Source organism: Streptomyces siamensis, from assembly GCF_039543605.1.
GTDB lineage: Bacteria > Actinomycetota > Actinomycetes > Streptomycetales > Streptomycetaceae > Streptomyces > Streptomyces siamensis.
The window spans coordinates 281,279-380,695 of sequence record NZ_BAABKB010000004.1; the positions used below are offsets into that span (position 1 = coordinate 281,279).

At 72.1% G+C, this 99,417-nt stretch carries 97 protein-coding genes and 1 pseudogene (1 of these 98 running past the window's edge); 44 read left to right on the top strand and 54 right to left on the bottom strand.

Annotation, left to right across the window (positions count from 1 at the left end; translation table 11 throughout):
- Positions 1 to 305, bottom strand: the 5' end (the start) of a protein-coding gene (locus ABEB03_RS11315; RefSeq protein WP_345645654.1) for a LysR family transcriptional regulator. The gene continues 625 nt to the left of window position 1, outside the view; the window shows 305 of its 930 coding nt (coding positions 1–305); the start codon lies at positions 303 to 305; its stop codon lies off the left edge, out of view.
- A 95-nt stretch (positions 306 to 400) separates the two neighbouring features.
- Here ABEB03_RS11315 and ABEB03_RS11320 point away from each other — a divergent pair, with 95 nt between their 5' ends.
- Positions 401 to 1,618 (top strand): diaminopropionate ammonia-lyase, encoded by a 1,218-nt coding sequence (locus ABEB03_RS11320; RefSeq protein ID WP_425589219.1) that lies wholly within the window; start codon positions 401 to 403, stop codon positions 1,616 to 1,618.
- 121 nt (positions 1,619 to 1,739) lie between these two features.
- Here the strand turns inward: ABEB03_RS11320 and ABEB03_RS11325 are convergent, their stop codons facing one another.
- On the bottom strand, positions 1,740 to 2,537 hold the full coding sequence (locus tag ABEB03_RS11325) for an SGNH/GDSL hydrolase family protein (RefSeq protein WP_345645657.1): 798 nt from the start codon (positions 2,535 to 2,537) through the stop codon (positions 1,740 to 1,742).
- 379 nt (positions 2,538 to 2,916) lie between these two features.
- Positions 2,917 to 3,114 (bottom strand): hypothetical protein, encoded by a 198-nt coding sequence (locus ABEB03_RS11330; RefSeq protein ID WP_345645660.1) that lies wholly within the window; start codon positions 3,112 to 3,114, stop codon positions 2,917 to 2,919.
- A 202-nt stretch (positions 3,115 to 3,316) separates the two neighbouring features.
- Between ABEB03_RS11330 and ABEB03_RS11335 the strand changes: the two genes are divergently transcribed.
- Complete coding sequence (locus tag ABEB03_RS11335; protein WP_345645663.1) at positions 3,317 to 4,033, top strand: MerR family transcriptional regulator; 717 nt, start codon at positions 3,317 to 3,319, stop codon at positions 4,031 to 4,033.
- A 100-nt stretch (positions 4,034 to 4,133) separates the two neighbouring features.
- Here ABEB03_RS11335 and ABEB03_RS11340 read toward each other — a convergent pair whose 3' ends face one another.
- From ABEB03_RS11340 to ABEB03_RS11380, 9 genes and pseudogenes are all read right to left on the bottom strand, one after another.
- Positions 4,134 to 4,694 carry a TetR/AcrR family transcriptional regulator gene (locus ABEB03_RS11340; protein WP_345645666.1) on the bottom strand — a complete coding sequence of 187 codons (561 nt, stop codon included), beginning with the start codon at positions 4,692 to 4,694 and terminating at the stop codon, positions 4,134 to 4,136.
- A gap of 3 nt (positions 4,695 to 4,697) precedes the next feature.
- The gene (locus tag ABEB03_RS11345; RefSeq protein ID WP_345645669.1) at positions 4,698 to 5,393 is read right to left on the bottom strand and encodes a type 1 glutamine amidotransferase domain-containing protein; all 696 of its coding nucleotides are present in this window, start codon (positions 5,391 to 5,393) and stop codon (positions 4,698 to 4,700) included.
- A gap of 230 nt (positions 5,394 to 5,623) precedes the next feature.
- Complete coding sequence (locus tag ABEB03_RS11350) at positions 5,624 to 6,295, bottom strand: enoyl-CoA hydratase-related protein (protein WP_345645672.1); 672 nt, start codon at positions 6,293 to 6,295, stop codon at positions 5,624 to 5,626.
- Between the two features lie 33 nt (positions 6,296 to 6,328).
- Positions 6,329 to 6,943: a TetR/AcrR family transcriptional regulator gene (locus ABEB03_RS11355; protein ID WP_345645674.1), complete on the bottom strand. Its 615-nt coding sequence runs from the start codon at positions 6,941 to 6,943 to the stop codon at positions 6,329 to 6,331.
- 224 nt (positions 6,944 to 7,167) lie between these two features.
- Positions 7,168 to 8,409 (bottom strand): MDR family MFS transporter, encoded by a 1,242-nt coding sequence (locus ABEB03_RS11360; protein WP_345645676.1) that lies wholly within the window; start codon positions 8,407 to 8,409, stop codon positions 7,168 to 7,170.
- Positions 8,406 to 9,521: a PLP-dependent cysteine synthase family protein gene (locus ABEB03_RS11365; RefSeq protein ID WP_345645678.1), complete on the bottom strand. Its 1,116-nt coding sequence runs from the start codon at positions 9,519 to 9,521 to the stop codon at positions 8,406 to 8,408. The genes ABEB03_RS11360 and ABEB03_RS11365 overlap by 4 nt, the downstream gene beginning before the upstream one ends.
- Positions 9,522 to 9,647: 126 nt before the next feature.
- Positions 9,648 to 10,064: a hypothetical protein gene (locus ABEB03_RS11370; protein ID WP_345645681.1), complete on the bottom strand. Its 417-nt coding sequence runs from the start codon at positions 10,062 to 10,064 to the stop codon at positions 9,648 to 9,650.
- Positions 10,065 to 10,256: 192 nt separating this feature from the next.
- Positions 10,257 to 10,412: pseudogene (locus tag ABEB03_RS11375) on the bottom strand (protein phosphatase); the annotation flags it as partial.
- Positions 10,413 to 10,577: 165 nt separating this feature from the next.
- A complete protein-coding gene (locus ABEB03_RS11380) occupies positions 10,578 to 11,471 on the bottom strand; it encodes a serine hydrolase (RefSeq protein ID WP_345645685.1) in 894 nt (297 codons plus the stop codon).
- 844 nt (positions 11,472 to 12,315) lie between these two features.
- Between ABEB03_RS11380 and ABEB03_RS11385 the strand changes: the two genes are divergently transcribed.
- The 4 genes from ABEB03_RS11385 to ABEB03_RS11400 all read left to right on the top strand — a co-directional run bounded on the left by ABEB03_RS11385 (position 12,316) and on the right by ABEB03_RS11400 (position 16,499).
- Positions 12,316 to 12,783: an SH3 domain-containing protein gene (locus ABEB03_RS11385; RefSeq protein WP_345645689.1), complete on the top strand. Its 468-nt coding sequence runs from the start codon at positions 12,316 to 12,318 to the stop codon at positions 12,781 to 12,783.
- Between the two features lie 199 nt (positions 12,784 to 12,982).
- Positions 12,983 to 13,894 (top strand): helix-turn-helix domain-containing protein, encoded by a 912-nt coding sequence (locus ABEB03_RS11390; RefSeq protein WP_345645693.1) that lies wholly within the window; start codon positions 12,983 to 12,985, stop codon positions 13,892 to 13,894.
- A 57-nt stretch (positions 13,895 to 13,951) separates the two neighbouring features.
- Complete coding sequence (locus ABEB03_RS11395; RefSeq protein WP_345645696.1) at positions 13,952 to 15,142, top strand: M20 family metallopeptidase; 1,191 nt, start codon at positions 13,952 to 13,954, stop codon at positions 15,140 to 15,142.
- 196 nt (positions 15,143 to 15,338) lie between these two features.
- A complete protein-coding gene (locus ABEB03_RS11400; RefSeq protein WP_345645699.1) occupies positions 15,339 to 16,499 on the top strand; it encodes a hypothetical protein in 1,161 nt (386 codons plus the stop codon).
- 54 nt (positions 16,500 to 16,553) lie between these two features.
- Here ABEB03_RS11400 and ABEB03_RS11405 read toward each other — a convergent pair whose 3' ends face one another.
- The 5 genes from ABEB03_RS11405 to ABEB03_RS11425 all read right to left on the bottom strand — a co-directional run bounded on the left by ABEB03_RS11405 (position 16,554) and on the right by ABEB03_RS11425 (position 21,186).
- The gene (locus ABEB03_RS11405) at positions 16,554 to 17,210 is read right to left on the bottom strand and encodes a maleylpyruvate isomerase N-terminal domain-containing protein (protein ID WP_345645702.1); all 657 of its coding nucleotides are present in this window, start codon (positions 17,208 to 17,210) and stop codon (positions 16,554 to 16,556) included.
- A gap of 92 nt (positions 17,211 to 17,302) precedes the next feature.
- Positions 17,303 to 17,983: a GOLPH3/VPS74 family protein gene (locus ABEB03_RS11410; RefSeq protein WP_345645705.1), complete on the bottom strand. Its 681-nt coding sequence runs from the start codon at positions 17,981 to 17,983 to the stop codon at positions 17,303 to 17,305.
- A 181-nt stretch (positions 17,984 to 18,164) separates the two neighbouring features.
- Positions 18,165 to 19,421 carry a serine hydrolase domain-containing protein gene (locus ABEB03_RS11415; RefSeq protein ID WP_345645708.1) on the bottom strand — a complete coding sequence of 419 codons (1,257 nt, stop codon included), beginning with the start codon at positions 19,419 to 19,421 and terminating at the stop codon, positions 18,165 to 18,167.
- Between the two features lie 389 nt (positions 19,422 to 19,810).
- Positions 19,811 to 20,467 carry a class F sortase gene (locus tag ABEB03_RS11420; protein WP_345645711.1) on the bottom strand — a complete coding sequence of 219 codons (657 nt, stop codon included), beginning with the start codon at positions 20,465 to 20,467 and terminating at the stop codon, positions 19,811 to 19,813.
- 116 nt (positions 20,468 to 20,583) lie between these two features.
- Positions 20,584 to 21,186, bottom strand: a complete 603-nt coding sequence (locus ABEB03_RS11425; protein WP_345645714.1) for a hypothetical protein — start codon at positions 21,184 to 21,186, stop codon at positions 20,584 to 20,586.
- 583 nt (positions 21,187 to 21,769) lie between these two features.
- Here ABEB03_RS11425 and ABEB03_RS11430 point away from each other — a divergent pair.
- Positions 21,770 to 21,994, top strand: coding sequence for a hypothetical protein (locus ABEB03_RS11430; RefSeq protein WP_345645717.1), 225 nt, complete (start codon positions 21,770 to 21,772; stop codon positions 21,992 to 21,994).
- Positions 21,995 to 22,027: 33 nt separating this feature from the next.
- Here the strand turns inward: ABEB03_RS11430 and ABEB03_RS11435 are convergent, their stop codons facing one another.
- From ABEB03_RS11435 to ABEB03_RS11445, 3 genes are all read right to left on the bottom strand, one after another.
- Positions 22,028 to 22,717, bottom strand: coding sequence for a beta-glucanase (locus ABEB03_RS11435; protein ID WP_345645721.1), 690 nt, complete (start codon positions 22,715 to 22,717; stop codon positions 22,028 to 22,030).
- 88 nt (positions 22,718 to 22,805) lie between these two features.
- Positions 22,806 to 23,420, bottom strand: a complete 615-nt coding sequence (locus ABEB03_RS11440; RefSeq protein WP_345645725.1) for a 3'-5' exonuclease — start codon at positions 23,418 to 23,420, stop codon at positions 22,806 to 22,808.
- Positions 23,421 to 23,523: 103 nt separating this feature from the next.
- Positions 23,524 to 23,979 carry a MarR family winged helix-turn-helix transcriptional regulator gene (locus ABEB03_RS11445; RefSeq protein ID WP_345645729.1) on the bottom strand — a complete coding sequence of 152 codons (456 nt, stop codon included), beginning with the start codon at positions 23,977 to 23,979 and terminating at the stop codon, positions 23,524 to 23,526.
- Between the two features lie 170 nt (positions 23,980 to 24,149).
- Between ABEB03_RS11445 and ABEB03_RS11450 the strand changes: the two genes are divergently transcribed.
- Positions 24,150 to 25,604 (top strand): MFS transporter, encoded by a 1,455-nt coding sequence (locus ABEB03_RS11450; RefSeq protein ID WP_345645732.1) that lies wholly within the window; start codon positions 24,150 to 24,152, stop codon positions 25,602 to 25,604.
- 157 nt (positions 25,605 to 25,761) lie between these two features.
- On the opposite strand, the gene ABEB03_RS11455 is transcribed toward ABEB03_RS11450, so the two are convergent.
- Positions 25,762 to 26,418, bottom strand: coding sequence for a GNAT family N-acetyltransferase (locus ABEB03_RS11455; RefSeq protein ID WP_345645735.1), 657 nt, complete (start codon positions 26,416 to 26,418; stop codon positions 25,762 to 25,764).
- Between the two features lie 284 nt (positions 26,419 to 26,702).
- Between ABEB03_RS11455 and ABEB03_RS11460 the strand changes: the two genes are divergently transcribed.
- Positions 26,703 to 28,898, top strand: a complete 2,196-nt coding sequence (locus ABEB03_RS11460) for an FUSC family protein (RefSeq protein WP_345645738.1) — start codon at positions 26,703 to 26,705, stop codon at positions 28,896 to 28,898.
- 94 nt (positions 28,899 to 28,992) lie between these two features.
- Here the strand turns inward: ABEB03_RS11460 and ABEB03_RS11465 are convergent, their stop codons facing one another.
- Both ABEB03_RS11465 and ABEB03_RS11470 read right to left on the bottom strand, forming a co-directional pair.
- Positions 28,993 to 29,433: an Lrp/AsnC family transcriptional regulator gene (locus ABEB03_RS11465; RefSeq protein WP_028801407.1), complete on the bottom strand. Its 441-nt coding sequence runs from the start codon at positions 29,431 to 29,433 to the stop codon at positions 28,993 to 28,995.
- A 44-nt stretch (positions 29,434 to 29,477) separates the two neighbouring features.
- Complete coding sequence (locus tag ABEB03_RS11470) at positions 29,478 to 30,830, bottom strand: transaminase (RefSeq protein WP_345645743.1); 1,353 nt, start codon at positions 30,828 to 30,830, stop codon at positions 29,478 to 29,480.
- 322 nt (positions 30,831 to 31,152) lie between these two features.
- Here ABEB03_RS11470 and ABEB03_RS11475 point away from each other — a divergent pair, with 322 nt between their 5' ends.
- Entirely contained in the window at positions 31,153 to 31,932 is a 780-nt protein-coding gene (locus ABEB03_RS11475) for a hypothetical protein (RefSeq protein ID WP_345645746.1), read from the top strand.
- 41 nt (positions 31,933 to 31,973) lie between these two features.
- Here ABEB03_RS11475 and ABEB03_RS11480 read toward each other — a convergent pair whose 3' ends face one another.
- Together ABEB03_RS11480 and ABEB03_RS11485 are read right to left on the bottom strand one after the other, a co-directional pair.
- Positions 31,974 to 33,053, bottom strand: a complete 1,080-nt coding sequence (locus ABEB03_RS11480) for a dipeptidase (RefSeq protein ID WP_345645749.1) — start codon at positions 33,051 to 33,053, stop codon at positions 31,974 to 31,976.
- Positions 33,050 to 34,432 carry an amidohydrolase family protein gene (locus ABEB03_RS11485; RefSeq protein ID WP_345645752.1) on the bottom strand — a complete coding sequence of 461 codons (1,383 nt, stop codon included), beginning with the start codon at positions 34,430 to 34,432 and terminating at the stop codon, positions 33,050 to 33,052. Before ABEB03_RS11485 ends, ABEB03_RS11480 begins: the two co-directional genes overlap by 4 nt.
- Before the next feature lie 108 nt (positions 34,433 to 34,540).
- Here ABEB03_RS11485 and ABEB03_RS11490 point away from each other — a divergent pair, with 108 nt between their 5' ends.
- Both ABEB03_RS11490 and ABEB03_RS11495 read left to right on the top strand, forming a co-directional pair.
- Entirely contained in the window at positions 34,541 to 35,317 is a 777-nt protein-coding gene (locus ABEB03_RS11490; RefSeq protein ID WP_345645755.1) for an IclR family transcriptional regulator, read from the top strand.
- Complete coding sequence (locus ABEB03_RS11495; protein ID WP_345645760.1) at positions 35,314 to 36,264, top strand: ornithine cyclodeaminase family protein; 951 nt, start codon at positions 35,314 to 35,316, stop codon at positions 36,262 to 36,264. Before ABEB03_RS11490 ends, ABEB03_RS11495 begins: the two co-directional genes overlap by 4 nt.
- 36 nt (positions 36,265 to 36,300) lie before the next feature.
- On the opposite strand, the gene ABEB03_RS11500 is transcribed toward ABEB03_RS11495, so the two are convergent.
- From ABEB03_RS11500 to ABEB03_RS11525, 6 genes are all read right to left on the bottom strand, one after another.
- Positions 36,301 to 36,747 (bottom strand): ATP-binding protein, encoded by a 447-nt coding sequence (locus tag ABEB03_RS11500; protein WP_345645765.1) that lies wholly within the window; start codon positions 36,745 to 36,747, stop codon positions 36,301 to 36,303.
- A complete protein-coding gene (locus ABEB03_RS11505; protein WP_345645770.1) occupies positions 36,744 to 37,115 on the bottom strand; it encodes an STAS domain-containing protein in 372 nt (123 codons plus the stop codon). The genes ABEB03_RS11500 and ABEB03_RS11505 overlap by 4 nt, the downstream gene beginning before the upstream one ends.
- A 51-nt stretch (positions 37,116 to 37,166) precedes the next feature.
- On the bottom strand, positions 37,167 to 37,532 hold the full coding sequence (locus ABEB03_RS11510; RefSeq protein ID WP_345645773.1) for a PRC-barrel domain-containing protein: 366 nt from the start codon (positions 37,530 to 37,532) through the stop codon (positions 37,167 to 37,169).
- Between the two features lie 219 nt (positions 37,533 to 37,751).
- Positions 37,752 to 38,135: an STAS domain-containing protein gene (locus tag ABEB03_RS11515; RefSeq protein WP_345645776.1), complete on the bottom strand. Its 384-nt coding sequence runs from the start codon at positions 38,133 to 38,135 to the stop codon at positions 37,752 to 37,754.
- Entirely contained in the window at positions 38,132 to 39,241 is a 1,110-nt protein-coding gene (locus tag ABEB03_RS11520; RefSeq protein WP_345645779.1) for a cobalamin B12-binding domain-containing protein, read from the bottom strand. Before ABEB03_RS11520 ends, ABEB03_RS11515 begins: the two co-directional genes overlap by 4 nt.
- A complete protein-coding gene (locus tag ABEB03_RS11525; protein WP_345645998.1) occupies positions 39,238 to 40,782 on the bottom strand; it encodes a PP2C family protein-serine/threonine phosphatase in 1,545 nt (514 codons plus the stop codon). The genes ABEB03_RS11520 and ABEB03_RS11525 overlap by 4 nt, the downstream gene beginning before the upstream one ends.
- Positions 40,783 to 41,220: 438 nt before the next feature.
- Between ABEB03_RS11525 and ABEB03_RS11530 the strand changes: the two genes are divergently transcribed.
- Positions 41,221 to 41,367 (top strand): hypothetical protein, encoded by a 147-nt coding sequence (locus ABEB03_RS11530; protein ID WP_345645782.1) that lies wholly within the window; start codon positions 41,221 to 41,223, stop codon positions 41,365 to 41,367.
- Positions 41,368 to 41,827: 460 nt separating this feature from the next.
- Entirely contained in the window at positions 41,828 to 42,238 is a 411-nt protein-coding gene (locus ABEB03_RS11535; RefSeq protein ID WP_345645785.1) for an STAS domain-containing protein, read from the top strand.
- 89 nt (positions 42,239 to 42,327) lie between these two features.
- Here ABEB03_RS11535 and ABEB03_RS45320 read toward each other — a convergent pair whose 3' ends face one another.
- Both ABEB03_RS45320 and ABEB03_RS11545 read right to left on the bottom strand, forming a co-directional pair.
- Positions 42,328 to 42,699, bottom strand: a complete 372-nt coding sequence (locus ABEB03_RS45320; protein WP_425589220.1) for a DUF5133 domain-containing protein — start codon at positions 42,697 to 42,699, stop codon at positions 42,328 to 42,330.
- A 144-nt stretch (positions 42,700 to 42,843) separates the two neighbouring features.
- The gene (locus ABEB03_RS11545; protein ID WP_345645787.1) at positions 42,844 to 43,779 is read right to left on the bottom strand and encodes an anti-sigma factor RsbA family regulatory protein; all 936 of its coding nucleotides are present in this window, start codon (positions 43,777 to 43,779) and stop codon (positions 42,844 to 42,846) included.
- 519 nt (positions 43,780 to 44,298) lie between these two features.
- On the opposite strand from ABEB03_RS11545, the gene ABEB03_RS11550 reads away from it, so the two are divergent.
- Positions 44,299 to 45,177 (top strand): RNA polymerase sigma factor SigF, encoded by an 879-nt coding sequence (locus tag ABEB03_RS11550; RefSeq protein ID WP_345645790.1) that lies wholly within the window; start codon positions 44,299 to 44,301, stop codon positions 45,175 to 45,177.
- A 124-nt stretch (positions 45,178 to 45,301) separates the two neighbouring features.
- Here the strand turns inward: ABEB03_RS11550 and ABEB03_RS11555 are convergent, their stop codons facing one another.
- The 6 genes from ABEB03_RS11555 to nhaA all read right to left on the bottom strand — a co-directional run bounded on the left by ABEB03_RS11555 (position 45,302) and on the right by nhaA (position 53,887).
- Positions 45,302 to 46,159 (bottom strand): DMT family transporter, encoded by an 858-nt coding sequence (locus ABEB03_RS11555; RefSeq protein WP_345645794.1) that lies wholly within the window; start codon positions 46,157 to 46,159, stop codon positions 45,302 to 45,304.
- An 89-nt stretch (positions 46,160 to 46,248) separates the two neighbouring features.
- Positions 46,249 to 47,448, bottom strand: coding sequence for a beta-1,3-glucanase family protein (locus ABEB03_RS11560; RefSeq protein ID WP_345645798.1), 1,200 nt, complete (start codon positions 47,446 to 47,448; stop codon positions 46,249 to 46,251).
- A 233-nt stretch (positions 47,449 to 47,681) separates the two neighbouring features.
- On the bottom strand, positions 47,682 to 49,676 hold the full coding sequence (locus ABEB03_RS11565) for a M48 family metalloprotease (RefSeq protein ID WP_345645802.1): 1,995 nt from the start codon (positions 49,674 to 49,676) through the stop codon (positions 47,682 to 47,684).
- Between the two features lie 361 nt (positions 49,677 to 50,037).
- Entirely contained in the window at positions 50,038 to 50,886 is an 849-nt protein-coding gene (locus ABEB03_RS11570; RefSeq protein WP_345645805.1) for a hypothetical protein, read from the bottom strand.
- 37 nt (positions 50,887 to 50,923) lie between these two features.
- Entirely contained in the window at positions 50,924 to 51,670 is a 747-nt protein-coding gene (locus ABEB03_RS11575; RefSeq protein WP_345645807.1) for a hypothetical protein, read from the bottom strand.
- Between the two features lie 327 nt (positions 51,671 to 51,997).
- Positions 51,998 to 53,887 carry a Na+/H+ antiporter NhaA gene (gene nhaA / locus ABEB03_RS11580; protein WP_345645809.1) on the bottom strand — a complete coding sequence of 630 codons (1,890 nt, stop codon included), beginning with the start codon at positions 53,885 to 53,887 and terminating at the stop codon, positions 51,998 to 52,000.
- 591 nt (positions 53,888 to 54,478) lie between these two features.
- Between nhaA and ABEB03_RS11585 the strand changes: the two genes are divergently transcribed.
- The 9 genes from ABEB03_RS11585 (at position 54,479) to ABEB03_RS11625 (ending at position 64,849) form a co-directional block, all read left to right on the top strand.
- Positions 54,479 to 54,751: a hypothetical protein gene (locus tag ABEB03_RS11585; RefSeq protein WP_345645812.1), complete on the top strand. Its 273-nt coding sequence runs from the start codon at positions 54,479 to 54,481 to the stop codon at positions 54,749 to 54,751.
- Positions 54,752 to 54,834: 83 nt separating this feature from the next.
- Positions 54,835 to 56,376, top strand: a complete 1,542-nt coding sequence (pelF, locus tag ABEB03_RS11590) for a GT4 family glycosyltransferase PelF (protein WP_345645815.1) — start codon at positions 54,835 to 54,837, stop codon at positions 56,374 to 56,376.
- Positions 56,373 to 57,755: a hypothetical protein gene (locus ABEB03_RS11595; RefSeq protein WP_345645818.1), complete on the top strand. Its 1,383-nt coding sequence runs from the start codon at positions 56,373 to 56,375 to the stop codon at positions 57,753 to 57,755. The genes pelF and ABEB03_RS11595 overlap by 4 nt, the downstream gene beginning before the upstream one ends.
- A gap of 166 nt (positions 57,756 to 57,921) precedes the next feature.
- Positions 57,922 to 58,923 (top strand): SDR family NAD(P)-dependent oxidoreductase, encoded by a 1,002-nt coding sequence (locus ABEB03_RS11600; RefSeq protein ID WP_345645820.1) that lies wholly within the window; start codon positions 57,922 to 57,924, stop codon positions 58,921 to 58,923.
- A gap of 31 nt (positions 58,924 to 58,954) precedes the next feature.
- A complete protein-coding gene (locus tag ABEB03_RS11605; RefSeq protein ID WP_345645823.1) occupies positions 58,955 to 59,668 on the top strand; it encodes a nucleotidyltransferase family protein in 714 nt (237 codons plus the stop codon).
- 7 nt (positions 59,669 to 59,675) lie between these two features.
- Complete coding sequence (locus ABEB03_RS11610; protein WP_345645825.1) at positions 59,676 to 60,602, top strand: NAD-dependent epimerase/dehydratase family protein; 927 nt, start codon at positions 59,676 to 59,678, stop codon at positions 60,600 to 60,602.
- Positions 60,599 to 61,261 carry a spherulation-specific family 4 protein gene (locus ABEB03_RS11615; protein WP_345645829.1) on the top strand — a complete coding sequence of 221 codons (663 nt, stop codon included), beginning with the start codon at positions 60,599 to 60,601 and terminating at the stop codon, positions 61,259 to 61,261. The genes ABEB03_RS11610 and ABEB03_RS11615 overlap by 4 nt, the downstream gene beginning before the upstream one ends.
- 395 nt (positions 61,262 to 61,656) lie before the next feature.
- Positions 61,657 to 63,516 (top strand): M1 family aminopeptidase, encoded by a 1,860-nt coding sequence (locus ABEB03_RS11620; RefSeq protein WP_345645834.1) that lies wholly within the window; start codon positions 61,657 to 61,659, stop codon positions 63,514 to 63,516.
- Positions 63,517 to 63,736: 220 nt separating this feature from the next.
- A complete protein-coding gene (locus tag ABEB03_RS11625; protein ID WP_345645838.1) occupies positions 63,737 to 64,849 on the top strand; it encodes a PP2C family protein-serine/threonine phosphatase in 1,113 nt (370 codons plus the stop codon).
- Between the two features lie 9 nt (positions 64,850 to 64,858).
- Here the strand turns inward: ABEB03_RS11625 and kstD are convergent, their stop codons facing one another.
- The gene (gene kstD, locus ABEB03_RS11630) at positions 64,859 to 66,664 is read right to left on the bottom strand and encodes a 3-oxosteroid 1-dehydrogenase (protein WP_345645840.1); all 1,806 of its coding nucleotides are present in this window, start codon (positions 66,662 to 66,664) and stop codon (positions 64,859 to 64,861) included.
- A gap of 251 nt (positions 66,665 to 66,915) precedes the next feature.
- Here kstD and ABEB03_RS11635 point away from each other — a divergent pair, with 251 nt between their 5' ends.
- A complete protein-coding gene (locus tag ABEB03_RS11635; RefSeq protein WP_345645843.1) occupies positions 66,916 to 68,559 on the top strand; it encodes a GMC oxidoreductase in 1,644 nt (547 codons plus the stop codon).
- 33 nt (positions 68,560 to 68,592) lie between these two features.
- On the opposite strand, the gene ABEB03_RS11640 is transcribed toward ABEB03_RS11635, so the two are convergent.
- Together ABEB03_RS11640 and ABEB03_RS11645 are read right to left on the bottom strand one after the other, a co-directional pair.
- Positions 68,593 to 69,072, bottom strand: a complete 480-nt coding sequence (locus ABEB03_RS11640; protein ID WP_345645846.1) for a carboxymuconolactone decarboxylase family protein — start codon at positions 69,070 to 69,072, stop codon at positions 68,593 to 68,595.
- 8 nt (positions 69,073 to 69,080) lie between these two features.
- On the bottom strand, positions 69,081 to 70,154 hold the full coding sequence (locus ABEB03_RS11645; protein WP_345645849.1) for an NAD(P)H-dependent amine dehydrogenase family protein: 1,074 nt from the start codon (positions 70,152 to 70,154) through the stop codon (positions 69,081 to 69,083).
- A 135-nt stretch (positions 70,155 to 70,289) separates the two neighbouring features.
- Between ABEB03_RS11645 and ABEB03_RS11650 the strand changes: the two genes are divergently transcribed.
- On the top strand, positions 70,290 to 70,910 hold the full coding sequence (locus ABEB03_RS11650) for an L-threonylcarbamoyladenylate synthase (protein ID WP_345645851.1): 621 nt from the start codon (positions 70,290 to 70,292) through the stop codon (positions 70,908 to 70,910).
- 143 nt (positions 70,911 to 71,053) lie between these two features.
- Here ABEB03_RS11650 and ABEB03_RS11655 read toward each other — a convergent pair whose 3' ends face one another.
- Positions 71,054 to 73,444 (bottom strand): M4 family metallopeptidase, encoded by a 2,391-nt coding sequence (locus ABEB03_RS11655; protein ID WP_345645853.1) that lies wholly within the window; start codon positions 73,442 to 73,444, stop codon positions 71,054 to 71,056.
- A 276-nt stretch (positions 73,445 to 73,720) separates the two neighbouring features.
- Here ABEB03_RS11655 and ABEB03_RS11660 point away from each other — a divergent pair, with 276 nt between their 5' ends.
- Complete coding sequence (locus ABEB03_RS11660; RefSeq protein ID WP_345645855.1) at positions 73,721 to 74,329, top strand: hypothetical protein; 609 nt, start codon at positions 73,721 to 73,723, stop codon at positions 74,327 to 74,329.
- 418 nt (positions 74,330 to 74,747) lie between these two features.
- Here the strand turns inward: ABEB03_RS11660 and ABEB03_RS11665 are convergent, their stop codons facing one another.
- Positions 74,748 to 75,596, bottom strand: a complete 849-nt coding sequence (locus ABEB03_RS11665) for an SMP-30/gluconolactonase/LRE family protein (protein WP_345645858.1) — start codon at positions 75,594 to 75,596, stop codon at positions 74,748 to 74,750.
- Positions 75,597 to 75,743: 147 nt separating this feature from the next.
- Between ABEB03_RS11665 and ABEB03_RS11670 the strand changes: the two genes are divergently transcribed.
- Positions 75,744 to 76,301: a GNAT family N-acetyltransferase gene (locus ABEB03_RS11670; RefSeq protein WP_345645863.1), complete on the top strand. Its 558-nt coding sequence runs from the start codon at positions 75,744 to 75,746 to the stop codon at positions 76,299 to 76,301.
- Here the strand turns inward: ABEB03_RS11670 and ABEB03_RS11675 are convergent.
- Positions 76,262 to 76,501: a DUF6296 family protein gene (locus tag ABEB03_RS11675; RefSeq protein ID WP_345645868.1), complete on the bottom strand. Its 240-nt coding sequence runs from the start codon at positions 76,499 to 76,501 to the stop codon at positions 76,262 to 76,264. The two genes, ABEB03_RS11670 and ABEB03_RS11675, sit on opposite strands and share 40 nt — an antisense overlap.
- Before the next feature lie 212 nt (positions 76,502 to 76,713).
- Here ABEB03_RS11675 and ABEB03_RS11680 point away from each other — a divergent pair, with 212 nt between their 5' ends.
- Entirely contained in the window at positions 76,714 to 79,443 is a 2,730-nt protein-coding gene (locus tag ABEB03_RS11680) for a SpoIIE family protein phosphatase (RefSeq protein ID WP_345645872.1), read from the top strand.
- 42 nt (positions 79,444 to 79,485) lie between these two features.
- Here ABEB03_RS11680 and ABEB03_RS11685 read toward each other — a convergent pair whose 3' ends face one another.
- Genes ABEB03_RS11685 through ABEB03_RS11695 form a run of 3 tightly spaced genes read right to left on the bottom strand, consistent with a single transcriptional unit; the run spans position 79,486 to position 81,732 of the window.
- Positions 79,486 to 80,349: an ABC transporter permease gene (locus ABEB03_RS11685; RefSeq protein ID WP_345645876.1), complete on the bottom strand. Its 864-nt coding sequence runs from the start codon at positions 80,347 to 80,349 to the stop codon at positions 79,486 to 79,488.
- Complete coding sequence (locus ABEB03_RS11690; protein WP_345645879.1) at positions 80,309 to 81,280, bottom strand: ABC transporter ATP-binding protein; 972 nt, start codon at positions 81,278 to 81,280, stop codon at positions 80,309 to 80,311. Before ABEB03_RS11690 ends, ABEB03_RS11685 begins: the two co-directional genes overlap by 41 nt.
- Positions 81,277 to 81,732, bottom strand: a complete 456-nt coding sequence (locus tag ABEB03_RS11695; protein ID WP_345645882.1) for a MarR family winged helix-turn-helix transcriptional regulator — start codon at positions 81,730 to 81,732, stop codon at positions 81,277 to 81,279. Before ABEB03_RS11695 ends, ABEB03_RS11690 begins: the two co-directional genes overlap by 4 nt.
- Positions 81,733 to 81,943: 211 nt before the next feature.
- On the opposite strand from ABEB03_RS11695, the gene ABEB03_RS11700 reads away from it, so the two are divergent.
- The gene (locus ABEB03_RS11700; RefSeq protein WP_345645885.1) at positions 81,944 to 82,300 is read left to right on the top strand and encodes an STAS domain-containing protein; all 357 of its coding nucleotides are present in this window, start codon (positions 81,944 to 81,946) and stop codon (positions 82,298 to 82,300) included.
- 212 nt (positions 82,301 to 82,512) lie between these two features.
- Here ABEB03_RS11700 and ABEB03_RS11705 read toward each other — a convergent pair whose 3' ends face one another.
- Positions 82,513 to 82,944 carry a MarR family transcriptional regulator gene (locus ABEB03_RS11705; RefSeq protein WP_345645888.1) on the bottom strand — a complete coding sequence of 144 codons (432 nt, stop codon included), beginning with the start codon at positions 82,942 to 82,944 and terminating at the stop codon, positions 82,513 to 82,515.
- 197 nt (positions 82,945 to 83,141) lie between these two features.
- On the opposite strand from ABEB03_RS11705, the gene ABEB03_RS11710 reads away from it, so the two are divergent.
- The 6 genes from ABEB03_RS11710 to ABEB03_RS11735 all read left to right on the top strand — a co-directional run bounded on the left by ABEB03_RS11710 (position 83,142) and on the right by ABEB03_RS11735 (position 89,093).
- Positions 83,142 to 84,365 carry a PP2C family protein-serine/threonine phosphatase gene (locus tag ABEB03_RS11710; RefSeq protein ID WP_345645891.1) on the top strand — a complete coding sequence of 408 codons (1,224 nt, stop codon included), beginning with the start codon at positions 83,142 to 83,144 and terminating at the stop codon, positions 84,363 to 84,365.
- Between the two features lie 133 nt (positions 84,366 to 84,498).
- Positions 84,499 to 85,398, top strand: coding sequence for an STAS domain-containing protein (locus tag ABEB03_RS11715; RefSeq protein ID WP_345645894.1), 900 nt, complete (start codon positions 84,499 to 84,501; stop codon positions 85,396 to 85,398).
- Positions 85,395 to 85,814 carry an STAS domain-containing protein gene (locus tag ABEB03_RS11720; protein WP_345645897.1) on the top strand — a complete coding sequence of 140 codons (420 nt, stop codon included), beginning with the start codon at positions 85,395 to 85,397 and terminating at the stop codon, positions 85,812 to 85,814. Before ABEB03_RS11715 ends, ABEB03_RS11720 begins: the two co-directional genes overlap by 4 nt.
- Before the next feature lie 47 nt (positions 85,815 to 85,861).
- A complete protein-coding gene (locus ABEB03_RS11725) occupies positions 85,862 to 86,257 on the top strand; it encodes an anti-sigma regulatory factor (protein ID WP_345646002.1) in 396 nt (131 codons plus the stop codon).
- On the top strand, positions 86,254 to 87,327 hold the full coding sequence (locus ABEB03_RS11730) for an ATP-binding SpoIIE family protein phosphatase (protein WP_345645901.1): 1,074 nt from the start codon (positions 86,254 to 86,256) through the stop codon (positions 87,325 to 87,327). The genes ABEB03_RS11725 and ABEB03_RS11730 overlap by 4 nt, the downstream gene beginning before the upstream one ends.
- A complete protein-coding gene (locus tag ABEB03_RS11735; protein WP_345645904.1) occupies positions 87,324 to 89,093 on the top strand; it encodes a PP2C family protein-serine/threonine phosphatase in 1,770 nt (589 codons plus the stop codon). The genes ABEB03_RS11730 and ABEB03_RS11735 overlap by 4 nt, the downstream gene beginning before the upstream one ends.
- 81 nt (positions 89,094 to 89,174) lie before the next feature.
- On the opposite strand, the gene ABEB03_RS11740 is transcribed toward ABEB03_RS11735, so the two are convergent.
- The 3 genes from ABEB03_RS11740 to ABEB03_RS11750 form a co-directional block, all read right to left on the bottom strand.
- Positions 89,175 to 89,612, bottom strand: coding sequence for a MarR family winged helix-turn-helix transcriptional regulator (locus tag ABEB03_RS11740; RefSeq protein ID WP_345645909.1), 438 nt, complete (start codon positions 89,610 to 89,612; stop codon positions 89,175 to 89,177).
- Positions 89,613 to 89,986: 374 nt separating this feature from the next.
- Positions 89,987 to 90,397, bottom strand: a complete 411-nt coding sequence (locus ABEB03_RS11745; RefSeq protein WP_345645912.1) for an ATP-binding protein — start codon at positions 90,395 to 90,397, stop codon at positions 89,987 to 89,989.
- Positions 90,398 to 90,690: 293 nt separating this feature from the next.
- Positions 90,691 to 91,395: a GAF and ANTAR domain-containing protein gene (locus ABEB03_RS11750; RefSeq protein ID WP_345645915.1), complete on the bottom strand. Its 705-nt coding sequence runs from the start codon at positions 91,393 to 91,395 to the stop codon at positions 90,691 to 90,693.
- Between the two features lie 252 nt (positions 91,396 to 91,647).
- On the opposite strand from ABEB03_RS11750, the gene ABEB03_RS11755 reads away from it, so the two are divergent.
- From ABEB03_RS11755 to ABEB03_RS11770, 4 genes are all read left to right on the top strand, one after another.
- The gene (locus ABEB03_RS11755; RefSeq protein WP_345645918.1) at positions 91,648 to 91,908 is read left to right on the top strand and encodes a WhiB family transcriptional regulator; all 261 of its coding nucleotides are present in this window, start codon (positions 91,648 to 91,650) and stop codon (positions 91,906 to 91,908) included.
- A 93-nt stretch (positions 91,909 to 92,001) separates the two neighbouring features.
- Positions 92,002 to 92,442, top strand: coding sequence for an ATP-binding protein (locus ABEB03_RS11760; protein ID WP_028801453.1), 441 nt, complete (start codon positions 92,002 to 92,004; stop codon positions 92,440 to 92,442).
- 136 nt (positions 92,443 to 92,578) lie between these two features.
- A complete protein-coding gene (locus ABEB03_RS11765) occupies positions 92,579 to 92,935 on the top strand; it encodes a hypothetical protein (RefSeq protein WP_345645923.1) in 357 nt (118 codons plus the stop codon).
- Positions 92,936 to 93,162: 227 nt separating this feature from the next.
- On the top strand, positions 93,163 to 93,507 hold the full coding sequence (locus ABEB03_RS11770; RefSeq protein WP_345645926.1) for a hypothetical protein: 345 nt from the start codon (positions 93,163 to 93,165) through the stop codon (positions 93,505 to 93,507).
- A 361-nt stretch (positions 93,508 to 93,868) separates the two neighbouring features.
- Here ABEB03_RS11770 and ABEB03_RS11775 read toward each other — a convergent pair whose 3' ends face one another.
- On the bottom strand, positions 93,869 to 94,042 hold the full coding sequence (locus ABEB03_RS11775; RefSeq protein WP_078629094.1) for a CsbD family protein: 174 nt from the start codon (positions 94,040 to 94,042) through the stop codon (positions 93,869 to 93,871).
- A 359-nt stretch (positions 94,043 to 94,401) separates the two neighbouring features.
- On the opposite strand from ABEB03_RS11775, the gene ABEB03_RS11780 reads away from it, so the two are divergent.
- The 4 genes from ABEB03_RS11780 to ABEB03_RS11795 all read left to right on the top strand — a co-directional run bounded on the left by ABEB03_RS11780 (position 94,402) and on the right by ABEB03_RS11795 (position 97,333).
- On the top strand, positions 94,402 to 94,782 hold the full coding sequence (locus tag ABEB03_RS11780; protein ID WP_095932135.1) for a DoxX family protein: 381 nt from the start codon (positions 94,402 to 94,404) through the stop codon (positions 94,780 to 94,782).
- A complete protein-coding gene (locus tag ABEB03_RS11785; RefSeq protein WP_345645942.1) occupies positions 94,779 to 95,246 on the top strand; it encodes a peroxiredoxin in 468 nt (155 codons plus the stop codon). The genes ABEB03_RS11780 and ABEB03_RS11785 overlap by 4 nt, the downstream gene beginning before the upstream one ends.
- Positions 95,247 to 95,537: 291 nt before the next feature.
- Entirely contained in the window at positions 95,538 to 96,389 is an 852-nt protein-coding gene (locus ABEB03_RS11790) for a class I SAM-dependent methyltransferase (RefSeq protein WP_345645947.1), read from the top strand.
- Positions 96,386 to 97,333 carry a TauD/TfdA dioxygenase family protein gene (locus ABEB03_RS11795; protein WP_345645951.1) on the top strand — a complete coding sequence of 316 codons (948 nt, stop codon included), beginning with the start codon at positions 96,386 to 96,388 and terminating at the stop codon, positions 97,331 to 97,333. The genes ABEB03_RS11790 and ABEB03_RS11795 overlap by 4 nt, the downstream gene beginning before the upstream one ends.
- Positions 97,334 to 97,400: 67 nt before the next feature.
- On the opposite strand, the gene ABEB03_RS11800 is transcribed toward ABEB03_RS11795, so the two are convergent.
- Complete coding sequence (locus ABEB03_RS11800) at positions 97,401 to 98,867, bottom strand: FAD-binding protein (protein WP_345645954.1); 1,467 nt, start codon at positions 98,865 to 98,867, stop codon at positions 97,401 to 97,403.
- Between the last annotated feature and the right edge of the window lie 550 nt (positions 98,868 to 99,417).

The window sequence follows — 99,417 nt, forward strand, 5'->3', positions numbered from 1 at the left end:
GCCGTCTGGAAGGTGGCGATACGCAGGGTGCCGGTCAGTTCGGTCAGCGAGGTGGCGATGTCCGCCTCCGCCTGCTCCAGCCGCCGCAGCACCGCCTCGGTGTGCTCGACGAGGATCTCGGCCTGCTCGGTGAGCCGCACCCGCCGGCCCACGGGCTCCAGCAGCGGGACGCCGACCTCCGACTCCAGCAGCGACAACTGCTGGGAGACCGTGGAAGGGCTGTACGAGAGGGCGGCGGCGACAGCGGCGAGCGTGCCCCGGTGCTTGAGCTCGCGGAGCAGACGCAACCGGTGCAGGTCGAACATCGGTACCCTCCTCGGCCATCGGTCGGCTTCCTCGACGATTATCGGTCGGAAACATTCACTGGACCAAAGGGAAGGAGAGGCGACACAGTGGCCGGGTGTCTGCGATTCCCTCCCAGAACTCCATCGGCGGCCTGCCGGAGCAGGGCCGGGCGTGGTTCTCGCGTCCGGCGGCCCGCGCCTGGACCTGCCCGCCCGCCCCGGCGGCCGTACGGGACTTCCACTCCCGCCTGCCCGGCTTCACCTCCACCCCGCTGACCGAACTTCCCGCCCTGGCCGAGGAGTTCGGGGTCGGGCGGGTGTTCGTCAAGGACGAGTCGTGCCGCCTGGGACTGCCCGCCTTCAAGGCGCTGGGCGCTTCCTGGGCGATCCACCGGGTACTGGACCGGCGCACGGACGACCACCCCGTACGGCTGGTCACCGCCACCGACGGCAATCACGGCCGCGCGGTCGCCCGCATGGCGCGTCTGCTCGGCCACCGCGCCCATGTCTTCGTGCCACAGGGCGTTCACCCGGCGGCGGAGGCCGCCATCGTCGCCGAGGGCGCGGACGTCACCCGGGTCGACGGGCCCTACGACGAGGCCGTCCGCCGTGCGTCCGAGGCCTCGGACGAGCCGTCGGCCGTGCTCGTGCAGGACACCGCCTGGTCCGGCTACGAGGAGGTCCCCGGCTGGATCGTGGAGGGGTACTCCACCCTGTTCGCCGAGATCGACGAGCAGTTGGGCGCGGCGGGCGCGGGCCCGGTGGGCCTGGTCGCCGTCCCGGCCGGCGTGGGGTCGCTCGCCCAGGCCGCCGTCACCCACTACCGCCGAGGCACGGCCGGACCTGCACCGGCCCTGTTGTCGGTGGAGCCCGACAACGCGGCGTGCGTCCTCGCGAGCCTCGTCGCGGGCGAGGCCGTCAGCGTCACGACCGGCGAGACGATCATGGCCGGCCTGAACTGCGGCACCCCCTCCAGCCTCGCCTGGCCGTGCCTGCGGGACGGTGTGGACGCCGCCGTCACGGTCACCGACGCCGAGAGCGCCGCCGCCGTCCGCGATCTCGTCGCGCTCGGCGTGCTCGCCGGGCCCTGTGGCGCGGCCTCACTCGCCGGGGTGCGCGCCGCGCTGGGCGACGACGGGCTGCCGGGTCGCCGAGCCGCCCTGGGCGTCGGCCCCGACTCGACGGTCGTTCTGTTGAGCACGGAGGGCGCCGATGCCAATCCGGCGCCGGCGGCCCGTGCACCCGTCACGTCTGCAGGGGGCGTCCCACCCGCCACACCCGTCACGTCGGACGCGTCCTTCGCGCCGGACGCGTCTTTCATGTCGGACCGCTAGGTCGCGCTGGGCGCCTGAGCCGCGCGGGACGCCTGGGTCACAGGGGACGCGCAGACAGCCTGGGGCGCATCGGACACCTGAGCCCCACGGGTCGCGTCAATGACGCACGGGTGCGCGGCGGTCAGGACAGGTCTTCGGCGGGCACGGTGACCGGCAGGAGCACCGGTCTCTTGGCCGTCCGGCCGTCGCCGGAGGACCGTCCCCGTACCCGCCGCGCGATCCACGGCCCGAGGAAGGATCCGGCCCAGCGCAACTCTGCGCGGACGGCCCGCAGTCCCGACGGGGCCGAGAGGTCGGCGGGCAGGGGCCGCGTCCAACTGTCGTCGCTGCCCGGCAGGTCCAGTGCCTGCGCGACCGCGGCGGCGATGCGTGCGTGCCCGAGCGGGGCGGCGTGCAGACGGTCCGCGCTCCACAGCCGCGGATCGGTCACGACGGGATGGTGGGAGGTCTCGGCCACCACGACGCCGTGCCGCCGGGCGGCCACGCGGATGCCGTCGTTCAGAGCGAGGACGCGGTGACCGATGGGGCGGGCCAGCGGCGTCATCCGGGCGACGTCCGGGAAGGTCAGCGTGGCGACGCGGGCTCCCTGCGCGGTGAGCGCGGCGAACATGGCGTCCAGGTGGGCGACGACCTCGTCGGCGTCGAACCGGGGACGCAGGACGTCGTTGACACCGGCCACGACCGTGACGAGGTCGGGGCGCAGCGCGAGGGCGGGTTCGAGTTGTTCGGCACGCACCTGCCCGGCCAGCCGACCCCGTACGGCGAGGTTGGCGTACACGAGGTCCGGGCTGCTGCGTGCGAGCTGCTCGGCGAGCCGGTCCGCCCATCCACGCAGCCCCCGGACGTCGTCGCCGTCCCCGAGCCCTTCCGTCTGGCTGTCGCCCAGCGCGACGTACCGCAGGTATGCGCTGTCGGGCACCTGCCGATCACCGTCCTCCGTCACCCCGATCGCGCGGGCGCGTCGTGCCGCCTCACGCAATCAACCGGTCAACAATGCACCTAGGTGCATTGTTGACCATAGCAAGCCATGAGCGATCCCCGGGTGCGGTGCGCGGCACCGCGCCGCCACCCCGTGACCGTCACCGCACGCAGCACCCGCGCCCGGCCGAACTCGGCCTCTCCGCCTCACTCGTCCCGCGTCTCCGCGGCCGGGCGTCCGGCCTGGACGCAGCACAGCCAGGGCCGCACGTCGCCACTCCCCGCACTTCGAAGCCGTCGTCCGCGACCTGGTTCGGCGAAGTCCTCGTGTCCCGGCATCGACCCCGGGCAGTACGACACCGCCGAGGAGGCGGTCGGAGTCAGGGCCCGGCAGTCGCCTCGATCCGCCAGCGGCCGACCTCTTGGTACTCCGAGTCGTACACGGCCGAGCCGTCGCCGGGCTCGAGCGCGTAGTGGTGGAGGTTGCCGCCCCAGTAGCGGAGGATGCGGCCGAGCTCGCCCGCGGGGTCCGCCGTCAGGCGCGCGTCGTCCATGGTGACTTCCAGCAGGAATTTCAAGTCGCCCACTCCTCTGACACATCCGGACAGCCCGGCTCGAACGGCCGGGCCTCGGCTTTCAATTGTTTCATTCAATTGCTTATGGGGACTTCCGGAGCAATCGGCGCTGGACATGCCCTCACGATGCCCGAAAAGTCTCAACCGGCGATGAGGGGTTAAGGTGAGCGTCTCGGTACGGGCTGCGGGGACGGCGGAGGTCGATGTGAGTCAGCGACCGCGCGCCGTCGACCTTGCGCGGACGGCCGGGATCTCGGTCCAGCAGGTCCGCAATTACGTGGAGTTGGGGGTTCTGCCGCCGACGGAGCGGACGGAGAGCGGATACCGGGTCTTCACCGCTGCCCACGCACGGGCCCTCGGTGCGGCCCGCGAGATGGCCGCGGGTCACGGGTGGCCGACGGCCCGCGTGGTCATGCGAGCCGTTCACGACGGCGACTTGGAGGCGGCGTTGGCCGCCCTCGACGCGAGTCACGCCCGACTGGACCGCGAACGAACGGAGTTGGCGGCGGTGCACGAGGCGCTGGACACCGTGCTGGCGGGCGGCACGATCACGTCGGCGTCCGCTCGGCGTCACCTGCGCATCGGTCAGGTGGCCCGCGTCGTGGGGGTCCGGCCACCGGTCCTGCGGCTCTGGGAGGAGCGCGGTCTGCTGCGGCCGGACCGGGAGCCGTCGACCCGCTACCGGGTCTACTCCCGCACGGAAGTGCACGCCGCGCAGGTCGTCTCGCTGCTCCGCCGAGGCCAATACCCCCTCGCGACGATCAAGGCGGTCCTGGACGAACTGCGGTCCACCAAGAGCCCCGACCGTGTGGTCGACGAACTGGCCGGGCGGGGCCGGGACCTGCACCGTCGCAGCCTCCACCGACTGCGCGCCTCGGCGGCCCTGCACGACTACCTGGATCACCTCGGTCACCTGGATTGAGGGGCCTTCGCACCGGCATGTCGCCGGTGCCGGCGCCCGCACCGCCTCCGCGCACCCGGTCGCCTCAAGGCCGCCCGCCGAGCCGCCGGCCGGCGGAGCGTCACCGGGACGCAGGGGTGCCGAGCAGTCCGCACAGGAGCGCGGTGGCCGCGGGCTCCAGCAGCGCGCTGCCCTCGGCCTGCGACTCCAGGCCGACGACGAGCGCGATGGCGATGTCGGCGGCCTCGGCCGGCTCGACACCGCCGACCGTGCCCGCCTCGGCGAACAGGCCGATGAGCAGGCGCCGCAGGTCGGCGGTGAAGGCGCAGCAGATCCCGCCGAACAACCGGGCCTTGGCGTCGAGGAGTTCGGCGGTGTGCGGCGACGGGCCGCTGAGTTCGAGGACGAGGTCCAGCTTGGCCACCAGGACGCCCCTGATGCGCCGGTCGTGCGGGGCGTCCCGGTCGGCGGCGGCCGCCCGGGCACGGACGAGAGCCCGGTCGTGCAGGCGGGCTGCGAGCTTGCGGAAGGCGTCGTCCTTGCTGCGGACGTACTGGTAGACCGCCGACCGGGACACGCCCATGGTGGAGGCGATGTCGTCCATCGTGGTGCGCCGTACGCCGTACCTGGTGAGGCAGTCGTACGTGGCGTCGAGGACCTCTTCGAGCCGGTCGGCGCTCATGCGTCAGCCCAGCTTCTGCAGCAGTTCCGCGGCGAGCGGCGCGGAGGACGCGGGGTTCTGGCCGGTGACGAGGTTGCGGTCGACGACCACGTTGGGCGCCCAGGGCTCGCGGGCCTGTACGTCCACACCGGCCTCGACGAGACGGGTCTCCAGGAGCCACTTCGCGCGGTCGGCGAGTCCTGCCTGGGTCTCCTCGACGTCGGTGAAGGCCGCGACCCGGTAGCCGGCGAAGGCGTTCGTGCCGTCGTCGCGGGTCGCGGCGAGCAGCGCGGCGGGCCCGTGGCAGACCACGCCGAGCGGCTTGCCCGACGCCAGGGTGTCGATGAGGAGCCGGCCGGAGGTGGCGTCGACCGCCAGGTCCTCCATGGGGCCGTGGCCTCCGGGGTAGAAGACGGCGGCGTAGTCGTCGAGGTTCACGTCCTCGAGACGGATCGGGCTGTGCAGCTCGGACATCCCGGCGAGCACGTTCGCGATCTTGTCGGCGCCCTCCGGGCCGCCGTTGACCTCCGGGGCGAGGCTTCCCTTGTCGACGGTCGGGACGACGCCGCCGGGCGTGGCGACGACGATCTCGTGACCGGCCGACGTGAGGATCTCGTACGGCGCGGCGGCTTCCTCGGCCCAGAAGCCGGTGGGGTGCTTGGTGCCGTCGGCGAGGGTCCAGTGGTCGACGCCGGTCATCACGAAAAGGATCTTGGACATGCGCTGCCTCCGAGGGATACGGGCCTGTGGGGGCCCGGGGCGATGGTGATCGCACGCTCCGGCACCCTGCGAGCGCTGACGCTTCGGGTGCAGATCGTCAGTGCGGCGATGTCCTCGAAGGTAGGCCCCTCTCCCATTCGTTTCCAATGACGATCCCCATGCCAGACATTGGAAATCCAATGCCTGGCGGGGCGCTGGTGGACTCGCCGGCGAGGTGCGTCCCGTCGGCGTCAGCCGAGGGGGTTATCCCGGTCGCGCAGGACGGTGAGGACGGGGGCGTACATGCGGGCCTTGATCGTGCCGAGGGTGTCGCCCGCCTTGGCCGTCAGCGCTGCGGCGATCTCGAGGGCGGTGGACCGGACCGCCTGCTCGTCCACGGCGCGGTCGACGATCCCGTCGGCGAGGGCGTCGTGACCGCCGTAACGGCGGGCGGTGACCATGGCCTCGTGCGCGGGTCGGGGCGCCAGCCGCGCCTGGATCAGGGCCGACATCCCCGGCGTGAAGGGGATGTTGATGTCGGCCTCGGGCAGGCACCAGAAGCCGCGGTCGCCGCGCATCACACGGAAGTCGTGGGCCAGGGAGAGCATCGCGCCCGCCGCGAACGTGTGCCCCTGGAGGGCCGCCACGGTGACGATCGGCAGGGACAGCACGCGCGCGAAGAGGTCGTGCACCGAGACGACGTACTCGTGGTACTGGTCGGCGTGGGCGAACAGCCAGTCGAGGTCGAGGCCGTTGGAGTAGAACTTCCCGGTGGCGGTGGTCACGAGGGCGCGCGGCCCCTCCGCCTTCTCCACCTCGTCCAGAGCCGCGTTCACGGAGGCGATCCAGTCGGGGTGGAAGCGGTTCTCGTCGTCTCCGAGATCGAGTACGAAGACGTTGTCCTGGCGGTCGAGCGCGGGCATGGCCACTCCTTGGGCGAATCGGGTCGGGCGGGGTCAGGTGGTCTGCGGCCGGTGGTCCGCGTCGGGCCGTGCCGGCAGGGCGAGTCGGAGCAGGTCGTGGATCTCGGCCGCGGCGGCCTCGATGGGGGCGGTGCTCCGCTCGGCGCGGCACATGATCACCGCTCCCTCGACGGCGGAGATGATGAACGCGGCCAGGCGTGTGCTGCGCTCCTGCGGCACTCCGCCGTGCAGCAGGAGGGCGGCGAGCGATTCCTGCCAGCGCGCGAAGACCGCGGCGGCGGAACGGGCGAGCTGCGGTGCGTCGTCGTTGGTCTCGACGGCCACGGCCACGATGGGGCAGCCGTTCCGGAAGTCGCTGTCGAGAAGCCTCTCCCGCCACAGAGCGAAGAAGGCGTCGACGGCCTCCAGCGGATCGCCGGCGCGCGCGGCGGCGTCGAGCAGACCGCCGATGAAGTCGCCGGCGAGGGCGACCGCCTCGTCGATCAACTGGGTCCGCCCGCCGGGAAAGTGGTGGTAGACGGAGCCGCGCGGGGCGCCGCTGTGGGAGAGCACCCGGTCGATGCTCGTGGCGCTCGCCCCGTACTCACGCAGCAGGGCCGCGGCGCTGAGGACCATCCGGTCCCGGCTGTCGCTCTTGCGCGGGCTCACACACCTCTCCCTTCGTGTCCTCGCGGGCGGGGAGCTCCCTGACCATGGCCGCCACCGTCGACACGGGTCGCCGATCCACCACCAAGCAGCTACCTGCCAGTAACTTATGGTGTACTCCATAGAACAGGCAAGGGGTGGCCGCCGCCCGCCTCCCGCACCTCGGCACCCGCACCGCAGCGCCCACACCCCCACCGCACGGCTCCCGCAGGCCGTCCGACGGTCGCTCAGCCCGGCACGGGAACCGGTCGCGCCGTGAGGTACCCGGCACTGTGCAGCCTGACGACCAGCGCGGCACACACCAGCCCCGTGCCCGCCAGCACGGCCCACGGCAGCCAGCTCACGCCCGTGTCGAACAGCGCCCCGACGCCGAGATTGCCGAGGGAGACGGCGATGCCGGAGACGGTGTTGTAGGCGCCGTAGTGCGTCGCGACCAACCGGTCGCCGCACAGACGCACGACGGTGTCCATCTCGAACGGGTAGAGGAGCGCCCCGCCCCAGGCCAGCAGTGCCGCGCACACCACCAGAGCGCACACCCCTGCCGCGGGGTCGTACGGCCGGGGCATCAGCGGCAGGAAGGCCACCCCCATCACCACCAGCCCGTACGCGATCGCCTGCGGACCGGGCAGCGTCCGCTTCGCCCAGGCCGTCAGCTTCAGCTGGCCCGACAGCGCGGCGAGCGCGGAGACGGCGAAGACCGCTCCGGTCACCAGGCCGGTCCGCTCGCCGAAGAGTTCGCGGGCACGCAGCGGCAGGGCGAGGTACACCTGGAAGGCCAGGACGTACGAGCAGCTCATCGCGGCGGCGAAGAGGAGGAAGGGGCGGTTGGCGGCGACCGTGCGCCAGTCCGCGGCGACCGACCGCCGGGCAGGCTCGGCGCCCCGGTCCGCCGCGGGACGTGCGGGCAGCGCGCGGGCCTGCACGATCGCCAGCGCACCGAAGATGACCGCGGCGACCGTGCACACCGCCGCGAAGTCCCAGGCCAGCAGGGCGAGTCCGGCGAGCGGGCCGACGAGGATGCCCGCCTGGTAGAACACGTTGAACGCGGCGAACGCCTCGACCCGTCGTGCCTCCCCCGCCTCCGCGGCCAGATAGGCGCGGACGGCCGGGTTGAACAGAGCTCCCGCCAGACCCGTCAACGCCGAGGCCGCGATCAGTGCGGGCAGTCCGTCGGCCACGGCGAGCAGCCCGAACGCGACCGTCCGCAGCGCGCACCCGGCGAGGATCGCCGGCTTGCAGCCGTAGCGGTCGGCGATCGTGCCGCCGACCAGGAACATGCCCTGCTGCGAGAGGTTGCGCACGCCGAGGACCAGACCCACGGTCCAGGCCGCGAGGCCGAGCCCGTGGGCGAGATGGTCGGCCAGGTACGGCATCAGCATGTAGAAGCCGAGGTTGATGGCGAACTGATTGACCATCAGCAGCCGTGCGGGGCGGTCGAAGGAGGCCACTTGGGCGCGCAGCCCCTTCATCGGACGCCCGCCCTCGTCGCGCCGCGGCCGAGCGGATCACGGACCCGGCTGCACCGGGTCCAGCGTGTCACGACCCGTTCGTCCTGCTCGGCGATCTCGTCGGGTTCCTGCGGCGCCGGGCGGCCGAGGAGCCGCTGCTCGTGGCACCAGGCGTCGTTGTAGACGGTCTCCAGGTAACGGTGCGGGCCGTCGGGGAAGATCGCGGCGATCCGGGTTCCGGCCGGGAACTCCCGCGCGGCCCATCCCGCGACGAGGGCGACCGCGCCGACGCTCCAGCCGCCCGAGGCGTAGTGGCGGCGGGCCAGCCGGCGGCAGGCCCACACCGCCTCGTCCGCAGCCACCCAGTGCACCTCGGCGAAGGCCTCGTAGTCGACGTTGGCGGGGTGGATGCTGGATCCCAGACCGCGCATCAGGCGCGGCGCGGCGGGCTGTCCGAAGATCGTCGAGCCGACCGCGTCCACCCCGATCAGCCTCAGCCCGGGGAACGACTCGCGCAGCCCCGCCGTGACACCGGCGGAATGACCGCCCGTACCCACCGCGGCCACCAGCACGTCGACGTGGCCGAGTTGGGCGGCGAGCTCGGCCGCCAGCGGCCGGTAGGCGGCCGCGTTGTCGGGGTTGTGGTACTGGTCCGGGCAGTACGCGTCGGGCATACGGGCCAGGAGTTCGGCGACGCGGTCGCGGCGGGCCTGCTGCCAGCCGCCCTCCCGGTGCGGGACGGGGACCTGGTCGACCCGGGCGCCGAGCGCGGTCAGCAGACGGACCACGGAGAGCTCCGCGCCGGGATCGGTGACGACGGTGACCGGGTGGCCGTACGTCAGCCCGGCCAGGGCGAGGCCCAGACCGAGGGTGCCGCTGGAGGACTCCACGATCGGGGCGCCGGGGACGAGTTCACCGCGACGGCGCGCCTCGCCGACCATGTGCAGTCCGGGGCGGTCCTTGATGCCTCCGGGGTTGGCGCCTTCCAGCTTGGCGTGGAACCCGCGGCCGGGCGGGGCGAAGGGTTCGCCGACCCACAGGACCGGGGTGTCGCCGACGAGTTGGGCGGGGCGGCGGGCGATCGCGGGAAGCGGGGTGCGATCCCCGCGGGGTTCGAGCAGGGAGAGGTGCATGGGCGTACGGCTCCTCGGCGCCCTGCCGGATTCGGCGGGGCGAGTCGTGGCGGATCACGGGCGCGCGGCGGCACGCCCCGGCGGCGCCCTCGTGCCAGGGCGCGGACGGGGAGTGCGGGCGGGCGTCTAGAGCCGCCAGACGCAGTGCAGCGCACGGATGCCACGACGGCCCGCCGCGGCGAGCGGCCCGCGCGGACCTCCACCGGAGGTGTGCGCGGCTCCGGGTGCGACGGCCGTGGACGGCGGGGTGTCCGGTCCGTCGTGGCCGGGCCCCGCGCCGGTTTCCCCGGTGCGGGGCCGGTCCGCCACATGGTCGACATGCCCGTCGGCCGTGTGGTCGTGACCGGGGGGCGGCTTGATCCCGTCAGCGATGTGCGCCTCGCCGTCCGCGCGGGAGATGACCGGGAAGGGCGTGTGGGTGCCCCCGAGAGCGGCGCCGTGCACGGCTCCCGCGAGATGGGCGACGACGATCAGGACGACCCCGAGGAGCAGCCAGAGCCGTCCGGCCCCCGGTGTCCTCGTCCTGACGCGCGACCCGATCATATGCACAGAGTATGCGCACGACCGCACCGAGTTACGTAACGACGGTCCGGCTCGCCCGTCACATGCGCACGATCACCAGGGCGGTGTCGTCGGTGGCACCACTGGCCGGAAGCAGGTCCCCGAGCAAGGCGTCGGCCAGGACCTCGGGAGCGGCTCCCCGGTGACGCGCCAGAGAGTCCGCGAGCCGCGTCAGGCCGGGTGATGGCCGACCGGCCGGGGCGCGGGCAGCATCGCGGCCTGCAGCGTCAGGGCGACCTCACGCTCCCGGGCGTGCGCCTGCCGTAGCCGTTCGTTGACCTCCTGGAGTTCGCGGGCGCGGGTGTACAGCTCCGCCTCCAGCACGGTCGATTCCCGGTTCCGTCACCCGCTCCTGCCCCGCCGTTCGCCCGCTGGGGGCTCCCACCATAGGAGCGGGCGCCCGGCAGGCCGGCGATGCCGCCGCGGCCGAGCGGGGCGTTCACACCGACGGCCCCGGGCCGGCGGATGTCCGGCCGCCGGGAGCGGTTCCGGAACTCAGGAAGCGGCGGCGCCGGACGCGTTCAGGTCGTGGTTGACCGCGCGGGCGGCGGCCTCCAGGGTGGCCACGCCTTCGTCCATCGTGCGGTTGTCCTGGGAGAGCACTGCCATCCCGTAGTCGTGGCCGCCACCGGTGAACACGCCGACGCTGTGCACCCTCCAGCCATGGGTGTCCAGCGGCAGCCAGCCGTTCTTGACGTGGACGGCCGCGTTCGCCGGCGCCCCGGCGGGCGCGCCCCAGCGCTGGTCCGCGACGACGTGGCCCATCAGCCGAAGAGCGTAGGCGCGCGCGTTCCGGCCGAGGACCGGGTTGTCGGCGGTGAGCAGCCGCAGCAGCTTGAGCTGGTCGGCGGCCGTGATCCGGGTCCGCCCCCAGTGGTTCGCCGATCCGGGCACGGTGTCCTTCATGCCGGCCTGGTCCAGGAAGTGCTGGATGCCGTCGGCGCCGATCCGGTGCCACAGGGTGTTGGTCGCGTCGTTGTCGGACTTGGTGATCATCGCGGTGGTCAGCTTCACCTCGTCGGCGGTGAGCTTGCGCTTCTCCTCCGCGGCCTGCCGCAGCAGGGCGCCGAGGACGGTGACCTTGACCACGCTCGCCGAGTCGAAGGCCGCGTCGGCGCGGTACGCGCAGGAGGTCCCCGTGGTGCGGTCGTAGACCGCGAGGGCCGAGGTGTCCTTACGGCCGCGGAGGGCCTCGGCTATGTCCCGCGCCAGCCGGTCCGCCAGCGCCGACCGCTTCGAGGAACACGTCACCTTCGCGCCGGCGACGGTCGTCGAGGCGGAGCTCGCGTGGGCGGGGGCGGCGGTCGCGAGCGCCGCCAGCGCCGTTCCCGCGGCCATGGCCGCGGCGAGTCCACGGCGCGCTCGGCGCGATGTCTGCGTTCCCGGCATGGATCGTCCGTCCTGCTGCGTGTCGGCGGGAGTGTCTGTTCGGGGCCGTGGGCGGACCCGGCCGACGGCGACGCTACAGGGCGGCATTGATCAACTGACCGGCAAATGCACCTTTATGCCCGAAATGAGAGGTAGGTGGCAATGTGACATTCGCTACGGAAACGGGCGTATCGCCATCGCGCCGACGCCGAGCGTGACGGCGGCACGCTGGGGCCTCGACGCAGTCGCCGGTGCGCCCCTCGCCGTGTTCGCCGGCGCGTCCTTCGCTACGTCCGCACGACCGCCCGGGCCCGATCCCCGTACATGCGCCGGCCCTCGGCGCGGCGCGGCACCGTCCGGCCGGCCCGGAACGCACGGCGTGCGCCGCGGCGGGCGTGGCGTGCACCTCGAGGGGCACGGCGTGCACCTCGGCGGGCACGGCATGCACCTCGGCGGGCGCGACGTGCACCTCGGCGGGCGCGACGTGCACCTCGGCGGACATACCGGCGACCGGCTGCACAGGCGCGGCGTCCGCCTCGGCGGGCGTACGGGCGACGGGCCAGGCGGGCGGTACCGGCAACCGGCTCAGCGGGCGTACCGGCGACCAGTTCGACGAACGTACGCACGTCCAGCCGGCCGGGCGCGGCGGGACGCCGTCCCCGGCCCCCGTCGGCGCCGCGCGACCGCTCGGACCTTCCAGCCGTCCCACCTGTGGTCACCCGCACCCGGCGGACCCACCCGCGTCCCCGGGGACGATCCCGCCGTCCCCCGGGACGCGGGGACGGAATCCGCCTCGGCGGCCACGGAAACGCTTGGCGACACGAGATCACACCTCGTGATCCAGAACGTCAGTCCGGAGGTTTCCATGTTGCGTCGGACCATGCAGAGCGGCCTTCTCGCCACGGTCGCGGTGTTCGCGCTGCTGCCCACCGCGGCCGTCGCCGCCGACGCGGGCACCACCGTGTCCCGCCCGGCCCACTCGGCCGCACCGCACGGCACGTACTCACTGCTGCCCGCCCTCGGCTCCAGCCTGCACACCACCACGCGTCACACGCCGATGTACCGGCACCACACCAAGCGCCACGTCACGCACCGCCGCACCCACGCGGTGGGGCGTGTCGTCACCCGGCGCGCCAGGCTGAACGTCCGGTCCGGACCCGGCACCGGATACTCCGTGGTCGGCCACCGGTCCCGGAACGGTCTCGTCCGCCTCGTCTGCCTCCGTGAGGGGTCGTCCGTGTTCGGAGCGCGCCACTGGTACCGGCTCGCACACCACAAGGGGTACGTCTCCGCCCGCTACGTGTACACCCGCGGCTTCGTCCCCTGGTGCTGAGGCGGCCTGACCTCCCCATCCCCCCTTGAACGGCGGCCTGTTCGAGCACCCCGTGCCCGGACAGGCCGTCGGCGTGCCTGCCGCACCGACTCACCCTCCTCATCCGTGCACCAGTGTGTCGCGACACCACTCCCTTGGGAACAGATATTGACAACAGGGTCTAACCACCCATAACGGACGAAAGATTGGGAGTCGTGTCATGCGACAGCCCCCAGGTGCACGGTGTACGACGGCCACGGCGCCACCGGAGCGCCAGGACGAACTGTTCGTGGCCGAGCTGCGTCTGCTGCGGTCGCGTACGGGACTGAGCCTCGCGGCGCTGGCCGCGCGCACCCCGTACAGCAAGTCCGCCTGGCACCGCTATCTCGCCGGGACGAAGGTGCCTCCCCTCTCGGCCGTGGAGGCACTGGCCAGGCTCGCCGGCGTGCAGCCGGGACACCTACGGGGTCTGCATCAGGCCGCGGTGCGCTCGGCCGCACGAACGGACGGCGCCGGGCCCGGCGGCACGAGCCGGGACAGCGGTGGACACCCGGCGGGAACGACCACCGTGCCCACGCCGTCCGCACCCACGCCGTCGCCGTCGCCGTCGCCGTCGAGAGCATCGTCGTCAGGTACGGCGGGTGCCTTCGCCCGGCGGTCGGCCCTGCCGGTCTGCGTCCTGCTCGCCATGGCCGTCGCGGCGGCCGTGACGGCTGCCGCGACCAGCGGGCACCGCGGTCCGCGGAGCGGAGGTGCCGCGTTCTCGACGCGCTGCCGCGGTGTGTCCTGCCAGGGCCAACTGCCGGAGGACTCCGCCTGCGGCCGCGACGCGCGGACCGAGAGCACCGTCACCGACGCCTCGTACGCGGTTCGTCTCCGGTACTCGCCGTCCTGCGGCACCGCCTGGTCCGAGGTGCGGGCCCGCGCCTCCGAACCCCGGGAGATCTCCGTCCGCTCGGGACAGGACGTGCTCTCCGCCGCCTATCCGGGGGACGGCCCCGAGGGTTCCACCAGCCCCATGCTGACCGTGCGCTCTCCGGAGGGTGTGGAGGCCTGCGCGGAGGTCGACGGGAAACTGGCGTGCACCGGCCTCGACGACGGCCGGGAGACCGATCCCGTCGAGCGACGGTGAGCCGGCGCCTGCCCGATCGGGGCCTGGCCGGCTGCGTCATGAGATACGAGGAGACACGTGGACGAGAACGCGGCGGCCGCCGGCAGGAAGTGCGCGTCCGTGATCGAGCTGGCCCGCCGACTGGTCCGCCTGCCCAGCAGGGGCGGCCTCGACGACTACGGTCCGGTCCTCGCCGCCGTGGAGTCGTGGCTCGCCGGACGGGCCCTCCCGCACCGGCGCCTGCACGACCCCGACGGCGCTCCCGTCGGCGTCGTGGTGGAGATTCCGGGCGCCGGGCCCGGCCGGTGGTGGACGCTCGACGCCTGCCTGGACACCGCCCCCTTCGGGGACGAGGACGCCTGGTCCTTCCCACCGACCTCGGGCGAGGTCGTCGGCCCCTGGCTGCTGGGCCGCGGGGCGGCCGACTCCAAGCTGGCGGCGGCGATGTTCTGCCACATCGCCGCCGACGTACGGGACGAGGCCGCCGACACGCACGGCGGCCTCGCCGTGCTGCTGGACGTCGACGAGCACACCGGCGCGTTCGGCGGCGCCCGCGCCTATCTCGCGGACCCCCGTGCGCCCCGTCCCGCCGGAGTCATGATCGGCTATCCGGGCCCGGACGAACTCGTCGTCGGCGGGCGGGGGCTGTGGCGTGCGCGTCTCCACGTCCACGGCACCGCCGGTCATTCCGGTTCACGCGCGACCGTGCTCGGCGCGATCTCGCGGGCGGCACGCCTCGTCGGTCTCCTCGACGGAGCCGAACTCCCTCTCCCCGGGCCGGCAAGCCCCTTTCCCCTGCCGCCGAAACTGACCGTCACCGCCGTGCACGGCGGTGACGGGTTCTCCGTGACTCCCGACCTGTGCGTGATCAATGTCGACGTGCGGCTGACGCCCGACTTCGACGCGCACGACGCGGAGGCGCTCGTACGCCGGGCGGTGGACGACCTCGACGAGGTGCTGCCCGGGCCCCGCGGCACGGACGTCGAACCGGTCGCCGCCTGGCCCCCGTTCCGGCTCCGCCCCGACGAGGAGCCGGCGGCGGCACTGCTGGCCGCCGCCCACGCGGTCGGCCTCGCGCCACGCCCGAAGACCGCCGGACCGTCGAACATCGGGAACCTGCTCGCCGGCGAGGGCATCCCCGCGACTGCAGGGTTCGGTGTGCGCCATGAGGGCCTGCACGGCACGGACGAACGCGCCGATCTCACGGACCTCCCCCTGGTCTACGCCGCCTACCACGGAGCCGTCCGCAGCTTGCTCGCCGCGCCATGACGGGATGCGGGTGCCGGCCGCGGCGCCGCCGGGGGGCCGATCGCGTGCCCTCGATCCGCACATTCACAAACAGGATGAATCGAACATAGTCACCCGTCTGGGGATGTCCGTGATCCACGGGGACCTCGCTGACTCCCACGCGACCCGCGGTGACCATACTGGGAACGCACACCGCACCCCACCAGCAAAGTGACACATGTCCAAGCCCCCTACCGCCCGTGTCGCGGCCCCGGAAACGGTCTGGCTGGCACGCGGGCGGCACACCGGACCCGACCCGCAGGAGCTGCTGCGGGAGAACCTGCGGCAGCTGAAGGCCGACGGCACGATCGACGACTTCATGGAGCCGGAGCGCTCCGCGCTCTGCGACGAGCGGGCCTTCGAGGCCCGCTGGCACGTCGACGGCACCGGAACCGTGCGTGCACGGCTCACCGTCGAACCACCGGAGCGGCCGGAGCGTTCCGACGACTGGCGATGGACGCTCGCCGCCGAGGCGGACCGCCCGTGGAACCCCGACTGGTCCTCCCCCGCGACCAGGTTCTGGCCCGACACGGACGACGCCTCGTGGGATCACGACGTCGTACCGGGCCTGCGTCTGCGGGACACCAATCCACTCCCCAGGGAGGACGCCGCCCTGCGCCGGCTGCTCAAGGACGCCGCGCGGCACAGCTGGAGCATCAACGTCGTCGTCCACGAGGCCATGACGCCCGATCCTCGTGGCCGGCTCCCGCTGACCCGTCTGCTGCCGCCGGTGCTGCGGCACCGCGTCGTGGAGCACCGCGCCGCGCCCGAGCAGTTCCAGGCCGTCAACTGGGCACTGAGCGACCTGGGTACGTCGGTGCCGCGCGGCGGTGCGGTCATCCTGCCCGGCACCCCGCTGAGGCCTGGGTACGACGACGAGGCCTTCACCGTACGCAGTGTGTTCCTCGACGGCTCGGAGCCGACGGAGCTCCTGGAGAAGATCGTGCGGTACGCGGAGCTGCCCTGGCCACTGCCGGACGGTGCGGCCGAGGCGCTCGCCGCGCTGCGCCAGGACTGGCACCTGGTGACCATCGAGGAGGAACTCGCCCATGCCCGGGCGCTGTTGGACTCCTATGCCGAGGCGCTCGACGCCATGACCAAGTCGCGTGACCTGTACCGCGAGGCCACCGAACTCGCGCACGCGGCCCTGGCCGACCTCAAGGACGCCCAGGGCGCGGCGGGCTCGACGGGCGCGGCACCGCACGATCGGGCGCCGCACCCGCTGGCGAAGACGCTCCAGCGGGTCGCGGGCAGCATGTGGTCGCGGCGCGCGACGGGCGACGCCACACCCGCGGCGGAGGCACCCGATCCGAAGACCGCCGCCCGCAGGCCCGACTAGGGCCCGTCGACCGCTGGACCCGCGCTCGACCCGGTCCGGGCGCGGGCGGGTGTGTCAGCCGAGCACGAACGGCAGTCGGGCGGCCGGCTCGCCGAGTGCGGTCCTCTCCGCGTCGGTCGGTGCCCGGCGGCCGGTGCCGACCAGGAGCGCGTCCTTGTCGCCGAACGACGCGGGGAACACGGCGCCGGCGATCTGCTCCAGCATCGCGCGGGACCGGGCCAGGCCCTCCGCCGGCGGATCCGCCGCGTCCGGGAGGTACGCGACCAGGTCGAGGTGGTGCAGCGTCCACTCCAGGACGTACGCGGTGAGATAGTCGCCCACCGTGAGTACCTCGTCGCGGGTGCTCACGAGGGCGCCGGGGTCGGCGAGTTCGGCGGCCCGGCCCGTGGCGGAGCCGACGTCGTCCAGGTGGAACTTGAGCAGACCCGGTTCCCCGTACGCGGCCGCCAGCCGGACGATCAGCGCGTCGAGCGGGTCCTCACCGGTCGGCGGTCGGTCCGCCACGTTCCAGTAGGTGACCGCGTCCACGGTCGGTTCCGTGTCGGCGGGGGTGACGAGGGTGATCAGGACGTCCTGCGCGTCGATGACCAGATGGCACGCCAGGTCCCTGACCAGCCAGCCGGCGCAGCCGGAAGGCCGGTCGAAGTCCTTGTCGGGGAGTTCGGCGACCGCCGTGCGCAAGGCCGTCCACGAGCGTGAGAAGAGATCCACCTCGGCACGGTAGTGCGGCGCCGAGGGGACCGACAAGCACATGTGGAGGGCCGGGGCGGGAACCTGCCGTACGGTCCGTGCGGGCCCACCGGTCAGGGGCCGCGCCAGACGTTCGCGAACGCGGCGTTCTCGATGGCCCGCCGCTGCCGTACGGCTTCGAGTTCCATGACGGCGTCATGGACGGCGGCCAGCACGGCCGTCTCAGGGTCGTCGCCACCGGCCGGAGTCTCCTCCCGCGCGACGTCCTCGCCCGGGGCCTCCTCAGACATTTCCTCGCCGTACCCGGCCGAGGCGTCCTCGACGAAGGCCTTCTCGCCGTGGATCCCGACGGCGGCCGCCAGGGCGTCGAGGACGGGGTCGTGCGACGTCCAGCGGTTCAGGGCGTGTTGACGCTCGGGCGAGTCGGCCGGTTCCATGCGGGCGGTGCCGAGCGACAGCCGGCCGCGCCGGTGCTCCGTGAGGAGACCTGCCTCCATGAGGGCGCTCTGGTATGCCTGGGACAGGTCACGGCCCCGGCGCCAGAGCCAGTCCTCGACACGTTCGTACGGAGCGTCCCGGTCCAGCAGGGACGCGGCCTCGCCCAACAGCGCATCGTCCGTCGCCGGCTGACCGGCGGTCGGCACGATGCGGTCTCCGTCGATGTCGACGGCCCGGCCGCCGAGGAGATCGATCAGCTCGGCTCCGGCGAGCGCCAGCGACAGGTCGCCCTGTCCCACGGGACGGCTCGGCTCCACGTCGAGGGCGACGATGAACAGATCCTTGGCCGTGGTCATGAACGGCTCCCCTCGCAGTTGTCGGCGACGGCGCGTCCGGCCCGCCGCCTGCCCGCTCCCGGTCCGCCCGCGGGCCGGTCGGCGCACGGGATGCCTACGGTGCCAGACTCGCAGGACGACATGCCAGGCATCAGGCTCCCCATGTGCCCGGGACACCCTGGCGGACGGGCCGGGCCGCGGCTCATCGGGCCGCCGGCTGTGCGGGCAGGTCGAAGACGTGTTCCGGTGTGATGATCTTGGTGATCGCCTGGCCGAACAGCGTGCTCGGCTCCGTGTCGTCCTGGCCGATGTCCGTGTTGAGCACCACCACGAGCGTCGCCCGGGCCGACGGCAGATAGATGGTCAGGGACTCGTAGCCGGGCAGCGAGCCGTTGTGGCCGATCCAGCCCTGGACGTCGAAGATGCCCAGCCCGTACCCGGCCCCCGGGATCGTGGTGGGCGGTGTGGTGAGCCGCTGCTTCTGCGTGGCGGGACTCACCATGGTGCGGCCGTCGGGCAGGATCCCCGTGGCGACCGTGCGCGCCCAGACACGCAGGTCCTGGAGTGTCGAGATCATCGCACCGGCCGCCCAGCCCCAGGACGGGTTCCAGTCGGTCGAGACCTCGACCTTCCCCGTCGCCGTCTGGTTCGTGTATCCCTGCGCGTGCGGAGTGGGGAACGCCGCGTCGTCGGGGAACGACGTGTCGTCCAGGCCCGCGGGCGTCAGGATGTTCTTCTGGATGAAGTCCGAGAGCCGCCGGCCGCTCTCCTTCTCGACGACCAGGCCGAGCAGGATGAGGTTGGTGTTGGAGTAGTAGAACTTCTCACCGGGCGGGAACAGCACGGGGTGCCTGAAGGCGTAGTTGAGCAGTTCCTGCGGGGTGAAGGGGCGCTGCGGGTCGGTGGTCAGCGCCTTGAAGAAGTCCGGGTCCTCGGAGTAGTTGTAGAGGCCGCTGCGCATCCCGGCCAGCTGGCGCAGGGTGATCGTGTCCCCGTTGGGCACTCCGCTGATGTACTTGCCGATCGGGTCGTCGAGTGTCACCTTGCCGCGGTCGACCAGCTGCAGCAGCGCGGTCACCGTGAACGTCTTCGTCTCGCTGCCGATCCGCGTGAACAGATCGGGCGTCATTCGCTGCCCGGTGCTCTTGTCCGCGACCCCGAACGAGCGCACGTAGTTGCCCTTGTCGGGTGTCCACACCCCCACCGTCACGCCCGGTACCTTCGCCTCCTGCTGCACCTTCTGCACGGCTTCGTCGATCTGCCGTCTGACGGCCGGGGTGAGTTCCTGGAAGCCGGACGCCGACGAGTCGGACGGTGACGGTGGGTCGGCCGCCGCGGTCGCCGCGGGTAGGTACGCGGGTGCCCCGAAGGCCGCGCCACCCGCCGTCGGCACCATGAGCGCCCCCACCGCCACGGCGGTCACGGCCCCTCTGTGCAATCGCCTGTACGAGTGGGTCATGGGCTGACTCCAACCGCAAGAGGACGAGACCCGCGATCGCCTACGACGACAGCGGGTCGGAAAGATGTCCGCCTGCGGGGACGCCCGGCGGAGGTTCCGCCGAGCGAGAGCGTCCGGGGCGAGCGGACGAGGTGGTGGGGCCGGGCTAGTCGCCTGCGGCACAACCGCGGCGGACGGCGCGGGACGACGGACCGCGGATCACGGCCGACGTGGCGCGTCGCGAGTCGCGATGACGCCGTAGGAGACAAGCTCCATGCCCCTACGGCACCAGCATAGGAGCGGCCGTCGCACGCCGCCTGTCGGACGTCGGGGCACATGCGGCGCCGCCCCGGGCACGGCCGGGACCGCGTCGCGTGCCGCTCTCCCGGGCCGTGTCCTCGTGCCGCGGTTCAGACGAGATGGGCGAAGACGACCAGGTTCTCGGTGTAGTCCTTGGCGGTGTGGTCGTAGGAGCCCGCGCAGGTGATGAGCCGGACCTGGGCCTGGGGGGTGTCGGCGTACACGCTGTCGGGGAAGTCGTCCTTCTCGAAGGTCTCGGCGCTGTCGACCACGAACCGGGCCGTCCGGCCGTCGGCCCGTTCGACCTCGAAGTGGTCGCCCTCCTCCAACTCGCTGAGGTCCACGAACACGGCGGCCGAGGTCTTCGTGTCGACATGGCCGGCGATGATCGCGGTCCCGGGCTCGCCCGGCGAGACACCGGCCGCGTGCCATCCGACGAGGTTCACGTCGTCGGCGGGCGGAGGTTCGAGGCGGCCCGAGGGGCCGATGGAGAGAGCGGTGAACGGGGCGTCCACCGAGATCTTCGGGATGAGCAGGCGCGTCGGAGCGGACCGCGGCAGGTGTTTGCCCGCCTTCGCGATCGCCGACGGTGAGAGCGCCGCGGAGCCGTGGGGTCCGCGGGAGGCTCCGGCCGACGGGTCATGACTGCCGATCAGCCCCAGGGCCATGATCAGCAGGCCGATGGACCAGGTGAGCAGGGTGCGGCCGGAGCGGGCGCCCTGCCCCGGCTCGGCGCTATCGGTTGGTGAGGACGACCGGGCTGCCATCGGGAACCACCTCGCAAGAACGCGGCAGCAGTGGGGCACAGCGGAAGGAGGGGCGAGTCGCGGCCGCCACGGTGTGCACACGCGGCGGCCGCGACTGCTATCGCACAGGCCTGCGGTCAGGACAAACCGTCGGACGTCTTCTTGCGGCGCATCGCGAAGGCGCCCGCCGCGGCGACGGCCAGGACCGCCGCGCCGCCGGCGGTGACGCTCGGGGAAGCGAGCCCGCCACCACCGGTGTGCATGCCGCCGCTGGGCTTGTCGCGGTCGTCGCCCGAGTCGCTGCCGTAGTCGGAGCCCTTGTCCTTGTAGGTCTCCGGGTCGAACCTGCTGTCGTTGCCGCTGTCGTTGCCATTGTTGTTGCCGTTGTTGTTTCCGTTGTTGTTGCCGCTGCCGCCGCCGTCCTTGCCCCAGTCGTCGTCGCTCTTCAGCATCGAGAGGGCACCGCCACCGGTGTGCATGCCGCCGCTCGGCTTGCCGTGGCTGCTGCCCTCGTCGTCCCCCTTGCTGTATGAAGAGTCATGATCGCTCCCCCCGTCGTGGGAGGAGTTGTCACCCTTGCTGTAGGAGTCGTCGTTGCTGTTGGAGTCGTTCTGCTTGCTGTAGGACGAGTCGTCGCCGGAATCCCGGTCGAACAGGCCTGTGGCGTGGGCACCGGGAGCGGCGATCGCGAGGGCCGCCGTGGCCGTCGCGGTGGCGAGGAGCATGCGGGCAGAGCGCATCGTCGAAGTCCTTCCGTCTCGGCCGGGCAGCTGGCGCTGTGTCAGCTCAAGAGAACCCGGCCTCGACGTGATCCACCGTCAGTGAGTCCCTTCCGTCCCACCACTCGGGCGGCTCACCTGGGCTACCCCTGTGTCCGCTCATGTTTGACCCGGCCGACGACCCGACCGGCCCGGCCGTGAATGGCTGACCTGGCGGTTCATCACGGATGGCCGAAGCCCCCGCCTCCGGGGCGACGCCCCGGAAACAACCCGTTCGGCTGGACACACCTCCGGCGCGCCTCCGGCACTTCGTGATCAAGGTGTGGCACCGGCACCGGGCGGGCCACCCCGGATGACCGCTCAGTAGGTTACGTATCGGTAGCCGTCGCGGGGAGGTCCGCCGCCGGGACCGGCCGCCGGACGCGAGCGGACACAGAACTGACATTCCCTGACGCCCTGTTCGACACCGATGGGCGTCCCCTGCCCACCCCCTGACCGGTTCTGGCCGAGCCGACCGGATCACCACGACGACGTCGTCCGGGCCCTAACGTCGAGGCAGCGCAGTACCGAGACACACCCACCGACCCGAGTCGAGGATCCACGCGTGCACGACGCACCGATCTACGCCCAGCTGATCTCAGAACGCGGCGACATTCCCCTCCTGGTGCGAAGCGAAGCTCGCCGACTGCGGCGCGAGTTCGAATGGATCCTCAGCTGGGACCCCTCCGCGGGTGGTCCGCTTCCCGGACACACGGGCCGGTCGGAGTCCGCTCCCCGGCCGTCGGGCCCCGACGGTTCCCGTGCCGCCCCGGGCGACCGGATCGCCTGATCCGGTGGCCGGATCCTTCGGGTCCGGCGCCCGTCAGGAAGGCTCGTCCGTCGCGCCGTAGGGGCTGCCGGGCCGAGGTCGGCGCACCACCAGACGGGCCACCTCGAAGCACATCTCGGAGACGCCGGGGGACGGTGGCGGGTGGTAACGCCCCGCGCAGACGGAGAGATTGACGATGAGGTGGGCGTGCCAGGTGCGGCCCACTCCGCGGTGGTCGGTGAAGACCCGCTCGCCGTTGACGCTCCAGGCGACGGAGCGGGCACCGAAGGAGACCGCCAGGTCCAGCCAGGCGCCCGGACGGACGGCTTCGTCGCGGTAGTACTTGTGCCCACCGCGTACGTGGTTGGAGAGCTCCAGCAGGTCGGGATTGTCGGGGTGGTACTCGAACACGTCGATCTCCTGGCCTCCGTCCCGCCAGGTCCAGACGGCCGGCCAGGCGCCGGTCTCCTCGGGAAGCCGCACCCGCGTCTCCAGGACGTCGCCGGTGCGCACCATGAATCCGTCGTCGCTGCCCTCGGTCGTCAGCAGGCCGGCGTCCCATCGGCCGTCCGGCCGCCGGGTGGCGCGGAAGGTGCCCGTGCGGGAGTAGGCGGGGTCCGCCACGAGGTGGTCGAGCTTGTCGTCGTCCGGGTTGACCGGTCCGCCGTCGGGATAGGCCCAGGAACGCCCCGCGATCCATTGCCTCGCCGAGGCGAAGTCCGCGGTGAAGACGACATCGGACACGCGCGGGCTCCTCGACGACGGCGTTCGCGTACGTCCCTGGTTCTCCCCGGCGGACGGTCACTCATACGCCGCGCGCCCGGACCGGCCGTCAAACAACCCGTCGGGGTGAGCCGGGTGCAGGGGGCTGCCTCCGTGGCGCCGGAAGGTCCGGCCAGGCCCCGCGCTCGACGAGGCCGAGGATCAGGGCGGCGATGTTCCAGGCGTCGTCCTCGCCCCGGTGGTGCCGCCCCTCCAGCGGAAGTCCCGCGACGCGCAGCGCCTGCGCCATGCCCGGCCGCTTGCGCAGGCCGTGCGCGTCGGTGAAGACCGCCTTGGCGTTGGTGTGGCGATGACCGAAGGGGTACGTGGTTCCGGTGGCGCGGCACTGGCGGGTGAACTGACGGCGGTCGTAGTCGCCCCAGCTCGCCCATGGGCGTTCGCCCGCGCGGTGCCGGGCGGCCAGGATCCGGCAGGCCTCCGCGAAGGGGACTCCCGCCGCGACCTCCTCCTGGGTCAGTCCGGTGAGTTCGGTGCAGAAGGGGCTGACGGCCGAGCGGGCCGGCGCTACCAGGAGGCGGTGCTTCTCGACGCGCTCGCCCGTGCCCAGATCGACAACGGTCAGTCCGATCTCGATGATCTCGCCGACCGCGCCCGGCGGGGGCTGCCCCTCCCAGCAGGTCGCCTCGACGTCGATGACATTCAGCAGTCCCCCGGGCTCGGTCATGCGGGGAGCCTAGACAGGCGCGAGTCGCGGGGCATGCGGTTTTCCGGCGGTGGCCGGTCGCCGCCGCGCCCGGGACGCCGCCGTACGCACGCGGCGGCGGCCGTCAGGGCCGGGGCCAGGGGCGTCCGCCGATGCGCTCGATGTCGGTGTTGAAGCGGCGGAGATAGGAGGCGAACGCGGCGATGTCCTCGTCCGGCCATTCCGCCATGACGTTGTCCAGGGAGCGGACGAGCCCCATGCGTTCCTCGTCGAGCAGACGCGCCCCCTCGTTCGTGATGCGGAACTTGCGGGCCATGCCGCCCTCGGGGTCCGGGATGCGCTCCACGAGTCCGGCGCGCATGGCCGCCGCGGTCTGCCGGTTGAGGGTGGACGCGTCCAGCCCGAAGGCGTCGCTCAGCTCACCGATCGACATCGGCCCCTGGACGCGGATCCGGCTGAGCAGGATGTAGGCACTGCGCTCCAGCACGCTGTCCTTGGTACGGCCGCCCTTGTAGTGCAGGAGGCCGTGGCGGCTCAGCAGCATCTGCTCGTACTCGACCTCGTGCGTGGGCCTGACCATCCGCGTGCCGCCTCCTCGTGTTCAGCGAAGCCGCCCGCGCATCTCGTTCCGGTGCGGCCCGAATCCATCCTCCCACAGGTGCATGTATGGGACACATCACGTGCGCTATGCACACGACATGTACGATGCACATCCTTGCTCCCGCAGACAGACACAGGAGGAGTCCCGCTATGGACGCCCCCCAGCCCACCGCCCGCGCAGGCGGCGTGGTCGCCACGCTCGCCTTCGCCGGCACCGTGGCAGCGATCATGCAGACACTGGTCACACCACTGATCGCCGAGCTGCCGCAGATCCTGCACACCTCGTCCTCGAACTCCGCGTGGGTGATCACCGCCACTCTGCTGGTGTCGGCCGTGTGTGTCCCGGTCTCCGGCCGCCTGGGCGACCTCGTGGGCAAGCGGCGGATGCTCCTCGCCTGCTCCGTCCCACTGGTGGCGGGATCCGTCGTGTGCGCGCTCTCGTCCTCGGTCGCGCCCATGATCGTCGGACGCGGTCTCCAGGGCATGGGCATGGGCATGGTGCCCCTCGGCATCGCGCTGCTGCGCGACGTCGTGCCCGCCGAGAAGCTGAGCTCGTCCATCGCGCTGGTCAGCGCATCGATGGGCATCGGCGGCGGCCTCGGCCTGCCGATCTCGGCGGCGGTCGCCCAGTACACGAGCTGGCGCGTGCTGTTCTGGGGCTCCGCGGCGCTCGCCGTGGCGATCGGTGCGCTGATCTGGTTCCTCGTGCCGGACGTACCGGCCGGCGCCAAGGGTCAGCGCTTCGACGGACTGGGGGCGATCGGCCTGGGCGCCGGCCTGGTCTGCCTGCTCCTCGGGGTCTCCAAGGGCGCCGACTGGGGCTGGGGCTCCGTGACGACCCTGGGCCTGCTCGGCGCCTCGGTCGTGGTGCTGCTCGCGTGGGGTGTGTGGGAGCTGAAGGCCCATGACCCGCTGATCGACCTGCGCACCACGGCCCGCCCCCGGGTCCTGTTCACCAACCTCGCCTCGATCTTCGTCGGATTCGGCATGTACGCGAGCATGCTGATCATCCCTCAGCTGCTCCAGTTCCCCGAGGCCACGGGCTACGGCCTGGGCCAGTCGATGCTCGCGGCCGGCCTGTGGATGGCTCCCGGCGGCATCATGATGATGATCGTCTCCCCGCTCGGCGGGAAGCTGACCGACGCCCGCGGCCCCAAGTTCACCCTGGTCTGCGGTGTTCTGGTCATCGCGCTCGGCTACGGCCTGTCACTGGCGCTGATGGGCTCCGCCTGGGGCCTCATGCTCGTCGGCATGGTCATCAACAGCGGTGTCGGTCTCGCCTACGGCTCGATGCCCGCCCTGATCATGACCTCGGTCCCGCTCTCCGAGACCGCCGCCGCCAACGGCTTCAACACGTTGATGCGCGCGCTGGGCACCTCGGTCGGCGCCGCGGTGGTCGGTGTCGTCCTCGCACAGCTGACCACTTCCGTCGCGGGATACACCTTCACCTCCGAGAACGGCTTCCGGACCGGTCTCGTCATCGGCGGCGGGGTCGCACTGATCGCCGCCGCGATCGCGGCCGTCATCCCGGCGGCCCGCGCCGCCGGGGGCGACGGCAAGGGCTCCCCGGCCACCGCGCCCGAGACGGCCGCGGTCGAGGCCTGATCACCCGGAGCGGATTCCGTGCCGGCGTTCCGGCCCCGGCGGCCATCGGGCCGCCGGGGCCGTCGCCGTACCGGGGACGCCTGCGGGCTTTCGTCCCGCGGGGCGGCTCGTGCGCCGTCCCGCGGGAGTCACAGCGGCCGGGCCGCCTCGCACGTCGTCAGGGGACGGTCGGCGCCGCCCCGGGCGCCGTCGACCGTACGGCCGTCGATCGGCCCAGGTACGTGAGAGGGCCCGGGTCCGGAACGTCGATCTCATGGAAGCCGAGACGGTCGTAGAACGCCCGCGCCGCCACGTTCGCGGTGACCATGCCCAGGTGGACGGCGGGTACCCCGCGGTCGTACAACGCGGCCAGGAAGGTGGCCATCAACGCTCGGCCGTGGCCGCGTCGCTGGAAGTCCGGCAGGAGGTCGATGTGCAAGTGCGCGGGGTGATCGGCCAGTTCGGGCACGAGCATGCGCTCGGGCGCGTGCAGCAGCGCGATCATCTCTTCGCTGGGTGTGCCGGGTGGTGCGGTGGGGGCGGGATAGCGGTCGACGACGCGCGGGATCCACTTGTCCCGGAAAGCCCTGACGAACACGTCGGTGTCCGCGGTGCCGACGACGTAGCCGACCACCCGGCCGTGTCCGTCGTCGAGGACGAAGGCCAGCTCGGGCTCCAGGTGGCAGTACGGCTCGGCGAACAGGGACGGCATCAACTCCTCGTCCGGGTAGAGGGCGCGTGAGTCCCCTCCCAAGTCCGCGGTGCTCACGCACACATGGGCGACGTCCGCCCGGTCGGTGGGCCGGTAGGCGCGGATGAACGGCTGTGGCTCCATGGGGGCATCCTGACTATTTGGGAGCGCTCCCACAAGTGGTTTGACACCCTCTCGCCCGGGTCGGGCGCGGGGCTCGACCACTCCGGCGGCGGAGCGACGCCTCGTGACATGCTGGAACCGCTGATCATGCGGTGCGGAGAGGCAGGAAGAACGACCACGTGAGGACCGGGAAGAACGACCACGTGAGGACCGCGGGGAGCGGCCGGGGTACGGCACGGACACGATCTCGGCCGGCGGAGGTCTGGGACCGGTTCGCGGCGTCGGACCCCGGACTGCTTCGGCTCATGGCCGGTCTGCGCACCGTGGCCGCCATCGCCCTCACGCTCGCCGTGCTGGCTCCCTTCGGGGTTCCCGTGACACATCTGGTGGCCGGCTCCGTGGCGGCCATGGTCGCCACCTTCGCCCTCAAGGAGAAGCAGTGGCGCGGGCAGGCCGTCACCCTCGCCCTCGGCCTGCCGGTGGCGCTCGCGGCGCTCTCCCTGGGCGCCCTGCTCAGCACCCGGATCGTCGCGGGCGACCTCTTCTTCATCGCGCTGATCTTCGCCGCGGTGTACGGCCGTCGCTTCGGGGACCGTGGCACGGCACTCGGACTGATCGGGTTCCAGACGTACTTCGTCGCGCTGTTCGTCGGGGCCTCGCCCGCCGCCCTGCCGGGGCTGTGCGGGACCGTGGCGGTCGCCTTCGCGTGCAGTGCGGTGGCGCGCTTCGCCCTGGTGCCCGAGACACCGGAACGCATCCTGCACAGGCTGCGCCAGGCCTTCCGGACACGGCTCGCCCAACTGGTGTCCGCCCAGATCGACCTGCTCGACGCCGGACCGGACGAGGCCGACAAAGCGCTGGACGACGTACGACACCACACCGCACGCCTGCACGAGAGCGCGATGATGATCCAGGGGCGGCTGGAGGAGGGCACCGGCGACCGCGCCACCGCCTCACTGGTGCAGCGTCGAGTCGCCGACGCCGAGATCGCCGCCGAGCGACTCGGTGTGCTGCTGCTCACCGCCCGGAGCGCCGAGCGCGCCGACACGCTGACCCTTCATCTGCCCGACGCGCCGGTGCCCGCCCCGGGCGACCGGCTCCGGCCGCAGGACGACACCACCGCGACGCTGCGCCGCGACCTCGACGCCCTGCGGGTGCTCGTCATGCGCCCGGTGACGCACACGCGCGGCCTGGCGGTGGCCCAGGTGCGCAACCGGCTGCTGGGGTACCGGGACGAGGAGAACCTGCCGCGCGCCTCGGCCGCCGTGCAGGACGTGTTCCGCGGGATCGGCGAGGCGGCGCGCGCCGTCCTGGGACTGCGGCTCGCGCTCGACGGACCGCAGGACGAATCCGACGACTCGCCCGCCACGGCCCGCTCGCGCGAGGAGCTGGAGGCGGAGGACGTCGCCATCGCGGGCGCAGAGGAGAAGGAACCGACCGCGGACGACCGTCGGGGACTGCGGCCCACGACCCGGACGGCCGTGCAGGTGTCGGTGGGTTCGGCGCTGGCGATCGCGGGCGGGGAACTCCTGTCCAGCCAGCGCTGGTACTGGGCGGTGCTGACCTGCTGGGTCGTCTTCCTGAACACCGCCTCCACCGGGGAGATCCTGGTGAAGGGCTACCGCCGGCTGCTCGGCACGGTCGTCGGCGTCGTCGCCGGTGTCGGCCTGGCGGGCCTGGTGGGCACGCACACCTGGACCGCGTTCGCGCTGGTCCTGCTGTTCATCTTCGCCATGTTCTTCACCGCGCCGCTCTCGTACGCCCTGATGTCCTTCTTCGTGACGGCGATGCTGGGGCTGCTGTACACGCTGCTCAACACCTACAGCACCCATGTGCTGGTGCTGCGGATCGAGGAGACGGCGCTCGGCGCCGCCTGCGGTGTGATCGCGGCCGCCCTGGTCCTGCCGGTCAACACCGACCGCCGTACCGACGAACTCCTCGCCACGGTGCTGACCCGGCTCGGCGACGTGACGGGGGCGGCGGTGGAACAGCTCAGCGGCGGTCCGGCGATCGACCTGCTGGACAAGGCCCGGGATCTCGACACGGCACTGGACGATCTGCGGGCCTCCACGCAGCCGCTGACCCATCCGATCACCCCGCTGCGGGCCCGTCGCCAGACCGCCCGTTACGTCGTGGCGCTGCTGGAGACGTGCGCCTATCACGCACGATCGCTGGCCGCGACGGCCGAACTCCTCCCCTACAGCAAGACCGTGGCGGCGGATCCGCGGCTGAAGGGGGCCGGCCGGCGCATCGCCCACAACATCGACGTCCTGATCGCCCGTGTCGAGGACGAGGGCAGCGACGGTGTGGCCGAGACCGGCGCGAGCCTCGCGGCCATGCTGGAGACGGACCGGCCGGGTACGCCCCGGCACGACCGGGTGACGGACCGGGTCCTGCGGCACCTCCAGCGGCTGGACGAGGGCGTGATCGGACTGGCCCGGCCCCTGGAGGTGCCGGTGGCGCGGCCCGACGGGTCGTCGGCCAGGAACACGGTCGCCTAGCCGGTTCGGGGTCGAGCCGCGAAATCCGGCCGGGCGACGTACGTACCGTACGGTCGGTGCGCGATCCGTGCGGTCCGCTCGGGCGACGCTCGGATCAGCCCACGTTCCACAGGAACCGGTGCGTGTGGATGCCGAAGTAGGGGAACGACTGGACCTTGCCGACCCCTTCGAGGGGGCGGACCACGTCGTTGACGAAGTCCAGCAGTTCTCTCGGCCCCGGGCAGACCACTTCGGCGAACAGGTCGAAGCCACCGGAGGTCAGTACCGAGTACACGACCTCCGGTCGCTCGGCCAGTTCGTCGGCGACGGCACGCGGATCGCCGTCCACGGCGATGCCGAGCAGCGCCATCGACTGCCCGCCCATGCCCATGGGGTCGGTGACTCCGACGACCTGCACGGCCTGGGTGTCCAGCAGTCGTTGCAGTCGCTGGCGGGCCGCGGACGCGGACAGGCCCACCTTGGGGCCGAGTTCGGCATAGGCGATGCGCCCGTCGATCTGCAGCTCCCGCAGGATGGCCCGGTCGATCTCGTCCACGCTGTTCCTCTCCGGCTCGCCCGGTCCAAGATTAACGGCGTGGGTCAGCCGACGAGTTCGGCGAGGGCCGCGGCGAAGACCTCGGTGTGGGTGTCCACGTCCTGTTCCGTGGTGGCCGGGCACATCAGCGCCATGTTGTGGAACGGCGTCAGCAGGATGCCGCGGTTGGCGAGGTAGAGGTGGAGGAAGTCCTCCAGCTCGGTGTCGGAGGCCGCGGCCGATTCGGTTCCGGTGCGCGGTGCCGGGTCCGCGAAGCGGTACTCGGTGCGGGCGCCGAGGCGGCTCACCGACCACGGCAGCGACCAGGTGTCGATGCCCGCGCGCACCCCGGCCTCGAAGCGTTCCGACAGCTTCGACATGCCGTCGAAGGCGTCGTCGGTGAGGACGTGTTCGAGGGTGGCGCGCATGGCGGCGACGGAGAGGGCGTTGCCGGCGAGGGTGCCCCCGACGCCTCCCATGTCCACGAGATCCAGGTCGTCGCGGTCGAGCAGCCGCTCGGCGAGTTCGGCCGAGAGCCCGTAGGCGCCGGCCGGGATGCCTCCGCCGATCGCCTTGCCGATGGTGAGCACGTCGGGTTCCAGACCCCAGGCGGCGGTGCAGCCGCCCGGTCCGGCGGAGAAGGTGTGCGTCTCGTCGTTGATGAGGAGCGTGCCGTACCGACGGGTGAGGGCGCGCACGCCTTCCAGGTAGCCGGGTTCCGGCAGCACGATGCCGATGTTGGTGAGGGCGGGCTCCATGAGGACGGCGGCGACGTCGCCGTGGGCGAGCTCGCGTTCCAGCTGCGCCAGGTCGTTGAACTCGGCGACCCTGCTGGTCAGCGTGACGTCGCAGGGGGCTCCGACGTTGCCGGGCCGGGCGGTGCCGTGGCCGTCGGGTCCGACGACGATCAGTGACTCGTCGACGCTTCCGTGGTAGCTGTAGCTGTTCACCAGGATCTTCGGGCGGCCCGTGACCGCGCGCGCCAGTCGGATGGACCAGCGGTTGGCGTCGGTCGCGGTCAGCGAGAAGCTCCAGCGCGTCGGTCCGAAGCGGCGGGTGAGCTCGGCGCCCACCCATTCGGCGTCCTCGGTCGGCAGCATGGCGGTGGCGCCGCCACGTTCGGCGAACTGGTGCTGGACGGCCTCGGCCACGGCCTCGGGCGAGTGTCCGGCCATGGCGCCCGTGTCCCCGAGGCAGAAGTCGATGTACTCGTGGCCGTCGATGTCGGTGACACGGGCGCCGCGCGCGGTGTCCAGGTAGCGGGGGAAGGCTCCCGCGGCGGTCTTGTTCATCCAGGTCATCGGAACCCGGCCGAAGAGGTGGTCGGCCCGCGCATAGGCGTCCTTGGAACGCGGGTTGCGGCGCGCGGCTTCGGCGCTCTCACGGGCCAGGAGCTGCTGCAAGCGGATGCGGTCCATCGGATTGCCCTTCGTGTGCTGACCGAATACGCCGATGCTACGAGTGAAAACGTCGAACAGACAAGTAGTGACGATTGATTCCATCGAGTGAACGATCGAATCGTGTGTCTCGACAGGCCTTCTCCCTCGCCCCGGCGCGGCACGGACGCATCACATCCGGCCGGAATGAGTCACAAAGCGACGCCCTTCGTATGAGTGGATCAGCGCGGACACGCCCCGACCTGTCGGTGGGCGACCCCGCGCTCGCCTCCCGAGCGGCCGGTCACGGACGACACGTGGCCGCGCGCCGGGACCGGCGTCGAGGATGAGCGAGGAGCGGTGAATGGCAGGCATCACGGGGGCGTCCACGTGCGCGGACCACGCCGGACGGGAGAGCGGGAGCGCTCGCGGGGTCAGGGCGACGGGCCCGGCCCGTCGGCGCGTCGGCCGGGTCGAGCCCGCTTCGGCCCCGAAGGACTCCGGCCCGGGCGGGGACACGGCACCACCCGCGCCCGGCGCACCGGTGGACGGAGCCGTGTTCGTGGACGCGAGCGGTCGTCGGCGCGCATGGCTGCGCCGGATGGGCTGGACGGTGGCGGTGTCCTGCGTCTGCTTCGGGGCGACGCTCGCGGCGGTGCTGAGCGGCGGCGACGCGGCCGCTCCGCAGCTCTCGCTGCCGGGTGGGGTGCGGGCCCACGGGAAAGCGGGCACCGGTGCCGCGACGCCGGGTACGGGCCGCGGGCGCAGCGCCGCCCGGTCGCCGTCGCCGGACGGCGGCATCGGGGCGCCGCCCCGGCCGGCCCAGGTCGACACCGCGGGCGGTGCGGTGCATGCCGACGGTTCCTCCGCTCCGGCACCGGCCGAAACGACCGCGCGGACGCGGCCGAGCCCCAGCACCTCGCGCAGCGTGGCCGCGCCCTCACCGAGCCGCCGGTCGACCGCGACACCGCCGGGACCGTCCCCCACTCCCCCGGCGAACGCCTCTCCCTCGGCCTCCGCCGGCGACGACCCGGCCGGTACCGGCGAGCCGTCGGCCTCGGCACCCGGCGGCGAACCCACCGAGGGCACGGCTTCGCCGGGCGCGCTGCTCGAACGGGTCTCACTTCTCCTGGCATCGGGCTGACCCCGCCGCGGCCGGGGTTACGAGGTGCGAGGAGACGGCGTTCAGCCGGAGGTCTCCGGGGCCCAGACGCGTTCGGCGTAGTCCAGGAAGTTGCGGCCCATGATCTTCTCGATGCGTGCGGAGCGGTACCCGCGGCATTCGAGGAGCCTGATCAGCTCCCGGAACTGCTCCACCCCGCGCAGGTCGAGCACGAAGGGCAGCGTGTCGCCGCGCTCCCCCGCCGCGCCGACCCCGGCCGCACGACGCAGTTCCACGTGCTCGGCGAGCCGGTCCCGGTACGCGTCGAGGTCGTCGATGGTCGTGACGGTCCCGTCGGTGCCGATGCCGACGTGGTCCTCGCCGCACACGTTCACCGCGTGGTCGATGTGTTCGACGACGTCCGCCGCGCAGGCGTGTCCCGAGGTGTTGAGGAAGGGCATGAAGTAGATGCCCACGAAACCGCCGCGGGAGGCCACCAGGCGCAGTTCCTCGTCGGTCTTGTTGCGCGGCAGGTCGGCGAGCGCGCGGCAGCCGGTGTGGTTGACGGACACCGGGACGCGCGAACTCCGCGCGGCGTCGAGGCAGGTGTTCTCCCCGCTGTGGGAGAGGTCGACCATGAGGTGGTGGTCGTTGAGCGCGTCGACCAGGCGGCGGCCGAAGTCGGTCAGGCCCCGGTTGTCCGGTGCCATCGAGCCGTCGCCGATGTGGTTGGCCTGGTTGTACGTCAGCTGGACGACACGGACGCCGAGTTCGGCGAAGGTGGCGACGCGCCCGGTGTCCTCGCCCACGGCCACGGCGTTCTGGAAGCCGTAGATGACGCCGGTCCTGCCCTCGCGGTGGGCCCGGTGCACATCGGCGACGGTCCGGACCTTGAGGAGGTCGGCCTCGTTGTCGCGGACGATGCGGTCCCACACGGCGATCTCGTGCAGCGTGTGCTCGTACGGCGGCATGTCGCCCATGGTGTATCCCAGGGTGACGTTGACCGCGGTGAGACCGGAGGCGCGGGCGTCGGCCAGGGTCCGGGCGTCGACGGTGAGTTGTTCGCTGGAGGGGTTGAGCTCGGCGGCGGCCTCGGCCGACCGGGGCGCGTTGGGGTTGTCGAGCTGGCCGAGCGCGTTGATGATCAGGGGGGTGGTGGTCATCGGGTCTCCTCGACGCGGTGGGGCTGCCGGTCGCCCGGGTTCGGGGTGCGGTGGTGTGTCTCCGCGGGCGGCGCTGCGGGTACGAAGTCGCTGCGCTCGAAGCGGCGTCCGCGCTTGACGGTCAGCGACACGCTGCGCAGATGGCCGATGTCGGCCAGCGGATCGGCGTCGAGGACGACGAAGTCGGCCAGCTTGCCCGCTTCGACACTTCCCCTCATGTCCTCGACGCCGGCGCTCCGGGCGCCCAGGAGCGTGGCGGAGCGCAGCACGTCCGCGGGTGACATCCCGCAGCGGTCCACGAGGAAGGCCAACTCCTCGTACAGGGCGGGGAACGGGTCCTTGGGGTCGGTCTCGTAGTCCGTGCCCGTGCAGATGTCGACTCCGGCACGGTGGGCCTGCGCGGTGAGGCGGGCGGCGAGTTCCGAGTCGGCCGCCGCCTTGGCCACGGCCTCGGGCCCGTCCCCGGCCAGGGCGTCGCTCGCCCACATTCCGGCGGTCGCGTCGAGCACCGTGCCGCGTCGGCACATCAGGGCGAAGAGTTCCTCGACGCCGGGGTCGTCGCCGGCGGCGAACCGGTCGTGGTCGACCGGCGGTTTGTGCTTGTAGCTCGTCAACTCGGCGTCCCGGCCCTCGAAGGCGAGCAGGGTGACGTGCGAGACGCTGTCCACGCCGGCCAGGACGACCTGTCGGGGCGTGGCGGGGAACACGGCGGCGTGCGCCCACACGGGGATGCCCTGGCGGTGCGCCTCCTCGGTGATCGCGGCGACGGTGGCGTGGTCGAGATCCGCGTAGACCTTGATCGCCGCGGCATGGGTGCCCCGCGCCAGGGCGACCGCCAGACGCAGATCCGTGTCGGCCGTGACGGCCTGCATCCACGGCACCGCCCCCGGCACCTCCCCCTGGGTGACCTGGTGGGTGCGCGGATCGTCGAAGAACCCCGGGCCCGCCATCAGCGCGGCGTACCGGATGTCCGGGCCGGGGATCTCACCGACGAGCGAGGCCCGTGCGAGGTCGCCCACCTGCCGCAGATCGTCGGCCATGTCCCGGACGGCGGTGACGCCGCTGTACACGAGCCGGCGCAGCACCGCTTCGGCCGCCGGCCGGTCGGGTGGCGTCGCCAGGTGCTGGTGCGAGTCGATCAGGCCGGGGACGACGAAGCGGCCGTCCAGGTCGAAGACCTCGGCGCCCGCGGGCAGTTCGGCGGAGATCTCGGCGTCGTCGCCGACGGCGAGGATGTACTGGCCGTCGATCACGATCGACGTGGAGGGCCGGGGCGGACTCCCGGTTCCGTCGAACAGAGTGGCTCCCCGGTACACCGCCACGGTTCCCGCAGCCGGGGGCGCGTAGGGGACCGGAGCGCCCGAAGCCTCGTCCGCCATCTTCACCTCGCCCGTCGTTTGTTACGCTCTACGTAACATCTGTATCGCTTGTCGAAACATGCGTTACCGTACGCTCGCCGCCGCGGACACCACAAGGAGGGGTGGGCATTGCCCGAAGCACCGCGCACCGCCGTGGACAAGGCCCTGGACCTGGTCGAGGCCGTGGCCCGTTCACCGCATCCCCTGCGCCTGACCGACCTGGCCGAGGAGGTCGGCCTGCACCGGGCGACCGCCTATCGCGTGCTGCTCGACCTGGTGCGCCGAGGCTGGGTGCTGCGGGCGGGCGACCGCTATCTGCCGGGCACCGCGGTCCTCCAGCTGTCGTCGTCCGCGGCTCGGAACTCGCTCGTCGCCCTCGCCCGGCCGGTCCTCACGGCGCTGGCCGAGCGCACCGGCATGATGGTCAATCTCCAGGTGCCGGAGACCGACCGCTCCCGGGTGATCGACGTCGTACGCCCCGACCGTCTCTCGATGATCACCCGTCTGATGGGCGAGGCCCTGCCGGTGCACCGGTTCGCCGGACCGCTGGCCCTGGTCGCCGCGCTGCCCCCCGCGGAGCGGGCCCCGTATCTGGGCGTCGCCGAGGAAGCAGGTCACGCGCTGACCGGTCCGGAGGGGCTGCTGGCCGACGTCGAGCGCACCGAAACCACCGGATTCGCCGTCGAGTACGGACGCAACGAACAACCAGTCGCCTCGCTCGGCAGGGCGGTCGTGCCCCAACCAGGCAGGCCCGTGTGCGCGGTGACCGTGGTCGGCCTCGCCGCGGAGTTCGACGAGACCCGTCTGCCCGAACTGCGCCGGGCTCTGGGCGACGCGACGGACGCACTGTCCTCGCTCCTCACCGGCTCGGCGGGGCCGTCCGAGAACGCGGAGGGGACGGCATGAGCGAGATGCTCTTCCTCGACGGCGCACGCACGCGCGCGGCGCTCGACCCGCGACGTGTCGTGGACGCCGTGGCGACGGCTCTGATCGCCGTCGGCCGGGGCGAGGCCTCCGCGCCGCCCCGGATCGCGGCCCGCGCCCCCGGCGGTCTGCTCGGAGCCATGCCCGGCTACGTTCCCGGGCTCGGCCTCGCGGCGAAGCTCGTCTCCGTGTTCGGTGATCCGGCACGGCCGGGACGCAGCAGCCACCGCGGCGTCGTCGCCCTCTTCGACGCCGAGGACGGCAGCCCGCTCTGTCTGATGGACGCGGAGCCGCTCACCGAGATCCGCACGGCGGCGGTCGCCACCGTCAGCGCCCGCACGCTGGCCCGGCCCCGGCCCGAGCGCATCGCCGTCGTCGGGACCGGCGCTCAGGCCCGAGCCCAGGTGGGCCTGCTGGCGGCGCTCGACCCCACCGTCCCCGTCGTCGTCGCCGGACGCGACCGCCGACGCGCGGAGAGCGCCGCCGCGCAGCATCCGGCCGCCCGCGCCGCGGACACCGTCGAGGCGGCCGTCCGCGGAGCCGACACGGTCTTCTGCTGCACCGGCGCCGTGCGACCGGTGATCCGTCGCGACTGGCTCTCCCCCGGCACGCACATCAGCTCCGTGGGCGGATCCCACGGTCCGGAGGTGGACGCCGACACCGTGCGTGACGCCACCCTCTTCGCCGAGTGGCCCGGCGCCGCGGACACCCGGCCCCCGTCCGGCGCCCACGAGTTGCAGGACCTGCCGGCCGGGCGGACCGTCTCACTCCTCGGTTCCGTCCTGTCCGGACGGCACCCCGGCCGCCGGGACGAGAGCGAACTGACGCTGTTCAAGTCGACCGGCCATGCCGCCCTGGACGTCGCCGCGGCGCACGTCGCCCACACGGTGGCCGTCGAGCGCGGGTGGGGCCGGCCCATGGCGATGTGACCGCGGGTCACATGCCGGGCCCGCCCGCCCTCCGCTTCACGCCAGGGGGACGAAGACCCGGACCGTCTTGCCGCCCCGCGGGCCCGGTTCGATGGTGATGTCGCGGGACAGCTGGATGATCAACGGCCAGCCGTAACCGCTGACTTGGTGCCTCTGGGGGAACTCCCCGGTGCCGTGGGCCGGGGTGGGCACGACGTCGCTGTTGTCGCGCACGTCGAGCAGTATGCCGCCGTCGGTCACCGTGGCGGTGAATCCGGCCAGCCCCCCGCCGTGCCGGATGGCGTTCGTCACCAGTTCGGAGACGACGAGGAGGAGGTCGGTGACGGCGTCGGGGCCCACCCCGCCCTGGGGCGGACTCCAGTGATCGCGCAGCAACGACCGGACGTGGTCGCGTGCCGCCGCCGCACTCGTGATGGCGCGCCCGCTCGCCAGGAGCGGGACCAGGTTCTCGTGAGGTGCCGGAAGGCCGTTGATGTGGTTCATCGCTCGGTCGCCGGGTCCGGGAGGGCCAAGGCCGCCTGCACGCTGTCCACGAGGACGAAGAAGTCCTCGGTCCCTGTCACCTCGAACAGCCTCCGAACGATGTCGCTGAACGGTCCGCACACCACCATGACGGTTTCGCGGGACCGGTGGGCACGCTGTGCTTCGAGGAGGACGTGCAGGACCGACGAGTCCGCGAAGGCCACTCCCGAGAGATCCACGACCGTGCGTGAGGCGCCCACCCGGTGCGCCTCGTCGAGGGCCTCCTCCAGTCGAGGGGCGCTCTCGTAGTCGATGTCGCCGCCCACGCGTACGACGAAGGCGTCTTGGGCCGCCCCGCGCGTGACCGTGGCCTGCAACTCGTCGGGCATCTGCACACTCTTTCCGGTCTGCTCTGTCAGGGGCACGCCTCGCGCTGCCCATCAGTCCGGCCTTCCGGCCGGCAGGCTTCGGTAGTAACTGCCGACGTCGGCCAGGTACTCCGGGTCGAACGTCTCACGGTCGGTCTTGAACACGGGGGCCGACTTGATCTCCTCCCGTGTGCACGACACGGTGATCTTCTGGCTCTCGGTGTCGATTCCGGCCACGACACCCACGGGAACGAGCACGCTCTTCCCGAACACCCATACGCCCGTGTCGACGATCAGGTGACGCATGCCGGAATCGTCGGCCTGCCGGTCGACATGCCCTATCGTCCCGTCGGTCGCCTCGACGGAGTATCCGGTGAGTTCATGGGCCTCGGGATGACCGAACTCAGGGGCGTAGGACCAGATTCTGTCGACAGTCACCATGTACTCCTTCTGTGTCGCCGGCCTCGCCACCGGCGTTTCCCGCCCTGGGCGAGAACCGGCAGGTGGAGGCCGGGTGGGGGGAAATCCGTCCGCGTCGCGCTCCAGGGCTGCAATTACCCTGTCGTCCGGCCCGCATTCGGTGGACTTTTCCCCTGCCGTGATCGCGCCCGAGGGCGTGCCCGCACGCCCTGTTCGTCCGAGGTCCCCGCCCAGGAGTCAGCCGGCTCCGGGCCGTTGTTCGCCTCGGCCCACGTCGCAGGGTGCGGTGAGGTGGGCGAGCGTTCCCGTGATGTCGAGGAGCCGCTCGAGGCCGGAGGGGCGCTCGTCGAGATGCAGACGGACCCCCGCGGCGTCCGTCTGGCGCCGGATCATCAGCAGGGCGGAAAGGCCCATGGAGTCGATGTTGTCGAGTCCTGCGAAGTCCACGTGCAGCCCCTGGACGCCGTCGGGGCCACCGGCCCGGCCGGCGAGGGTCTGTCGGACGGTGCTCACCAACTCGTCGCACGTCTCGTAGTCGAGATCCCCGACGACGCGGACCACGGCTTCGGTGGTCTCGACCTCGACGGTGAGCGAGAAGGACGGAGGATGTGAAGTGGTCATGCGGGCTTTCCGGGGCCGGGGATCTTCTGTGCTGGCGTTCGGGTCCTGAGCGCCTCCCGTGCGTGGGCCAGTGCGTGACAGGCGCGCGGGAAATCCTTGAGCTGTACGGCCAGCAGGTCGAGAGCGGGGTCGAGGCTGCGGGCGGGAACGCGTCGGGCCGTGAGAATGTCCGCGGTCCACAGGATGAACCGGGCGAACAGCTCGTCGTCGGCGACGTACAGCGCGGCGGCCAGGTACTCGACGATGTGGGCGATGTCCTCGGCGGTGTGCCGGCGCTGGCGTTCCGTGTAGCCGCGCATCGGCGCGAACCGGTCCTCCAGTTCCGTCAGCGTCCCCTTGACGAGCTGGTGCGTGGTGCGCACGACCATGGTGTATTCCTGGTCGGCCAGGTGCGGCAGGTCGTCCACGGCCTGGTGGGCTGCCAGCGGATCGGGGCGGCTCAGGCCCCCTTCGAGGATCGTGGCCGCTTCCCTGGCGTGCGGCGCCCAGGCGTCCGCCCCGAGCGCGCGGGCGTAGCGGCCGTCGGGTCCGAACGCCGCACCACCCGCGATGACGGGGACGCCGGTCGCCTGACAGGCCGTGATGGCGCTGTGCGCCGTGGGCAGATGGGTGGGGATGGAGGACGACAGGGCGACCGCCTGAGGGCCGGTCTGGTGCAGATGCGCGATGAGGTGCGGGGTGGGCACGTGTGCGCCGAGGAAGTCGACGTTCCAGCCGCGCAGCCGCAGCACCTCGGACAGCAGCCTGGCGGGCAGGGCGTGCCATTCGCCGTCCACGCAGGCCACCGTGACGCGAGGGCCGGCCGGTACGCCCGTGCGGTGGTCGGGGTGGTGCGCCAGAGCCGCGATGACGCGCTCGTGTATGGCGGTCGCGGTGTGCTCCTGCGCGACGGTCAGCCGGTTCGCCGCCCACTCCACGCCGACCTTCGCCTGGACGGGGGCGATCAGGTCGAGCAGCACCGCCTCCAGGTCGGCGGAGGATCTCGCGGCGTCGAGGACGACGGCGACCGCGCCGTGTTCGTCGCCGCCGTGCACCGCGGACCACAGACGCTCCCGGGCGTCGTCGAGTGCCACGCCGCCGTCGGCGTGGGCGGAACGTCTCGTCATGCGGTGTACCTGCCCCGGGTGTGGCCGTTCACCGCACTGAGGTGCGCGTGGTGCGGTGCGGTGACGGCGACGGTCGCCATGTCGTCGTGGCCGCCCCGTCCGACCCACTGGGCCGCAAGCATCTGCACGTGCTCCACGACCGCTTCGGCGGGCATGCCCGCGCACTGGGTGAGCGCGGCTTCCAGCCGCTCGGTACCGAAGAGTTCGTCGCCGAGCGGGCCGCCGCGCGCCTCGGTGATGCCGTCGGTGAAGAAGAGGCAGGTCTCGCCCGGGGCCAGTTCGAGGTGCGCCGTGGTGGAGCTGATGTCCCAGAACGCGCCGACGAGCGTCCCGCGTGTCGGCGCCTGTTCGACCTGCCCGTCGGCGCGCACGATCAACGGCGCGGGATGGCCCGCGCTGGTGACGCGCAGATGGACATTGCCGCCGCGGCGGACGACGGAGGCGAGCGCCAAGGTGGCGAACCGGGCGTGATGGGAGTTCATCAGCGCTCCGTTGAGCAGGCCCAGCAGCCGCTGGTGGTCGTCGGCCAGCGGCAGCAGCGCCTGCACCGTGTTGCGGATCTTGCCGGTCAGCACCGCGGCTTCCAGCCCCTTGCCGCACACGTCCCCGAGGACGACGAGGGACTCCTGACCCGCGTCCGTTCCGGGGTGGACGTCGTAGAAGTCGCCGCCCACCCGGTCGGCCTGGCCCGAGGGCCGGTACTTCCCGGCGAACTCCACGCCGTGCACGCTGTGCAGCTGGGGCGGCAGCAGCTCACGCATCAGCGTGGTGGTGATGGCCGCCTGCTCGGCGTACATGCGGGCCGCCGACATGGCCGCGCCCGCCCGCGAGGCGAAGAGCCGTGCGAAGATCTCCTCGCCCTCCGAGAAGGCCGCCCGGTCGCAGGCCCGAAGCAGGACCAGAGCGCCGGCCGGAACCCCGTGACCGGGCAGCGGTGTGACGACGGCGGAGCCGACGGGCTGTGCGAAGCCGTCGGGGACGGCCCACGCCGGCACGGTGGCCGGATCGATCCAGCGGGACGGGACGGGCGGGAATCCGCGCAGGGCGTCGCTGAGTCCCGGCAGGAGGTCGATGTTCTCCTGCACCGTGCGGTGCGTGACCGCTCCCTCGGGCCCGCAGTACGTCAGCGGTACGTTCTTGCCGCGCGGCGGCGCCACGATCACCGCGGCGTCCGCGAGGTGTTCGGCGGCCAGGCGGGCCGTGACCTCCATGCAGCGCTCGACGTTCAGCGACGACAGCAGCGCGCTGGACGCGCCGGCCAGGAAGGCCGTGCGCTCGCGTTCGTTCTTGAGGGCGTCCTCGGCCAGCCGCCGGTCGGTGTCGTCGACCAGCCACCACATCACGTCGCCGTCGTCGGTGCAGGTGGGATGTGCCTCGAAGGTCCGGTCCCCGACCGCGCCGTGGGCCGGCCACCTGAAGTCGCCGCCCTCCGGCCGGGTCCGGACGCGGGCATGGGCGTCGGCGATCCACGCCGGGGTCACGTCCGTCAGCCAGGAGCCGGTGACCGCGCCCGGGAAGAGCGCGGCCGCGGCCGCGTTCATTTCGACCACGCCACCGGACGGGTCCGCGACCACCACGGGGTAGGGGGCGGATCCCCACGTCGCGCCGAGGCCGACACTGCGCGGGCTGGCAGGGGGCTGCTGGGAAGTGTCCACGAGCAAGGGCCCGCTCGGGCGGGCCCACCACCTTTCCGGTCGGCTGGGATTGTTTCCTTCCGACAACCATCTCGCGCTCGACGGTGCGACTGCAAGTCGCTCACCCCAAGTCCCTCCGAGAACGTCCGTGGCGGTCACCATGTGTTTTGGCCCTGCCCAGAGATGTCGCGTCCGCTCGCCCGCCGGGCGGGCGAGCGGGAGACGACCGGGAGCGGGGCGCGGGATCGCCGCCCACCACGCCCCGACGCGCGGGCCTGCACCGGCGAGTACGGGGTAGCCGGACGCTACGAGCGACCACCGCGAGCCCCTGCCTGGAGGACCGTCATGCCCACGATCGTGGACCGGATCAAGCAGTTCGCGCGCAGCCCGCAGGGCCGGCGCGCCACGGAGGAGGTGCGCCGGGCCGCCGCGGACCCCCGTCGCCGGGCACAGGCGCAGCGGCTCCTCGGCAGGCTGCGCGGACGGCACTGACCGCCGCCGCCCGGCGCCGAGGGTGCGCTCGGCTCGCACCTGGGCGGTGAGCGCAGTGGGACTCCCTCGCACACAAGTCCGCATCCGCGGGCCGGGACTCGACGGGGTTCCTGCCGTCATCATTGACTTCACGCCACCCGGGGTGCGAGCGTCGCACGTCCTGCTCCCGTCGCCGCGCGCGCCCCGGGGGCCCACGCATCGTCGCGAACGGAACGCAATGCCCGACACCGGGGACTCCTCGGCCCGGCCGCCCGCCGGGACCCTGTCATGACGGCGGACCGCATCCCCGGACTGATCCTCCCCGTGATCTTCCTCTGCGCGGCCGGCACGGGCCTCGTCTGGTACTGGCGGCATCGGGGCGAGTAGCGGACCGGGCGGAAAAGATCCGTGTCCGCGATGCGTCGAATCGAACAAACGGGTTACCAGGGCCTCCTACTTGTCCTATCTGTGGGAGGAATCCATGTCCGGAGCCCAGAATCCGTTGTCCATCGACGTCTCCGTGCCCCGTGAGGACGCCGCCCTGCTGGCCGTGGACGGTTTCCTGGACATCGACACGGCGACGGAGTTGCACCACCATCTGGCCAATCAGCTCCATCACGGACGCCGGCACTTCCTTCTCGATCTGTCGGGCGTCCCGTTCATGGACTCGTCGGGGATGAACGTCATCCTGAGGGGCTACCAGGAGACACGCGACGTGGCGGGCAGCGTGCACGTCATCGCTCCCACACCGGCCGTGCGGCGCATCCTCGACCTCACCGGGGTCAGTCTCACCGTGTCGCTCGCGGACAGTGTCGACGAGGCCCTCGCACATGTGGACGCCCACACCGCGCAAGCCTCGCCCGAGGACCGGACGGGCACGCCGGGCGCTTGAGGACGGGCAACCGGTGAGGGGCGTTGCCGCCACCCCCGCGGGGGTGGCGGCAACGCCCCTCACCAGCACGATGCGAGCGGCACGCCCCGTCAGACGAGCGTCCCCGGCACGGCGCCGCCCCGGCCGCCGGGCACGGTGGCCGGCCGCCCGTGCGCGGCGACCGCCTCGACCGGCGGCCGTACACGCGCCACGGGGAAGGGGTGTTGTTCCCGTCCCTCGTCGTCGGCGGGTCCGCGCTGTCCGCCTGCGGCGACCAGCAGGGCGTCCGCGGCGGCCACGGCGTCATGGACGCGGTTGGTCCCGGTCATCACACAGAGCGTGTAGGTGACGTCCTCGAGCGCGCGAGCTGTCTCCAGGGTTTCCTTCTCGGCGTACGCGATCTTCAGTGACGCGTAGCGGGTCAACAGCCTCCGCACTACCTTCGGGTCGGGCACGAGCACGGCGAGGGCTCCTCTCTCCATTTGGCCTTCGTGTGCCCGCCTGTCGCCCCTTCATTCACAAGTACCCCCTCTCACAACCCTTTTGGCGCAATCGCGAAGCCGGTCCGCGTACGTCGGGGCACCACGGCGAGCGGGGCCGCCCGTGGGACTGGGTGGAGAAGGAGATCAAGTGCGGGCGAGATAGCTGCGCACGGTGGTCCCGGACCTCCCGGTGTGCACCCGGACGAGGTCGGAGACGAAGTGGACGAGGAACAGTCCGCGCCCGCCGATCTGGTCGGGCCGCACCGGGCGCCGCCCGGCCATAGGGTCCGACAGGCGCCCCTCGTCCTCGACCTCGCAGACGATCCTGTCGTCCTCGGCCCAGATCCGCAGCGTCCCCGAACCACCCCCGTGCACGACGCTGTTGGTCGTGAGCTCGGCGACGACGAGGTTCAGGTCCTGCAGGCGAGCCGGCCCCATCCCCCGCTCACGCGCCTCGTCGACCGCGAAGTCCCGCGCGGCCGGGAGGAACTCGGCGTCGAACCGGACCGCCGCCGCTCCCGGCGGATGCCGCAGCGCCTCGTTGTAGCGGGCGAGCACACCGTCGGGGTCGTAGGCGCGGCTGACCGTGCGCCGGCCCGCACGGATCACGACGGGGTGCGTGGCGTGGGCGTCGGCGATCACGTCCTCGGACAGGGCCCGTGCGTCGTACGGACACAGGATCGTGACGTCGCGTCCGCCGAACGCCGCGTTGATCAGCGCTTCGTGCTGGACGCAGGCCGGGTACTCCACGGGCCTCCGCCCGTCCCAGACCGGTTCGCCGACGATGCGCACGCGTCTGCCCGGGTGGGCGTCGGCGAAGGCACGCAGCACCGAGGGAATGATCCGGCCGGGGTTCCGTCCCGCCTGGGTCATGTCGATCCAGCGGACGCGGTCCGCGTCCGTGCCGAGGGCGGACCGGAGCAGTTCGAGCCGTCGGACCGGCACGGCCACGGCGACCGGATGCCCGGCGGCCAGTCCCTCCCGCACGAAGGGAGCGGTGCCGTCGACGTACTCCCGGTCGCCGTCGTACAGGAGAGCGGGGTGGGCGAAGGGTTCGGCGGGCGGTGTCGCGGGCGTCATGCCACCGCCCCCGTCACCCGGCCGTCGCACCGCGCCCGCACGGAAGAGCCACGACCGCTGGAATGCGCCACTCGGTGAACTCCGCGGCCGGACAAGGCGGTGAGGGGCTGCTTCCAGCCGAGCGGGGCGGGCGGCTCCCCGAGGCACAGAAGGGTCAGAAGTGGCGGAATCCCGACTTCTCGCTGCTCCATGCCCACATGCTCACCCCGAAACCCAGTTTACGCGGCGACCGTTGCCCCCGGCCCGCCGCCCGGGGACTGAGGCGCGCCGCCCGTGGCGCGCCCCGGCGCTCCCCTGCCCCGGGACCTGTTCACCGAACCGTCCGGCGCGCCCGCGAGAAGACACTGCGCGAACTGCATCCGGAACACGGCTTCGTGGGGAAGCAAGGATCGGTCCGGCTCCGGGACGTCCGCGGAAGATCGTCTTCCAGAGATTTTCCGGAACCGGCAGGCATGACCCACATGAAGCAGGGCAGACGCGCCCTGACATCGATTCCTTCGGAGATTTGGGGTGGACGGCATGGCAGCCGTGGCGGAGGCGAACGCGACGGACACGGCACAGCAGGCAGTGACAGAGGAGGCGATCCTTCCTCAGATCGACGAGCCGCTGAAGATCAGCCCCAAGGACGCCCGCGAACTGTCCCGGCCGTTCTTCGACCGACTGGCCGTGTTGGAAGAAGGCACGCACGAATACCAGTACGCGCGCAACACCCTCATCGAGATGAACCTCTCCCTCGTGCGGTACGCGGCGGCGCGCTTCCGCAGCCGCAGCCAGGGCGAGATGGAGGACATCGTCCAGGTCGGCACGATCGGTCTCATCAAGGCCATCGACCGTTTCGAGCTGTCCCGCGAGGTCGAGTTCACCTCCTTCGCGGTGCCGTACATCGTCGGTGAGATCAAGAGGTTCTTCCGCGACACGAGCTGGGCCGTCCATGTGCCCCGCCGTCTCCAGGAGGCGCGGGTCGAGCTCGCGAAGGCGACGGAGGAACTCCGCACCCGCCTCGGCCGTACTCCGACCACGCGCGAGCTGTCCGAGCTGATGTGCCTGTCCGAGGAAGAGGTCATCGAGGCCCGCAAGGCCTCCAACGGCTACAACTCCTCCTCCCTCGACGCCGCGCTCACCGCCGACGGCGGGGCGGACGGCGAGGCCGTGCTCGCGGACTTCATCGGCGAGGACGACCCGTCGCTGGAACTCGTCGAGGACTTCCACTCCTTGGCACCGCTGATCGCCGAACTCGACGAGCGTCAGCGCCGGATCATTCACATGCGGTTCGTCGAGGAGCGCACGCAGGCCCAGATCGGTGAGGAGCTCAACATCTCCCAGATGCACGTCTCCCGCCTGATCACCCGCATCATCAAGCGACTGCGCGCCGGACTGCTCGACCCCTCCGTCATCTGAGGTCCGCACGCCACGACCTTTCCGTCGGCCGCCGCCCCGAGTCGGGGCGGCGGCCGACGGCTGTACGCGCGCGTGGGCGACGCGCCGCGCGGGCCCGTGCCGGTCGCCCGGTCCGGCGTGTCGGTCAGTGGGTCAGTTCCCCGATGTGCGGCACGACCCGGGTCAGCCTCACCACGCCCCACATGATCAGCCCGACGCCGACGGCCTCGGGCAGCAGCCACCAGCCGGTGCGGACGCTCTCATCGAACAGGACGACGCCCAGCAGCAGGCTGACCGTCGCGTCGCCGATGGTCAGGGCGGGCTGCGACGCGGCGAGGGGGCCCGCCTGCAAAGCGTTCTCCAGCAGCAGGATGGCTCCCACGCCGGTCACCGCGAAGCCGTACGTCTGCCACGCACCGAGGAAGGCGTCGAAACCGTGGTCGGCGAGTGCCCCGGCGGACGATTTCAGCAGCGCGGCCGTCAGCGCGTTGCTGACGGCCGACGCCGAGCCGAGCACGGCGGCCCGGAACAGCGGCGGTCGCCCCGGCCGGGCCAGCGCGATCGCGCAACCGACGGCACCGAGGCACACCACCAGCACCGGGACCCACCGCGTCATCGGCGCCTGGTGCGTCGCCCCCGACGGCGCGGCCGAGCCGAGGACCAGTCCGAGGCCCACGACCACTCCCGCGACGGCCCACCAGCCCGCGCGGGGCAGACGCCGGTGCAGCAACGGGATGGCGAAGAGCAGGGCGAAGGGCAGTTCCAGGATGAACAGGGGCTGCACGAGTGCCAGCGGCCCGTTCACGAGGGCCAGGGCCTGGAAGGCCGCGGCCCCGATCACTCCCGCGATGCCGATCAGCCAGGCGGGCTGCCGCGCCAGTGCGATCAGCAGCCGCAGGCCGCCGCCGGTCGGAACGGTGGATGCCGCCTTGCGCTGGAACGCCGTCCCCATCGCGTTGCTCGCGGCCCCCAGCAGGGCGAACAGCACAGCCAGCACAGTCACCCCTCCACCATGCCCTCCGGAACGGCCCCGGGCCTCCCGGGGCGGCCGGGGCACACCCACGCGGAGCAGCCAAGGGCCGCTGCGGAGCTCTAGAAGGGCGTCAGGGTGAGCCGGATCTCCGTGGGGGCGGTGTCCTGGACGTAGGAGGCGAAGTCGGCGACGTCGTCGAAGGCGAAGCCGTAGGCCTTGCCGTCCTCGGTCGCCGCGTGGATCGCCTTGGCGTAGTGGTTCGTCAGGTCCGTCCGGTAGAAGTCGCTCGCGGCCGTGCTGGGCTGGCCCGGCACGCTGAGCAGGGTGGAGCGGTTGAATCCGGCACCGAGGACCGCTGCGACCGGACCGGTCGTGCCGTCGTTGGGTGCGGCGAGGTTGCCGTCGCAGAACAGGACGTCACGGGTGGTGGGCTTGCTGAAGGACACCGCGGCAGGCCCGTCGAAGGTGAACTTGTCGGCGCGCACCCGGCCGGTGAACGTGCCGGCGTTCGTGGTGACGGTGAGGTCCTTCCCGGTGTAGGTGCTCCAGACCTCGTCGATGTACGGGGCGAAGTAGTCCTTGCCGAAGAGACCGGCGTCGAGGCCGTGTCCGGGAGCGATGACGCGCACGTCGTCCACGACCAGCGGGGCGAACTCCTCGGCCTCGCGCACGGCCGCGAAGGCGGCGGCCCGTCCGCCCTCGCGCAGCGTGCCGGTGGTCTGCTGCTTGTCCCCGGTCAGTCGGATGCTGAGAGGCACACTGAACATGTCGACCATCGTCGTGTTGCAGAACATCCCGGACGGGTTGTGGGTGAACTCCGCACAGTCGTGCAGCACGCCGTAGTTGGGGTCGGAGGCGACCCACCCGGCCGGGTACTGGAGCGCCGCGTCGCCGTTGCCGTCCGCCACGGCCTTGAACTTGAGCTTCTCGCCGAGGGACACGTAGACGCGCCCGGACATGTACGGCAGGGAGAGCCGGGTCTCGCCGCCGGCGGAGAGGCTGAGCGCGTAGTCCGTGAAGCCGTCCGCGCCGTTGTCCGAGAGGGATATGGGGGCCAGGGTGCCGTCCTGGGTGACGTGGACCTGCTGACCGTCCTGGTTGCCGACGATGTAGACGTGCACGGACTCGTTGCCGAAGGAGCCGCTGTCGTTGACGATCGTCAGCGGGAGCGAGCCCGCGGCGGTCTTCGTCGTGCGGTTCGCCGTCCCGGCCAGGGCATGCGGCGCGACGGCGGCGATCGCCGGTGCCGCCACGGCCATGCCGCCGAGCGCGACGAACAGCTTGCGGCGGGAGAGGTTGCGCTGATGACGAGGCGTCATATGTGCGTCGCTCCTTGATACTTGCGCCTCCGCGAGGCGGTGGGGGGAGGATTGAGAGCGCTCTCAAACGTGGGGTGAGCGCCACCAACGGGCCCCGATGCTACGCACGAGGTCTCCCCGGGCCAACCCTTCGGCCCGCCCGTCAAGCCGCCCCGGCACGTGGATATTTGAACTATGTCCCAGTCTCCCCAGGGGCTTAACGCGCCCTTAATCCTCAGTTAGGGAAGGCGGACTCACTCCTGGCCGAGCGTCAGGGACAGCCGCACGGCGGTGCTCGAAGTCGTCGTGAACTCCTGGCAGTCGACCACTGCGCGCAGCGACTGCGACGCCGCTCTGACGAGGTCCAGCCGTATCGGGGTCCCGTCCCGGGCGACGAGGAGCCGGGCCTCCACCCAGGTCGCGGTCGTGCTCACGTCGGAGTGGTCCGTGCGCCGCCCGGTGAGCCATCGGGTCGCGTCCCGCACACCGGTGCTGCGCAGAGCGGGGACCTCCGGGACGTCGGCGGTGAGACGGCCGTCGTCGTGCAGCGTCCAGTGCGCCTGCCGCATGCGGTCCCCGAAGGCCGCGGCCTGCTGGGCCCGGGTTCCCGACAGCGGTTCGAGGGAGGTGACGGCGACGGCGTGGAAGGTCCGGGTCACGTCCGCCGGCAGCGACACCGTGCTCCCCGGTGCCGGCGACGGCCCGTCGGTGAAGGACGGCAGCCCCCGCGGGCGCGGCGGCGCGGCCGGTGCCGAAGGGCTGGGACACGCCGTGGGGGTCCCGCCCGCCCCGCCGGACCTTCCGCTCGGCGCGCCGGTGGGCGCCGGGCGGCGCTCGTCCGTGTCGTCGGCGAACACTCCTCCCGAAGGGCGGGACACCAGGGGCAGCAGTCCGACGAGCAGGACCGTCGCGGGGAACAGGACCGCCGCCGCGTGGACCCTGGCCGAGGTGGCCGCGATCCGGCCACCGGGGGCGACGCGGACGCGCCTCACCAGCGGCCACAGCAGGACGACGGCGAGAGTCACCCACCATGCCGGGTCGGCGATGAGCGCGTGATGGGCCAGCCCCAGCGCCTCCCTGGTCGCGCGTTCCCGTGAGGCGCCCAGCAGTTCGTACGCCGGTACGGCGCCCAGTGCGGCCAGGAGGAGCTGGGCGAGAAGGGCGCTCGGCCACAGCAGTGCCGACAGGAGTTGCACCGCGCCGCTCTCCTCCCGTGTCGCGCACCAGACCCGCAGCCGTACGGGCGGGTGGTGAAGCCGGGCCAGGCCACCGTGGTCGCCCTGCTCCAGACGGCGCAGGGCGCGGACGAGGGCGTCCGGACCGGCGGCGTGCACGGCCCATCGGTCGGCGTCGAGCTCCGCCGACCACAGCGCGGCCACGACGAGGAGCAGCACCTTGGGCACGCTGAACAACACCAGGACCACCTCGGCGAGCGTCAGCGTGGCGGTCGCGTTGCCCGTGACGAGGAGCAGGGCGACGGGGACGACGACGAACACCGCCAGCACGTACGGCCAGACTCGGACCAGGGCGGTGAACGGGCTGCCGAGTCCGGCGACATGCTGCTCGCCGCGGCGCAGATGTCCGACCTCGTGCAGGAGCACCGCGCGGGCCGCCGCCGCGTCCGTGTCCCACAGATGCACGAGTGGGGCGAAGACCCCGATCCGTGTCGCCCGCCGGCCGCCCGGATAGACGCGGGCGGACAGGCCGGACCGTGTGCTGATGCGCAGTCGGACGCCCGGCGCGTGCTCGTCCAGGAACGCCTGCATCTCCTGGTGGAAGTGCGTGGCGGAGGGCGTCGGCCGGGCCTCCGGCTCCGTCGGCGATCCGGACGGCGTCGGCCCGGCCTCTTGCTCCGTCGGCCATCCGGACGGCGTCGGCCCGGCCTCTTGCTCCGTCGGCCATCCGGACGGCGCCGGCGGGGGTCCTGGCGCCGGAGCGACCAGCGGATGATCCGGGGGCAGGAGTCCGTGGCGCCGCTCGATGGCGCGGCAGCGGACCGCCGGGAAGAGGAGCGCGAGGACGGCGGCCAGCAGGAAGAACAGCGGCAACAACTGCACCAGGCTGAGCACCGCGGTGACGAACCGGCCCCGGCCCGCCGCGCCGAGCGGGCCCAGGCCCTCGGCCACTGCGAAGACGTGGCCGATCAGTGCGGGGACCTGCACCACGAAGAGGGCCAGGGTCACCCACAGCCACGGGGGCGGCTCCCACGCACGCGCCGCCGACGGCCGGACCGCTGTCGCCCCGCTCATGGCATCGCGCGGCGCTGCCGGGTCACCACGCCCGGCCGGCTCCGGCGCCACGGTCCGGCCGGACCGAATGCGCCCACCGGTCGGTTCGGCCGGGTCGGGCCCATCGGTCGCCCGGGCCGAGGCGGGGACGCCCACACCGGTCGGTTCGATCGGGACGGACTCATCGGTCGATCCGGTCGCAGCGAACCCATCAGACACCCCAGCCGAGGCCGGAGCGACCACATCGGCCGGGTCGACGGCCGCGGTCGCGACGGACCTCTCCCTCGTCCCGGCCACGGCCGGGACGACCGCATCGGTCGGTTCGGTCGCGCGGGTCGACGCGGCCGACCCGGTCCGCGGGTGCCCCCGGCCGCGGCCTCGGTCATCCGCGGCCCGCTCCGTCCGGGTCCTGCGGGGGTCGCGGATCGGCGCCGGCGCGCGGACGGCGGGACCGGGAACGCAGGCCGGGTGCGGCGGAGATGAGCCGGCGCAGTCGCGGACGGATGCCACGCGAGGTCGGCCGCGGCGGTTCCTCGCCCACGAGGGCGTCCAGGAACGCCGTGGCCTCGCCCGGTTCGCCCTCCGCCAGCAGCCGGGCGGTCACCTCGGCGGCGAGTTCGTCGGCCGCAGCCTGGTCCATGCCCCGGGCCCTGAGCCGTTCGCTCATCCTCAGGGCGGCCCGCACGGCCTCGACGGCGGGTGCGGGCGAGGGCGTCGGCCGGGGAGCGGAACCGGACGAAGCGGGGTCTCCGGACGGGGAGTCGGCCGCGGCCCCGGCGGGGTCGTCGGATGTGGACGCACCTGCGGGTCGGCGAAGGCCGTCCGACCCTTCCGGTTCCGGCTCTCCGTCGGGCCGGGCACCGGCGTCGTCCACCCGCGCGCGCGGCGGCGGATCGGTTCCGTCGTCCGGCGAGGCGCCGGCGGAACGCTGCGCGCGCAGGCCGATCAGCAGGCCGGAGACGGACAGCACGTTGCCCAACTGCGGGCTGCCCAAAGCCGACTTGAGGGCGTCCGCGGCGTACGCCAGCGCGTCCAGGACGTCGGGCAGCACGGAGACCGTGCCGCCGCCCATGCCGCCGGGTGCGGGACGGCCGCCGGAGAAGAGACCACGGCGCGTCGCACCGCCCGCCGCGTACGTCCGTGCGGTCTGCGCGGCCAGTGAGCACTCGCCGGGCGCGGCCCACTCGGCGATCCGGACGCCCCACCGGTCGAGGAATGCGGTCGCCGTCATGACGCCTCCCGGAGCCGGATGTGCGGGATGTCGCGGGTCACGAGGCCGTTCCCTCGAACTCGATGCGGAACTCGACGAGACCGTCCGTGCTGGTGCCCTCCGCCGTGAGGGACGCCGTGGAGGCGTCGAGAGGGCCCCGGAAGGTCGTGCCGGTGGCCAGGGCGTGCGGGTAGCCGCCGGGCAGCGAGCCCAGGTCGCTCCGGCAGGCCACGACCGGACTGGACCAGTTGATGAGGTTGAGGGCGACCGCTTCCCGGGTGTGCGGGTCGGTGAGTCTGGCGTCGAGTTCGCCGCCGGACCAGTCCACGTCCCAGTAGGTCAGCAGCAGGTGCGGATCACGGGGGTTGCCCGCCAGGTCCTGGCCGCTGGTCGTGCTGACGGCGGAGGACCAGAAGGACACGGCGCCGGCCTGGGCGGGGTCGCCCGCGGCGAACAGCAGGGAGAACGGGTTGTCCTCGGTCTCGTCGCCGCCCGTGCGCGGTCGGCCCAGATCGAGCGTGCTGTTCGCCGAATAGGTCTGGCTGTCGGCGAGGCGGCGGGAGCCGTCGGCGTTGCAGTAGTCGTAGACGCGGACGGAGATGTCGGCGGTCCCGCTGTACTTCTCGCCCCAGAGCGCCGAGGCCGCCCCGTCGCCCTCCGCGAGCGGCTCCTCGTCCGGCGTGTCGGTGACCGTGTCGGCGGCTTCCGTCGTCGGCGTGTCGCTGATCGACGGCGTCGGATCGGCGGTCGCACCCGGCGAGGGCGGGCCGGAGGACGGTGGCGTGGCCGCGATCGTGCTCGCCACGGCCGCCGACGTTCCCCGGCCTTCCGGTTCCCCGTTCCCGCACGCAGTCAGCGCCGCGCACAGAACCCCCAGGCCTATTGCCGCCACCAGCCGGGGCCGGACGGATCCGGGCAGCCCGGCAACACCTGTCCTGACGGACATGACATCCCCTCCCCCACCTGAAGGCTCCCCCACGAGCCTCAGGAGGCAGGACGTTACGCTTCGCGGTCGCACCGTCACGCGATACGCGTCCTTCGTTACCTTTTCGTGCCTGCGCCCGCCCGTTCGTGCCTGCGCCCGCCCGTTCGTCGGCGCCCGGACCGGCGGCGCGGGCCTCCGGCGCCGCCCTCAGTCGGCCGGCTGGTTCAGCCGGGCCCGCTCCTTGGCGGCGCGCACCGCGGCCGTGAGGCTCTCGATGTCGTACGCGCCGTGGTGGCGGCGGCCGTTGACGAAGAACGTCGGCGTCCCCGAGACACCGCTCAGGTCGGCGGACTCGACGTCCTCGGCGACGCGCGCGGCGCCGGAGTGGAGGCGCAGGGCCTTGTGGAAGCGTTCGGTGTCGAGGCCCAGTTGCTCGGCGTACCGGAGCAGGTCGACCGCCCGCAGGGCGCCTTGGTGGTCGAGGAGCAGGTCGTGCATCTCCCAGAACGCGCCCTGCTCGGCTGCGGCCTCCGCGGCCTCGGCGGCGAGTTCGGCGTGCGGGTGCACGTCGTCGAGGGGCAGGTGGCGAAAGACGTAGCGGACGTCTCCGTAGTCGGCCAGCAGTTCCCGGATGACGGGCTCCGCGAGCCCGCAGTACGGGCATTCGAAGTCGGCGAACTCGACGACCGTCACGGGTGCGTCCAGCGGACCGCGGACATGGTCGCGGTCGACGTCGACCGGAGGGACCAGGTCGACGATCGTCGCCCCGGTGCCGAGCAGGGCACGGGAGCGCGCCTGACCCGGCAGGTGGCCGACGATCCAGGTGACCAGCCACGTCGTCGCGAAGGAACAGAGGACCGCGCTCAGTACGCCGATCTTGGCCTGAGTGAGCCGCTCTCCCGAGAAGGCGAGCGTCGCGATCAGCAGGGAGACGGTGAACCCGACCCCGGCGATGGCCCCTCCGGCGGTGGTCGCGCCCCAGCCGACCGGCGGGCGCAGATTCCCGCGGCTGAACCGGGAGACGAGCCAGGAGGCACCGACGATGCCCACGGGCTTGCCCACCACGTAGCCGGCCAGGATGCCCAGGGTGATCGGCGACGTGTACGCCTCGGCGAGCCGGCCGCCGTCGACGGTGATCCCGGCGTTGGCCAGCGCGAACAGCGGAACGATCACGTAGCTGGTCCACGGGTGATACATCCGCTGGAGCCGCTCGTTGGGGGAGATCGCCGAGGCGAGACCGAGTCGCACCGACCGTTCCAGCTCCGGCGTCGGCTGCTCGCGGAACAGCCGGAACAGCCCGCTCGCCCGCTCCAGGTCGCTGCGGCTGGCCGGGTACGCGTAGGTCAGCAGCCCCATGGCCAGTCCGATGACGACGGGGTCGACGCCGGACTTCTCCAGAGCCACCCAGGTCACGACGGCCAGCACCGCGTACACCGCGCCGCGCCGCACGTGCGCGGCACGCACCGCGAGGATCACGACGAACAGGCCGAGGGCGGTCCACAGGGCGGGCCAGTCGATGGGGCCGCTGTAGGCGACGGCGATGACGACCAGGGCCACGAAGTCGTCGACCACCGCGACGGTGAGGATGAAGACCCGCAGGCCTGTGGGCAGGCGCCCGCCGAGAAGTGCCAGCATGCCGAGTGCGAAGGCCGTGTCGGTCGACATCGCCGCGCCCCAGCCCTGCGCGGAGGACCGGCCCATGTTGAGCGCGAGGTAGATCAGGACCGGCACCAGCATGCCGGCCAGTCCGGCGATCACCGGCAGGGTGACCCGTCTGCGTTCGCGCAGTTCGCCCATGTCGAACTCGCGCCGCGCCTCCAGGCCGACGACGAAGAAGAACAGCGTCATCAGGCCGCTGTTCATCCACTCGCGCAGATCGAGAGCCACCCCTCTCGCGCCGAGGTGGACGGACAGCTCCGTCCCCCAGAACGTCTCGTAGGCACCCGGGGCGAGGTTGGCCCAGGCCATCGCGGCGAGGGCGGCGGCGAGCAGGACGGCGGCGCTGCCCGTCTCCGTGCGCAGGAAGTCGCGCAGCGGGGTGTGCATGTCCGAGCCGCACTCGGTCCGCCCGGCCAGGTGGGGCGCCGTCGGCGGCATCTTCGTCTCCCGTTCCTCCCGCTCCGTGCCTGTCGCCTACTGGTTCGGCGTGGCCGGCGTCCGGGGCGGGACGCGGTCCGAGCGGCTTGGTCGTCCATCGAGGTGAACCCTCGCCCATCGCACTCTGTTCCGGGCCGAGGCGCGCGGAGCCGCCGACAGCGCCCACACCAGCGGCGGCCCGGTGTCCACGCCCGAGCCCCGCGTGCTCTACGCCCTAGCCCCGCGTGCTCTGCTCCTGAGACCACGAGCCGGCGTCCCGGCGCCGGGTGATGTCGGGTGGGCCCACCCGACACCGCCTCGGCCCACCCGGCGCCCCGAGGAGCCGCCGAAAGCCGGTCCGCGCGGGTAAGGGCACACACATCGCGACAACCGCCGCACATGTGCGTCAACCTCGATCACGACCAGACGGTCGTCTGCTCTTTTCCGTCATGTTCCGCAGCAGGCACACGAAAACTACACAGAGCCATCACTATGTGACGCGACGAAAGCGTTGGCGACCGGCGTCTGAGGGGGGCGGCGGCGTCACGCAAGGGGGTGCGTCCGCTCCATGGGAGCAGTGCTCACCCCTGCCCGGGGAGGGAACTTCACCGCATGAAGCGGACCATTGGCTCGACCGCGCTCGGCGTGGGCGCACTCGTCGGCCCGCTCGGCTCACCGGCCGAGGCGGCGCACGCCGACACCACCGCACCGCGCATCGACCCGAGGTCGCCGGTCGTGAGTGACGGCGGCCCGTCCGACGGCGCGATCGCGTCCGAACCGGGCGCGGCCGTCGGCGTCCCCGTGCAGGGCACGACCAGCAGAGCTCCACGCACACGGGTACCCGCCGCAGTGACCGAGCAGGTGCCCTGCGCCCCGGACAACTGAACGGCGCACCGACCGAAGGTCCCGGCCGCGCACGGCGGCCGGGAAGGCCTGACCACCCCACACCTCGGCCGTGGAGCACATCCATGCACGTTCCCCACGCCGCGCGACGCCCCGGCGCGACGCGCGTCACCCTGCTCACCGAAGGCACGTACCCGCACAGTCACGGCGGCGTGAGTGTCTGGTGCGACCAACTCGTCGTCGGCATGCCCGACATGGACTTCGACGTCATCGCCGTCACCGGAACCGGACGAGAACCGATCGTCTGGGACGTGCCCGACCACGTCTCGCGTGTCGTCGGGGTCCCGATGTGGGGACCGCCGCCCGAGGGCGGTCCGCCGCGCCGGCGCCGCCGCGACCGGCTGTCCGCCGCCTACGAACAGTTCCTGACCGCTCTGCTCGATCCGTGTGCCGAGGACCGGTTCGGCACCGCCCTGTACGAGATGGCCTCCGCGGCTGCCGACGGGCATCTGAGTCACTTCCTGCGTGGCGACGGGGCCATCGCGATCCTCGCCTCCGTGTGGAACCGCCCGGGGCTCGCCGTGCGGGAGGCCCGGCCGACCCTGCACGACGCCATCACCGCCACCGCCCTGCTGGAGCACGCCCTGCGTCCGCTGGCCGCGCCGCCGCCCGAACACGGAGTGGCGCACGCCGTCAGCGGCGGCGTCGCCGTCCTTCCGGGACTGGCCGCGCTGCAACAGCACGGCGTGCCGCTGCTGTTGACGGAGCACGGGGTGTATCTGCGCGAGCGCTACCTCGGTTACCGCACCGCTCCCTACCGCTGGCCGGTCAAGGCCGTCGTGCTGGGCTTCTTCCGGCTGCTCGCCGAGGAGACCTACCGGCGGGCCGCGCTGATCACTCCGGGCAACCGCTACAACCGGCTGTGGGAGGAACAGGGCGGCGCCGACCCGGTATCCATCCGCACCGTGTACAACGGCGTGGACCCGAGCGCCTTCCCGCCGGCCGGTCCCGAGCCGGAGGAACCCACGCTCAGCTGGGCGGGCCGGGTCGACCCGATCAAGGACCTGGAGACCCTCATCCGCGCGTTCGCGCTCGTCCGGGCCCAACTCCCGGCCGCGCGGCTGAGGTTGTTCGGCGGCACCCCGCGCGGCGGCGAGGCCTACCGTGAACGGTGCGAGGCCCTGGCCGCCGAGCTCGGGCACGCGGACGCGGTCACCTTCGAGGGCCGCGTCGACGACATCAAGGACGCGTACGCGGCGGGCAACGTCGTGATGCTGTCCAGCATCAGCGAAGGATTCCCCTTCACCCTGATCGAGGCCATGTCGTGCGGGCGGGCGACCGTCTCCACGGACGTGGGCGGCGTACGGGAGGCCGTGGGCGACACCGGACTCGTCGTCCCGCCGCGCGATCCCGCCGCCATGGCCGCGGCGGCGCTGGAACTGCTCGGCGATCCCGGGCGGCGCCGCACGATGGGCGAGGGGGCCCGGCTCCGGGTGGTCGAACAGTTCACCCTGCGCCAGACAGTCGACACCTTCCGCGCGATCTATCTGGAGCTGTCGGCACTCGGCGGCTTCACCCTTCGCGACCCGTGGGAGGCCGGCACCGCCGCCGATCTCGCGCCGACGGGCGAGCAGCGGGCCGCCCTGCCGAGGAGTCTGGCCGGATGAGCGGACCGATGGCCCTCGAACCCGGCGGTGCGGAGGGCGACATGCTGTCGCTGCGGCTAGCCGGCCACCGCGCCCCGGCCTCGGCCTCGGCCTCGGCGGCGGACCACCCGGAACAGGACGCGGTCGACCGGCTCGCCGCGGAACTGGCCGACCGCATCGGCCCGGCCGTCCACCCCTACGAGGTGGCCGCGCTGCTGGAGTCGGAGGGCCTGACCGCCGAGGTGATCCAGGAGCGGTACGGGCACCCGAACCTGTTCTCCCTCGCCTCCGCGCTGTACGAGCGGGTGCCGCGCACCTTTCCCGAGCCCGCGACGCCACCCGACCCGTGGCGGCCGGACCATGTGCGCTGTGCCCTGCGCGGTGTGCTGTTCGCCCTGCCGGGACTCGCCTATCTGCTCACCGCCCGGCTGTGGCACGCCGCGCGCGACATCGACGTCCTGGTCGTGGCGGGGCTGGTGTCGTGGGCCTGGGGCCAGGCGCTCGGGCACCGGGCCTACCTGCGGATGGCCGCGGGACGGCGCGAGGCGGGACTTACGCTCCGGGCCGGCGCGCCGCTGGGCGCCGCCGTGGCGACGGCCGCGGGGGCCCCGTTCGCCGGCACCGGCACGGCGGTGGCCGTGGCCATCGCGCAGTCGGTGTACCTCGCGGCGGCCGGGGTCCTGCTGGTGCTGGGCGGAGAACGGTTGCTGCTGGCCGCACTGGCCCCGGTGGTCGCCGGATCGGTGGTGCTGCCGTGGTGGGAGCCGGGCACCGTGCTCCGTGTCGCCCTGCCGCTGCTGTCCGTGGTGGGCACAGTCGGCGCGGCGGGCCGGGTGCTGCGGGCCGCCCTGTCGGCCGCGCCCGCGCCGGGCGCCGTCCGGCCCCCGCTGCTGCCCTCCCTGCCGTACGGGCTGTTCGGCCTGGCCGCCGGGGTGCTGGTCCTGCTGGAGGGGCGGCAGCACCCGTACGCCGTGATCGTGCTGACGGTCAGCATGGGGCCCGCCGAGTGGCTGCTGTACCGGTACCGGGGGATGTCGGTCGCGGCACTGCGGGCGACCGCGACACCGGCCGCCTTCCTGTTCCGGTCCACCGGTGTGCTCGCTCTGTGCCTGTGCGCCTATCTGCTGCCGCTGCTGCCCGCGGCGCTGCTGACCGATGCCGAGCCGATACCCCTGCTGCTGCTCGCGGCGACGCTGTGGACCGCGCTGCTCCTCCAGGCATTCGGGGCCGCATGGCCGCCCGCCGGGGTGTGCCTGGCCGCCGCGGCCGGTGCAACGGCGACAACCCTGTCGTACCTGCCGAAGGGCCCGGGACCGCTGTCGCTGTGCTGCGGCGCCGCCGCGCTGTGTCTCACGGCATGTGTGCTGCGGCTGCTGGGCCGGCCCGCACCGCACTGCTGAAGGCTCCCCGCCCCGTCCGACTTCTCATCCCGTCCGCTGTGTCGCACGGGTCGCACCCGGCATCCCGCCGGGACGACCGGACACGACCGCGGCCGTCGCGGGACGCCCGCGACACCGTCGCCAGACGCGGACACCACCTGCGCAACCCGACCGGAAGGACCATGAGTTGACCACCGCACCACTCGCCGCCGTCACCGGAGCCGAAGGCTTCATCGGTTCCCACCTCACCGAGGCGCTGGTCGCCTCCGGGTGCCGGGTGAGGGCCATGGCGCAGTACAACTCCTTCTCCTCCTACGGCTGGCTGGAGACGCTGCACCCCGACGTCCTCGACCAGGTCGAGATCGTCCTCGGCGACGTCCGCGACCCCGGCTCGGTCCGGGGTCTGGTCGAAGGCGCCGACTGCGTCTACCACTTGGCCGCCCTCATCGCCATCCCGTACTCCTACCGGGCACCGCACAGCTACGTGGACACCAACGTCACCGGCACGCTCAACGTGCTGGAGGCGGTGCGCGCGCTGGGCACGCCCCGGCTGGTGCACACCTCCACCAGCGAGACCTACGGCACCGCCCGGACCGTGCCGATCACCGAGGACCACCCCATCAACACACAGTCCCCTTACGCGGCTTCGAAGGCCGGCGGGGACCGGCTGGCCGACAGCTATCACGCGAGCTTCGACACCCCCGTGGTCACGCTGCGGCCGTTCAACACGTTCGGCCCGCGCCAGTCCATGCGGGCCGTCATTCCGAGCGTCATCGGCCAGGTCGCGGCGGGCGAACGCATCCTCACCCTCGGCGATCTGCGCCCGACCCGCGACTTCACCTACGTCAAGGACACCGCGCAGGCGTTCCTCGCGGTGGGCACCGCGCCCGCCGACCGGGTCGTCGGCAGGACCTTCAACGCCGGTACCGGCGGCGAGATCTCGGTCGGCGACCTGGTCGCGCTGATCGGCAAGGTGATGGACACCGCCCTCGACGTACGGGAGGACTCCCGGCGCATCCGGCCCGCCAACTCCGAGGTGATGCGGCTGGTCGCCGACGCGTCCCGGCTCACCGCGGCCACCAGCTGGAGTCCGGCCCACGATCTCGAACAAGGCCTGGTCCACACCGTGGAGTTCTTCCGTGACCCGGCCAACCTCGCCCGCTACAAGACCGGCATCTACAACATCTGACCGGCCGGTACGTCCACGAAGGAGGAGTCCCATGCACGCAGTGATCCTGGCGGGAGGCAAGGGCGTCCGGCTGCGGCCCTACACCACCGCACTGCCCAAGCCGCTCGTGCCCATCGGCGATCAGCACGCCATCCTGGAGATCGTGCTGCGCCAGCTCGCCACGGCCGGTTTCACCGGCTGCACCATCGCCATCGGCCACCTTGGCGAGATCATCCGGGCCTACGTCGGCGACGGCTCCCAGTGGGGCATGGCCGTCGACTACGCCACCGAGGAGAGCCCGCTCGGCACGATGGGCCCCCTGCTCACCATGCGCGAGCGCCTGCCGGAGTCGTTCCTCGTGATGAACGGCGACGTGCTCACCGACCTCGACTACGCCGACGTCCTGGGGCAGCACCGCGTCTCCGGTGCGCCGCTGACGATCGCCACGTACGCGCGCAAGGTGCTCATCGACTTCGGAGTCCTGACCACCGACGCGCGCAAGGTCGTCGCCTTCACGGAGAAACCGAGCATGGACTACCGCGTCTCCATGGGCGTGTACGGGTTGACCCGGTCGACGCTCGACGGCTACACCCCGGGACTGCCGCTCGGCTTCGACGAGTTGGTGCTCGATCTGCTGCGGATCCAGAACCCTCCGCACGCCTACGAGTTCGACGGCTACTGGCTCGACATCGGCCGCCCCGACGACTACGACCGGGCCAACGCCGAGTTCACCACCCGCAAGTCACTGCTGCTCAAGGGAGCCTGACCACCGTATGCGCATTCTCGTCCTGGGCCTCACCGGCTATCTGGGCGGTCACGTCGCCGACCACCTGCGCGCCCTTCCGGGCGTGCGGGTGCTCGGCGGCGGCCGCTCGGCCGCCGCCGAGGTCGGCATCGACCTCGCCACCGACCGTACGGACCAGGTGGCGAAGGTCCTCGCGTCGGCGGCGCCCGACGCGGTCGTCAACTGCGCGGGAGCGACCGGTGGCGACGCCGTGACGCTGGCCGAGGTCAACTCCCGCGGCCCCGCCGTGCTGTGCGCGGCCCTGCGCGACGCCGCTCCCACGGCACGCCTCGTCCATCTCGGCTCGGCCGCCGAGTACGGTCCCGGCACCCGGGACGTCACTGTCGCGGAGTCGGCCGCCACGCGCCCCGTGACGCCGTACGGGGCCACCAAGCTCGCCGGAACCGTCACGGTGTCCGCTTCAGGTCTCGACGCGGTGGTCCTTCGCGTGGGCAACCCGGTGGGGCCCGGCGCCCCGCCCGCGGGGCTGCCCGGCCGGATCGCCGGGCTGCTGCGCGAGGCCGGCGGGGACCCGGACGCGGTGATCCGGCTGGGTGACCTGTCCGCGCACCGCGACTTCGTGGACGTACGGGACGTGGCGCGGGCGGCGGCCCGGGCCGCGACGGCGCCCGCTCCGCTGCCCCGCGTGCTCAACATCGGCGGCGGGCAGGCCGTTCCGGTGCGCGACCTGGTGCGGGCACTGGCCGGGATCTCCGGGTTCCGGGGGCGCATCGAGGAGAAGGGCGGCGGGTCCGTGCGCTCGGGGGACGTGTCGTGGCAGTGCTCCGACATCGCCTCCGCCGCCGACGCCCTCGACTGGTGGCCTACGTACTCGCTCGACGAGTCGCTGTCCGCACTGTGGGCCGCGGTCACGGAACCTGCCGGCCAGGAGCGGGAGGGCAACCGCACACCATGAGCCTGCTGATCCCGCTGTACGTCCATCCGGGCGAGGACCCGGCCGCCTGGCACCGTCTGATCACCGCGGCGGACCGGACGTACGCGGTGATCCTCAACCCCGCCGACGGCCCGGGTCCGAGCCCCGACCCGGCGTTCACCGCGGCAGCCGGCGCGCTGCGGGACTCGGGGGCCCGGCTGCTCGGCTACGTGGACACCGACTACGGCGCCAGGGAACCGGACGAGGTCGCGGACGACGTCGCCCGGCACCGGGAGTGGTACGCGACGGACGGCTGCTTCCTCGACCGGGTGCCGTCGGGCCGGGCCGAACTGTCCACCGTCAGAAGGCTGGTACGGACGGCACGGCGGCTCGGTGCGGCTCCCGTCGTCCTCAATCCGGGCGTCCACCCGGCACCGGGGTACGCGCGCCTCGCGGATCTGGTCGTCACGTTCGAGGGCCACTGGTCCACGTACGTCTCGGCGTTCAGCAGACCGGAGTGGACCTCGCGCCATCCGGCCGACCACTTCTGCCATCTCGTGTACGGCGTGCCCGAGGCCCTCGTGCCGCTGGCCGTCCGCACCGCCCGTGACCGGGGCGCGGCGGTCTGCGGACCGGTCACGGGCGAACTGCCCAATCCCTGGTCGCGGTTGACGCCCGCGCTGGACCGGCCACCGGGCTGAGATCGGCGCTTCGGGTCGCCGCCCGGACGGGACGGCCGTGTCGCCGGGGTGCGAGCCCGGCGACACGGCAGCCGACCGCGGTCGATGCCGGGAGGCGGATCTTCGATACGGCAACACCAGTGCCCGGCAAGGCCGGTTGGCTCGGTGAGGTGGCAACTCCCGTGGCTGGAACGGGAGAAGTCAGAAGTACGCGGCTTTTACCCGTACCTGATGGCATGCCCTGGTCAAATCTGCGACGCTTCCCGCAGTCGTCGCCCCGCCTGCGGGGAGGCGCGGAAGAACTCCCCAGCAATCACGCAACCGTCAGGCACAAGCCCCTGACCGTCCACGGCACACCCAGCCGTCCGGGCGGCACCGAGCAGGCCGCGATCCCGGCCGCCTCAAAGGAGTTTCGCGTGAGACCAACCCCCCGCAAGGCCATCACCGCGAGCGCACTCGCCGTCACGGCGCTGGCCGCCCTGTCGCTCCCGGGCACACCGGCGGCCGCCGCGCCGCCCGCAGCCCCCGTGGCCGCCGCCTGCACCCCGACGCAGGTGGTCGCCAACGGCGGCTTCGAGAGCGGCACTTCACCCTGGACCCAGTCGTCGACCAGGGTGATCACCAACCGCGCCGGCCAGACCGCCCACGGCGGCTCCAGCTTCGCCTGGCTCGGCGGCGTCGGCAGCACCCACACCGACACCCTCTCGCAGAGCGTCACCGTCCCGTCCGGCTGCAGCAGCGCCACCCTCACCTTCTGGCTGCACATCGACACCGCCGAGACGACGTCGTCCATCGCGTACGACAAGCTGACGGCGAAGATCGGCAGCACCACGCTGGCGACCTACTCGAACCTCGACAAGAACACCGGTTACGCGCAGAAGTCGTTCGACGTGTCGGCGTTCGCCGGCCAGACCGTGACCCTCGCGTTCACCGGCACCGAGGACTCCAGCCTCCAGTCCAGCTTCGTCGTCGACGACGTCGCGCTCGACACCTCGGGCGGTACGACCCCGCCGGCCGACTCCACCCGCACCCCGGCCGCCCCCTCGTACACCGTCGACCTGAGCAGCGACACGAGCGGCACGGTCTGGTCGGGCCACGAGAGCGCCACCTTCACCAACGCCTCCTCCACTGCGCTGAGCGAGGTCTACCTGAGGCTGTGGGACAACTACCACGGCACCTGCTCGGCCATGCCGATCAAGGTCAGCAATGTCACCGGCGGCACCGCGGGCGCCCTGTCGGTCGGCTGCACCGCCCTGAAGATAGACCTGCCCGGCCCGCTGGCGCAGGGCCAGAGCGCCACGATCGGCTTCGACCTGGGCATCACGGTCCCCAGTGGCGCCGACCGGTTCGGCCACGACGGCGCGTTCAGCTTCATCGGCAACGCCCTGCCCGTCCTCGCCGTCAAGGACGGCGCGGGCTGGCACCTGGACCCGTACACGAACAACGGCGAGTCGTTCTACTCCCTGGCCGCCGACTTCAAGGTGACCCTCGACCACCCGAGCACCCTGCTGGTCCCGGCGACCGGCACCTCGGTCGACACCCCCGGCTCCAGCGGACGCACGGTCACCACGGCCACCGCCTCCAAGGTGCGCGACTTCGCCTGGGCGGCGGGCCCCTTCAGCAAGATCTCCGGCACCTCCACCGCCGGCACCCGCGTCAACGTCTACTCCGTCTCGGCCATCAGCTCCGCCGACGCGCAGTCGATGCTCACCACGGCGAAGTCCGCGGTGGACGCCCACGCCTCGCGGTTCGGCGCCTACCCCTACGGCGAGCTGGACGCGGTGATCGACAACAACTACTGGTTCGGCGGCATGGAGTACCCGGGCTTCGTCCTCGACCTGGTCAGCACCACGGCGCTGACCCATGAGATCGGCCACCAGTGGTGGTACGGGATCGTCGGCGACGACGAGTACACCAGTCCCTGGCTCGACGAGGCGTTCACCGACTACGCCACCGATCTGGCCCTGAACAAGACCGGCACCAACTGCTGGAACAACGTCTCCTGGGCCTCCTCGGCGGAGAAGATCACCAACTCGATGGCGTACTGGGACGCCCACTCGTCCCGCTATTCCACCGTCGTCTACGGGTACGGGAAGTGCGCCCTGCACGACCTGCGGCGCCTCATCGGCGACACGGCCATGACCAAGCTGCTGAAGGACTACGCCACCGCGCACTGGTACGGCGTCTCGACCACGGCCGAGTTCAAGGCGGCCGCCCAGGCGGCCACCAGCACGGACCTGACCTCCTTCTGGAGCACGCACCGCATCGACGGCTGACGCCGCACCGGCTCGCCGCGGTGGGCGCTCCCGGCGCCACCGCGGCGAGCCGACGCCGCGCGGCGTCCTGCCGCGTGCCGTCACGGATCGCGGCCGTCCCCGCACACCACGCGCCCGCCCGGGCGAGCCCGGCACCCATGGCCTCGTCCACCCGTTTGCCCGCCGACCGGAATGCGCTCCCCGGCCGAATGGTGGAGCGTGGTGGGTGAGGAGGAGCGCTATGGCCGGGAGGGCCGGGTCGGGGCGGCGGGACGGGAAGCAGGGCTGGCTGCGTGGCTCGCCGCCTCCGCGTTGGGTGCGGGCGCTGCCGCCGGGCCTGCTGGTGGCGATCTGCGCGACCGAGCTCGGGATCGACCATCCGCTCGACATCGGCTTTCTGCTCGGCGTCATCCCGACCATGGCCGTGCTCTCCTACGGCCCCCTGGCCACGGCTCTCTTCGGAACCGCCGTCGTGCTGCTGCTCAACGTCCCCGCCCTGGGACTGAACCGACCGGGCAACACCGATCTGCTGACCATCACCTTCATCGCCGTGCTCAGCGTGTTCGTGTCCCTGGTGCGCACTCGCCGGGACGCCCAGCTGGTCACGGTGCGGAGCGTCGCCGAAGCCGCCCAGCTCGCCGTCCTGCCACCGCTCGCCGAGCGGGTCGGGACGGTGCGCTGCTCCGGTCTGTACCGGGCGGCGCAGAGCGAGACGCTGGTCGGCGGCGACTTCTTCGACGTGCGGGCGGGGCCCTTCGGTGTGCGGGCCCTGATGGGCGACGTGCAGGGGCACGGGCTGTCGGCGGTGGGCACCGTCGCCTCGCTGCTCGGGGCGTTCCGGGAGACCGTGCTCGACCAGCGGGACCTCAAGGCCACCGCGGCGCGCCTCGAACGCAGACTGGTGGTGGACTCGGCGGGCGACCATCCCGCCGAGATGTTCGCCACCGCTCTGCTCCTGGACTTTCCGCCGGGGACCGGTGCGGTCCGGCTGGTGTCCTGCGGACATCCGTACCCCCTGCTGCTGCGCGGCACGAAGGCGTTCGAACTCGAACTCGAAACGGGGGCGCCCCTCGGTGCGGGGCTGTTCGACATCGCTCCGCCGGAGACCCGCACCGTCCGTCTGGAGCCCGGTGACCGGCTGTTCCTGGCGTCCGACGGCGTGTCCGAGAGCCGGGACAGGAACGGGACGTTCTACCCCCTGGTCGACCGGCTGACCGCCCTCGCCGAGCAGTCGCCGGCCTCGCTGGTCGACAGCGTCTGGGAGGACCTCACCCGGTTCTGTCCCTCGATCCGCGACGACGTCACCATGCTGCTCCTGGAACCGGGCGAGGAGGAGACGAACCGTACCGACTAGTGCGCAGGGTCAGGACGCGGTGCTCGCCGCGATGTCCAGGGCCGCGATGTGGCCGAAGGTCATCGCGGGACCGATCGTCGAGCCCGCGCCCGCGTAGCTGTGCCCCATGACCGCCGCGCTGGCGTTCCCCGCCGCGTAGAGGCCGCGGATCACCGAGCCGTCCGGGCGCAGCACGCGCGCCCGGGCGTCCGTACGCAGGCCGCCCTTGGTGCCCAGGTCGCCCGGGACGATCCGGAAGGCGTGGAAGGGGGCGAGCCAGAGCGGGGCCAGACAGGAGTCGGGGAGGATCGCCGGGTCCGTGTAGTAGTGGTCGTAGACACTGTCGCCGCGGTGGAAATCGGGGTCCCGCCCGCTCAGGGCGAGGCCGTTGAAGCGGCTGACCGTGGCGCGCAGGGCCGCCGCGGGCACGTGTATGGCCGCTGCGAGGGCGTCGAGCGTCCAGGCCTTGTACGCGGCGCCCGAGGTGTACCAGGCCTCGGGGAACGCGAAGGTCGGCGCGACGTCCTTGAACAGGTACCGGTTGCGGTAGTTCTGGTCGACGATCAGCCAGGCCGGGATGTCGGGCGCGGTCGCGTTCCGTGCGTACATGGTGTGCACGACATCGCTGTAGGGTGCGGCCTCGTTCACGAAGCGGGCACCGGCCGCGTCGACCAGCAGGCCGCCGGGGAGGGTGCGCTCGGCGAGGCAGAAGTAGGGCTGGTCGGGCAGCGGGATCGCCGGCCCCCACCAGGCGTCGTCCATCAGGTCGAGCGCCGCGCCCGCCCGCTCCCCCGCCCTGATCCCGTCGCCGGTGTTCTCCTTGGCGCCGACCGTCCACTCGGTGCCGATGGGCTGTTGCTGGTACCGGGCACGCATGGCCGCGTTGTGCTCGAAGCCGCCGGAACCGACGATCACCCCGCGCCGGGCGCGGACCAGGCCCGGAGTTCCGTTCCGGGTGACCACCGCGCCGGTGACGGCACCGTCCTCCGTGTACAGGTCGGTGAGCGGGCTGTTCAGCCACACCGGGACCTGGGCGGAGAGCAGACCGGCGCGCAGGCCGGCCGCCAGCGACTGGCCCATCGTCAGGGGTTTCTGGCCGAGGAGGGCCGCCTTGGTGCCGCGGGCCAGGCATTCGGCGGCCACCGCCGCGCCCTTCGCGCTCACGGCGGCGAGGGTGAGCCACTTGTAGTCCGCGCTGAAGACGACCATGCCGGCCGGGACCGGCATGTACGGCGGGTTCAGGTGCGCGAGTTCGGCGCCCAGGACGGTGCCGTCGAGCTGGTCCGGCTCCATCGACCGGCCGCGGGGCAGCCCACCGGGGAGCTCCGGGTAGTAGTCGCTGTAGCCCTCCATCCAGCGGAAGCGGAGCGGGCTGTTCGCCATGACGAAGGAGATCATGGCGGGTCCGTGGTCCAGGAAGGCCTGCCGGCGCTCGGCGGACACCTCGGGGCCCACCACGGCCGCGAGGTAGGAGGCGGCCTTCTCGGGGGTGTCCGGGACTCCGGCGGCGAGGACGACCGGGTTGTTCGGGATCCAGATCCCCGCTCCGGACCGTGCCGCCGAGCCGCCGAAGGTGGGGGCCTTCTCCACGACCACGCAGCTGAGCCCCTGACGGGCGGCTGTCAGCGCGGCGGTCATGCCCGCCGCCCCGGAGCCGATCACCACGACGTCGAAGGTGCCGAGCGGGGGGAGGTCGGCCGCCGCGGCGGTGCCCGGCAGGCCCGCCGCGAGCGCGAGCCCGGCACCCGTCGCGGCGCCGAGCACATGGCGCCGTGAGGGCCCGGGTGCTGGGGAGGGTGCGGTGGTACGTCCGACGGGTTCCGCGCTCAGGGACATGGCAGGGCACTCCAGCAGGGCGAGGGAACGTGGGGGCGTGCGGGTGCTCCGGGAGGCAGCGGGGCGCCTGCCGTCACGGTTTCTGATGCGGAGTCAGGAATGTCGCGCGAGGGTCTTGTGAAGTCAAGGGGCACGGACACCGGCACCCTAATGCCCCAAGATCGGACACAAGTTACCAACCGGTATGTAGTGACTTGACAAGCAAGTAACAGTAGAACGTGTTCTCACTCATCGAGAGTGAGGAGCGTCACATGAGTGACACTGTCCAGTACAACAACGAATCCAGGGGTGTTTCGCGGCGAAGATTCATTGCTGGAACTGGTTCTATTCTTGGAGCGATGACGCTCGCGGGACATGCCGCGGCGGCACCACAGAGGTCGCTCACCGCCGCCGGTCCGATCCCCACAGGAGCCCACGTCCCCGTCCTGGTGATCGGCACCGGATACGGCGGATCCGTCACGGCGCTGCGCCTCGCCCAGGCCGGTGTCGACGTACAGATGGTCGAGATGGGCATGGCCTGGGACACCCCGGGCTCGGACGGCAAGATCTTCGCCAACACGACCAGCCCGGACTACCGGTCCTTCTGGCTGCGGACCAGGACGAAGCAGCCCATCAGCAATTTCCTCGGCTTCCCGATCGACAAGAACGTGCCCCGCTACACCGGGATCCTGGACGCCGAGGAGATGGGCGGGATCATCGTCTACCAGGGCCGCGGCGTCGGCGGCGGTTCGCTCGTCAACGGTGGCATGGCCGTCACCCCCAAGCGGGAGAACTTCGGCGCCGTGCTCCCGTCGGTGAACGCCGACGAGATGTACGCGACGTACTACCCGCGCGCCAACGCCGGTCTCGGCGTGGGCACCGTCGACCCGACGTGGTTCGACAGCGCGGACTGCTACCAGTACGCGCGGGTCGGCCGTAAGCAGGCCCAGCGCTCCGGCTTCCCGTTCGTCTTCGTGCCCGACGTGTACGACTGGGACTACATGGAACAGGAGGCTGCCGGATCCGTCCCCAAGTCGGCCCTGGCCGGCGAGATCCTGTACGGCAACAACTACGGCAAGAAGTCGCTGCAGAAGACCTACCTCGCCCAGGCCGCGGCCACCGGGCGGGTCACGGTCTCACCCCTGCACAAGGTCACCTCGGTCGCCCCGGCGTCCGGCGGCGGCTACACGGTCCTGATCGACCAGATCAACACCACCGGGGACACCACGGCCACCAAGACCGTGACCGCGGACCGGGTGTTCTTCGCTGCCGGCAGCGTCGGCACGAGCAAGCTGCTGGTCAAGCTGAAGGCCACCGGCGCACTGCCCGGACTGAACGACCAGATCGGCAAGGGCTGGGGCGACAACGGCAACGTCATGTGCGGTCGCGCCAACCACCTGTGGGACCCGACCGGCGCGCTCCAGGCCAGCATTCCGTGCGGCGGGATCGACAACTGGACCGCAGGGGGCGCGTTCGCGGAGGTCGCACCGCTGCCCACCGGCATCGAGACCTTCGCGTCGTTCTACCTGTCCATCACCAAGAACCCGAACCGCGCCGAGTTCTCCTGGAACGCCGGCACGGGCACCGTCGGCCTGAACTGGCAGACCGCCTGGAAGCAGCCGTCCATCGACATGGCCAAGTCGATCTTCGACAAGATCAACGCGAAGGAGGGGACGATCTACCGCACCGATCTCTTCGGCACGTACAAGATCTGGGGCGACCACCTCACGTACCACCCGCTGGGCGGCGCGGTCCTCGACAAGGCCACCGACAACTACGGCCGTCTGCACGGCCATCCGGGCCTGTACGTCATCGACGGCGCGCTCATCCCGGGCAACACCAGCGTCAACCCGTTCGTCACCATCACGGCGCTCGCCGAACGCAACATCGAGAAGATCATCGCCACCGACCTGTAGCGGTGACCGGGCCGGCAGAGCGGCCCGGACCCGTCAGTGGGTGGGCAGCACGCACACGGCGTCCAGGCCCAGCACATGGTTGAGCCGGCCGAACGCCAGCCAGGAGCCGATGCTCATGCTCAGCTCCACGATCTCGTGCTGGCTGTAATGCGCGGTCATCCGAGTCCAGAACTCGTCGTCCAGACCGTGGTGATCCAGTGCGTACCGCTCGGCGTACTCCGCGGCCAGCCGGGTGCGGTCGTCGAAGGCGTCGGTGGTACGCCACTGGGTCACCGCGTCGGCGAACTCCTCCTCGACCTTCTGCCCGTCCCGCTCGGTACGCCAGTCGAGACAGAACAGACACCCGTTGATCTGTGCCATGCGCAGCCGCGCCGCCTCGAACTCGCGCAGCCCCAGGGTCGTGTGCTCGTACACCGACAGCGAGAAGTTCGCGGCGGCCATACCGATGCCGGGGACCATCTCGCCCCACACGTAGCCGATCGGTTCCTGGCCCTCGGGAATGTCGATGTGCATGGTCGTGGTCACTTCCTTCCGAGTCGGCCGACTGCGGGACGCAGCGGGACGTCGAGTGCGTCGTAGAGTCCGGGTTCCGCGTCCACCAGCCAGTCGATGGCGCCCACCAGCCGTCCCACGGCGGTGGCATTGCCGCCGGCGGAGCGGTTGTCGCCCTCGTCGGTGGCCTCGACGGTCACCTGGATGCGCGGCCGGCCCTCGATGATCACGCGATGGGCGCCGTCGCCGTCGGGCGGCACCGGCCAGTCCGGTGCGCAGGACGGATGGATGCGGGTGACGTGCTCGACGACGATCCTCGGTTCTCCCCCGACGATCCCTTGGACCTCGAACCGCACCGCACCCTGGGTGCCCGCCTCGAACTCGCCCATCGTCCGGGTGCGCACGGTGTCGGTGAGCGCGCGCCGGTCCGTGGTCTCCCGGATGTCGTCGAGTTCGACGCCGAGCGCCCGGGCCATCAGCCGAATCTGCCCGCCCCACACCATGGTGGGAACGGACGGCGCGAGCATCAGCGGCTCGTAGTCCATCGGGTGCCCCATGCCGATGAGCTGACGGACGGAATCCTCCTGGTCGTACGTCGAGTAGTCGAAGATCTCCTGGCAGCGGACGGCGTCCACCGTGGTGCCGAGTCCGCTGATCAGCAGGGGCAGGACGTCGTTGCCCCACCCGGGATCGACACCGGAGACGAAGAGGGAGCCGCCGCCCTCGGCGACGGCGGCGAGCATCGGGTCCCGGAACTCCGGCGGAGCGTTGCGCTGGTCGTAGAGCGGATAGAGGGCCGGGGTGACGACCACCGCCCCGGCGCGGATCGCCCTGCCGATGTCGGCGAGGGCCTCGTCGGGACGGATGTCGCCGGTAGCCGCGTACACCACGGCCCCCGGTGAGCCGGCCAGGACGGCGTCGACGTCATCGGTCGCCGCGATCCCCAGACCGTGGTCGAGCCCGGCGAGTTCGCCCGCGTCGCGGCCGACCTTGCCGGGGTTGTGGACGAGCACCGCGGCGAGTTTCAGAGCCGGGTGCGCCTCGACGGCGCGGATGGCCGCGCGGCCGACATTTCCGGTACCCCACACCACCGTGGAAATCATGCGCGGAGGGTAGCCACAGGACCTCGAGGTTCATAGAGCCGTGAGCGGTGAATTGTCCCGGGCTGTGCGCCGCCGACGCGTTCGGGCCGTGCGCCGGTCGTCCCGGCGGCTCGGCGGCGGTTCTAAGCTCGGCGTATGGCCAAGTACTTCGACGTGCACCCGGAGAACCCGCAACGGCGCATCATCGGCCAGGTGGCCGAGACCGTCCGTTCCGGAGGGCTCATCGTCTATCCGACGGACTCCTGCTTCGCGCTCGGGTGCCAGCTCGGCAACCGCGAGGGGATCGACCGCATCCGCTCGATCCGCCGGCTCGACGAGCGTCACCACTTCACCCTGATGTGCCAGGACTTCGCGCAACTGGGCCACTTCGTACGCCTCGACAACACCACGTTCCGCACCATCAAGGCGGCGACTCCGGGCAGTTACACGTTCATCCTCCCGGCGACGAAGGAGGCGCCGCGCCGGATGCTGCACCCGAAGAAACGGACGGTCGGGGTCAGGATTCCCGACCATGTCGTCGCCCAGGCGATTCTCGCCGAGCTCGGCGAGCCGCTGCTGTCGAGCACCCTGCTCCTGCCGGACGAGGAGAAGCCCCTCACCCAGGGCTGGGAGATCAAGGAGGAGCTCGACCACGTGGTGGACGCGGTCATCGACTCCGGGGACTGCGGCACCGAACCGACGACCGTGATCGACTTCTCCGGCGGGGAGCCGGAGATCGTCCGCCTGGGTGCGGGGGACCCCTCCCGCTTCGAGTGAACCTCAGGGCATGCCAGTGACGCCGCCCCTGCCTCCGCTCCCCCGGCCGGCACGCTCCGGCCGACACGACGGAGCCGCGGCGTGGGCCGTCCTCACGGAGGACCCACGCCGCGGCGGACGCGCGGTGGTTCAGGCCGTGCCGGTCAGCTGGTCGTCAGGGCGGTGTCGTCGACGACGAAGCTGGTCTGCAGGGAGGAGTCCTCGACACCGCTGAACTTCAGCGTGACGGTGGAGCCGGCGAGCGAGGACAGGTCGAAGGTCTTCAGGGAGTACCCCGAGGCCTTGTTGAGGTTGGAGTAGGTCGCCAGCGTCTTCGACCCGGCAGTGACCGTCAGCTTGTCGTACTGGGTGCTGGTCGTGGTCTCCGCGGAGTCGATGTGCAGGTAGAAGGTGAGCGTGGCCTTGCAGCCGCTCGGGATGGTCACCGACTGGGACAGCGTGTCGGTGTTGGTGGTGCCGTAGCCGTCCAGCCAGGCCTTGTAGGAACCGCCGTGCGCCGCCTGGCTGCTGGAGTTGGTGATGACGCCGCTGGTCGCGGTCCAGGTGGTGTTGCCGGACTCGAAGCCGGGGTTGCCGAGCAGCTGCGTCGAGGTGCAGGTGCCGCCGCCCGAGGAGCTGACGGTCCAGGTGAAGGACGCGGTGCCGGTGGCGCCCGTGCTGTCGGTCACCGTGACGGTCGTGCTGTACGTGCCCGCCGTGGTGGGAGTGCCGGAGATGACGCCGGTGGAGCTGTTGATGGACAGCCCGGTGGGCAGACCGGACGCGGCGTACGACAGTGCGCCACTGTTGGTGCTGCTGGCCGAGATCTGCAGGCTCACCGCGGTTCCGACGGTGGCGGACTGGCTGCCCGGGTTGGTGACCGTCACGCCCGAGGACGGCGGTGTGATGTGGCTGCCCACGTTGATGCCCGCGAAGGCGTTGCCCACACCGGCGTACTGGGTGGAGTTGGTGCCGTACAGCGCGGCGGCGGCGTTGAGCGCCGCGGTCCGGGCGCCCGCGTAGTTGGTGCTGGACGTCATGTACGTCGTCAGCGCCTTGTACCAGATCTGCAGCGCCGCGGCCCGGCCGATGCCCGTGACGGCGACACCGTCGGACGTCGGCGAGTTGTAGGTGACGCCGTTGATGACCTTGGTGCCACTGCCCTCGGAGAGCAGGTAGAACATGTGGTTCGCCGGGCCCGAGGAGTAGTGCACGTCGAGGTTGCCGACACCGGAGTACCAGCTGTCGGCGGAGCCGCCGTCCTTGCTGGGCTTGTCCATGTAGCGCAGCGGGGTGCCGTCGCCGTTGATGTCGATCTTCTCGCCGATGAGGTAGTCACCGACGTCGCTGCTGTTGTTGGAGTAGAACTCCACGCCGGTGCCGAAGATGTCGGAGGTCGCCTCGTTCAGGCCGCCGGACTCGCCGGAGTACTCCAGGCCCGCGGTGTTGGAGGTGACGCCGTGGCTCATCTCGTGGCCGGCCACGTCGAGCGAGGTGAGGGCGTGGGTGCCGCCCGATCCGTCGCCGTAGGTCATGCAGAAGCAGTCGTCGTCCCAGAAGGCGTTCACGTACGCCGTGCTGTAGTGGACCCGTGAGTAGGCCGCGACCCCGTCGTTCTTGATGCCGCTGCGGCCGAAGGTGTTCTTGTAGAAGTCCCAGGTCATCTGGGCGCCGTAGGCGGCGTCGGCTCCGGCGGTCTGGGTGTTGGAGCCGGACCCGGTGCCCCAGGTGTCGTCGGCGTCCGTCATGAGCGTGCCGGTGCCGGAGGTGCCGTTGTTGAGGCTGTACGTCTTGTGCCCGCCACGCGTGCCGTCGGTCAGCTGGTACGTCGACCCGGACAGGGTGGTGTTCAGGGTCACCGTGCCGCTGTACTGCGTGTTGCCGGTGCCGGTCTGGACGCCCTCGTAGCGGTGGAGCTCCTTGCCGGTGGTGGCGTCGGTCACGACGTGCAGTTTGCTCGGAGTGCCGTCGTCCTGGAAGCCGCTGACGACGGTCTCCCAGGCGAGCCGCGGGGTGCCGGTGCCGGCCCAGATCACCTTGCGGGCGCTGTCGGCGGCGGGCTTGTGCGCGTCGAGGGCCTTGGCGGCCTTCAGCGCCTTGCCGGCGGCGGCCGACTTGGTGACCTTCGCCGTGGTGGAGGCGACCTTGATGGCGCGCTTGTTGTTGAAGGTGGTGCTCACCGTGCCGGAGGCCAGGGAGGCGGGCGGGGTGTGGACGACGAGGTCGCCGCCCAGCACCGGCAGGCCGGCGTAGGTGCGTTCGTAGCGGGTGTGGAGGGTGCCGTCCTTGTCCTTGACGACGTCCTTGACGACCAGTTTCTCCTTGGCGCCGAGGCCGAGGGAGTCGGCGGTCGCCGCGGTCCGCTGCGTTGCGTTCTTCAACAGCGCGGTGTGCTGGGCCGGGGTGAGTGCGGCTTCCAGTGCCCCGGTGCGCAGGGGGCTGGTGTGGGGGGCGGGCTTGGCGGCTGCCGGGACCGTCTGTATGCCGACGGCCAGGAAAGCGGCGGTGGCCACCAGGGCTCCGGCCGCGGTCGCCTGACGGGGGATACGTCTCACTCGTACTCCTACTGCTTCGGCCGCGTAGGGGCGGCCGCTGACAGCCCGGGCAGACGGGGTTGTGCTGTCCGGGACGAGCTGAGCTGGGGCGTGCGGGAACGCGACCGTGGGCAGACCGGGTGAGGCCTGCGCGACAGGTGGGGGAAGGATTGCATCATTGACCGATGCATGACATGGTCGTGCGGTCGATCGAGGGGCGATCGAGGGTTATCCCTACACCCAGCCCCTGAGGGACCCTCTCTCCGCCATCGCCCGGCGGGGCAGGACGCCCTCGCGATGGCCGACAATCGGCACATGGACGTCCTCGAACTGCTCGAATCCGCGGCACTGTTGGTGCCCGAGGACCGGGCGTCCGGGAACGACGTCACGGCCAGCGACGTCTGGGAGTACCTCGCGGCCGACGATTGGGAGCTCGCCCTCGGTCTGCTGGAGGAGCTCACGGACACCGGGCCGCTTCCCGTGCCGTTCTGGGAATCGCTCGCCGCTGCCGCCGAAGGGCTGCGGATGGAGCGGAGCGCCGCCTGGTGCCACTGGCGGTGCTCCGAGCTCCGCAACGGCGTGGTGCTGGCCGATCTGACGCTGCGTCCGGCCGCGGAGGCGCCACGCACCGGGCCCGTCCCCGGCGCGGGCGTGCTCCGTCCGATGTGGGACCTCGGCGAGCGGACCGCCGACGGCGAGCCGGCGGTCCGCATCGCCGGGATGTGGGTGGAGCGCACTGACTTCCTGGAACCGGGCGGACAGGGCCGGGTCCGGCTCGTGCCGCTGGTGCCGTCAGGCTGGCTGCACGTCGAGCCAGGTCAGGAGATCACGATGTACGAGACCCGGGTCGCGGCCGGGACCGCGGTCGTCGTGGATGTCCGTCCTCCCGTCGGGCTGGGTGGCTGACCCGCGGGGGCGACTCCGCACGGCGGACAGCGCATCGGCGCGCAGCGCCGGGGGGAGGCGACTCCCTCTCGGCGGACAGAGCTGCGACACGCGGTCTCACCGAGGACGACTCCCCGCAGCCGACAGCGCATTGGCGCCCGGCCCTACCGAGGACGACTCCCCACGACTGACAGGGCTTCGGCGCGCAGCCCCACGGAGGACGACTCCCCACAGCCGACGGCGCATCGGCGCCCGGCCCAAAGGAAGGTGACTCCCCACGACAGGCAGGGCTTCGGCGCGCAGCCCCCACCGAGGACGACGGCCCGCGCAGCCCCCTCGCTGCCCGTCGCACCCCTGGCGCGGCGCCCGCAGGCATGCGACGGTCGGGCGCGAGAGGCTGCCTGGAAGCGCGCCGCCCACCCGGCGTAACCCGCCAGGCTCACGGCCGGCCCGCCCCCGGCACCTCGACCTCGACGGTCAGTACCTGGCCGCTTCCGGGCGTGACCATCTCGGACTCCGTCATTCCCCGCCATTCCGCGGCCACGACGAACAGGGTCGTGCCGTCCGGCCCGCCCAGCACGCAGGCGAAGCCACCGCGGTCGAGGTCGACGCGGTCCAGCACCTTGCCGCCCTCCGCGACGCGCACGCAGCAGCGGTTCGGCACGTCGGCGTACCAGACCGCCCGCTGCGCGTCGACGCAGATGCCGTCCGGGGTGCCGTCGCCGAGGTCGGTCAGGACGCGCCGTCCGGACAAGCCACCGTCCGGGGCGATGTCGAAGGCCAGCAGGCAGTGCCGGTACGAGTCCGCGACGACGAGCGTGGCGTCGTCGGGCGTCACCGCCATCCCGTTGGGGAACGCGATGTCGTCGGCGACCCTGCGTACCGAGCCGTCCGGGGCGACCGCCGAGACCCAGCCCGGCCTGAAGGCCTCCCCCGCCGTCGGGGCGAAGTCCGCGCGGTTCACATAGGCGGTGCCGCGCCCGTCGATCACGATGTCGTTCCAGCCGGACCTGCCCAGTTCCGCGTACGTGGTCAGCGAGCCGTCGGCCTCGCGGCGCAGCAGCCGCCCGTCCGGCGAGGAGACGATCACCATCCGGCCGTCGGGATGCCAGGCGGTGCACAGCGGCAGCGACGCCACACGGGCGAAGACCTCGCAGTGCCCCGCCAGGTCGACGCGGACCACCTCTCCCGCCGTCCAGTCCGAGAAGTAGAGCCGGTCACCGTGCCAGCGCGGCGATTCGAGAAGTCCTCGCCCGTCGAGCAGCGTCCGTACCTCACGCATCCTCATCACAGCCCTCGTCCGGCACCGGCACGGCGCCGGCGTCTCACCCTCTGGACGAACGCGCACCGGCGGAATCGACAGGTTCCCGCCGCGTGGAGCCGGCCGGCACAAATCCGGTCGCCCGGCGAGACCCCCGCTGCCTAGCATGACCGGATGCCCGAACTCGAACGCCTCCGCCCCGAACACGCCCCGGCTCTCCTGGAGTTCGAGCGGGAGAACAGGACGTATTTCGCCGCGTCGATCCCCGACCGCGGCGACGCGTACTTCGCCCGCTTCGACGCACGCCACGCCGAGCTGCTCGCCGCGCAGGCGGCGGGCCTGCACATCTACCACCTGATCGTGGGTGACGGCGGTGAGGTCCTGGGGCGGGTCAACCTGGTCGACGTGGCGGACGGTTCGGCCGAACTGGGATACCGCATCGCCGAGCGCGCGGCCGGGCGGGGCCTGGCGACGGCCGCCGTGCACGCCGTCTGCTCCCTGGCCGTCGCGGAGTACGGTCTGCGCGAGCTGCGGGCCAGAACCACCGTCGACAACGCCGGTTCACGGACCGTCCTCGCCCGTACGGGATTCGTGTCCGTCGGCGACGTCGAGTTGAGCGGTCGCCCCGGGATTCGTTACGTGCGAAAGCTTCGGGACACCGACGCCTCGGCGCCCCGAAGCCTCCGGCAGGTTCAGGGAATCGGTTCGGCGGACGGGTTGAGCGGCGACTGATAGGCGCCGCTCGCCAGCATGCGCACCTCACCCGCCGGGGTGATCTCGGCACGGAGTATGCCTGTGGGATCGCTGTACACCGGGTGGCCACCCGGCCCGAGACTCTCGGTCCGCTCGACGACCACCTCGTCGGTCACGACACTGGCACCGCCCGATCCCGGATGGGTGAAGGACAGCCGGAAACGGTCCGGGTTCTTCATGACGACCTCCCGCGCTCAAGCCACAAATGCGGGCAAAAACTTCCTCCTCCATCATGCGGCCAGATCCTCGTGAAGGCAGCCCCGCCCCGGCGGCAACAGCAGTTCCGCCTCTGCGGCGGAAGGCCGGGCCCGTTGCGCGGGCCGGTATCGGCGGCCCCGCACGTTGTGTGACGCCTCTCGCCTCCGGGCGCCGGGCAGTGTAGACATAGCACATGGTCGGACTATTGGGTCGAACCCGGGCTCAGTCGACCCGCCGCGCCACCACACCGCTCCCTCGGCGTGGGTCGAACGAGGGCAAGGACCGCGGCGCGTCCGCCGGGCCCCGGTCGGCACTCAGTGTGCGCAGTGTCGCCGGACAGGTGTTCGTCCTTCAGGTCGTGATCGTGCTGCTGCTGGTGGTGTCGGCAGTGGTGGCCCTGGTGCTTCAGGTGCGGCACGACAGTACCCAGGAGGCCCGCAACCGCTCCCTCGCGGTGGCCGAGACGTTCGCCAACGCTCCCGGCACCCGGGCGGCGCTGAGCTCTCCCGACCCCACCGCCATCCTCCAGCCGAGCGCGGAGGCGGCCCGCAAGGCCTCGAACGTGGACTTCATCGTCGTGATGAACACCGACGGCATCCGCTACACCCACCCCAAGCCCGACCGGATCGGCAAGAAGTTCGTCGGCACCATCGCCCCGGCGGTGGCCGGCAGGTCGGTCGTCGAGGAGGTCAACGGCACCATCGGTCCGCTGGTGCAGGCGACGGTGCCCGTCGAGGACCCAGGCGGCAAGGTCGTGGGCCTGGTGTCGGCCGGCATCACCACGGCGAACGTGGGCGGCGTGGCCGACCGGCAGCTGCCGATCGTCCTGACCTCCGCCGGTGTCGCACTCGCCCTGGCCACCGCGGGCACCGCACTCGTGAGCCGGCGGCTGCTGCGCCAGACCCGCGGCCTGGGCCCGTACGAGATGACCCGGATGTACGAGCACCACGACGCGGTGCTGCACGCCGTCCGGGAGGGAGTGATCATCGTCAGCGGCGACGGACGGCTCGTGCTCGCCAACGACGAGGCCAACCGGCTGCTCGACCTGCCCGACGACGCCGAGGGCCGGCACGTGCTCGACCTGGGCCTCGACGCGGACACCGCGGACCTGCTCGCGTCGGGGCAGATCGTCACCGACGAGGTGCACCTGGTCGGCGACCGGCTGCTCGCCGTCAACCAGCGGCCCACGGACCTCCAGGGCGGCCCGCCGGGCAGCGTCGCGACCCTGCGCGACTCGACGGAACTGCGCGCGCTGTCCGGACGGGCGGAGGTGGCACGCGAGCGCCTGAAACTGCTGTACGACGCCGGAGTGGGCATCGGCACGAGCCTGGACGTGCGACGGACCGCCGAGGAGCTCGCCGAGGTGGCCGTCCCGCGCTTCGCCGACTTCGTGACCGTGGACCTCGCCGAGGCCGTCCTGAACGGGCAGGAGCCGGACCCCGTCAACGGGCTGCGTCGCACGGCGTCGGGCGGGATCCGCGGGGACGCGCCGCTGTATCCCGTGGGCCACCACATCGGCTTCGTGGCCTCCTCCCCCCAGGCCCACAGCCTGCGCACCGGGCAGGCGGTCATCGAACCCGCCCTTGGTGACGCCCCCGGGTGGCTCGCGCAGGACCTCCAGCGCACCGCGCGGGTCGTGGACTTCGGAATCCACTCGCTGATCGCCGTACCCCTGCGCGTCGGCCCGCTGATGATGGGCGTGGTCAACTTCTGGCGCTCGGAGAAGCCCGAACCCTTCGACTCGGAGGACCTGGCCCTCGCCGAGGAGCTGGTCGCACGGGCTGCGGTCTCCATCGACAACGCGCGCCGCTACACCCGCGAGCACACGATGGCGGTCACGCTCCAGCGCAGCCTGCTGCCGCGCAACCTGCCCGAGCAGAACGCGCTCGACATCGCCTACCGCTACCTTCCCGCCCAGGCCGGGGTGGGCGGGGACTGGTTCGACGTGCTGCCGCTGCCCGGCGCCCGGGTCGCGGTCGTGGTGGGCGACGTGGTCGGCCACGGGCTGCTGGCCGCGGCGACGATGGGGCGCCTGCGGACCGCGGTCCACAACTTCTCCGCCCTGGATCTGCCCCCGGACGAGCTCCTCGGGCTCCTGGACGAGCTGGTCGGCCGGATCGACCAGGACGAGCTGTCCGAGGAGGGCAGGTCCGCCGTCACCGGAGCCACCTGCCTGTACGCCATCTACGACCCGACGTCCCGGCGGTGCACGGTGGCGCGGGCCGGGCACCCGCCGCCGGCGGTGGTGCGCCCGGACGGCAGTGTGGAGTTCCCGGACGTGCCGGCCGGTCCGCCGCTCGGCCTCGGCGGCCTGCCGTTCGAGACGGCCGAGCTCGACCTGGAGGAGGGCAGCCGGCTGGTCCTGTACACGGACGGCCTCGTCGAGGACCGGGAACGGGACATCGACGAGGGCCTGGGACTGCTGCGCAGCGCCCTGGCCGGTGCCGACCGCTCGCCCGAGGAGACCTGCCGCGCCGTGCTCCACGCCCTGCTGCCCGCCCGGCCGAGCGACGACATCGCGCTGATCGTCGCCCGGACCCACGCCCTGGGCGAGGACCGGATCGCCGACTGGCAGGTCCCCTCGGACCCGGCGGCCGTCGGCGAGGTGCGCGCCTCGGTGACGCGCCGGCTGGCGGAGTGGGGGCTGGAGGAGATGGTGTTCACCACCGAGCTCGTCCTCAGCGAGCTGGTCACCAACGCGATCCGCTACAGCGACGGGCCGATCCGGGTCCGTGTGCTGCTCGACCGCACGCTGATCTGCGAGGTCTCCGACGGGAGCAGCACCTCACCCCATCTGCGTTACGCGGCGTCCATGGACGAGGGCGGACGCGGCCTGTTCCTGGTCGCGCAGCTCGCCGAACGCTGGGGCACCCGCTACACGCCCGACGGGAAGGTGATCTGGGCCGAGCAGCCGCTGCCGTGACCCGGCGCCGTGGCCTGCGCCGGGTACGCGGTGCGGACACGCTCAGCGGGCCAGCCGGCCGAGCAGGGACGAGGCGGACAGGATGCCGAGCGCCGCTGCCACGACCAGGACGCCGTAGTCCAGGGCGAGGTGGGCGTGCGTGCCGAGCAGCAGTCCTCGCAGGGCGTCGACCTGGTAGCTCAGCGGGTTGACCATGCTGACGGCCTGGAGCCAGCCGGGCATGACGGCGACCGGGTAGAGCGCGTTGGAGCCGAAGAACAGCGGCATCGTGATGGCCTGGCCGATGCCCATCAGGCGGTCCCGGGTGAGCACGATGCCGGCGATCGTCATGGACAGGCAGGAGAAGAAGGCCGAACCGAGGACGACGGCCACCGCGACGCCCAGCAGCCGCAGCGGGTTCCAGGTCATCGCCACCCCGAGCAGCGCGGCGATGACGACGACCACGACGGCCTGGATCAGTGCCTTCACGCCCGCGGCGAAGGCCTTGCCGGTGATCAGCGCCGAGCGCGGGGTCGGCGTGACGAGGAGTTTCGTGAGGATCCCGGCGTCCCGCTCCCAGATGATCATGATGCCGTAGAAGATCGCGATGAACATCGCGGACTGGGCGATGATGCCGGGTGCCAGGTAGTCGAGGTACGGGATGCCCCCGGTGGGTATCGCGCGGATCCGTGTGAAGGTCTCGCCGAAGATCAGCAGCCACAGAGCGGGCTGGATCGCCCGGGTGTACAGCTCGGTGCGGTCGTGGCGGAGCTTCTGCAGCTCGACGGCGCACATCGCGCCGACCCGGGCGGGCAGCACCCGCCAGCCGGTGCGGGCCCGCGGCGGGACCACGAGCAGGTCCAGCGCGCCCGTCGGCCGCACGCCGTCAGCCGACACGGGACGCGGTGCGGCGGGTGCTTCGTACATCGCTGAACTCTCCTGACCGGTCGTCGAGGCCACTGCCGGCGATGTCGCGGAAGACGTCCTCCAGCGTGGGCAGTTCACCGTTCCCGGCGGTTCCCCGTCGTTCGCCGAGGCCCGTCCTCAGCTCGTCCGGGGTGCCGAGGGCGCGGATCCGTCCGCGGTGCATCAGCGCGACCCGGTCGCAGTACTGGTCGGCCTCGTCCATGTAGTGGGTCGTCACGAGGACGGTCATTCCGGTGGCCGCCCTCACTGCGTTGATGTGCTCCCACACGTTGGTCCTGGCGATCGGGTCGAGGCCGATGGTCGGCTCGTCGAGGATCAGCAGGCGAGGCGCGCTGACCAGTGCCTGGGCGAGCTCCAGACGCCGGACCATGCCTCCGGAGTACGTCTTGGCGAGCCGGTCGGCAGCGTCGGTCAGGTCGACCGCCGCGAGTGCCTGGCCGACGCGCGCCGTGCGCTCGCGGCGGGGGACGTCGAAGACGCGGGCGAACAGGGACACGTTCTCCCGTCCCGTGAGTCCGGAGTCGGCGGAGAGCTGCTGCGGCACGTAGCCGAGCAGTCGGCGCACGGCCATGCGTTCGCCGGCGGCGTCGTGCCCGAAGACGCGGATCGTGCCGGCGGGGACGGGCAGCAGCGTGGTGATGCAGCGGATGGCGGTCGTCTTGCCGGCGCCGTTGGGGCCGAGGAGGCCGAACACCTCGCCGTCGCGGACGGAGAGTTCGAGTCCGTCGACCGCGGTGGTCTCGCCGAAGGTGTGGACGAGTCCGGTGCAGGTGACGGCGTACCCGTCCGCCTCGGGCGGCTCCGGAGCCGCCCGGCCGGAAGTCTCCGGCCGGCCCTCGGCCGCCGTGGGGCCGCCTGCTCCGTCCGGCGCGTGGGAGCCGTGGTCGGCCCGTCGGGCGGGGTCTCCCCCGTCGGTGCTGTACCGCCTCATGTCTCCTCGGCCTCCTCGTGCAGGTTCGCCGCCAGCTTGCGCAGCGCCGGAATGGCCGCCTCCAGGGCCGCGCGGTCGGCGTCGTCCAGGCGGTCCACCTGACGGCGTACGAGTGCCGACCGGCGCTCGCGCCAGTCACGCAGCCGGGCTTCGGCCGCCGGTGTGGGCAGCAGGCGCGCGGCCCGCCGGTCGGCCGGGTCCGTCCCGCGGTGCAGATAGCCGTCCCGCACCAGCCGGTTGACCAGCGTCGAGACGGAGTTGCCCGCGAGATGGAGCTCCTTGGCCGCTTCCGACACACCGATGCCGGGACGGGCGACGACCAGCCGCAGCAGTTCGACCTCGGCGCCGCGCAGTCGCGGAGCGGTCGTGCCGCCGCGCAGCCGCCGCCGGATGAGGCGCTGCACCCCGGCCAGGGTGTCGGCGAGTGTGTCGGGAAAGGTCTCTGGCTCCACGTTCCGACGATAGCTCTGTGACAGAGGCATTTCGGGAAAGGGAGGGTCAAGAGCAGGCAACCCTTCAAAACCCGCCCGTGCGCGAAAGATCCGGGTGTGCACCGCATTTCCAGGGGTACCCGTGGACGTGCTCACCGGCGTCCCGCACGCCGGAAGGATTCCGACGGGTCAGTGTCCATTGGAGGGAACCGTGCCGGCCGAACCAGCTCCCGTGTCCATCGACGTGACACTGCCCCGGGAGGGCATCGCCCTGGTCACCGTCGAGGGGGACCTGGACGTCGAGACCGCCCCCGAACTCCGTCATCATCTGTCCGGCCAGGTCCGTGCCGGGCGCCGGCACCTGCTGATCGACCTGGCCGCGGTCCCGTTCATGGACTCGTCCGGCATCAACGCCATACTCAAGGCCCTGGAGGAGACCCGGCTGGCGGGCGGGAGCATACGCCTCGTCTCGCCCGCGCCGGCCGTCCGGCGCGTCCTCGACCTGACCGGCGTCAACCTGGCGATCGCGTCCTCGGACAGCGTGGACGACGCACTGGCTCTCGTGACCGAGGACGCCACACCCCGCTAGCACCACCGGCTCCGCCGGCAACGGCGAACCGGCACCCTCGCGGGATCAATAGTTGTCATTTGACAACTGTAGCCGTGAGGCAACAAAGTGATCGACGTCGAAATGCGGAAAGGACCTGAACCATTGCAGTGGGTGAACTCGGCTGCCCACTCGGGACATCAGCCGCGCAGGGACCGGGACACGCCGGCGCCCGCCTGCCGCGAACGTGCCGGTCAGGCCGTACGGACGTCCATCGTGTCGTCCTCGTGCAGCTGCGCCGCCGCGGCCGCGCAGAAGGCCTCCAGCCCCTCCACGAGCGCCTTCCGCTTGGCCGCGGGCATCTGCGCCAGCACGGCCTCCAGGGCCTGCTCGCGACGTGTCCGCAGCTCCTCGAGGAACGAGGTGCCCCGAGGGCTGAGGAAGAGGCGCAGCTCACGGCGGCTGGTGGAGCTGGGCCTCCGGTCGACGTATCCCACCGCCTGGAGCCGGTCGCAGAGCCTGCTCGTCGAGGGCGGAGTGGAGCCGAGCGCGTCGGCGAGCGTCCGCAGATTGATTCCCTCGTTGTGCTCCAGGATGAACAGCACGCGCAGCTGGGAAGCCGAGACAGGGGCCGTCGAGGCGCGCCCCCAGAGAATCTCCAGCAGCTCGGCCGCCTCTGAGGTCACACGAGCCACCTCGCCGGGCTGCGGACGCGGGCCGGAGGAAGTCACCGTCTCACTCTCCCAGTCTTCGTACGCGCTGTCAGCCTGCAAAGGCTCCCACACGACCAAACAATAGACAGCGGTACCCATCAGCGACCGAACCGCTCCCCAGGAGCGTGGACCAGGCATCGTACTAGTCGAAGAATGGCATATCCGACATCGTGAACAGATTCGTGGCCGCGGAGCGGGCATTGCGCACGGCGGCACCCCACCAGTTGCTGGACGCGGTCCGTGCCGTGCTGTGTCGTCATTACGCGGCCGAGTCCGTCGAACTCTTCATGGCCGACTACGGACTCACCGTGCTCCAGCCCGTCTCCGTCCTGCCGCACACGCTCGAACCCGTGGGGGTGCACAGCAGCCCGCAGGGCCGGGCCTTCGGCGCCCAGGAGACCTTCGTCGAACCGCACAGCGGCGACCGCCGTCAGGTGCACCTCCCGGTGACGGTGCGCGGCGACCGGCTGGGCGTCCTGTCCGTCATGCTGCCCGTGAACGCATGCGACACCGAAGCGCTGGCGGAGCTCGCCGACATCGCGGAAGTCCTGGCTCACGAGGTGCTCGTGGCCGAACGGGACACCGACCTGTACCTCCAGGCGCGCCGCAAGGACCGGCTGACGCTGGCGGCCGAGATGCAGTGGCAACTGCTCCCGGGGCGTTCCTGCTCGCGGCCCGAGTACGAACTCGGCGCCCAATTGGAGCCCGCGTACGCGATCTTCGGCGACAACTTCGACTGGTCGTCCAGCGCCGACCGTCTGCTGCTCTACATCACCAACGGGATGGGCGAGGGCATCGAGGCCTCGCTGCTGACCAATCTGGGCATCAACGCGCTGCGCAACGCCCGGCGCGCGGGCATCCCCCTCCACGACCAGGCGGCCCTCGCCGACCAGGCGATCTACGCCCAGTACCGTGGCTCCTCGTACCTGTCGGTCCTCATGCTCGACTTCGACCTGTCCACGGGACGCATGCGGGTCATCGACGCGGGCTCGCCCCAGATGGTGCGACTGCGCGGCAGGACCGTCGAGCGGGTCGACTTCGAGGCGCAGCTGCCGCTCGGCATGTTCGAGGAGACCGACTACATCGTGCAGGAGTTCGAGGTGGAACCCGGCGACCGACTGCTGTTCGTCAGTGACGGCGTGTACGCGGTCACCGGGCCGGGCGGCGAGAAGTACGGGGAGAACGCGCTGGCCAAGGCGATCATCTCCACGAGACTGCTGCCCGCCACCGAGGTGCCGCGCGCCGTCCTGCGCGAGCTGTCGGGGCACCGCGGCAGACCCAAGCCGGAGGACGACGCCCTGGTGGTGTGCCTGGACTGGCACGGTCGCCCGCCGGCCGGGGAAGCGGGCCCGGAGGACGACCCCGGGCGGGACACCGGAACCCCCTCCCCCTGAAGATGATCTGCACGAGCCGAGCGGGTGTCGTCCGCGCGCAGGCCGTGGCTACAGTTGTCGCACGACAAGAGATCACGCCGCGGCAGTCGTCCCGGCACCGGCAGGCGTACACACACCCGAAGGAGACGAGCAGGTGGCGGACCACGAGGCAGCGGGAGAGCGGAATTCGTCGGCACAGGAGGTGGGGGAGTTCCTGCGTCGCCGGCGCGAGCAGATCGCCCAGCGCTGGGCCGACGAGACGCTGTTCCGCACCGTCTTCACGATGTCCCGGGACGAGGCCGTGGAGGCCTGCCGGGCCGTGGTGGAGGCGCTGGCCGAGGTGGCCGTGGCGGACCAGGTCGAGAACCTGGGTGCGGCGGGCTTCATCGCCGTGCGCGACCAGCTCGGACGCATGGTGGCGTCGCGCACCCGCACGGGAGCCGGTTCCACCCAGATCGCCGACGAGGTGGCCGCGCTGCGGACGCCCGTCGCCGAACTGCTGCGCTCCGAACTCGACGGCTCGCCCTCCGGCCGGGCCGAGGAGTGTTCGGTCACCCTCACCTCCCTGATGGGAACCCTGCGGCTGGTCGTCCTGGAGACGGCACTCACCGCGGGGCAGGAACTCATCGACCGGCAGCGCCTCCAGCTGCTGGAGGTGGCCACCCCCGTCATCAAACTCTGGGACGGCGTCGTCGCCGTCCCGCTGATCGGCACCCTCGACAGCGCACGCAGCCAGGTCGTGATGGAGAGCCTGCTCGACGCCGTCGTCAGCCAGCAGGCCCGGTTCGCCATCCTGGACATCACCGGGGTGCCGACCGTGGACTCCCTCGTCGCCCAGCACCTGATGAAGACCGTGGCGGCAGCCCGCCTCATGGGGGCCGAGTGCATCGTGTCGGGCATCCGCCCCGCCATCGCCCAGACCATCGTCCACCTCGGCATCGACCTCGGATCGGTGATCACCCGGGCCAGCCTCGCCGATGCCCTCGCGTACGCGCTGCACGAGCAGGGCAGCGTGGTCGTGGACAGGAACCGCACCGGTACGAGCGCGCGATGACCGGCCCGATCCACGGCTCCCCGGGCACCCATGTGCCCGTGCTCAAACTCGGCAGCATCCTGCTGGTCACGCTCCAGGGCGAGTTGCACGACCGCGCCGCCGAACAGCTGCAGCACGACATCGGCAAGGCCATCGCGGCCAGTTCCGTCACCGGCGTCGTCATCGACATCTCCGGCGTCGAGATCGTCGACTCGTTCCTGGGCCGTGTGTTCGCGGAGATCGCGGCCCAGGCGAAACTGCTCGCGGCGCAGACGGTCGTCGCGGGCATGCGGCCCGCCGTCGCCATCACCCTGGTCGAGCTGGGCCTCACCCTGCCCGGTCTGCGCACCGCGCTCGATGCCCAGCAGGCCATGCTGATGCTCGACCCGGCGTCCACGCCCGTCCCCCACAGTCCAGTACGCCGGGAGAGCCCGTGACGGAAACTTCCGGCTCCGTCACCGCCTGCCTGCCGATCCACTCGGACATGGATCTCGCGTGGGTGCGCCAGCACGTACGCCACGCGGCGGCCCAGCTCGGATTCGGCCTCGTCGAGCAGACGAAGCTGGTCACCGCGGCGAGCGAACTCGCCCGCAACACCCTGGTGCACGGCGGAGGAGGCCAGGTCGAGTCCACCGCCCTGACGAGCGGGATCTCTCGGGGCCTGCGTCTGACGTTCAGGGACGAGGGGCCCGGCATCTCCGACGTCCCGCGGGCGCTCAGCGACGGATACACCTCCGGCGGGGGCCTCGGGCTGGGACTGGGCGGAGCCCGCCGCCTGGTCCACGAGTTCTCCATCGACAGCCGTCCCGGCGAGGGCACCGCCGTCACGGTGATCTGCTGGGTCGGCGGTCCGCCCCACCCGCGCCAGGAGGGCCGATGACGCGTGTGTGGGACGTCCCCGTCCACGACTCCACCCGGATCCGCGACGTCCGGGTGGCCGCCGAGGCCGCGTCCGGCCATGCCGGGCTCGACCAGGGCCGCACGGCCGTGGCCGCGCTCGTCGCCACGGAACTCGCCACCAACCTGCTCAAGCACGCGGGCGGCGGTCAGATCCTGATCGACACCCCGGTGGCCGACCTCTCGGTCTCCGGCGACGAGCAGGGACCCGGGCTCCAGATCGTGGCGCTCGACCACGGACCGGGCATGGCCGACCTCGCGGCGGCGCTGCGCGACGGGTATTCGACGACGGCCTCGCTGGGCGCCGGACTCGGCACCTGCCGTCGTATCGCCGACGACTTCGGCGTGCACACGGTGCCGGGGCAGGGCACGGTGGCGGTGGCCCGCGTCCACGCGGCCCGCGGGGAGCAGCAGCCCGGACGTGCCGCCGCGGCGGGCTCGCCGGTGCGGGCGGGCGGCGTCAACATCCCGCTGCGGGCGGCCGAGCACTCCGGCGACGCCTGGGCCTGCATACGCTCCGGCGACTTCGTGACCCTGCTGCTGGCCGACGGACTCGGCCACGGCCCGGCCGCCGCGGAAGCCTCCGACGCGGCCGTACGACTCCTGCGCCGGGGTGCGCACCTGCCACCGTCGGACCTGCTCGGGGAGTTGCACGGCGCGCTGCGCGACACCCGGGGAGCGGCGATCGCGGTGGCCCGGCTCGATCTCGCCGCCGGACAGCTGGACTTCGCCGGCATCGGCAACGTCGGCGCCCGGCTGGGCGCCGACGGCACCTGGCGGCCGCTGCTGTCGCACCCCGGAATCGTGGGCGCCCATCGTCCTGCCCGGCTGCCCGGCTCCCGGACTCCCTGGACCTCCGACAGCGTGCTCGTCCTGCACAGCGACGGTCTGCCCAGCCGCTGGGCTCCCCCACCCGTCGCCGCCCTCGCCTCCCTGGACCCCGCCGTGGCGGCAGCCGTGATCGTGCGCGATTCGAGCAGTGCGGCCCGCCCCGTGCGGGACGACACCACCGTGGCCGTGCTGAACCCCACCCCACTGGACCCTCAGACATGACGCAGACCTGGCAGATCACCACGGTCGGCGACGCGGCCCGGGCCCGCGTCGCCGCGGCCCGGCTCGCCGCCGCCCACGGCGTCTCCCCCCTCGACCGCACGCGCCTCGTCACCGCGCTCGGCGCGCAGCTGCGCCAGTGCCTCGTCAAGGGCGGCAGTTGGCAGTTGACGCTGCGGACCACGGCGCCCACGGCCGGGGAGCGCGGCGGGCAGCTCACGGCCGCCGTCCGTCAGCAGGAGGCGAACGGCTCGGCGGACAAACCGGGTTGGCAGACCTCGGTCGGTCTCCCGGACGACGGCGGCGGCGCGATCCCGGCACAACTGCCCGGCGGCCGCGCGGTCCTGGCCGATGCCCTGCTCAGCGCCGACGAGGACACCTCACTGGTCCTGGACAAGCTCGCCGAGCAGGAGGAACTGGTCGCCTTCCACCGGGAGGAACTGCACCAGACCAACCAGGGCGTCCTGGCGCTGCACGCGGAACTCGACGCGGCCGGGCGGGTGCAGCGCGAGCTGTTCACCGCCGAACGCGAGGCCCGCACGGAAGCGGAGAGCGCCCGGCACAGACTGACGTTCCTCGCCGACGCCAGCGCGGACCTCACCGCCTCGCTCAACCACGAGGAGATCCTGCACCGCCTGCCGGCACTCCTGGTCCCCGCCTACGCCCAGAGCGCCGACGTGTGGCTCTTCACCGAGGAGAGCACGGGCCACAAGCAGGACCCCCACCCCGCGGCCGCCGTCGCCGCCGCGCGCACCGGCCGCCCCCAGTACGCCGCCGACCACCCGGGCGGTCTGCCCGGCGTGGACGACCATCCGCCCTCGGCGCTGCACCCGACGCAGGCCCTGCTGTGCATCCCGCTGCCGGCCCGCACCGCGCCCCTGGGGGTGGTGACGCTGACGTCGCCGCAGGAGCGGTGGAAGTCCGACGACGTCATCATGCTCGTCGAACTCGCCCGTCGGGCCGGCATCGCGATAGACCACGCCCAACGCTTCGAGCACAGCCGGGACATCGCGGAGACGCTGCAACGCGCCCTTCTCACCGACCTGCCGACCACCCCCGGCCTCAGCCTCGCGGCGCGCTACCTCCCGGCCACCCATGGCCTGAACATCGGCGGTGACTGGTACGACGCCTTCCGGCAGCCCGACGGGGGCCTGGTGGCGGTCATGGGCGACGTCACCGGCCACGGCCTGCACGCGGCCGTCATGATGAGCCAGTTGCGCACCGCGCTACGCGCCTACGCGGTCGCCGGAGGCACACCTGGCCGGCTGCTCACCCAACTGCACTCGTTCCTGCACCACTTGCAGCCCGACCTGTACGCGACCGCGGTCATCGCCCGCTTCCATCCCGACGAGACGACCGTCACCTGGGCCGCGGCCGGACATCCGCCGCCGGTGCTGCGCGGCCCGGACGGCCGGGTGCGGGTCCTGGACGCCAAGCCGGGCGCGATGCTGGGCATACCGCTGCACCAGGACATCCGCGACCACACGGAACACATGCCGCCGGGGTCGACGCTCGCCCTCTACACGGACGGCCTGGTGGAGCGCCGGGCCCAGGGCATCGACCCGGGCATCCGGCGCCTCGCCGACACGCTCGCGGCCCAGCGCACCTCCGACCTGGAACACCGTCTGGAGCGCGCGGCCGACCGCATCCTGGATCCGATGCTGTACGACTCGCAGCGGGACGACGACGTCTGTCTGCTCCTGTGCCACATCGGCGGGTCGTCGGTCACGGTGCCCGCCGTGGACGGGGCACGCGAGGCCTCCGCCTGATCGTGCAGGGGCCTGATCGTGCAAGGGGCTGACCGTACGAGGGACGGGCTGTACGAGGGGCGGGCCGACTCCTGATCGGCCCTACTCGTGCGGCCCGCTGCCGGCGCCGGGAGAGTGGCGGGCGTCTCGGAACGCCCGCAACCCCTCGTCCAGCGCGGTTCGTTGGACCGGGCTCATGGCCGCCAGAACGGCGGACAGGCTCAGCGTCCTGCGCTCACCGATCTCCGTGAGGAGCCGGCCGCCCTGTGGCGTGAGCAGGAGCTGCAGAGCGCGCCGGTTGTGGGGATGCGGCACGCGCTGCACCAGACCCGCGGCCTCCAGGCGATCGCACAGCCGGCTCGCGGCGGGCAGCGCGATGCCGACCATGTCGGCCAGTTCGGTGAGGTTGAGTTCGGAGCGGCCCCCGACTGCCTTCAGGGCCTTCAACTGGTGTGCGGACAGCCGGGGGGTGACCATCTCGCCCGAGGAGGTCCACAGTTCGACGAGGGTCTCCACGGCGTCGGCGATCCGGCCCGCCACGGCTTCCGGCCGGCTTCCCGGCTCCAGGCGGATGCCGGACTCCGGGCGGATGCCGGACTCCAGGCGACGGCCCGCGTCGTGTCGGCTCCCGGACTCCGGGCGACGGCCCGCGTCGTGCCGGCTCCCGGACTCCGGCTGACTTCCCGCGTCATGTCGACTCCCGGGCTCCGGACGGCCGCCCGCGTCCGCACGGCTCCCGGGCTCCGGGCGAGGGTGGTCTCCGGGCTCCACGGCGTGCTGCACGTCCCCGTCATCCGCCACGGGTCATCACGCGCTCCCCCGGGGCCGGTTCGCGACACGCTCCAGGCCGACGGAGGACTCCGTCACGGCGGGTGTCGCTGCTGGATCGCGAATGATGCTTCGTCCTCGGGTTCTCAGAAGGGCACGACGGCACGGACGGTCTTGCCGTCCGGGCGGAAGTTCACGGTCAGTTCGGCGGACAGACGCCGCACCATGGGCCACCCGAAGCCACCCTGCCCCGTGTAGTCCACGCGGCGCGGACGCGGTGGCGAGGGGTCCTCGTCGGAGACGGATATGCCGACCCCGTACCCCATGTCCTGGAGGGAGACGCTGCACCAGCGGCCGCGCGCGTGGCGTACGGCGTTGGTCACCAGCTCCGACACCACCAGCGTGACGGCCTCGACGACGTCCCGCGGCACGTGCCCCGGCAGGCCGCCGACGAACGTCCGCACCAAACGTCGTGCTCGTTCCGCCGCCTGTGGCTCGCGCTCCAGCCTCGCATCGGAGACAGAGCCGGAGTCAGGGAGCGGTTCGACGGTCGTCATGCCTCGGCCTCCCTCGCCGTGTCGATGTCGATGGCGTGCACCGTGTGCACGCGACGCCACCCGGTGTCCGGCCGACGTGCCGGGCGGGCTGCAGCCCTCCTTCCCGCCTCCCGCGAGCCCATGTCATGAGATCACTCACCTTCACATCCCGGTCACACCTGGGCACCGCGCCGCGGGATCCGGGGCGCCCCGCGAGTCGTGCCCCGAAGCCGGGCGGGCGCTCCCGCCGGACCGGGCGGGCCTCCCCGCCGGACCGGGCGGGCAGCGTCTTCTCACCCGGGTTCCGGCACCGGCTACGTGGGTTTCTCGCCCGTCTCGCAGATGCGGCGGGCGATCTCGCGCAGCTTGATGTTGTGGTCCTGCGAGGCCTTCTTGAGGACCTTGAAGGCGTCGTCCTCGCTCAGGCCGTGCCGCTCCATGAGGATGCCCATGGCCTCGCCGATCTCGTGACGGGTCTCCAGGGCGTGCCCGAGCTGCTGGTGGGTGCGGGCGGCCGAGAAGGCGACGGCCGCGTGGGAGGCGAGTATCCAGCCGGCGGTCTGGGCCGACTCGTCGAAGGTGCGCGGCTCGTGGGAGTACACGTTCAGCGCGCCGAGCTCGTCCTCGTCCGTGAAGAGCAGGAAGCCCATCATGCTGCCCATGCCGAGCTTCCTCATCTCGGGCGCGAAGCTCGACCACCGCTCGTGCGGCTGGCGCAGGTCCTCGATGGCGTAGAGCTGCTGCCGGTCGGTGACGGCGTCGAAGCACGGGCCCTCGCGCAGATCCTGCTGGATCCGGTCCGCCATGCGCACCACGTCGCTGGTCGCCGCCAGGGCGCTCACCTCGCCCCGGCGCACCGTGAGGATGCCGGCCTCGTCGCATCCGTTGATCAGCACGGTCGCGTGCTCGACGATCCGGTCCAAGGTGGCCTGGACCGAATCCTGAGCCAGCAGATCACGTGCCATGTCCGCCAGGGCGACGGCGAACTTCTGCCACACTTCGCCGGACTCGTGCGCCATGTCCCACCTGCTCATCCGTCGGAACGCCGCCCGCGTTCACCTGGGATTCCATCTTGCCACCCGGCCGCGCGCGCCGTGCCGGGCCCGCGTTTTCGGCCTCTCCCGGGCCGAGGCGCGAGGGCCTGATACCGGTGGGCCGGGGCCGTGCCACCGGAGTCCGTTCGCACCTCGCCTGTTTCACCCGGGCGATCAAGGGTGACCCGAGAAGGGACCGAACCCATGACGGCAACCCCCCGCGATCAAGGAGGTCCCATGAGTGACTGGCGAGAATCCGCTGCGTGCCGATCCGTCGACCCCGACCTGTTCTTCCCCATCGGCCACACGGGCCCCGCCGTGTTCCAGATCCAGGAGGCGAAGGCCGTCTGCCGGGCCTGCCCCGTACGTGAGGCGTGTCTGCGCTGGGCGCTCGACACGGGCCAGGCCATCGGCGTCTGGGGCGGCACGAGCGAGGCCGAACGGCGAGCGCTGGCGCGGCGCGAGGCCCGTCGGCGATCCCGGGACGCCACGGCGTAGAGGGGGCGACGGGAGGCCGGTCCCGGTCCGCGCCCGCGGGCCCCACACCGCGAAGCAGTACGGAATCCGGCCGACGAGAACCGGGAAGGCGCAATGGAAATCGAACCCAGTCGGGACAAGAACCGGTCGGGTGCGGAGATCGAGACTCTCACCATGACCTTCGCGGGTCGGCTGCAGAACGTGACCGACGCGCGCCTGGCCGCCGAGGGCTTTCTGCGCGACCTCGCGCGGGCGTCTCCGCCGTCGGCGGCGGAGCACTGGGACGACGTCCTGCTCGTGGTGACGGAACTGGCCGCGAACACGATCCAGTACGCACCCGGCCCCTTCGAGCTCCATATGCGCCCCACCATCACCCGCGACGGCGTGCACGTGACGTTGCGCGACGGCAGCAGCACCCCGCCGACCCCGCGCCGCTTCCGCCCCTCCGAGGGCGGTGGGGGCATCGGCTGGCACCTCGTCCACGCGCTCTGCGACCAGGTGAGCGTGGTGACCCGGCCCGACGGCAAGGACGTGCACGCCTTCCTCCCCTGGTGAACGCCCCGGCCCGCGGCCCCGGGGCGACCACCGCTCGTGGGACGTTCTTCCGTCGACAGGTGTCGGTGCTGCTCGCGGGGGCAGACGGGACTGCCTGAGGAGTCATCACTCGCCGGTACGCGAACGAGGTGGAGCAGTGAGCCTGCAGCAGGACCGAACACCGTCCCCCGCCCCCGGCGGCGACCCGGGCGACGCCGGGGCGCATCCTTCCGAGCAGGAGCACGCCGCGTGGTCGCGCGTACGCCGTACGGCGACGGGGATGGGACATCACGCGGCCAAGAACGCGCTGGCCGCAGCCAGGAAGGCGGCCGAGGACGATTCGCTCATCGGCCGGGACGCGTTCCTCGCGCGGGCGGTGGCCGAGGAGTGGGAGCGGATCACCGACACCCTGGCCGACCACGCGGGGACGTACGACCCTGCCGACGATCCCTTCGTCCAGGGCGAGCTCGCGGCCCGTGCCCATCGGGAGGAGACGGCGGTCCACGATCACTGACCGGAACGGCCGCACGCGCCTCGCGCCCGGCACGCCGCGGCTCCGGGCGGTGCCCACGGGCACCGTCCGACCGCATTGTCAGTGCCCTGAGGAACAATGCTGAACAGCGAGAACGTCACCGCCCAGACGGCAGGTGATCCGCCCCGTCCGTCGAAAGGCCGCATGGAGATGACGCCCACCCCGCACCGCCGCGCCGTGCCGCGAGTCCTGAGCGGAGGCCGGTGACGATGCTCCGCGCGCTTTCCCGCCCGCACGCGCCGCTGGGCGCCGGTGGTGCCGAGATCCTGAGACTGATCACGGAGCAGCGGTTCCCGGTGTTCCTCACCGTGCACACCAACGGCCGCCGCCGGTACGGCTATTGGCAGCCCTCCCCCAGCGGCGCCGGACGGGGTGGCTGCCATGTCGCGCTGCCCACGGACGAATGCGACGCGCTGCACGCCGCCGGCCGGATCCTGCTGGGGGACCCGCTGGAGGATCCGGGCAAGACCACGTACCCGGTGCGGGCCGCGGCCGCCACGGCGCGCGGCGCGGCAGGCGTCGCGAGTGCGTCCCGGCACGCTTTGACGGCCTGAGGACGACGCGGCTCACGCGGCGCCCACGCGCGAAACTGCGGGGGCGCCGCCGTCCGAAACGGCGCTCGCGGGGTGCGACTCGAAACGGTGCTCGCAGGGTGCGACCGTGCGTCCCGGCGCCGTTTCCGGTGATCGCCGCACGTGCATGGCCCTCACGTGGCTGGATGTGCGTGCACGACGCCTGCCGCTCACCGAGGTCTTCCGTCGCGTGCACGCCACGGGGCCCGCCGCGACTTCGCGCTGCGGGCCCCGTGAAAACGGCTCTTACGCCATTCGTCCGCCAGTGCCGAATTCTGTGACGTTCGGTACCTGACTCAGTGCGCATTGCCACTTGATCAGATGCCGTTGATGCATGACGAATTCAGTGGCGGAAGACGTCCTTCGTCTTTTCCTTGGCCTGCCGGGCGTCACCCTTCGCCTGCTCGGTCCGGCCCTCGGCGGTCAACCGCTCGTTGCCGACCGCGCGTCCGGCGGTCTCCTTGGCCTTGCCCTTGGCCTGCTCCATCTTGGCTTTGGCCTTCTGGTCCTTGGCCACAGCAGTTCACATCCTCACTGCCTCGACAAATGCGATCCACCTCCACGACTCACCGTGAAAGGAAACTCCAAACGCCGTGGGCCGTGAATTCCTGAGGATTCCCGCACACCGTCCGTCGTGAACGCCATGCCGGAACATGCCCGGGTGAGCGGGCCCCGCCCCAATGCGGATGGTGGGCGGGACCCGTTCACCCTGCCATTTTCTGTCTGTGTTCGAGCCGTCGGCAGCGAGTGAGACGAGGCACCTGCGCACCACCGCGTACACCCTGTGTGCGGACCGTGCGCCCGGTGTGACCCCGCACTCCCCTTTCACTTACCGTCCAGTAATATCGCGCGTCAGTGTCCCCCTGAGGAGGAACCGTGCCACGGTCGGAACGCTCACCCCTGCTGCTCGCCGGCCTGCTGGCCACAGCGGGCGTAGCTCATTTCGTCTCTCCGCGTCAGTTCGACGCGACCATCCCGCGGGCCCTGCCGGGGGCCCCGCGGACCTGGACCTACGCGAGCGGTGTCGCCGAACTGGCCCTGGCCGCCGGTCTGGTGTCGCCCCGTACGCGTCGCGCCGCCGCGCGGGCCGCCACCGCCTTCTTCGTCGGGGTGTTCCCCGCCAACGTGCAGATGGCAGTCGACTGGCGGGACCGCCCGGCTCCGCAGCGGACCGCGGCGCTGGCTCGCCTTCCGCTCCAGGTGCCGCTGGTCCTGTGGGCGCGCGGCGTCGCCCGGAACGCGCAGGGGCAGTCATGACGGGCCGGATGAACGTCGGGGACACGGTCGAGGACTTCACGCTGCCGGACGAGAGCGGAACGGACCGGCGCCTGTCGGAGCTCCTCTCCGACGGGCCCGTGGTGCTGTTCTTCTACCCGGCCGCCCTCACCCCGGGCTGCACCGCCGAGGCCTGTCATTTCCGTGATCTGGCCGCGGAGTTCGCCGCCGCCGGCGCGAGCCCCGTCGGGATAAGCGGTGACCCGGTCGACCGGCAGCAGGAGTTCGCCGACCGGCACACACTCGGGTTCCCACTGCTCTCCGACCCCGAGGGCGTCGTCCGCGAACGCTTCGGTGTGAAGCGCGGCTTCTCCCTGGCCCCCACGAAGCGGGCCACTTTCGTGATCGCGCAGGACCGGACGGTCCTGGAGATCGTCCGGAGCGAGCTGCGGATGAGCGCGCACGCCGACCGCGCCCTAGCCGCACTGCGCGACCACAAGGGCTGACGCGGTCCCAAGGGCTGACCGGAGCGCTCCGGGCGGCACGGCCGCTCTTCGGTCACCGCCCGCGCCTCCTCGGGTGTTCCTCCTCCGGCGGACGTCCTCCGTCGGCGCCCCGGCGTCCCCCGTACGGCCGCACGGCGTCCGGCGGGGTGACGTCGGTCGCCCCCGCACGGACCGGCAGCGAGCCGGACGAGCGCGTGCGGGGGGCCTCTTCAGGGCCGAAGCTGGGGTCGAGACCAGCGAGGCGCGCGGTGCTGCCACCGCGCGCGTGCCGAACGAGGAGGACACACCCGCGTGCCTGCCAAGAACGTCTCCGTCAATCGCGCGGCCCTCGGGCACCGCGTCGCCTACGCGCTGCGCCACCCCGAGCGGGTGCCCCGTCATCTCGCCCGTGCCGCCCGCGACGCGTGGCTGCGCCACCGCTGGCCGGACCACATCTCGTACTACCGCGCGGTGATGCGCTCCGACACGCGTGCCGACCCGGACGCGGCCGTCGGCAGCCGCAGCCACGAGCGGTGGCTCGCCCTGGGCGCCCTGCAGTTCGACTACCTTCTCAGCCACGGCCTGCGCCCCGAGCACCGGATGCTGGAGATCGGCTGCGGCAATCTGCGGGCGGGCTGGCGGTTCATCAGGCACCTGGAACCCGGGCACTACTACGGCATCGACATCTCCCCCGACATCCTGCTGGCCGCGCAGGACACGATGGTGCGCATGGAGCTCCAGAAGCGGCTCCCCACGCTGACCCCGGTGCGCGACCTGAAGCTGGGCTTCCTGCCGGACGCCCACTTCGACGTGGTGCACGCGCACAGCGTCTTCTCCCACTCCCCGCTCCCCGTCATCGAGGAGTGCCTCGCCCACGTCGGCAGGGTGCTGGCCCCCGGGGGCTGGTTCGACTTCACCTTCGACCGCACCGAGGGCGAGGAGCACCACGTGCTGCGCGAGGACTTCTACTACCGCACCGAGACCCTCCTGGCCCTGGCCGGGAAGCACGGTCTGGCCGGCCGCTTCATGGCCGACTGGGAGGAACTGCCGCACGGTCAGTCGAAGATCCGCCTCACCCACCCCGACGCGCCCTGTCCGGCGACGGAGCCACGCGTCATGCTGGACCCCGACGAATCGGCCACACGATCGACGGAGCCCACATGACGGACCAGGTCGCACGACTCGAAGTGAAGCCGGTCGCCGGACACATCGGCGCCGAGGTCACCGGAGTCGACCTGGCCGGCGAGTTGGACGACAAGGTCGTCGCCCGTATCCGGGAGGCGGTGCTGCGATGGAAGGTGGTGTTCTTCCGGGACCAGCACCTCGACCACGCCTCCCACATCGCGTTCGCACGGCGCTTCGGCGAGCCGGTCCGCCTCCGTTCGCGCGGCGGCGCGTCGCCGAAGGACTTCCCCGAGGTGGAGACGACCGCCGACCGACTGGAACTGGGCGGGCGTTACGGCATGGGCCACGAGGAGTGGCTGCGCCGGCGGCGCCATTCGCTCCTGCGGGGCTGGCACTGCGACCACGGCGCCCGGGTCGATCCGCCCGCCGCGACGATCCTGCGTGCCGACACCGTGCCGCCGTACGGCGGTGACACCACCTGGTCCAATCTGGCCGTCGCCTACGCCGGCCTGTCGGAACCGGTGCGGGAGTTCGTCGACGGGCTGCGCGCCGAGCACCGGCTCGGTGTCGGCTATCAGACGCGACCCGGGGACGACGCGTACCTGCGCCATCTGCTGGACCATCAGATCGCCTCCGACCACCCGCTGGTACGGGTGCACCCGGAGACCGGCGAACGGGTGCTGTTCGTCAACGGCTACTACATCGAGCAGATCCTCGGGCTGTCCCGGCCGGAGAGCGGGGCGGTCCTGGAGATGCTGCTGGAGCAGGCCACCCGCCCCGAGTACACGGTCCGCTTCCGGTGGGAGCCGGGCAGCGTGGCCTTCTGGGACAACCGGGCCACGATCCATCTGGCGCCCGGGGACACCGCGCACGTGGACCATCCGCGGATCATGCACCGGGTGATGCTCGCCGGGGACGTCCCGGTCGGTACGGACGGCAAGCCGTCCGCACCGATCGTGGGCAGTGAGCCGCAGCGCTGGTGAGCGGTGCCCGTAGGCGCCGACCCGCGGACGCCGGGGGTGACCGGCGGCGCTCCGGGACGTGGCTCCGTCAGAAGATGCCCTGGCCCGGTACGAGGATGCCGCGCGGGTCGTAGGTGTGCCGGGCGGTGGCCAGCCGGCGCCAGGCGGGCCCGAAGTGCTCGCGCCAGTCGGCGGGTGCGAAGGGGACGGAGCCGACCGGGTAGTGGGTGCCGCCGGCCGCGTGGACGGTGTCGTAGGCGGCCCGGTTGGCGGCGAGCAGACGGTCGACGGTGGCCGTGTCGTCGGGCGGGGTGGTGCGCAGGACGGCCAGCAGGTACGGCACCGGGTCGTCGGGCATGCGCAGCAGTGGAGTGCCGAGCCGGTCGCGCAGCAGCGGGTAGAGCAGGACGACTCCCGGGCCGAGGTCCTCGGGGGTGAGGTCGTCCAGCACGGCTCCGGCGACGGCGGCGGCCGTACGGCCGGGCAGCAGCAGGTTGAGCCACGGGTGGGCGTACGCCCACAGGCCCGCCTCCTTCAAGGCGGCGACGCTCGGCGCGAGCCGGTCGAGGAAGTCGTAGTACGCGAGGTCCGACTTCTGCACGCCCGACGGGTCGTGGCGCAGCCCGCGCAGCAGTCGGGCGTCGTCCGGGGCGGGCCCGACGGGCGGACCGTAGGCGACCGCTTCGAGGAGGTAGCCGCGGAAGGCTCCGCCGGCGTCCGGGACGACCTGGCCCTCGACGTAGGCGAAGCGGCCCTCCTCGACGAGCCGTCGCTGGTCGTCGAGGAAGACCCGCAGGTCGTCGTACGGAAGGAGGTAGTGGCGCACGGTCTCGGGTGCGCGGACCAGCCGCAGGGTGGCCCCGACGACGACGGCGCACTGGCCGAGTCCCGCGAGCACGGCGAGGAACAGGTCGCGGTGGCGGGTCGGGGAGCACCGTACGAGCTCGCCCGCGCCGGTGACGACCTGGAGTTCGGTGACGTTGTCGACCTGGGCGCCCTGCTGGTGGGTCTGGCCGCCCAGACCACCGACCGAGACAGTGCCGCCGACGGAGAGTTCGAGGTAGTCGGTGAAGGTCGGCGGTGTGAGTCCGTGGGCGATCGTGGCCTTGGCGACGTCGCTCCACTTGGCGCCCGCCCCGACCGTGACCGTCCTGCTGCCCGGTCCGACCGGGCCGATGTCCGCGAGCGGCGTGGTCTCGATGACCAGGCCTCCGTCGACCTGGGCCTGCCCCTGGGTGGCGTGGCCCTGGCCCCTTGGAGCGACCTCGACACGGTGGGTGTTGCAGAAGCGGATCATCGCGACGACGTCCTGGACCGAGCCCGGTCGCAGGACGGCGACGGGACGCCGGTGGACGATGTGCCCGAAGTCGTCGGCGGCGGCCCCGAGCGAGGCGTCGTCGGTGTGGATGCTCCCGTCCAGCGACGGGAGGCCGGTCAGCGGCCGGGCGGACGTGGTGGTCGCCCAACTACGGGTGAAGGGGTCGAATCCGATGACCGCGGCGCCGGCGGCCGCGAGGCCGTGCAGTGCGGTACGTCGCGAAGGGGTCCGGGGCACGCGCTCCTCCTGGGGCGGGCGGGATGCAGCGGTCGACTGCCGCCGATCATAAGGCAGTTGGGTCTTGAACCAAGGGAAAACGATGTTGCGGGTGTCGCACCCTCCCCGAGGCCCCGACCTCCGCCGCTCCGGCACGGACCGGCAACGCGTCCGCCCCCACCGGACCCGAACCTCCGGGCCTCCCCCCTCCGGCACGGACCGGCAACGCGTCCGCCCCCACCGGACCCGAACCTCCGGCCTCTCCCCTCCGACACGGACCGGCAACGCGTCCGCCCCACCGGCCCCGAACCTCCGGCCTCCCCCTCCGACACGGACCGGGCGCTGCGGTCGGCGGCCGGTGCAGCCTGCCTGTGGCCTGTTGCCTGCCACCGCGGGACTGACCACATGGTCCGCGTTCGCGCGCGGGCCGGCCGTGTCACGCGGATGCGGCCGGAGCCTCTCCCGGCCTGCTCGCGACCGCGTTGCGTTGCGCGCACACCGCCGGAGTCGCGGCTCCCGGCCGTCGTCGGACGACGGCGGCCGGGTTCACCGTGCCGCGGGCGCAGCGGTG

What these genes read in the sequence shown, in the direction of transcription:
- ABEB03_RS11785 (WP_345645942.1), top strand. Translation starts at nt 94,779, where the DNA reads ATGACGGGCCGGATGAACGTCGGGGACACGGTCGAGGACTTCACGCTG.
- ABEB03_RS11670 (WP_345645863.1), top strand. Translation starts at nt 75,744, where the DNA reads ATGCCCGAACTCGAACGCCTCCGCCCCGAACACGCCCCGGCTCTCCTG.
- ABEB03_RS11360 (WP_345645676.1), bottom strand. Translation starts at nt 8,409, where the DNA reads ATGAAGGGGCTGCGCGCCCAAGTGGCCTCCTTCGACCGCCCCGCACGG.
- ABEB03_RS11415 (WP_345645708.1), bottom strand. Translation starts at nt 19,421, where the DNA reads ATGACCCACTCGTACAGGCGATTGCACAGAGGGGCCGTGACCGCCGTG.
- ABEB03_RS11565 (WP_345645802.1), bottom strand. Translation starts at nt 49,676, where the DNA reads ATGAGCGGGGCGACAGCGGTCCGGCCGTCGGCGGCGCGTGCGTGGGAG.
- ABEB03_RS11535 (WP_345645785.1), top strand. Translation starts at nt 41,828, where the DNA reads ATGTCCGGAGCCCAGAATCCGTTGTCCATCGACGTCTCCGTGCCCCGT.
- ABEB03_RS11720 (WP_345645897.1), top strand. Translation starts at nt 85,395, where the DNA reads ATGACCGGCCCGATCCACGGCTCCCCGGGCACCCATGTGCCCGTGCTC.
- ABEB03_RS11610 (WP_345645825.1), top strand. Translation starts at nt 59,676, where the DNA reads ATGCGCATTCTCGTCCTGGGCCTCACCGGCTATCTGGGCGGTCACGTC.
- ABEB03_RS11505 (WP_345645770.1), bottom strand. Translation starts at nt 37,115, where the DNA reads ATGCCCGACGAGTTGCAGGCCACGGTCACGCGCGGGGCGGCCCAAGAC.
- ABEB03_RS11605 (WP_345645823.1), top strand. Translation starts at nt 58,955, where the DNA reads ATGCACGCAGTGATCCTGGCGGGAGGCAAGGGCGTCCGGCTGCGGCCC.
- ABEB03_RS11370 (WP_345645681.1), bottom strand. Translation starts at nt 10,064, where the DNA reads ATGATCGGGTCGCGCGTCAGGACGAGGACACCGGGGGCCGGACGGCTC.
- ABEB03_RS11750 (WP_345645915.1), bottom strand. Translation starts at nt 91,395, where the DNA reads ATGGCGCACGAGTCCGGCGAAGTGTGGCAGAAGTTCGCCGTCGCCCTG.
- nhaA (WP_345645809.1), bottom strand. Translation starts at nt 53,887, where the DNA reads ATGCCGCCGACGGCGCCCCACCTGGCCGGGCGGACCGAGTGCGGCTCG.
- ABEB03_RS11480 (WP_345645749.1), bottom strand. Translation starts at nt 33,053, where the DNA reads ATGACCACCACCCCCCTGATCATCAACGCGCTCGGCCAGCTCGACAAC.
- ABEB03_RS11770 (WP_345645926.1), top strand. Translation starts at nt 93,163, where the DNA reads ATGCTCCGCGCGCTTTCCCGCCCGCACGCGCCGCTGGGCGCCGGTGGT.
- ABEB03_RS11755 (WP_345645918.1), top strand. Translation starts at nt 91,648, where the DNA reads ATGAGTGACTGGCGAGAATCCGCTGCGTGCCGATCCGTCGACCCCGAC.
- ABEB03_RS11345 (WP_345645669.1), bottom strand. Translation starts at nt 5,393, where the DNA reads ATGTCCAAGATCCTTTTCGTGATGACCGGCGTCGACCACTGGACCCTC.
- ABEB03_RS11340 (WP_345645666.1), bottom strand. Translation starts at nt 4,694, where the DNA reads ATGAGCGCCGACCGGCTCGAAGAGGTCCTCGACGCCACGTACGACTGC.
- ABEB03_RS11545 (WP_345645787.1), bottom strand. Translation starts at nt 43,779, where the DNA reads ATGACGCCCGCGACACCGCCCGCCGAACCCTTCGCCCACCCCGCTCTC.
- ABEB03_RS11380 (WP_345645685.1), bottom strand. Translation starts at nt 11,471, where the DNA reads ATGCCGGGAACGCAGACATCGCGCCGAGCGCGCCGTGGACTCGCCGCG.
- ABEB03_RS11500 (WP_345645765.1), bottom strand. Translation starts at nt 36,747, where the DNA reads ATGAACCACATCAACGGCCTTCCGGCACCTCACGAGAACCTGGTCCCG.
- ABEB03_RS11420 (WP_345645711.1), bottom strand. Translation starts at nt 20,467, where the DNA reads ATGGCAGCCCGGTCGTCCTCACCAACCGATAGCGCCGAGCCGGGGCAG.
- ABEB03_RS11445 (WP_345645729.1), bottom strand. Translation starts at nt 23,979, where the DNA reads ATGGTCAGGCCCACGCACGAGGTCGAGTACGAGCAGATGCTGCTGAGC.
- ABEB03_RS11730 (WP_345645901.1), top strand. Translation starts at nt 86,254, where the DNA reads ATGACGCGTGTGTGGGACGTCCCCGTCCACGACTCCACCCGGATCCGC.
- ABEB03_RS11625 (WP_345645838.1), top strand. Translation starts at nt 63,737, where the DNA reads ATGGCCGGGAGGGCCGGGTCGGGGCGGCGGGACGGGAAGCAGGGCTGG.
- ABEB03_RS11735 (WP_345645904.1), top strand. Translation starts at nt 87,324, where the DNA reads ATGACGCAGACCTGGCAGATCACCACGGTCGGCGACGCGGCCCGGGCC.
- ABEB03_RS11470 (WP_345645743.1), bottom strand. Translation starts at nt 30,830, where the DNA reads ATGGACCGCATCCGCTTGCAGCAGCTCCTGGCCCGTGAGAGCGCCGAA.
- pelF (WP_345645815.1), top strand. Translation starts at nt 54,835, where the DNA reads ATGCACGTTCCCCACGCCGCGCGACGCCCCGGCGCGACGCGCGTCACC.
- ABEB03_RS11410 (WP_345645705.1), bottom strand. Translation starts at nt 17,983, where the DNA reads ATGACCACGGCCAAGGATCTGTTCATCGTCGCCCTCGACGTGGAGCCG.
- ABEB03_RS11560 (WP_345645798.1), bottom strand. Translation starts at nt 47,448, where the DNA reads ATGACGCCTCGTCATCAGCGCAACCTCTCCCGCCGCAAGCTGTTCGTC.
- ABEB03_RS11585 (WP_345645812.1), top strand. Translation starts at nt 54,479, where the DNA reads ATGAAGCGGACCATTGGCTCGACCGCGCTCGGCGTGGGCGCACTCGTC.
- ABEB03_RS11460 (WP_345645738.1), top strand. Translation starts at nt 26,703, where the DNA reads ATGGCCGGTCTGCGCACCGTGGCCGCCATCGCCCTCACGCTCGCCGTG.
- ABEB03_RS11520 (WP_345645779.1), bottom strand. Translation starts at nt 39,241, where the DNA reads ATGACGAGACGTTCCGCCCACGCCGACGGCGGCGTGGCACTCGACGAC.
- ABEB03_RS11400 (WP_345645699.1), top strand. Translation starts at nt 15,339, where the DNA reads ATGTCCAAGCCCCCTACCGCCCGTGTCGCGGCCCCGGAAACGGTCTGG.
- ABEB03_RS11690 (WP_345645879.1), bottom strand. Translation starts at nt 81,280, where the DNA reads ATGAGGCGGTACAGCACCGACGGGGGAGACCCCGCCCGACGGGCCGAC.
- ABEB03_RS11685 (WP_345645876.1), bottom strand. Translation starts at nt 80,349, where the DNA reads ATGTACGAAGCACCCGCCGCACCGCGTCCCGTGTCGGCTGACGGCGTG.
- ABEB03_RS11650 (WP_345645851.1), top strand. Translation starts at nt 70,290, where the DNA reads ATGGCCAAGTACTTCGACGTGCACCCGGAGAACCCGCAACGGCGCATC.
- ABEB03_RS11760 (WP_028801453.1), top strand. Translation starts at nt 92,002, where the DNA reads ATGGAAATCGAACCCAGTCGGGACAAGAACCGGTCGGGTGCGGAGATC.
- ABEB03_RS11595 (WP_345645818.1), top strand. Translation starts at nt 56,373, where the DNA reads ATGAGCGGACCGATGGCCCTCGAACCCGGCGGTGCGGAGGGCGACATG.
- ABEB03_RS11665 (WP_345645858.1), bottom strand. Translation starts at nt 75,596, where the DNA reads ATGAGGATGCGTGAGGTACGGACGCTGCTCGACGGGCGAGGACTTCTC.
- ABEB03_RS11365 (WP_345645678.1), bottom strand. Translation starts at nt 9,521, where the DNA reads ATGCACCTCTCCCTGCTCGAACCCCGCGGGGATCGCACCCCGCTTCCC.
- ABEB03_RS11485 (WP_345645752.1), bottom strand. Translation starts at nt 34,432, where the DNA reads ATGGCGGACGAGGCTTCGGGCGCTCCGGTCCCCTACGCGCCCCCGGCT.
- ABEB03_RS11530 (WP_345645782.1), top strand. Translation starts at nt 41,221, where the DNA reads ATGCCCACGATCGTGGACCGGATCAAGCAGTTCGCGCGCAGCCCGCAG.
- ABEB03_RS11550 (WP_345645790.1), top strand. Translation starts at nt 44,299, where the DNA reads ATGGCAGCCGTGGCGGAGGCGAACGCGACGGACACGGCACAGCAGGCA.
- ABEB03_RS11475 (WP_345645746.1), top strand. Translation starts at nt 31,153, where the DNA reads ATGGCAGGCATCACGGGGGCGTCCACGTGCGCGGACCACGCCGGACGG.
- ABEB03_RS11515 (WP_345645776.1), bottom strand. Translation starts at nt 38,135, where the DNA reads ATGACCACTTCACATCCTCCGTCCTTCTCGCTCACCGTCGAGGTCGAG.
- ABEB03_RS11615 (WP_345645829.1), top strand. Translation starts at nt 60,599, where the DNA reads ATGAGCCTGCTGATCCCGCTGTACGTCCATCCGGGCGAGGACCCGGCC.
- ABEB03_RS11640 (WP_345645846.1), bottom strand. Translation starts at nt 69,072, where the DNA reads ATGCACATCGACATTCCCGAGGGCCAGGAACCGATCGGCTACGTGTGG.
- ABEB03_RS11350 (WP_345645672.1), bottom strand. Translation starts at nt 6,295, where the DNA reads ATGCCCGCGCTCGACCGCCAGGACAACGTCTTCGTACTCGATCTCGGA.
- ABEB03_RS11570 (WP_345645805.1), bottom strand. Translation starts at nt 50,886, where the DNA reads ATGACGGCGACCGCATTCCTCGACCGGTGGGGCGTCCGGATCGCCGAG.
- ABEB03_RS11455 (WP_345645735.1), bottom strand. Translation starts at nt 26,418, where the DNA reads ATGGAGCCACAGCCGTTCATCCGCGCCTACCGGCCCACCGACCGGGCG.
- ABEB03_RS45320 (WP_425589220.1), bottom strand. Translation starts at nt 42,699, where the DNA reads ATGGAGAGAGGAGCCCTCGCCGTGCTCGTGCCCGACCCGAAGGTAGTG.
- ABEB03_RS11390 (WP_345645693.1), top strand. Translation starts at nt 12,983, where the DNA reads ATGCGACAGCCCCCAGGTGCACGGTGTACGACGGCCACGGCGCCACCG.
- ABEB03_RS11645 (WP_345645849.1), bottom strand. Translation starts at nt 70,154, where the DNA reads ATGATTTCCACGGTGGTGTGGGGTACCGGAAATGTCGGCCGCGCGGCC.
- ABEB03_RS11675 (WP_345645868.1), bottom strand. Translation starts at nt 76,501, where the DNA reads ATGAAGAACCCGGACCGTTTCCGGCTGTCCTTCACCCATCCGGGATCG.
- ABEB03_RS11795 (WP_345645951.1), top strand. Translation starts at nt 96,386, where the DNA reads ATGACGGACCAGGTCGCACGACTCGAAGTGAAGCCGGTCGCCGGACAC.
- ABEB03_RS11525 (WP_345645998.1), bottom strand. Translation starts at nt 40,782, where the DNA reads ATGAACGCGGCCGCGGCCGCGCTCTTCCCGGGCGCGGTCACCGGCTCC.
- kstD (WP_345645840.1), bottom strand. Translation starts at nt 66,664, where the DNA reads ATGTCCCTGAGCGCGGAACCCGTCGGACGTACCACCGCACCCTCCCCA.
- ABEB03_RS11425 (WP_345645714.1), bottom strand. Translation starts at nt 21,186, where the DNA reads ATGCGCTCTGCCCGCATGCTCCTCGCCACCGCGACGGCCACGGCGGCC.
- ABEB03_RS11725 (WP_345646002.1), top strand. Translation starts at nt 85,862, where the DNA reads ATGGATCTCGCGTGGGTGCGCCAGCACGTACGCCACGCGGCGGCCCAG.
- ABEB03_RS11495 (WP_345645760.1), top strand. Translation starts at nt 35,314, where the DNA reads ATGAGCGAGATGCTCTTCCTCGACGGCGCACGCACGCGCGCGGCGCTC.
- ABEB03_RS11680 (WP_345645872.1), top strand. Translation starts at nt 76,714, where the DNA reads ATGGTCGGACTATTGGGTCGAACCCGGGCTCAGTCGACCCGCCGCGCC.
- ABEB03_RS11635 (WP_345645843.1), top strand. Translation starts at nt 66,916, where the DNA reads ATGAGTGACACTGTCCAGTACAACAACGAATCCAGGGGTGTTTCGCGG.
- ABEB03_RS11745 (WP_345645912.1), bottom strand. Translation starts at nt 90,397, where the DNA reads ATGACGACCGTCGAACCGCTCCCTGACTCCGGCTCTGTCTCCGATGCG.
- ABEB03_RS11385 (WP_345645689.1), top strand. Translation starts at nt 12,316, where the DNA reads ATGTTGCGTCGGACCATGCAGAGCGGCCTTCTCGCCACGGTCGCGGTG.
- ABEB03_RS11440 (WP_345645725.1), bottom strand. Translation starts at nt 23,420, where the DNA reads ATGACCGAGCCCGGGGGACTGCTGAATGTCATCGACGTCGAGGCGACC.
- ABEB03_RS11660 (WP_345645855.1), top strand. Translation starts at nt 73,721, where the DNA reads ATGGCCGACAATCGGCACATGGACGTCCTCGAACTGCTCGAATCCGCG.
- ABEB03_RS11450 (WP_345645732.1), top strand. Translation starts at nt 24,150, where the DNA reads ATGGACGCCCCCCAGCCCACCGCCCGCGCAGGCGGCGTGGTCGCCACG.